Below are 89,417 nucleotides of genomic sequence, written 5' to 3'. Positions count from 1 at the left end.
TCTCCTTAAGAGCCTGCTGTAGCTGAGTAATTTGTTCCGAAGTTAAAAAGTTTTTGGCTGGTGGTGGCATAGTTAATTTCAATCTATTCTGCATTTATATTATGCAGCTTAAATGCCGATTAGCTTAGCAATACCTTAATTGCCCGCAAAGACAATTCTCAAAATTCAAAAGACATGTATATCCCACCGAATTATGGTGGTCCCGACAGTCAGCATGGTAGCGGCACCCGCTGATAGCAATTTTGGATTTTAGATTGTGGTAGAGCAGCGGGATGAAGCAGCTCATGTTTTGGACACCACATTGCTTCGCGTCTCCCCTTGGGAGAAGACCAGAGTGGTTCAGGATTTCCGTCGATAACGTTATTCCTTGGGATTAGAGCGATGACCCAGTGTTAGCGAGTCATAGAGCGTCATACCCCTACTCTTAAAGTCTGCTATGTGCAGCAGCGACCACAGGAGAAGGGATTAAAAACTTTTACTAAAAGCCTGTTCTGGAAACTTCAATCAAGACAATAGCGGAGATTTCCACCAATGATGTGTTTGTATAAGTGTGTGGACTTGCCAATTTGGGTCTGGTTGAGGATAATCTAAACGGTAGTGTCCGCCTCGGCTTTCGGTTCTAAAAGCAGCACTTTTAAGAATTAAATCAGCCACATCTAATAAATTGCGGGTTTCTGCCCAAAGTGCCAATTGCCGTTCAACATCTGGTAGGTCAAAACTAGCTGGTTCTGCGGGACGTAAAGCAAGCAAGAATTGACTTAAAGGCAAGATAGCGAAATCTTGCTGCCAAGATTCGATAGTAGCGATCGCAGTTTCCAACCTTGATTGTTCCCGACAAATACCAGCACTTTCCCACACTAGACGTGGTAACTTTTCCCTAAGTACTTCTAGCTGTGCTTGCTGGATTTGCCACTCACTAGCATCAGGACTAAATTTCCGTAATGGCAGCACTGGTGTTTCTGACGGCAGCCCAATATTTTCCAACTCAATATTAGCCATCTGGGCCCCAAACACAATACATTCCAACAGAGAATTACTGGCAAGGCGATTCGCTCCGTGCACCCCAGTACTAGCGGTTTCACCCACCGCGTATAAACCGGGGATATTTGTGCGATTCATTAGATCCGCAACAATCCCACCCATCCAGTAATGGGCAGCAGGCGCCACAGGAATTGGTTCATGGAAGACATCAATGCCCCAATGCTGACAAACTTTGATGATATTGGGAAAGCGGTGACGAATCTTGTCGGCGGGGATGGGGCGCATATCCAACCACACATGGGCAGTGGCCAAATCAAGGGCGGTACGTTGTAAATGGCTGAAAATTGCTCTACTGACCACATCTCTGGGTGCGAGTTCACCCGCAGGGTGGTAATCAAAGGCAAAACGCCGCCCTTCGTTATCGACAAGGTGTGCCCCCTCGCCGCGTACAGCTTCGCTAATGAGAAAGCGATCGGCACCAAGTTTAGTGAGGGCAGTGGGGTGAAATTGCACAAATTCCAAATCGCGGAGGATAGCCCCAGCACGAGCTGCGATCGCTACTCCATCACCCGTACTTACAGCCGGGTTAGTAGTTTGGGCAAATACCTGACCACCACCGCCAGTTGCCAATACCACAGCACCAGCCCTTACCCATGTAATTGCACCTTGATAAAACAGGCTTATTCCCTGACAGCGACCAGTTTCGGGTTCGAGCCACAAACTCAAAGCCAAAGCTTGCTGAATGACTTGAATATTCTGGCGGCGTAATACTTGGGTAGTGAGGGTAGTGGTCACTTCCCTCCCTGTGGTGTCAGCTGCGTGGAGAACGCGGTTGCGAGAATGGGCAGCTTCTAAAGTTAAAGCCAAGGTTTGACCATGACGGTCAAAAGCTACCCCCAAGTTAACTAGGGATTGAATGCAATTCGGAGCATGTTGGGCGAGAAATTCTACAGCAGTGCGATCGCACAAACCTGCACCTGCCCGGATTGTATCTTCAATGTGTAGCGAGGGAGAATCTTCCGGGGCAACCGCTGCGGCAATGCCACCTTGCGCCCAATCACTGGCGGACAAAGCAACGGTTTCTTTAGTAATCAAACCGACTTGCAAGGACTCTGGTAGACACAATGCTGTGTATAGTCCAGCGGCACCAGCGCCGACTACTAAGACATCAAATTGGCTAGGAATATCTATCTGAGGCAAGGTAATTGGGGAGTTAGAAGTGAGGAGTTAGAAGTGAGGAGTTAGAAGTGAGGAGTTAATAAAGTCATAACTCCTAACTCATAACTCCTAATTCATAACTCATATCATGTCCCACTCCCTAAAATCAGGAGTGGGCTGCTATTTGCTACGTTAATTGCAACGTGCAGTTATCTGTAGATGCCGTTGTTAAAGCGATCGTCTCCCTCGTTGAAGGCAGGCTCTAGTTCTGTCACCGTGAACTTATCCAAGTTGGCTTGCAGGGTTTGTTTCTGGCGATCGCTCAATCCTGGAAGATCCAATACATCCTCTACTTTTTGGTAGGGAGCATTCGTGATGATTTTCTTCGCCAGGGTGGGATAAAGCCCTGGATACTGTTGAAAAGCTCGGACGTTGGTATTATTCAAATCAATTTTTTTACCAAATTCCGTTCCTAGCTTCGCATCTGCCCGATTTTGCCGCTCAATTGCCAGAATTGGGACTTGAGGAAAAGCAAAACTGTTGAAACTAGCAGCTTGGGCTATCTGAGTTGTTCCCAGCCATCCCCAGCAACTAAGTAACAAACTAAACACTGTTAATAAACGCGCCAATCCTTTCACGATTTTCTACCTCTTTCCATCAAACAGAAATAAAAGTTTTAAGCTAACAGCCGTCAGCAGTCATTAGTCATTAGTCAGAGTGCCAAAGACAAAGGACGAAACCTGATAGCTTAATCAACACAGCAGTCATCAGAAACTAATATACAGCGTATTAATATCCACAATATTTACCGTTACTAGGTTTGACTGTACTTTTACCAAAAATTTTCATCATGGTAAGAGTGCTTGCATAACTGCAATAGACTTTTATCAATGATCCCGGTAGCATTCCCAGCTAGACGAAATCTTTTCAGGGTAGCTGATTCTACTTCCCAAGCATACACAAAACCGTGCGATGTCTAATACCGAAAACCCTAGCAAAAAGACTTGATGCTGATAGGCTATTATGTAATATTTCTTAACAAATTAATTATCTACAGCATCATTTTTGATGTGCCGTAGACTGGCCTGGAAAAAGTTTCGGTAAGAGAAGCCTGCACGATCATTACAACCTCCGGTCTCCTGCCTTCTTCAAGCCGCGATCGCAGCTAACAAAAATAGGCTGTCTACCAAAATTGTGCTTAAAACCGCGCCACTAAAGGCATACCAGTGTCTTTGCTTTAGACCTAAAGGTAAAATCCCGACTGTCAACAAGACTAAGGCGAGAACTATGGCCCAACTTTGTCCCCAAGGCGCTTGTACTTGCATGAGAGCATTTTGCAAGATTTGTGGTGCGCCATCTGCATCTACTCTCATAATTTGCCGCCAATAGGGCATCAAGTCTGCTAAATAAAAATATACGTCGGTTAAGACTGTACCTAGTAAAGAACCTAAATAAAACCAGTTACCCACCTTGCCCCAATTCTTCGCCAAACACCAGCAAGCAAACGGTAATCCTATAGACTCCACTGGCAGATGCCATACAGGTTCCCAACGTAACCAGCCCCAGTAAATCGCTCCTGCTAACCAACTCCAGCTAAATCCTAAGAGCAAATCCCCCCATACATAAGTTGCAGGACGTGACATTAAAGTAAAACTTAGCCACACCCAAAACGCTGCCAGCGCTAAACTGAGACTTGGTAGCGATCGCACTATTGGTGCTTCTACAAATACTGGTACTGTTACTAAAAACACCGCCGCCGCAAACACTAACCAACTTTGTCGGGCAGAAATAGATAAGGGAAGAGAGGGAGAAGAGGAAAGTGTAGATTCTAATTGCCTGATACCATTCTGCCCAGTATCAGCTAAATCCAACTCGGTATCAATAGAAGGGGTAGAAGCAGTGTAGGAGGACAGTGTATTATTAATCAAAGTTTTTAATATTTGTTACTAAACTTTATCTTATTTAAGATATCACATTTTAAAATCCCCCCCTAGGGCATTGTAATTATACTGAAATTTCAGGGAGTACTGGCGCAAACTAAACAAAACATTCTGCGCCAGACTAATTCCCTAAATTTGCACTACGTATAGAACTCCCCTGTAGTTCCTTGTAAATGAAAGACTACAAAGAGGTGAGGGATGCAATTTAAAGGTTAAAAAGTCAATAGCATCAGTCCGTTAAATATTAAAGTTTGATGAATTACCAAAATTTCGTTGACTTATTGAGGTGGGTATAAGAACATGGCCAGCGTCTTTGATGATGTTATTAATCAGTAAAGTTGAATTTTCTACAAGATTGGGTGCAGTGGAGAGTATATAAAGCAACATCATCAGCTAAACAATGATGTGTAGAACAAGAAAAAGGTACTAATTACATATGGAGTTTATTCAAGCTTTTATTTTGGGTATTGTCCAAGGTATTACAGAGTTCCTGCCAATTAGCAGCACTGCACATCTTCTGATTGTGACAAAGGTATTTGGTTGGAAAGAACTAGGGTCTAAAGATTTTGTTGATGCAATTCAATTTGGTAGCGTTATAGCAATTCTGGGATATTTTTGGTCGCTTATTTATAGTATTGTCAAAGGTGGGATCGAAGCACTAAAAGAGAAAGACTGGCAACGTGAAGAATGGAAAATTCTTGTAGGTATTTTAGTAGGAACAATGCCTGCTTTAATTGTCGGTTTTCTTTTGAAAGATATTCTTCCAGAGAGTGCATTAATTATTGCCATTATGTCAATTATTATGGCGCTTCTACTAGGTTTAGCAGAAAAAATTGGCACTCGCAAGCGAGATTTCAATTCATTGCAAATTCGGGATGGTATTTTAGTTGGATTAGGACAAACCCTTGCTTTAATTCCGGGCGTTTCTCGTTCTGGATCGACGTTGACGACTGCCTTATTTTTAGGATTAGAACGCGATACAGCAGCGAAATTCTCCTTTTTGTTAGGGTTTCCAACTCTTACCATTGCTACTCTGTATAAGAGTTTGAAAATATTCAAGTTATTTCAAGCCCAACAGTTACCAGATAACATTGTTGGACTGTTGATTGTAGGGATTATTTCAACGTTTATTTTTTCCTACCTATCAATTGCATTCTTGATCAAGTACTTACAAACCAAAAACACTTTGGTTTTTGTTTGGTATAGATTAGCATTCGGCAGTGCGATTTTAGCTGCGATCGCAGCAGGTTGGAAAGGATAATTCCATAATAGTCATTAGTCATTGGTCATTAGTCCAAAGTAAATGACTAATGCCCGATGCCCCATACCCTGTTTAGCCAATCCCCCATGACTACCATTAATCCTGCTCGAATTACCAAGGTTCTTCCAGACTCAATAGCCGCAGAGATTGGCTTTGAGGCTGGTGATGCGATCGTTGCTATCAATGGTACACGTCCCCGCGATTTAATTGACTATCAGTTTTTGTGTGCTGATGAAGTTTTGGAATTAGAAGTTTTAGACGCTGCTGGTAAAACTCATAGCCTGGAAATCGAAAAAGATTACGACCAAGACTTAGGGCTAGAATTTGAAACTGCCCTATTTGATGGCTTAATTCAGTGCAACAACCGCTGTCCATTTTGCTTTATCGACCAACAGCCACCAGGTAAGCGCACCAGTTTGTACTTAAAAGATGATGATTACCGTCTAAGCTTTTTGTACGGTTCTTATCTTACCCTCACCAATTTGCCAGAAAGAGAATGGCAGCGGATTGAGCAAATGCGCTTGTCTCCGTTGTATGTTTCTGTTCATGCGACGGAGGCTGAAGTAAGAATTAGACTGCTGAAAAATCCGCGTGCGGGGCAAATCTTGCAACAACTCAAGTGGTTTCAAGAAAGACGACTACAGATTCATGCTCAAGTAGTAGTTTGTCCTGGTATAAATGATGGCAAACATCTGGAACAAACTCTCAAAGATTTAGCGTCCTTTCATACTGGTGAAGTGCCTGCGGTTGCATCCGTGGCAGTTGTGCCAGTTGGCTTGACACGGTTTCGGCCTTCAGAAGACGAACTCATACCCGTAAGTAGAGAAAAAGCAAAAGAAGTAATTTCACAAGTGCAAATGCTCTCGCGGCAATTTCGCCAACAATTTGCTTCTAGCGTTGTTTGGTTAGCCGATGAGTGGTTTTTGATTGCAGGTGAGGAATTACCCAGCGAATCTGAATATGAAGAATATCCCCAAATTGATAATGGAGTTGGTTCGATTCAATTATTTATCAAGCAATTTGCTACTGTTGCGGCAGAATTACTACCGCCAAAAGTATATCCTCAGAGAAAGTTCACTTGGATAGTAGGCAACGCCGTAGAAAAAGCATTTCAACCTATTTTGAAACGCTTAAATTTTGTTGAAGGTTTAGAAGTCAATATGCGGGCTTTATGTAGTGATTATTGGGGACAAACCATCAGTGTAACAGGATTACTAACTGGTCATGATTTGCTTTTAAATTTAGAAGGGCAAGATTTAGGCGATGGCATTTTGCTACCGAATGTCATGTTAAAAAATGGCGAATTAGTGTTTTTAGATGATATGAGTATTGAGGAATTGTCTGGTAGACTAAATATAAAAATTTTTCCAGTAGCAGGAGTTGAAGATTTAATCAAAACATGCATTTCCAATTTTGCTCAAGTTTAGTTATCAAAGATCAGTTGTTTTTCGGAGGTAATTTATTGTTATGCTGGATGATAAATAAGAAGTAATACTTAATAGCTAATCCACTGAGGAGTCAGTAGTGAAGAATCAGGAAAAAAATCATAAAAAGGCAAATTCACAAATAAAAAAAGCCGGATTCTTCATTTTAAGTTTTAATTTTTTAATTCTAAATAGTTTTCGTATTTTGCCAGTAACGGCGGCGACTGAAGAACCTGTATTGAGCATAGTACATAGCCAAGAAAATGCGAATCAATGGACAGGGATAACTGATCGCTTACAGGCAATAGGAGTGAAATATTGTGTAATTCCTCTAACTGATGTCAAGAGTGGGAGAGATTGGGGCGATCGCCGGGTATTATTTTTGCCAAACGTCGAGACATTAACGCCAACCCAAGCGATCGCTCTAGAAGAATGGATGAGTAAGGGAGGGCGCTTGATTGCCAGCGGCCCTGTAGGTAGTCTGTCATCCCCAGGAGTGCGCCAGTTATTGCGATCGCTTTTGGGAGGTTATTGGGGATTTAGCCTCAGTGATACAGAACAGATTAAACCCACAAAAACCAAGATCCCAGAATGGGCAAATCAAACTGAACTCTTTGGCAAAGTGCGCGGCGGCGTTGTGATTCCTAATGATATGGGCACTCAATCTCCTGCTGTGTGGAATTCAAAAGATAATCCTGCCGCAGTAGTGACAACTGAGCGTTCCACCTTTTTGGGCTGGCGTTGGGGAACAGATACAGCTTCAGCAGTTGGGTTAGATAATGCTTGGTTAAAAGCTGCTATCAATCACTATTTGACAGCACCAGCACCATCGAATCGTATGAAAAAAATAGCAGGAGGTTCGCCAAACTGTTCTACAACAGTGGCGGCTGCACCAAGGCAGCAGGGGGGCAGTTCATCTCCCTCATCTTTCTCATCTCCTCCTCTTAAAACTGCCACTGCTCCCATACCAAGAGCACTTCCTACAGTCAAACCCCCAAGTTCCCAAGAAGCTATTGACCAGTTGGAACAAGCAGTGCGTTTAGATGTTGCACCCAACTCCAATGAGCCGATTGACAACAACCAAGCGATCGCTCTCCAGCAAGAGCTAGAAAATCTGATTGGTCGCGTGGAAAGCGCTCATCTAGCGGTGTCAGCAGATGCGGCTAACGAAGGCGTTGGGATATCTGAGGAAAAGCAGTCCTCTAGGCATTTGGACACCTACACCTCCCAATCTGTCAAGGAGCAGCCAATGCAATTGGCCTCAACTAAATTGGGGGGGCTAGCCATCAGTAAAGACCAAGCCTTGGCACAGGTAAGGGTAATTTCCAGAAACTTACCCCAATTGATTGCACAAAAAAATTACGCTCTGGCTCGTCAGCAGTGGTTATTAGCGAAGACGATTTTGTGGCAGCAGTTTCCTGTTGATCAGAGACTGGCTCAACCAGAAATCCGGTCAGTTTGGTTAGATAGAGGAACGATTGTTCGTGCTGGTAGCAAGGCGGGGCTAGCCCAGATTTTTGATCGCCTAGCCCAAGCTGGGATTAATACTGTCTTCTTTGAAACTGTTAATGCTGGCTATACCATTTATCCGAGCCAAGTAGCAAAAGAGCAAAACCCATTAATTCGTGGGTGGGACGCACTGGAAGATGCAGTGAAATTAGCCCATGAGCGCGACATGGAATTACACGCTTGGGTTTGGACTTTTGCTGCTGGTAACCAACGCCACAATCAGATTATCAACGTTAATCCTGATTATCCAGGGCCAGTACTGGCGGCTCATCCCGATTGGGCAAACTACGATAACCTTGGCAATATGATTCCCGTTGGTCAGAGCAAGCCATTCTTTGACCCGGCCAACCCCGAAGTGCGGCAGTACTTACTCAAGCTATACGAGGAAATCGTTACTCGCTATGACGTGGATGGTCTACAGCTAGACTACATTCGCTACCCCTTTCAAGATCCATCAGCAGGCCGAATCTACGGCTATGGCAAAGCTGCAAGAGCACAGTTTCAGCAACTTACTGGTGTAGATCCGATAAATATTTCTCCCAGTCAACCAGAACTGTGGCAAAAGTGGACGACATTTCGCACCGAGCAAGTTGATAGCTTTGTCGCCCAAGTATCACAGCAGTTGCGACAAAAACGACCGAATTTGATTTTGTCGGTTGCAGTATTTCCTTTACCGGAACTAGAGCGGATTCAGAAAATTCAACAAAACTGGGAAACTTGGGCAAGGCGGGGGGATGTAGATTTAATTGTTCCCATGACTTATGCTCTGGATACTTCCCGCTTCCAACGTCTAGCCCAACCTTGGATCGCCTCTAAACAATTGGGAGCTACATTGTTAGTGCCGGGAATTCGCTTACTTTCTTTGCCAACTGTTGGAACATTCGATCAACTCCAGTTGGTAAGGGACTTGCCAGTTAGTGGTTATGCTCTCTTTGCCGCAGAGAATTTTAACAACGAGCTACAAAAACTCTTTATTAGCACCCAAGGTAGGGTTCAATCCACAACATCCACGAAAAGTGAACCTATTCCTCACCGCCAGCCTTTTCAAACTGCCGCTATCCGTTACACCGCGCTGCAACGGGAATGGAAATTTGTTTTCCAAAATGACCAACTACAAAGACCTGCTCAGAGAATATCAGATTTTAACAACCAGGCAGAAGTTTTACGCAGTGCTTTAAATCAGCTTGCTGCTTCTCCTTCTCCTAGTAAGTTACTAGTGGCAAAAGCCTCTCTAACTCGGTTCCAGTCTCAATTTCGGGTATTGATGAGCCAAGAGCTTAAGTCAAATTCCTATCAAGTCAAAGTTTGGGAAAATCGGCTTGTAACTATAGAAAGGCTATTACGTTACGGCGAACGGCGGGTGCAGTTACGTCCTTAGTGAATATAGAGCAGTAGAGGAGCAGAGAGGCATAGGAGTAAAAGAAAAATAAAAATTCCTCATGCCCTCAACTAGCTGGATATAAGCTAGTTTGTAATTCTTAACACAGTTTGTGCTGTATTTACATGCCAAATATTACTACTTGTTTGGCGTCAAAATATTAGAAAATACTTAAGTAAGGAGTTTTAGATAACTATATTTTTAATAATAGCTATCGGAAAAATCAATGCAAGCCTTACCTCAACTTGTAAGGCTATAAAGCTTAGGGTAAACAATTGACTGTTAGCCGCTGATGGTTGTGCCGGAAACACCACTATTAGATGCGATTGCACTGATGGCAGCACGGTTTAAAAGTGTCTTGTTTTCTTTATGTTTACAGGTCTTAGATCACTTCATCAAGCATTATATGGTAAGGCTTTTAGCTTCATTCACTGGCTTGAAAACAGCCAATATTTATGAAGTTATGCATACCTTGATCATGACATGTCCAACGTCATAATTTTCAAAAGTAGTCTCAGTGCTATTACTGATACGCTAGCACTTGGATTTACTGGCATTTGTAGATAACCAAGATCAAATTTTTCATCTCGTCAACTCTGAAAGTATTTATCAAGCAATGGCACAAAAAACACATAAAACTAGAGGTAACGCTAGTATTAGTTCCTTTGAGATAACACATCAGATTCTCTTTAAGAGACAATTACCCAAGTACAAATGGTTACTAGCACGCGCTATAGTACTGACAGACACGACAAACCGGCTTGCCTCATTGGAGTTTCTGTGAATAGTACTTCCCCTGTACAAGCAGAAGTATCATTGCGTGAGAGTGAAAGACGATTTCGCGCCATCTTCAACGGCACCTTCCAGTTTACCGGGTTGCTGATAACAGAGGGGATCGTGCTAAAAGTTAACCAAACAGCACTCGGTTTTGGGGAACTACAGCCACAAGATGTAGTTGAGCATCCATGTTGGGAAATATGGTGGACGCTACTTGTCAGCCAACAACATCTGCAATATTTACTCTCCCCCAACCCAGCAGTAATTTACATCTGTAAAAGTTACAGAAATTTTGGTAATACATTTATTAGCGAAAATATTGTGGCTATCACGAGCTATCAAGCGCGGGAAATCCTCGAAGGACTTGGCTTCTGGGCTAGTCATCTCCATCCCGTATTGAAATCCTTTTATCGCGTCAGGAATGTTGGCAATATACTAGGGATTAGATTAAGAATGGCAATTTTAAAAAAGTGTACATATATCCAAAGGTAAAATATTTGTCCAAATTAATCTGGGAGTTAATCCAAAATTTGTTGTGATTCTGACGTTAAATAATACAATATAAATCGAGGTAAATTATGCCCAAAATTTTAATAATAGAAGATGAAGAAGCAGTCCGTGAAAACATTTTAGATTTGCTAGAAGCTGAGGATTTTGAAACTATTGCTGCGCCTAATGGCAGAATCGGGGTACATTTAGCTATTTCTGAAGTTCCCGATTTAATTCTCTGTGATATGATGATGCCAGAAATTGATGGCTATGGCGTGATAACAGCATTAAGGCAAGATCCATCGACGGCAACAATTCCTTTCATTTTTCTCACTGCCAAATCTGCCAAATCTGACTTCCGCCAAGGTATGGATATGGGTGCCGATGACTATATAACTAAGCCATTTACTCGGGCTGAGTTATTAAGTGCCATCATGAACAGGTTGGAAAAATACGCTACTTTAAAAAGGTATTTATCCCCTCAAACGGTAATTAACAACTTGTCTCCCAAAAAACAGTTGTTAGAAATTAGCCTACACCGTGCTATCAAACAACATAATTTCCAAGAATTTGAAATTTATTATCAACCAATAGTCGATATTGCTTCTGGAAAAATAGTAGCTGCTGAAAGTTTATTGCGCTGGCAAAGTCCAGAAGTGGGAATGGTTTACCCAACAGAATTTATTCCCTTAGCAGAGTCTACAGGTTTAATTGTTCCTATTGGTAAATGGGTCTTGAAGAGTGTATGCAAACAAATTAAAAGCTGGCGTAATGCCGGAATTAAATCTTTGATTGTTGCTGTCAATCTGTCAGTAATTGAATTTAATCAACCAGATTTTATTCATAAAATAGTCAATTTTATAGCTACCAATGATTTGGAGCCACATTACTTAGAAATAGAACTCACTGAGAGTATGATTATGCAAGATGTCAATAGTGCGATCGCTACTATGAACAAATTGCAATCTTTGGGTGTAAAAATTGCGATTGATGATTTTGGAACGGGCTACTCTTCTTTAATTTATCTGAAAAATTTACCAATTAACACATTAAAAATAGACCGTTATTTCATCCACAATGTTGCTACTGATCCGCAGAAGTCAGCCATTACCAAGGCATTAATTCAAATGGCTCAAAATCTGAATCTAGATGTAGTTGCTGAAGGTGTAGAGACAGAAGCAGAACTAGCTTTTTTGCGCCAACACAACTGTAATTCTATGCAAGGCTTTCTATTCAGTCATCCATTGCCAGCAGCAGAATTTGAAAAATTTTTATTTACTAACAAATGCTTATATGTGTAAATATTGTTAAGGAGGCAGAAGGCAGAAGTCAGGAGGAATCCCCATAAATAAGAAATTTAAGGGATTTAATAAGGACACCGTATTTTTTGCGTTACGCGTCTCAAAATACATTTTTTACCTTTGTTCATAAATAAATTTACTTGCTCTGAAACCCTTTTAGCAGAGGAAAGAATCATTTTCTATAACCTCCTGCCTCCAGCAAGAACTGCCCTCTGCCTTTCTTCGGTCATTAGTCATTAGTCGCAGGTACCTTGCTAGGTTGACTAACCAATAAAAATCAAACTTTAGACTGGCGACAATTATTAATTCTTAAGTCTAGAGTAGAAAAATTGTGTATAGTGTCTACCACCATGAAAGTTCTCGCGCGTTTCTTGCTGCCAGTTTTTTTACTGACCTTGGCAGCAGCCTGTAACCAGACTCGCGCTTCTTCAGATAATCCCACACCACAAACATCTGTACCTTCTGCTCAACTAACACAGAATCCTACACAACCAAAAAATATTGTCCGAACTGAAGCACTTTCACCCACACCTATCCGAATCAATCTGAAGAATTTACCAGAACCCTTCGCAACAGAAAGCGCCTCCAAACGACCTGAGGTTGTGCCCATCCCGCAAAATCCGGTGCTGCGCGTACCACCAGGCTTTACAGTTAACGTCTTTGCCGAAGACTTAGATGCTCCGCGCTGGCTAGCTTTAACCCCCAGCGGTGATGTACTAGTGACTGAAACCGGGCGAAATCGGATTCGTCTGTTGCGTGACAGCAACGGCGACGGCGTAGCCGATGTTCGAGAAACCTTTGCTACTGGGGACAACGGACTCAATAGACCCTTTGGGATGGCTTTTGCAGGTAATTCCTTTTTTCTGGGAAACACAGATGCTGTGGTACGTTTTCCCTATAGCCAAGGTCAAAACCAGATTACAGGTAAAGGGAAAAAAATCGCCGACTTGCCTGCTCAAGGTTATAACAATCATTGGACGCGCAATGTCGTTGTCTCGCCCAATGGTAATAAATTATATGTTTCAGTTGGTTCAGGAACCAATGTGGATGAAGAACCTTTACCACGCGCTTCGATACAGGTGATGAATTTAGATGGCTCCCAGCAGCAAACTTTTGCTTCCGGCTTGCGTAACCCTGTTGGTTTAGACTTTCATCCTGTAACTAAGGAACTTTATACAACTGTCAACGAACGGGATGGAATCGGTGATGAGTTGGTTCCAGACTATCTGACACGCGTTAAACAGGGGGCATTTTACGGTTGGCCTTATGCTTACCTGACACCAAACAACCTAGATCCGCGGCAAAAGACGGATGGCAAAAGTAAACGCCCCGACTTAGTAACCCGTACCCAAACGCCAGATGTGCTGTTCCAGGCGCATTCAGCAGCATTGGGTTTGCAATTTTATGATGGTAAAACGTTTCCAGAAAAATACCGGAATGGTGCTTTTGCTGCTTTTCGTGGTTCTTGGAATCGCGATCGCGGCACTGGTTATAAAATTGTATTTGTTCCCTTCGATGCTAAAGGGCGATCGCAAGACTATTACGAAGACTTTCTCACAGGATTTTTGCTAAATCCCTCTGTACCAACCACCTGGGGACGACCTGTAGGTTTACTCGTGTTACCAGATGGTAGTTTACTACTAACAGAAGAAGCCAATAATCGGATTTATCGGATTCAGTATACGGGGGAGTGAATAATTCATAATTCAGAAATTCAGGGATGGAATCCACTACCAGGGGTCAAGTTAGAGCACTTGTCATCAATAGAGATATTGCTACCATTTCCATCCTCAGGTTTATGGTGTTTACGCTAGATTACTTAAAAATACTGATAATCATCTGGTTGAGAAATTAGTTATGGCTCAGAATGAAAATAATACTCAGTCGAATATCAACGAATTGCCTCCACATTCAGGTACACGATATTGGGGTGAAGTGGAAGTGATCGAGGAGGGAGAAACCTATAGAATTAGCCGTGTTGAAATCAAGCCCAGGCATGGTATTAAACCGCAAATCCATTATCATCGTAATGAACATTGGGTTGTAGTCTCAGGTGTAGCAAAGGTGACATGTGGTGATGCGGAAATATTACTGAATCGAAACGAATCAACTTATGTTCCCGCAGCAACCCTACATAAGGTAGAAAATCCAGGACATATTCCGCTAGTTATTCTGGAAATTCAAAATGGTGAATATTTGGGCGAAGATGATACTGAGCGTCCTTATGACTTAAATTTGGTGAAACCTGTAACTGAGGGTCAGTAAAGGCTAGAGGGGACAAGGGAACAAGGAGAATAACTATTCCCAATGCCCAAATCAAAACCACCCTTCTTGTTCCAGGGTTTCAATCAGCTGTAAACCACGGGGATCACCTACTCCTAACAGTGAGGCTTTAGCATCTTCCCGGACTCCTAAATCTTGGTCTTCAGCAAAGGCTTGAATTAGGGCATCGATCGCTGTGGCATAAACTACATTAGAAGGCAATTCGCGGCACAGTTGACCAATTGCCCAAGCACTGTTGCTCCGCACTGCTGCCACTGGATCTTTGACTAAGGCTTCAATTAATGGCGGTATTGCCCCGATAACTGCTTCATAACCCACCTCTGCCATCTGTGCCAAGGCGCTAGCGGCCCACAAACGCACTGCGGAAATGTCAGTTCTTAGGGCATCTGCTAGGGGCGGTAAAGAACGGCGATCGCGACAGTTTCCTAAAGCCCAAACAACGCCTTTACGCACATAGCCATTCCAATCACTGTTTAGTTGAGCAATTAATGGACTTACTGCCTCTGAACTAGGATTGCGTCCGAGGCCATATGCTGCACTCACCCGGACTAAGGGACAGGTATCACTTAACAGGCGAATCAGATGGGGGACAGCACGCGCATCTTCTATATCACAAAAAGCACGCGCTGCTAACATGCGTTGCTGGGGCTGGGGATTTTCCAGGAGGGCTAGCATCACTTCTGGATCTGGCTTTGCCACAACTGATTCGGCAGTTAGTGGCTCTATTTTATCTAGGGGGCTTTCTAGCTCCTCCTCAATATCGAGTAGGCTTAGATCGTCTTCGTCATACATAATTTCATTTCAATCCCTTTTCGGGATTAACACATAATCCCCCGCGCCAATAAGTTAAAGCTTTATAAGTATTAGTTGCGTAATTATACACTTTCCTTTCCCCTCGTTGAGTTTTATCCAAACGAGAATCGCAATAACTCAGACGCTAAAGTATGTTACTGCTATCTTAATAGTTTATTTTTCTGCACTCAGGAATTTTACCATCCACAGGGATTGGGTTTGATAACCCAACTGATTGTAAAGATTTAATGCGGGTTTATTTGATTGAAAAACTTGTAGTCCAATCTGGTGATCGCCTCTTTGAATAGCCCAATTTTCCACATATTGCATCAAGGCTCTACCAATACCCCGCCGCCGATGTTCGGGCAAAACGTAGAGGATAAAGATATGAGCATGACGGTTACCATGCACTTGATCTATGGCATTGCCCACCCAAAGGCAGGCTATAGGGGGATGGGCATTGGACATTGGGAATGGGGCATGGGGAGGAGGCAGAGGTGTAGGGGGAAGTGTGCAGAAGAGAGAAATTTCCCCCTGCTCCCTGCTCCCTGCTCCCTGCTCCCTCTCCTCTTCTACCCACCACAAGGGCGTATCGCTGGAAAAGTATTGTTTAACTGTTTGTTCTAGGTGAGAAAAATCCTCATTGGGAAAAAGATCCTGGTAAGTTCGCTGCATGAACTTAAGCAGCAGCGCCCGATCCAATGTGGAACCACGGCGAATAATATACCCCGGTAGTAGTTGCTCAGACACTTCTGACGTTTATTAACTTAGCTAGCTGAGTTTTGTGCTGCTGGTGGCAAATTAGCAGGAGTGGGTTGAGAACTTACCCCCACCTCTTCTATTGGTGCGGGTGCTGCCATATCAGAGGGTAAAAAGATGCGGGCGCTGACTGCCACTAAGGCAAAGACAAATACCAAAACTACAAGCAAGGGGGCGATATACTGACGAAAAATAGCCATATTTTAATTGCAGGGAGAGCTAGGAAATTTTATGAGAGCCTAGCTGAAGATTTGTGAAGTATTCTTGATTTATTTTAGCGATTTTCTGCACACGGAAATTGGGAATTGGGAATTGGGAATGGGGCATTGGGTATTGGGCATGGTTTATTCCCCTTGTCCCCCTTATCTCCTTGTCCCCTCATCTCTCCACTCCCGCTGCTTCAGGGCTATTGGCGATCGCGCTCTAAGTCATCGAGCACTCTCTCACAATACCAATTCTCCGGCATCCCAGGATAAGTCTCCTTTGCCTGTTCAATTAACCGTTCAGCAGCAGCAGTGTCACCGGATAACTTAGCGATTAGCCTGTTTTTGAGATAGCTATCAGATACACCATCATCTACTTGGTTTGATATCCCTTGATTTATAGTTGATGGAGTTGATGGGCGGGACTGATCTCTTCGCAACTGCCAAAATAAAACGTAATAAAGTGTCCCAAAAATTAAAATTAGGCTGAGTGTTCCGAAAAAAGTTAGGAGGTTAAATGGTAGAAATCCCAAAACTAACTGTGAGAGAACATAGCCAAGTAATAAACCGGTGAGTAAGAGGATGAATGTACCGACAGCAATAACTACTTGATTCCCCATATATCCTCTTCTTCGTCCTCAAGTCCTGGTCTGGATACTGCCACTGGCTGAGGGTTCCAGGGGGCAAATACTGGTAATAGGAGTAGTCCTGGGACAGCGGCGGCGATGGTAATTAAGAAAAATATAGGCCAGCCCGTACTTTGGGCGATCGCGCCTCCAGGGGCCGCTAGAATATCGCGGCTGACAGCCATCAAGCTGGATAACAAAGCATATTGAGTTGCGGAAAACCGCTGGTTACAAAGACTCATCAAAAAGGCAACAAAGGCTGCTGTCCCCAATCCACCACAAAATTGTTCTATATTGATGGCAAGTACCATAGCTTGGTAGTTTTTACCGATGTATGCTAAGAAAAAGTAAGCTAAATTACTTACTGCTTGTAGAATACCAAAAACCCAAAGTGATCGATTGATGCCAATAGCACTCAAAATTGATCCACCCGCTAAAGCGCCGACAATCGTAGCAATTAATCCCATCCCTACTTGAATTGCCCCAATATCGGTTTTGGTAAAACCCGTTTGCAGCAAAAAAGGCGTGGTCATATTGCTCAACAAAGCATCACCTAGCTTATATAAGGTAATGAATGCAAGCATTAGAATACCTTGGATGATGCTCTGACGCTGAAAAAATTCCTTAAAAGGCAAGATTACAGCATCACTTAGAGAAGCTGGAGGGCTAATTTCCTTGGGTTCCGGCGCGAACAAGGTGGCAAGAATACCAATTACCATCGTCCCTGCCATAAACAAATAAACCGATGACCAAGGTAGATTGTCAGCAAGTATCAAGGCTAAAGCACCTGCGACTAACAAGGCAATTCGATAACCTAAGATAAAAACGGCTGCACCAGCCCCCATTTCTAGTTTTTCTAAAACGTCGGTGCGGTAAGCATCAACGGCAATATCTTGAGTTGCACTGATAAAAGCAATAACTATGGCGTTGATGGCTAGCAACTGTAATGCTTGTTTCGGTTGTTGAAAGCCCATGACTGCGATCGCTATGATCAAAGCAATCTGAGTCAAAATTAACCAACCCCTTCGTCGTCCCAAAATTGGTAGGGTGAACCTGTCCAGCAACGGCGACCACAGAAACTTCAATGAATAAGGTAAACTAGCGAGGCTAAACCAACCAATAGCGGCTAAATCTACCTTCTCTACGGTCATCCAAGCCTTTAAGGTATTACCGATCAACAATAACGGTAAACCCGATGAAAAACCTAAAAATAATAAAGCCGCCATCTTGCGACTACCGAAAACTTCTAGTAGCGATTTAATTTTCCTCATATTTTCAACTTTTTGCCTCTTTTGAGGAAATATCAATAAAATACGGCGAGGAAATGCAAAAGTATATCATGTAATTAGTACCTATAAGGGTTTGGATTATCCGAGTGGCAGCAGTTCCAAAGTAATCCCTATCAAGGATCGAAACTTACCATAGCTGCTGTGTGATTTTCCGCAAACATGACAAACTACCAAGATTTACTTGGGTTAAATACAAATTCAGGATAACCTTATAGCGTCAGCGTTTTCTTAACTTTCTTGAATTGTATAAACTTGATGCCCCCTGATTTCTACTCTGTGTGCGGCGAGGCATTTTTCCCAACCTTCACGCGTACCGATGGCGCTTTTGTCCTTGAGCAATCCTAATTCTTGTTCTTGTTGAGTGAGTTTAGCAAATTCTTCGTAACCAGGGTAGTTGCTGGCAACAAATGTTTCTTTACGGTGCAAAATCGGCGGATTTGCCCTAGTTTCGTAGTCTCGGTGAGTGACGAATAGGGTTTTTAAATCAATACCTATGCTGGCTTTTAACGCCGGGTGGGGATCGGTGTCGAATTCGGGGTAAGACAGATAAGATATTTGCGGCTTATCAGTGTGATATTTGATTAATGTGGCTTCATCGACACGCCCAATGGTACGGCTAGCGCAACCTTCACAGATTCGTAGCACGGGATCAAGTGCTGCAAGTGCCGAAACGTGGACGTAAAGGGCACCGCGCGTGTGCTTACCAATTTTGCTTTTTTCGCAAGCAGTTTGAATCACCCCAGATTTACCTAAGCTGAAAAGCTTTTGGTCGGCTACTTGACAAGCTTCCTCGTAGCTACTAAAAAAGGCTTTGATATCGTGACGCATTTCTGGCGCTAGCTTTTGCCATGCAGGGCGTTTATCAAAGTGCGTGAGGGCGAGATAAACTTGGATATCCAGAGAACGACGGTAAGCGATCGCATCCCATTCTGCTTCATCAGTAGCTTGCAAAACGACACCAAAGGCACGGCGAAAGTTACCAAATTCGCCCAGTAATTCCTGTTCATTTTCCAATTCGCCTTTCACGGGTAGTCTACCGCGCTTGGTAAAAAAAGCCATTAATGGTTGCAGCTGTTCTTGATAGTCTTCAAACCGCTTGGTGGGGATACGGACTCGCGGTGTAGAAGTCGCAGAAAAGAAGCGGATAGCTTTGTAACTTTCTTTTTCAGCTTCATCTCGAAAAACAAAGTATACGCCTAGTGCGATCGGTACTGCATCTACATTTAGGACTTCATCAATATAAGTTTTGAGTTCTTCTTGTTCGTAATATTTCTGAAAAGTATTGCGGCGCGTCACAATGCCATCATTGTAAGCAAGTTGGGTTTTACTGGGAGCGTTAATTAGGATTTGAGCCGCGACAATTAAAACTTTCCCAGTGAGTTCCCAGGCTTGGATCAAGCTTTGACGGCGTTCCTCTGAGTCTTCAATGACGTTGAGGATATAGCCCAAGTTGACCACATCGGCGGGAGTGCGTGGTACATCAGGATAGTAGTAAGGGTCCCAGCCTGCACTGGTGTAGCCTAAGTTTTTTACTCGCTGGACATCACCACCATAGCCGCAACCGTAGTCAAAAAAAGTGGTGTCTGGATTCAGAATTGCCGATTCTATTGCTAATCGCACGGGGCGAGATATGTCAGTGCGAGCGATCGCAGCTCTATGACGCTCGATTTCTAGCGCTTCAGGCATAATATTATTTGTCAGTTAACAGTGAACAGTTAACAGTCAACTAATATCCTTTCAATTTTTAACCGCCAGTTCAATTAAATCTTCAATTTTCTTGATATTTGGATCGCCTGCTAAGTAGCCAATACCGCGATGTAAATGTAAGCGGAATTGAGTAGCTAAGGTTTCTTTATCGGTGGGATAACCGTCATTGTGACAGCGTTGCTTGAGGGCGAGAAGGAGTATATCAGACATTTCGCCACCAAAAACGCGCCAACTCATCTCGACATTACTATCCTGGGGAATTGGGACGGGGGAAGGTGTGGTTGCTTCTGCGAGAGAACGGCAAAACGCCCAACGGCATAGGATATTCCATTGGTCGATTTTGGTGCTGCGCTTAAGTTTGGTAAGTTGGTCTTTGGCTGTTTGGGAGAGTTTAATTCTTTCGATTGGGGATTCCATAGTTTTTATAAATAAATAGTGATATAGAAATAATACTGCTGGGAAAACTAAGAGTATGTCTTAAGTTTTGGCCAAGGAATAATTAATGGAAAGCCCTGAATTGCGACTTCTTTCACGCCCAGCAGACAGTTCAAAAGCCTTAGTTTTTATAGATGGATATTTAAGCGAAGAAAAAGTGAGAAACAATAATTTGCTTTATGCCTTAAATAATGCTGGTTGGCGACATTCTGTATATCATTTATGGTGGGATTCTGGTCTTTTTGAAAGTTCTCTTATGGGTTTTGGTCTTGGTCACTGGCATAAAACAAAATATCGTGCAGAACGAGTTGGGAGAGATTACTTTCCTCATTTGATTCGTAATCAAATTTCTGAAAAAAATGTCTCTCTTATGGCTCATTCATTAGGGGCGCGTGTTGCTTATTATTGCATGGAAGGTTGGACAGAAAAACAACATTTATTAGAAAATGTGATTCTTCTAGCTGGTGCTGTTCGTAGAGATAGTAGCAAAGATTGGGGATATGTAACTTCCCAGATCACAGGAAACTTAATCAATGTATATAGCTCTGATGATAAAACATTAAAATATATATTCAAAATAGCTGAAGGAGGACAGAATGCTTGTGGACGGAAACCAATAAAAGAGTATCACCCTAGAATTGCCAATGAAGATGCAACATATCTGATAGGTAAAAGCCATAGCCCATCTAAGTGCTTCGACTACTTACCAGAGTTAGTTAGAAAAGGGTTATGGCAGATATGAAATTTTTTATAACCCCAATTCATTATTAATAGCGGCAATTTCTAGCTGCATATCTAAATCACTAGCCATTGTAGCTAGTTGTTCCTTCATATATTTTACATCAGTAAAGTTATCTGATATTTGCTTTCTTTCTTGCACTTGTTTTGCGATCCGTTCTAATAACCATTCTAATTCTTCTAATGACAGAACACGTAGGTCATTCTCTATTTTTAATACATGGGGCGAGTTCATAATTGCTTATCTACTTTCCAAAGATCGTGATATGTATTATTGTAAATATTTTTTTTTAGACGATATCTACTACCAAAAATATTGATTTTCTACCACTGTTGTTTGGCGGGTGCAGGAGTCGTATTTGAGCAGGTATTCGCGTGCGATCGCTTCGTTTTCTCGCAGTGTTTCCACTTCTTTCTTACCAATCTCAGTATCCGTAGATAACAAAATCACTTGATGACTTGCGGATGGAAAGTAACGTTCAACTAAGTTGCTGCGGTGAGAGGAGTCTAGTCTACCTAGTGGCGTATCGATTGCTACTGGTAGGCGGTGTCCAGAGACTTTGGCTAAACCCCAGAGGAATGCGATCGCAAGTAGTTGTTTTTCACCTGCTGATAAACGATGTTTAGGAACAGGTTTACCATTTAAATCGTAAAGCAAAAGGCTGAAAGTCTTAGTATCAATAGTGATGCGATGCACTAAGTCTGATTTGTGGAGAAGATAAAGGAAGCAATTTTTAACTTCTTCCTCTAATTTATTGAGTTTTCTCAAGGTTAATTTTTCACGAAAAATCTTAAGTGTGTTTTGAACTTTAGCCGCAGAAGTAATAATATGTTCACTATTTTTATGTTTAATATTTTCTACAGTATAATCACTTAATTCTCTTTTTGACTTGGCGATAATAGTTTCTAATTCAGCTAAACGGCGGCGGATTGTTTCGTAATTTGCTTTAGCTTCAACAACTTGATTTTGTGCCGCTTCTAGTGCTTGACGCAGCTTTGTATAATCTTCTGGTGCTGCTGCTGTTTGCACTTGCCTTTCTAAAGTATGAATTTCTTCTTCTTTATTTCTAAGAATAGCTAATTTCTCTTTTGCAGAAAGTTTAGAATTTTGTAAGTGATATATGAGATTATCTAGTTGACTTAAAGCTTCATCATCAGCTAATAACCAAGGTGCTTCTGCCTGGAGAGTCTTTGCATATAAACTATCTACATCTTGGATTAAAAATGATTGGATTTTTTCAACTTGTATCGGAGAAATTTCTACTTGATTTAGCCAAGCGAGTAAACGCTGATCTCGTTCAAGTAACAAATCTTTAGAAATTTGTACCTGTTGATGGCGAAATTCCTTTTCTCCTTGTGCTTGCGCCTGATTGAGCAAATTGGGAATTAATGCCAGAGGTAAAACATCAGCCGCTAATTCACACATCGACTGACGTACTTGTTCAATTTCCGCAGTTTTTGTATTTTGCTGTAGTTCTAGTTGATTGCGTTCTGCGGCAATCTTTCCACCTTCAGAAATGAATTTATCAAAAGCTTCTTGCTGCTTCTGTTCTAACTCTTCTACCTGATTTTTGAGAATTTCTACTTTCTTTTCTGTGGTTTGATAATCTTCTTGCTGTTGGGTTAACCTAGTTTCAATTTCCTCTAGGTTTGCTAAATCCTTACTATTACCAACTTCTTTAAGTTTACGGTTAACTAAAATATCTAAATCAACTGCTAAACGATCTGCCAACTCTAAACCTAAAAGTCCACGAATTGCATCTACTACAACTGGTGGTGGTGTTTCCTGTTCTGCAAGTTCTTTAACTTGTTCACCATCAAAGAGAAATAAGTTGGAAATACCTAATGGCAGGAGATTTTCAATATATTCATCCCAGATATTAACTAAAGCATCAGGCCATGTATCACTGTCACCTAAAATCCCTAATGTGTCTTTACCATCTTTAGGATTTTTTGTCCAACTACGAACAACACGGTATTTTATTGGTTTATCGTTTTCAATATGTTCAAAAAGCAACTCAATTCGGGTGTCTGCAACTGGATCTATTTTGTTGTTAACACATTGATTGAGAAAATCACTATAACTTAAATTACCACGGGTAGAACATTGGGCACGAGCGCCATAAAGAGCGAGACGAATCGCATCCATAAGGGTGGTTTTTCCGCCGCCATTCATCCCACCTAATAAGATAATTGGGTGTGAGCTTTCCTCATCGATTTTTGGGTTAAGATTGATTACCTGTTTCCCACTGTAGGGGCCAAAGTTTTGTAGAACGAGTTCAAGAAATATCATTGATTTTTAAGATTAACATGAGTTAGACAGCGATCGCAGAAGCAGAAAGTTTGTGATGAAAGGAATCAGATAATATTAATTAGATGGTTTTGTCTGACGCATTGATAAAAAATATTGTCTATGAAATATAGATAATACCATCACTAACTGTTAAGAAATGCGATTGTATCTGTCTCTGTGTTGGTAAGCGTGGCTAGATTTGCACACCTCCAGCTTGAAAAATCTGTTCGGCGGTTAAATTCAATTCTGGGAAAGTAGGCGAGACAATATGGGTATCGCCTTTAAATTGAGTAACTTGATACTCACCATCAATTAATTGATAAATGGATATAGTAGGCAGCTTAGGATTGCCAATAAACTTCCTAGCACCTATAGCCGCGTAATCTATAATCCAATATTCGGGAATACCTATAGCTTCATAATCAGCTAATTTTTTGTAGTAATCATCTCGCCAGTTAGTACTAACAACTTCAATAACCAATGGAATAGATGCAGCTTGAGATACAGTTGATTCTTTTTTCCATAAAGGCTCATTCACTAAACTTGGTCGATTGATTATTAAGATGTCTGGTGAATAAGCTGATTCCCCTTCAGATGGCTTGACTAATACAGTTTTTGGAATGAAGTAAGGAAGTTTTTGTCGCCCAATTTCGATAGATATATTTAGCGCCAAAAAACCAACAACATCCTCATGATCTCCCACTGGTTGTGCTATTTCAACAATCACGCCATCATGTAATTCGTATCTCCCACCCTCAGACCGCCAAGCTGCAAAATCTTCAAAAGTTACTAATTTGTGTATGGCTTGAATCATAGAACCTCGCTTTTTTTAAGATAACCCAACTTTCTCAAGCGTTCTTTAAGTAGTTTGGTTGACTCCCGTCTTCTATTATTCTGAGTTTTCCTTTTTAAATTTCATACTTGCCCAAGTTACCTCTTCATCACTTTCAGTTTTACCTTCATCGACTTCATTGATTGCTGCAACATCGCCCAAAGTCATCTGCTTGACTTTTGCAACATCACCTTGACTAACTGCTTCGCTTAATTCGCGTTTCAAACGAGCATTTTTAATCGCATCTTCTGGAGAACGGGAACTCGTATTAAAACATTTTTCTAGAGTATCGTATATCCCCACACGACGAGTTTTTTTGCGATACTGGCGTTCTGTGTCTAACAATTTCGCCATGAGTTCCAAGTGCATCGCGTCACCTTCACAGATTTCTTCTAATACTATCCATTCATCACGACCTAGTAGGCTATAGTCTGCACCAGGACGGGGATCTTGAAATTCTTCGCCTGTCACTTCTTGATAAATCCGGGGTAAGCTATCATCAAATTCGTGTTTATCTTCTAGCCAAATGCGGCGGATTTCGCTCATTTCTTCTAGAGTAATTAGGGTGATATCGCGCATATTTGCTGGCGCTGTCCGACGGGTTTTTGTTTGCGCTTCTAATAATCGTCTAAGCCAATGTTCCCGCCAATATTTAGTATAGGGGCCGTGAATTGGTTCAATAGAGGTTTCACCATCTACATGACGTTCAAAAAGTTGGACTTCTCCCCAGATGCGACGGAAGTCTCTTTTATCGCGGTCATCTCTATTATCTAATTCATTACGGATATCTAATAAAGGCTGCATCCATTCTTTTTCTTCATCATTTTGAATCATTGCCTCCATTGATTTATCCTTACTAACAATTGTGCAAACCCAACAGCCAAATCGAGAATCACCACAGCTAGCAGTAGAAGTATCAACAACTAAAGGACATTCATTATCTGCTGTAGCACCTCGATACATCGTGAACAAGTCTTTGTTGCTATATTCCCAAGGGTTTTGCCATTGATTTAGGTAAATCCAAACTTCATCAGTACGCCAATCTTCGATAGGGCTATAAATTAAAGAATTAGGCAAGCTTGCACTATGGTAAAGCAGAGATGTAGGTGAACTTGAATCAGAAATAAGACGATCTTTTAGACTACCTGCTTGATGTTTTTCCATTGAGATAGCACGTTTAATGCTTTCAGCCTTACGCGTACCTAAAACAAGAATAACTTCCCCATTTACTCTAACCACATCACGGATAAAGTGGTTAGAAGGATGAATTTTTAGACGGTCTGTACACCAACGAAATTTTCCTCGTGGCGTTGGATAACCTTTACCAATCAAGCTTACCCAGAATGTCTCTTTGATTTCTGGGTGTAATAAATGTGGCTCAATGGGCATTTTCTGTTCTTGAGCAGCAACTTTCATCCTTTCTAAGGATTTGCGTACCCAAACAGAGACTACAGGATTTTCTACCAGTGTGTCAGTTGTAATAACATGAATAGTCTTTTTTCGCTTTTCAACTGGTAGTGCTGCGATCGCATTCCAGATAAGCTGTAAGGTAGCAGTACTATCTTTGCCGCCCGAATAGCCCACAACCCAAGGTATCTCATCTAAACAATACAATTCTTGAATTTCAGTGGTGAGAGCTTGGATATAGTCCACTAACTCTGCTACAGTACGTGTTTGCTGAACTATCTTTTCTGGTTGTTGTGCTGTAGTCATTTCTCCTTCTCTCTGGAAACACTGGCGTAATATCTGGGCGAATAGGGCGAATAGAATTCGCGGCTACACACACAAAACCCACCTCCGTGGGTTAAAGAAAAGTTTTTAAAAACTTTACTACTAATATCCAAATTTTTGGATAATTAAACGACATAATCTTATTCTGTTTTTAAAATTTAACATGAAAGATAGTCTATCTGACCCCACTGCTGACATTGCTAGAGAATATCTGGAACGGGAAAACAAGGAAAAACAGGTACTAGCTTTACTCCTAGAGAAGTTTTTAGGGAGAAAAGATCAGATTCTCGTTCAAAAAACCGAGATGGGTGGTACTGAGGCTTATGTTAGCTCTGTTACACTGGAATGGTTTGCAGGTCGGGTTCACTTCGCCTCTGGCTTACCTCTGTTTCAAAAAAAGTATAATCCTGAAACTGATAATGTCGAGATTGACGCAGATAGTATTGATGAAATTCAACAGCGTCCCCTTGATTGGTCACGTCAAGCGCCACTAGTGCAGTATTTGGCGGCTCGACACAACCATAAGTTTCCCCCAGTGTTGGTAGTAATTAATCAACCGTGGGTAGATAATCCTAAAGCTGCTGAGTGGGATAGTGAAGGACGCGCCATTAAGTCTACTACAGATTTCATCCCCCTAGATAAAGATGCTAAAGTAGGTCTGCTAAATATTTCTGAGGATGATGTAACTATTTATGCGCTAGATGGTCAACACCGATTAATGGGTGTACAGGGGTTGATGGAGTTAATTAAAACTCGCAAACTCCAGCGTTATAAAAAGGATAAAGGTGCTGATGACAGTTTTATTACAGTCAATGATTTGATAGAAAAGTATCAAGTAGACCTTGCTTACTTGCAAAATTTACCCAAGGAAAAAATTGGTATTGAGTTCATCTGTGCGGTAGCGGCTGGGGAAACTCGCACCCAGGCGAGGCGGAGGGTAAGATCGATTTTTGTTCATGTCAACCTGATGGCTGCACCGTTGACTAAAGGGCAACTAACACAGTTGAATGAGGATGATGGTTTTGCGATCGTTGCTAGAAAAATTGCAGTTACACATCCACTATTAGAACAACGACAAGAGCGCAATCCTCGTGTTAATTGGAATAGTGCAACAGTCGCTTCCAATTCTACAGTTTTGACCACTTTGCAAGCTCTACAAGATATGTCTGAGCGATATTTGGCTCAAAAGTTTCCTCACTGGAAACCCTTGGAGAAAGGTTTAATTCCCATGCGTCCAGAGGATGAAGAAATTGAGCAGGGAATTGAGGAATTTAAAAAGCTATTTGATTCTTTGGCTAGTCTTTCTAGTTATAAAATTTTAGAACACGAGGATACACCAGCTTTACGGCGCTTCAGCTTTGAGAAGGATGGAGGTGAAGGAAATATGCTTTTCCGTCCAGTTGCTCAAGTTGCATTAGCGCAAGCTTTGGGAATTTTGGTTTTTAAAAAAGGTTTTTCCCTCGCAGATATTTTTAAGAAACTGCGGAAGTTTGACCAGCAAGGTGGTTTTAGTGGTATGGAATATCCCCAATCTCTCTGGTATGGGGTTTTGTATGACCCAAATAAAAAGCGAGTGCAGGTTGCTGGACGAGATTTGGCGGCGAAGTTATTGGTTTATATCCTGGGTGGAATTCAGGAACAGATGGAACGTGCTGAACTTCGTAAGGCTTTGGCGGATGCTAGGACTGTTGAAAATAAAACAATAGGTTTTGATGGCGAGTTTGTTGAACCGAAAGCTGTAGGACTTCCACCTATCCTGTAATTATGCTTGAAATATATTTTGGCGATGCCATTGCAGCGCTTCCTGTTGTGGAAAGTGTTGCTCTGTATTTGGTAGAAGTATTGTTTCACCATGAAAATTTTTCATAGGTTTAGCATGGGGAGATGCTTCTTCCAAATCATTACTAACTATAATTTTGTATTTTTCATCTACAGCAAACCAACCCCTGTCAAATGCCCAATGATGATTTTTACAAAGAGCAATTCCATTATGAATTTTATTATCATAAAACTGTGAAAATGGCTTGATATGTGCGCCATCCACAATATTTTGATTTACCTTTTTAGTTACTTTTAGTCCACAGAAGGAACATCTGTAGTCATAAACGTGTACGATTGCTTTCCTAAAAAAAGCATTTCTAATAACTGCTCGTTTCAAGCTCCATCTTGGATTAGGCTCTAAATTTCCTGTTTCAATTATTTGTTCTATATTTACCGCGTCATCTTGAAAAGTTTGATTTATTTGTAAAATAGACTCTATATCATTTTCATTATCAGAAAAGAAAGCTGCCACAAGTGCATCAATTAGTTCTTTTCTGTAAAACTCATCTTGCAAAAAGTTAAATAATTCACCATCTAGATATGCGTATTCAACAGCCTCTTTTAGTTTGTTAATTGTTTTTGGCTGTAACCCATTAAATTCAGGCTTAAATTTCAAGTACCAAAAGCCTTCATTTTGCAGATGCAAGAAAGGATAGTGTAAACCACCTTTGTAAGACGGAGAACCGATTACATTCCAATACCTCTCAAATGTTTGAATTAATTCGTCTGAAACTGGAATCTCGTTAGTAGTAATGATACCTCGCGCAATCAAATCAATTACAGATAAAACTAGTATTGGTTTGTATTGAGCGTTACCACGCTTACGGCTATTACTCACATTTAATTCAGCCAGCCGTTGACAATAATATGTTATGTTTTTCATATTTAATAACTTAATTAAGCAAGCGAAAAAATTATTTTAAAAATTTACTGAGGTCAAATTCTTCTTCTAGCTGTTCTTTTGTTCCTCTTTCAGAAATAAGAACTAATAGAAGTCGCTCTGAGTAGTCAACAGAACCCCGTAACTCATTTTGTAAAATTTCCAGTCCTGCGTTAGCATACTCTTCAAATATTTGAGTGCGTTTATCTTCATCTTGTTCTTCTCTAGATGAGAGTATGTTGATATCTTGAGTTTCATTAACTCCTAATAATTTAATGATTAGGTCATATCCCAATGAAGCAAAGTTTTCTTGGGGAATTGGAGATGGTTCTCTTTTGGTAGTTTCTCCCAAAGGAACCCGCTTTTTATTTTTAACGCCTAATGCTGCTGCAAACACCATAACTTCTACATAAGTTTGAAAAGGCCCAGTTGTGTCTTTTGATGCGACTAGAGATTTCACTAACTCAGCCTTATCTTTAGCAACCCTGATTCTATTTGCAGCCATTGTTTTAATATCTACATTGTTGCTATTTTAACCGAAAGTTGGAAGCGATGCTTAGGGCTGGCTACGCATACGCATTTACCTACGTATTATTTTATAATAGTATGTGAGCGATCGCTAAACAAACAACTCATCCACCAACATAGCCCATCCTAATACTGCGGAATCAGCTTCCGCCACCTCAAAAGGTCGATGATTTGGGGTTTTTCGGGGATAATGACGCGATATACTCTGACAACTTCCTGTTTTAATACTCGCCTACTTGTTTGTCGGCAACATCAAAATATACTTTTTGATGAATTCATTAACCTTGCTACTGTTCATATCTGGATTCACAGAATTTGATTAGTAGGATAAGTTCTTAAAAGCTTTTTACCAATGAACACGAAAGCTAAAACTAACAAGCTTCATGGTTACCAATTACAAGAAGCAACCAAACTAGCGACTATCTCAACTAGTTCTTCTGGATCAATCGGTTTCGATACATGAGTATCAAAGCCACCTTCCAAAGCACGGATACGATCCTCACTATCAGCATAGGCTGTTAAAGCAATAGCCGGGACTCGCCCACCATTCTTTGGGTTGAGCGCACGAATTTTGCGGATAAAAGTGTAGCCATCCTCCCCAGGTAACCCGATATCAGAAATTAAAACATCGGGTTGCAATTCGGATAATACTTGGCGTGCCGCATCTGCTGAGATTACTGCTATAACTTTTGCTCCATCCATTTCCAACACCGTAGTGATGAAACAGCGAGTATCATTATCATCCTCAACTACCAGAATATCTAAACCAGCAAGAGTTCCAGAAGGTTCCATAAATGACATTTTATTCTAACTTTCTGTGACTTTTACCAGCTAAAGAAAAAATCAGGGCTTGAGAAACCCTAAAAATGACTTTTTCCATATGCCATGAAAAGTCAGAACTATATAATCAACAATAAAACAAACAGAAGACGACTTCTAATCAATTTTAACAATTTATTTATATCTAAATGCAGATATAATTCATAACCAGCAATCCTCCAAATGGTAGGTATAATTTATAATTGTTTGTTTAGATTATATAACCAACTATATAAAAAATTTTCATCCTATTAATTATAATTAAAATAATGAAGTTGATGTAAAAATTCTTGAGCCTTGAATAGAATTTAATTCTAGTTTTTACTTAATATGATTATTTACTAATACAAAGTTTTTAAGCTGAATTTTTACAGATGATTACAAGTGATTTCTCATAAATATTATATAGATAGAATTAGGACATAGTATTAGCTTTTTACCTTAAATATTTAAATCCTCATGAGCTATTTACTGTAGCGTCACATTGTTTTGAAAAAAGTCATGTAGTGAAAGATTGTAGTTTTAACAAAGCTCTTGGCAGGGTAACTATCAAATTTCAAGGATTACAAACCAAAATAAAGGATTTGCCACTTCAAGATATTCGAGCAGTTGAAGTGAGAAAAACAACAGGTTTTGCCTATGGAGCCGTAATTGAAAATTACCAATTTTATGATCAAAACTGGAGAACGCCTTACCTCTACGAAGGTATAGGTACTTCACTTGCTAGCTAATAGGTAATGTAAACCAGAAAGTTGCCCCTGCATCCAATGTACTGTTTACACCAATTTCGCCGCCGTGAGCATTGATGATTTGCTTACATAAATACAAGCCCAATCCCAAACTTACAGAATTGCGGATACTTGCACCTCGAAAGTAAAGTTCAAAAAGCCGATCGCTTTGTTGTTGACTAATACCCACGCCTTTATCACTAACAGTACAATAAATCATCTCACCCTCATGGTTAGCGTTAATTGTCAAGAGCAAACCAGGGGCGTTATGTTTCAGAGCATTGACAATTAAGTTAGAAAAAACTCGCCATAGTTGCGTGGGGTCTGCATTCACTAATGGCAAATCTGCGGATACCAGATTTGTCAGCTTGGCTTGATTTTGCTCTAGCAGTGGCTCTAAATCTGCGATCGCAGCTTCGACAACTGACAGTAATTGTACGGTTTGACGTTGTAAAACAACACCTTGCACTTCGCTAACATGAGCTTCCATCAACGAATTAATTAAGTTCAGTTGGCGATCGCTACTTTGAATCATCCGCTCTAAAATTGAGCGTGAAATCGAAATATTTTCCTCTGGACGTGCAAGCAAATTTTTCAGCACCATTAAAGTACCCAGTACTGGGTTGCGTAAATCGTGGGAAACTGCATGAAAAAATACTCTTAGTTCTTCTTCAGTTTGCTTGCGCTGGGTAATATCTTCAATCAAACCCTCGTAGTAAAGCAGTTTTCCCTGTTCATCACGCACTGCGTAGGCTTTTTCCGAAATCCAGACAATAGTCCCATCTCGGCGATAAATTTGGGACTCAAACTCAGAAACGCTGCCATACTTTTCCATCAGGCGAACAAATTCTGCCCGACGGTTCGGATCAACGTACAATTGTTCAATAACAGTGGAATTTGCTGTTACCTCCTCGGCTAAGGAGTAACCATAAATACGTGCTAAAGCAGGATTTGCCGTAATGTAACGTCCATCGGGGCTACTTTGAAAAATACCTTCAACAGCGTTTTCAAAAATGCTGCGATATTTAGCTTCTGCAACCTTGATTTTTTGATAAGCAGATTCCAGTTCTTGACGGGCGTAAAATTCAGAACGTTGCAGGCGATCGTACAGATAAACACCAATATCACATATAACACAAAACCAAAAAATGTATAAAATGAACGTTACATTATATATTTCTGGGTATTCGGGGACTAGTGTTTTTAGCCCAAGTACCGTATTTACACCAAAGTAGTAAAACAGCACGCCCATTTGACATAGCAAGTGAAGAATCCAGCAGACTGGCATTAATACGGCTTGGCTTAAAAACAGCAGCGACCAGCCGATGGTGTCGGCTAGTGCAAAACCTCTGATGGTTGCAAACAACTGTGATGCTAGACTAATTGCCCAAGAAGACCCCAAAAATAATAAATCTGGACGATCACGACCTAACTTCGTTTTATGTAGGCCAAAGCAAACAAGTATACTCAGGAGCATTGCAATATTGATTACAAGGCGTTGAGTTCTAAGTACTTCTGGCAGACTTTCCAACTCTTTTAAGGGGAAGAAAAAGCCGTAAATGTCTCTCAAAGTAAAAGACAACAAACAAATCAGCGCCAGCCATAACCATAAACGCAATCTCTGCCACAAAAAGCGGTTGCGCCAAGCTGTGTAAAAAGTAGTGATTTCATCTGTTGTTGGTGCAGAAAAGGTTTGTCTCCACCAGCTTTGCACTGTTGTAAACGGAATAGCCATTAGCATCCGAGCAACTTTGCCCATACCTTGAGGGTGTTTCCCTTACTCAACATTGCTATAAATAACACCCTCTCATTTTTTGGTGATTTATGGGCGATTTGTAGCGGATGAAGTTGCTAGAGGTAGTGTAAACCAGAAAGTTAACCCGCGCTTACGGTTACTAATAACACCGATTTCGCCGCCATGTGCCTTAATAACTTTCCGACAAAGATACATTTTTAAGCCAATGCTTGTGGAACAACAGTCTTGGGGATCGCGGACATGCAGATCAAAAAGGCGATCGCACTCTAGTTTGCTCATTACCACACCGTCATCTTGAATCTGAGTGCGAATCATTCCCCCCTCAACGGTGGCACTCAGAATAAAATTTAATCCTGGTGGATTATTTTGCAAGCTATGTGTTATTAAATGTGCCAAAACTTTCTGCAATCGAGTTGCATCTGCCATTACTAACGGTAAATTGGTGGGAACCAAGTTCTTCAGAGTCGCTTGATTTTGTGTCAACATAGGTTGCAACTGGACGAATGTTCCTCCCAGTAGGGTGCTAAGTTTCACAGGTTCATATTTGATATCAATACCCTGTTTTTCACAGGAATTAATTTCTAGCAATGAGTTAATCATCGTCAACTGACGATCATTGCCTTGAATCATCCGCTCGATTATTGAGCGAGATACAGGAATTGGAGATTGGGCATAAGAGGCAGAGGGGCGGGGGGAAGGGTGCAGAGGAGAGGAATTTTCCCCCTGCCCCCTGCCCCCTGCTCCCTGCTCCCCACACCCCACTCCCTGATTTAACAAATTCTTTAACACCATCAAGTTACCCATCACCGAAGTTCGTAAATCGTGGGCAACTGTGTGCAAAACTACATCTTTGACGCGATGCAATTCTTCAACTTCTTGCATTTTCTGCTGCAATTGTGCTGTCCGTTCTTCTACTTGGTGTTCTAAATTAGTGTTGAGTTCTGCTAATTCTTGGTAAATCTGGCTTTGATGAATGGCGATCGCTACTTGTTCTGACATTTGCTGTAACAAATCAATTTCTATTGGTTGCCAATGACGCGAACCTGAGCATTGATTGGCAATTAACGCCCCAAATAATTCGTCATCTAGCATAATTGGTACAGCCAAACTAGCTTTCGTTTGGAATTTTTGACAGTGCGCCTTAACTTTGGGAGATACTGCCACTTGCGTTATGTCTTCAACGACACGCACAAGATTATCTTTAAGTAAGTTTCGCAATTCTTGTAGATAAGCTTCATCATTAGTAGACCATCCTGAGACTGATGGATACTTGGGATCTACTGATTCAGCAAGAGTTCTGACTCCTAAATTGGCATTATTTAAACCAATAAAAACTCGATCTGCTTGCAGAAATTGCCTGACTTCCGTCACGGTGGTTTGGAGAATTTGCTCTAAGTTAAGCGAAGACCGAATTCGCACTAAGGTTTCTGCTAACAAGCGATCGCGTTCTGCTGATAGACGTAATTGCGCTTCCACCTGCTTGCGTTCTGTAATGTCGTGATGGACGGCTAGGATCGAAGGGACACCATCCAAATCAATGACTTCGGCTGAAAGCAGTGTTGTAATTATCTTGCCAGACTTTTGCCGGAATTCAAATTCCAGGTTGCGAACAACTCCTGTGGCTTGTAAATTCTGCAACAAATTCAGGCGATCGCGATCGTGTACCCAAAGATTTAACTCAAAAGAAGTTTTACCAATCGCCTCATCTCGCTCATAACCTGAGAGTTCTACAAAGCTATCGTTAACTTCGATGAAACGTCCTTCCTGGAGTGTGCTAATGGTAATTGAATCGGGGCTGCAACTAAAAGCTTTAGCAAATTTTTGGGCAAGATTTTGTAAGGCAGCTTCCGCTTGTTTGCGTTCTGTGATGTCTCGGACAATTGCTAGTATTTCATCTTGACCACTCACTACCAACCGCGTCTCATAATCTCTGGCTCCCAAAGGCGTTGGTAGTTGGTATTCGCAAGTTTGCAAAGTTCCAGAATCTAAAGTTTTAGCGATCGCTTCCAGGCTAATTGCGGCAACATCACTAGGCAATAACTCCTGCACATGTCTCCCAACTATTTCTTCTCTCGAAAGAGTGATATTTGCTCCCTCACTTTTCAAATCTAGATACTCGCCATCGCGGCTAATGCGAAACATCAAATCGGGGATAGCATCCAAAATTGCTTGATACCGCGCCTCACTCTCTTGCAATTTTTCTTGGGTTTGTTTTCGGTCTGTAATATCGATGACCAAGCCATTCCAAAGAAAATCGCCGTTAGGTTGTAGTTCTGGTTGCGAAGTACCTTGAATCCATTTAAGTTTGCCACTAGGTGTAATGATGCGACCTTCCCAATGCCAAGGTGTAAAATTTGTACTACAAACAGCTATAGATTCAGCAAAGGCTTTCACATCCAGCGGATGAATCAGTTTGTATAGCACCTGGAAATCTGCCTGTACAGTTTCTGGTTCTATTTCATACAAATATTCACAACCAGAACTGACATAAGGGATAAACACAGAACCATCCTGCTGTTGCAGAACTTGGAAAATTATTCCTGGTAAATTGACAGCAAGTTTTGAGAGCAGGTTAAAAGCCTCTTGCTGGCAATTTGGTGTATACAGCGATTTTACAACGGTTTCATCCACTCTTTGACCCTTTGATACACAAGCTATTGATTTACAATTAAAAGCTAGAATAAGCAATTTAACAGTTTTTATTTTGTGGGCATAATCGCTAACAGAATCAAAACTGCACCTTCTTTCAGAGTAGTTCCTGATGAGGCGATCGCATTCACCCAATCGGGTGAACGATTTGCCAGAGGGAGAATCATGTGACAAAAAAGTTAGTTGTAAATAGTGATCAACGACACTTTGTCACATTTGATCGCAATAATCAGATAGAAAGTAGTTTATCAATACATTTAATCTAGTTTTATCTAAAGAATAAATAGAGTTACCAACATATAGGAATTAATGATGGGTATTTCCGAGTGGATACTTTGTAATACGTCCAAGGAGACATAAATGCAATTACAACAGATATCAGTTTTGGAAGAAGCTCTTTGGGAAGCAGTTCTCAATCGAGATCCCACTTTTGAAGGTAAGTTTTTCTACGGTGTTCACTCTACAGGCGTTTACTGCCGACCTATTTGCCCTAGTCGCAGACCGAATCGCAATCAAGTTTGTTTCTTCCAGTCGGCACAAGAAGCTGAAAACGCAGGTTTTCGACCTTGTAAACGCTGTCAGCCACAATCTGAAAAATTTCTAAATCCCGCTAAGGCAAAAGTTTTAGCAGCATGTCGATATATTGAATCACAAGTTGATCACATCCCAACCCTTTCGGAATTATGCTCTCAGGTGGGAATGAGTTCCAGTTATCTACAAAAGGTATTCAAGAAAATAATTGGCGTATCCCCTTTTCAATATGCAGATGCACTGCGTAGCCAACGATTGAAGCAGCGTCTTCAGTCAGGAGAGGAAATTGCTCATGCAGTTTACGACACAGGATATGGTTCAAGTAGTCAACTATATGAGAAAGCACCTAAACAACTGGGAATGACACCAAAGACTTACCAACAAGCTGGAAAGACAATCAGCATTGTCTATGCGATCGCTCTATGTCCACTAGGATATTTGCTTGTGGCAACAACAGAGAAGGGTATCTGTGCCGTTAAACTAGGTGATGAAGCAGACAAGCTTGAACATACCTTGAACCAGGAATTTCACCAAGCGCACATCATGCGTGATGACCACACACACAAAGAATGGATACAAGCAATCCTCGACTTTATTGCCGGAGGCGAGGCACATGTTGATTTACCGCTTGATGTCCGTGGGACAGCATTTCAAAAACAAGTGTGGCAAGCATTGCAAAAAATTCCCTATGGCGAAACCCGCACTTACACAGATATCGCTCGTGATATTGCCAAACCCCAGGCAGTCCGTGCGGTGGGTAATGCTTGTGGAGCTAATCCGATAGCGCTGATTGTACCGTGTCATCGGGTGCTGCGGAGTGATGGCAGTCTTGGTGGTTATCACTGGGGGATTGAGCGTAAACAAAAACTGCTTATACAAGAATCGAAATTTCTCAAAGATGACTCAAACACCTGAACTAGAATCGTTGACTCAAGAAAGTCTGACCCGTGGTTTAATGGTGCTTGCCAATCTTGATAGCGATTTGGCTCGGATTTTAGAAACACTGGGGCCTCCACCGTTGTGGCAAAGAGAACCAGGTTTTGCAACGCTGTTGTGCATAATTCTGGAACAACAAGTTTCCGTAGCGGCTGCAAAGGCCGTATTTACCCGACTATGTGGGGTTGTTGTAACTTTGACAGCAGAAAATTTTCTGATATTAGATGATGTTCAATTGAGAGGAATTGGATTCAGTCGGCAAAAGATTCTATACTGTCGTGGGTTGGCGAATGCGATCGCAACTGGTCAGCTTGACCTTAGCCAGCTGGAAAGAATGGACGAAACTACTATCAGAACTGAGTTAAAGCGCCTCAAAGGTATAGGAGACTGGACAGTTGATATTTATTTGCTCATGGCGCTGCAACGTCCTGATGTCTTTCCTAAAGGCGATTTAGCGATCGCGATCGCTTTACAAAAACTCAAAAACTTGGCGACGCGTCCAACACCAGTTCAACTAGAAGCAATGACACAGCACTGGCGACCGTGGCGAGCAGTTGCTGCAAGACTTCTATGGCACTACTACTTGAGTAATGCCAAATCTTCATAAACTTGCACATAATCATTACTCCTTCGTACTTGGCAGTTTGTTTAATAAATATAATTAAATGGTAGAAAATCAATTAAGCCTAACACCAGAAAAACCTAATAAAGCTTCAAAAATACTACCGATAATAACAGTTATAACCGCATTATTAGCTTTATCGGCGACAGCAATACTTATTAAAATTGCTGTTAGGGAAATGAGCGCCGCCGCTACATTTTTTAATCGCTTATGGATAGCAACTATTATCTTTGGATTATGGAGTGGAATTAACCAAGCACGGACTCAGATTACGGATGATGAACCTGTATTACGACAGCAGTCTTATCCAATCAAAGATATAGCGTTTTTAATAGCAGTGGGTCTAGTTCATGTATTAGGCCGATTATCTTGGACTTGGTCGCTAACCCAGACTGGTGCTGCTAATGCTAATGCGTTAGGTAGTCTCAATCCGCTATTCACTACATTAGGAGGTTGGCTGTTTTTTAATCAAATTTTTGGGCGCAAATTTATCATTGGTTTAATATTAGCAATGATTGGCGCGATCGCAGTTGGATTTGAAGATTTATTACGCTCTAATAATAATTTTACAGGTGATGCCGTTGCCCTCATCTCATCGATATTTTATGCAGCAAACTTTTTACTTATCGAGCAAATCCGCAATAAGTTTTCAATTATTACCATCCTTATGTGGCGCTGTGTCATCGCAACTTCATTAATGCTCCCAGTAGTGCTCATCTTTGAAAAACAAGTTTTCCCAGTTTCTTTGTCAGGTTGGTTAGTAGTATTTGCACTAGGTGCTATTTGTGAAGCCTTGGGTCATGGGCTAATTGTATACAGCCTGAAAACTTTTTCTTCAGGATTCCTCTCTTTACTCTTGCTACTCAATCCAGTGATTGTTGCTATTCTTGCTTGGATACTTTTTTCGGAAAATTTGAGTGTTTTTAACTTCCTAGGGTTGGGTCTAATTTTAGGTGGTATCTATCTAGCTATTTCTACTAAAGAATCTATTAAATCTACAGTTAATATCCCCATGCAGTCTCCAGTGGAAAGTGAATCTTAACAAGTTCGTAGTCAAGACTTTAGTCCTGATTTTCTAAGCACTAAAGTACTTACTAGCAACCCTTAAAACTTCATAGACAATTGATTTCTGATAGCGGGCTGGTTCCTGCTTGGCGCGATCGCGGGCATAATTAAGAGCAGCTTGCACTCACAGGACTTACGCAAAAACCCTCTACAACTCTTATTACTTGGCGCACTTGGCGTACTTGGCGGTTCGTTTTTTCATGATTTTGCGTAAGTCCTAACTCATTTGGAAGCCACCACCGCGATCGCTGCAAGACTTTTATGACACTACTACCTGCAATGCTTTTCGGATAAACCCAACAATCTCTCTTTTGGTCTGGGGAAAGGTTACTGGGCTTGGGGTAAAGGTAAATTCAAACCCTTTCCCTTTAACCTTTTCCCCCTTAACCGAAAAGTATTGCTACTACTTGAGTAATGCCAATGGGAAGTCGGTTACAGTTTACCCGTAAAGACCCTCTCAGCCGGGCCTGTCATGTAAACCCGTTGGTCGATTTCTGACCATTCAATTTGCAAAGGGCCACCTGGTAATTCTATAGTTGCAGTGCGATCGCATTTCCCTGTTAACACTCCAGCCACCAAGGAAGCACAAGCACCAGTCCCACAAGCCAATGTAATCCCAGCACCCCGTTCCCACACCCGCATTTTCAAATAGTCACGGCGTACCACTTGAATAAATTCGGTATTTATGCGTTGGGGAAAAACTGGGTGATGCTCAAATTTCGGGCCTATGCTTTCTAGCTCAATTGCAGCTACATCTTCCACAAAGGTAATGCAGTGAGGATTTCCCATATTTACACAGGTGACATCCCAAGTTTGTCCCGCCACCTCTAACGGCTGAGAAATTACTTTTTCTTGGGCGGGTGCAAGAGTGGTAGGAATTTCGCTAGCGAGTAACCTGGGTAAACCCATGTCTACTTTAACTTGACCATCAGATAAGAGTTGGGGAGTCATGACACCGCCCAAAGTATGAATGCGATATGAGTCTTGATTCCGGGATTCGCCTTCTAAGTCTGCTAAAAAGCCAGCTAAACAGCGAATGCCGTTACCACACATTTCTGGTTCTGAACCATCGGAATTAAAAATCCGCATGGTGTAGTCAGTGCCGTTTTCTCCCGGTAGGGCAAAAATTACACCATCAGCACCGATGCCAAAGTGGCGATCACACAACTTGATGGCTTGCTCTGGTGTCACTACAGGCAAAGATGACGAGCGATTGTCAATCAAAATAAAGTCGTTGCCTAGACCATGATACTTAGTAAATTCGATTGCCATTTCTTCAAGGATGAATTATCAAGGATTAGTTACTCTTTATTTTGCCTTGTAGGTTCATCTTTACTAAAAATGCTTACCGAATTTGACACCACTTTACCCAGTATTAGACAAGTCCAAAACCTGATTAAACAAACAACGCCAGTGGAATTAAAGCTGCTGACTGGTGATGTGTTGACAGGAAAGGTTTTATGGCAAGATCCACAGTGTATCTGTATTGCTGATGAAAACAGTCAGCAAAGCACTGTTTGGAAACAAGCGATCGCATACATCAAGCCGAAAACAAGTTAGAAGTAGTATCATTTCCGCTTAAATAACCGTCATTGTGACCGAATGCAAGTGCGTCTCGTAGAGAAGGGTAGCAATCTCCCAAAAACCTTGTGATAGCTACCCTGCGGGAACGCCAAAGGCAAACATTTAGTTGAAAAATTAGCCATGAAAGACATAAATTATAATATTCTAGCGGCGATCGCTCTTGGCTATACTGCAAAACTACTCAAACTCCGTATATCTGAGTGAAAATCGATAAATTCTTGTAGTTCTTAGTTAGTGTTGGTGCAGCATTCGGCAGGAAAAGTTACTGATGGGGGAGATAAAGGGTAGCTTTAACTGCTTGGGCTGCAATGATTGTGGAAATCATAACTAAACCTTAAAAAGTATCAAAACTTCTTCTGTAATATAATAATCTATGTGTTTTTTATTAAGTATAATTTATGCCTGATCGGAGAAAATTTTTAACACGAGTAGGATACACAACCCTTTCTGCCTTATTGACTATGGGGTTTTTACAAAAGGATAAACAAAAAGAAGATCAGAGTACGAATGCTATTGCGGCAAATTATACAAATGTAAATTCTCCTCTTCGGCAATTAGCTGCCGCCAAAGGAAAACGTTATGGCGCAGCAATTTCTAGTGAATTTTTGCAAACAGAGAAGGATTACGCTAGCCTAATGGCTCGTGAATGTTCGATTGTGACACCAAATGGTGAATTAAAATGGAACGCCACTGAACCACAGCCAGGAAAATTTACTTTTGAATCAGCAGATGCGATCGCTGATTTCTGCCAAAAGCATAATATAGACTTGCACGGGCATACTCTTTTCTGGCACATGGGAAAACCAGACTGGGTTCCTTACCCCCCCACTCTTAAAATGCTCGAACGGCATGTTAAAGGAGTTATGGGTCATTATCGTAATAGCAAGGTTTTAAAGTCTTGGGATATAGCTAATGAAATTATCGCTGATAATGAGAATGAAACTGATAACGCTACCTACGGTTTGCGTAAAGGGGTAAAGCCAGAATTAATTCGAGACTTATTTTTAATTGCTGCTTCAGTTGATAGCAGCAAGAAATTTTACCTCAATGATTTTGGCATCGAAGGCGCTACATGGAAATCAAACCGTTTCTTAAAAATGGTCGAATATCTGAAGAATAGTGGCGTTAAAATTGATGGAGCAGGTATCCAATCACATCTATGGTTTTCTACAGCCTATGGTTTTGACGAGAAAGGATTTAATTCCGTCTTAAAACGGCTTAACGATCTTGAAGTTAAACCAATAATCACAGAATTAGATATTATCATTGATACCCCACTACCCGATAGCATCAAAAAGCTAGACCAGATGGTAGCCGATAGTTACAAACGATATCTTGACATTTGCTTTGCAGCTAAAGTTGATACTATAATTACATGGGGACTTACCGATCGTCATACTTGGATACGTCATCCTGACTGGATGCCAAGAAAAACCTTTAGGGACAATCCAAATCTCTGGAAATTTCTGCGTCCGCTTCCCTTCGATGAGAACCTGCAACCTAAACCTGCCCGCAATGCTATTGCCCAGGCTTTTAAGCAAGTAACTTATACTCCACCCAGGCGTAAATAGCGCTTTTAAATATTATTCCAAGCGAAGTATGTGGCGAGATTCTTCGCTATTCATAAGTACAAAACTTGAATCAGGCGTGCTCACTAATTAATGGTTAAGCTTTAAAACAGTATTTTATAAATTCGTGACAAATTGAGCTACCTACTGGTAAGGCTTGGAGAGACTCAATCATTACTCAATCACGCTACAAACTTGTGAAATCTTGTGCTGATAAATAGCAGCATTCTATTTTTTTTTTGTTGACTTGGCATACTCCAAATTTCTCGTAAAAATAATGTGCCTACAAACCAAGGCTCAAGTAAGTAACGTCTCCAAAGCCTTTTCGGTTCACAAAACAACCGATACAACCATTCTAAGCCCACCTTTCCCATCCAGCGAGGCGGAGTAGGTATTGCTCCTGCTACATAGTCCATGCAGGCTCCACTAGTCAAAATACTGTTGGTGTGAATATGTTCAAGATTTTCTGAAATCCAATACTCTTGGCGTGGCATACCCATCCCAACCATTAATACATGGGGTTTGTAAGCATTAATTGCAGCTAGAGTAGCAAGATTTTCTTGACTATCTTTATCCATATCAATATAGCCATGAGCGCAAGCAATCTGTAAACCAGGAAATCTCTGGCGCAAAATATTTGCTCCTTGTTCAGCAACTCCTGGCTTTGAACCTAAATAGAATACACGCCAGTCTTTATTAGCAGCTTCCGCCATCAGAGGCCATACCCAGTCAGCATAGGTTACTCTTTGTTCTCGTTTCATTGGAAAACCTAACAGCTTTCCAATAAACAATAAAGGCATACCATCAATATGGATATATTTTGCCTTGGCATAAAAATCTTGCATTTTTAGATCATTATGAAAGAGATAAAGACTATGCAAGTTATGATTAGCAATAATCCATTTATCATTCTTCTCAATAGATTCTTCTATCAATAAATTTAACTCTGGGATAGAGAGGGCATCCAATTTAATACCAAGAAATTTATAAGAAAATCGATTTTTCATGACTTAATCTTTATTTTACAACTAGGAGACTTAATGTCACAGAAACGGTGAGCATTTAAAAATGAATTAGCAATATTTAAATACTTATTTAAATATTTAAATTAACTAAGCAGGACTTACTTTCAGCAGGATTTCCGCGATATTCTCTGCTCTTGCATTCCAAGAATATTTTTCTGTAATTAAGGTATATGCTTTATCTACAAGTGATTGATATTTATCAATGTTTGAAGCTGCCTCCAGCACTGTGTTAGCAACTTCTTCCGTAGAGTATCCTGTTATTAACAGATGTTCTAAGTGGCGAAATTCTTCTAAGCCTCGCAAGCCTTCTGGTGTCGATACAACTAACTTTCTACTAGCGAAATAATCTAACGCTTTATTCCTAGCACCGCCTGCTACTGCTTGTTTAGAGAATGGCAGCAAAGTAATATCTGCATATTTAAGATGGGTAATAAAATCCTCCCTTTTAGGTAAAAAACCTAAAAAACAAATGTTAGAGGGTATTGGTTCTGAAATATCACTACTATCTCTACCAATAACAACAAAATGTACTTTCTGCCGATGACCTTCAAGATATTTAGCAACCTCAATAGTCATTGCTACAGACATATCATTACTTGGAAATTGAAACGTTTTAGGAGCAATAAGAACCACTACTTTAGCTGGTCTGAATGCTTGATATGGGTCTTTATCCGAAAACGATTCGGTATTTAGTAAGTCTTCAGTAACTCCATTCCCGATACAATAAATCTGCTGTGGAGTTTTACCATACCACTGCGAAATTAGTTTAGGAATTGAGTCACCTGCTGCAATAATAGGACTACCAGAGAATATCAAAATCCCCTGAGCAATATATGTCTTAATACATTGTACAAACTCTTTGAAAGGATTGGCAACTGAAAACAAACGCATCCAGTATTCATATGCCGAAAATGTATGGAAATCTAATACAAGAGATGAATTACTGTATTTTCTAAGCTTCAGTGAAATGAAAGCAGCCAATCCAGGTAATGTTTCTTGAGCATACACGATATCTGGGCAAAAATCGTCAATGCACTTTTCTATAGTTTGAATATATGACTTCAGGCTTCTTGACCCAATTGAAACAGAAGGTGCATAATTAACAGACGAACAATCTAATCCAATCTGAAAAAAATCAAAATCTTTAGTAAGATATTTTCCTAGATAAAAAGGTCTAGTAAAGGCACCAAATGGTTGACTGGAATCGAGTGTTGAAACAATTAGTAAACGTTTGCCCATAACAATGATTGCTGATTATTTAAAAGTTAATAAATTTATTTTTGAAGTTACATTTGTTAATTTTTTGAAATGAATTATCCAAATATTATTGGCTAATGACCCTATTGGAAGGATCAAAATTATGAATTAGTTTGGTTAATATCCTCAGAAAATGTAGGAGAAATTGCTAAGTCCTTGTAACCAATAATTGCTCTAATATAGGGTAAAAACCAGTACAACATCCAGAATGGACCAGAGTGCCTGCTACAAAATATAGTCCATGATTTCAATGGAAATCCTTTAATTTGCAGCACCTTTTTCAAGCGTTCTAATATACTTAAATTGGTATCTACCCAACTATTGCGGATAGAATTTTTCGTACAAGTACCAACATATCCAGGAGCTACCCATATTTGACAACCCAATTTACGCGCTCTGAGGGCATAATCTAAATCTCCTAAACTGTGAACAAAAGCTGTATCAATATTGCCAACTTTTGCGACAACACTTTTAGGGATTAGCACACAGTTACCATACATAGCATCGCATTTTTGGATAACGGAACTCGGTTCTAAAAATTCAAACTTGTTAGAATACCATTTTTTGGATTTTACCGCTCCTCCATAGGTTGCTCTTCCTGTTGTTGGGTCTTTAGTTGAACCAACTACAATTGAGTTTGGAGAATCTTGTTCAGCCAAATTTTGATGAATCTGTAATAGTTTGCTGACAGCATTGGCTTCCAGAAACGTGTCATCATTTAACCACAGGTAATAATCATATTGATTTCTTATCGCCTCACCAAAGGCGAGATGCATTCCTCCCACCCAGAATAAATTGCCATTACCCTGAAGAATGTTTACTGCTGGATATTCTGCTTTGATAGCCTGTGCAGTGCCATCAGAGCTACCATCATCAGTTAAATAAACATCACAATGATTTGTTTGCTCATATAAAGCATGTAAACAGGCAAGAGTTGTATTCCGCCTGTTATAACATGTCATAATTACAGCTAGATTTGCTTGCTTCATTTCATCTCCCTCATATAATATCTACTATCTACAAAAACAATCATAAAAATAATGCACTTTTATGCAATTTTTGCAAATTTACCTTCATAATGCAAACATCAAATTTTTATCTCCCGTATATTTTTAGGTAAGTTTAAAATTTAACCATCTTTTCTATCCAGCCACTGATATTAACATCTAAATTAAAGTTTTTTAATTTTTGTTCCATTCTTCTGATTGTCAACATATATCGATGCCAAACTGACACACGAGGCATATTAAGTCTGACAACCTCTTGACATAACCATCGATATTTATCTGAATTGATATTGATTTTTTTCAATCTTTTGATTTGTGCATTCCAATCGTTATAAAAGAATAAGTTGAAATAATGAATGGATACAATATCATCCCAATGTTGAATTTGTAGTTTTGTTGATAAACGGTTATGCAAAGGTAATGGATAACTATAGTTAGGAGTAAGATGTTCGACATTTTCTCCCAAGGCACATAAAGTTACAGACAAAACAGACTGCTCAACAAAATAAATACCCTGGGGAGGAGTAATATCCAGGCGTATTACTTTTTCAAAGTTCTCTTTCCAAGCTGTAAATATACCCGCACTCCTCCTCACAGCAACTAAACCAGAATTCCAGTAGGCTCTGATTCTTTTATTACCAATTGGTGTGTCAACAAATATCTCATGCTTTACTCCCAATACTTCATATAGTTTTTGCCAATACCATTCTTGAGGGTCTTGCAGACCTGTAGAACCAATTCCTTGACCATACTCAGGACGTAACCGTATGTTACAATTTACTGGTAATAAAAATTCTTTTGGTTCAGAAAAAAAGCATTTATCACTGTCTAAAAAAACCAATATTTCTGCATCTATATTTTGTTCTGCATATGCACAAACTAGAGGTTTATTGGCTAAATAATATTCATGAAATTCTCGATTTATTGCAATTTGTTGATGAGTAACCTGCAACGCTTCAAAGGCTTGTTGGGTTTGCTTTAATATTGGTTCACCTACTCTAGGATGAAAACTATATATAGGTGTATTTTTCAATTCCCCGCAAAACTTACGAATACTTTCCGCAAGCATCAAAGATTGACCTTCTAAACGTCCAGGTTCTGTACAAATTATAAAAGCTATAGGTATTGACATATTATGAAGTATTTATTTACTAAGTTAATTACTGAATTAAGATTTCTTTACTATCATCAATATTTCCTCAAACAAAGATGAATAACGACGTGCTTGGAGTTCCAGAGTGAATTCTTGTTCTGCTTTCTCACGAGCATAGAATGACAGCTTTTGCAGCCTCTGTTCATTTTCAAGTACCCAGGTAATTCCTTTGGCAAAATCCTCAATTTCATAAGGTTTAGCCAAATAGCCGTTCTGCTGATGATCAACAATATCTTTTAAGCCAGTAGAATTAAACGCCACAACTGGAGTACCACAAGCGAGTGATTCAGAAGCTGTCTGTCCAAAAGATTCTTGAAGAGAGGGTACAAGCATCACATCAGCAGCTGAGTAAATAGTTGCTAAAGATATGTCATCGTGTAAGTGTCCCAAATAGTGAGTTTTGAAACCCAAGTCAGGTGGATTTTCAGGTTTAGATGCACCGAAAACAACGACCTCAAGCTTATCTTTCCAGCCAGATCTGCTTAATTCTTGTAGTGCTGGTTGCAGGTAACGAAAACCTTTTCTAGAGTCATTGGTTGCATCTATTGCTCCAAATAAAATAAGTTGTTTATCTAGAGGTAAATTCAGTAATTCTCGCGCTAAACCTTGATGAACAGGCTTATATTTTTGAGTATCCAGCCCATTAGGAATTACTTCAATTCGCAAATTCTTAAATAGAGAACTAGACTTGGCGCATTCGGCTAACCAAGTACCTGGCGAAACAATTGTCAGATTTGAGTTTTTTAATGCTTTAGCTTTACGTTGCCATACCCAATGGGATAAATCCCAATCCTTTTTGCTATTCAGTTGAGGACAGGCTCCACAGGAGCTTTGGTAACGATCGCAATCTCCAGCGTAGCTGCATCCTCCAGTAAATGCCCACATATCATGAATAGTCCAGACCAAAGGGCGCTTTAGTTTAGCAATAGTTTCTATTTGCATGAAAGCTGCGCTAATCCAATGCAAATTTATTATGTCTGGATTAATCTGAGCAACTTGAGAAATAAGTCTATCTGGCAACCATTGAATAAAAAATGGAGTGTTTTGCTTTTGAGAATAAAGCTTTAAAGGTAAAGTTTCAAATGTCAACTTTGCCTTAGCTATGCCTTGAAATAATCTGATTTTAGGCGCAATTACTGTTTTGTCATCAGTATATTTTTCTTGCACCAGCATTTGTGATTGTAAGTCAATATTTTGTAACCCTTTGTGCAAGCGATATGCAGCACGAGCCGCACCACCAGCCACATCCTGGGTGCTAAGGAGCAAGACGTTCATATTACCACTATCTTTCAAAAAATCTACTTGATAATACTGCTTCCCTATCGCAGAGTATCAGTCTTATTTGTTTGGTTTAATGCCCTCGCAATATAAAGAGCCTGGTAGATATACTGTTCCATCAGGATTAATATCTAAGACTTCATTACTAAAGTTTGGAATCTCACTTGTATTGGCATCCAAAAACTTAATATCTGAAAAACCAACTCTTTCAAAGAGGGTTTTCATACTATAGCTATCATACATCCACTTGTGTTTTTCACCAAGGGAGGTTTCATCTATCATAGATTTGCGGACATACCGTGGTATCAACCTCTTTACCATATCAATATAGAGGTATTTGAATTTATTTTTGAGTTTATTTTGATTTATACTAAATACCTTTTGCAACAAAGAAGTAGTATTATGAGTTGCTATCTCTTCTTTGATATTTACACCTGTTCTTGCTTCTACATAGTTTATTGATGATTCATCATTGTTTTCAAGCACTTGTCGCCAATAAGTTTTCATCAAGCCACCGTGTTCTGTTCTAACCAATTGGTCGATTAACTCAATAATAATCCATTCATATTGTTTCCTAGCTTCCTCATTTTGAATACTCTCGATAATTCTTAAATATTCACGGCATGTTCGCTCTAAGTCAGGAACAACAATCCGTAAAATACCTTGAGGTTTTAGAACTCTATAGCATTCTTTTACCAGCATTTCTCCCGTGTCTTTAGAGAAATGCTCTAGGACATGACTGCTATAAATTACATCGAAATAATCTTTAGGGTATGGAAGTGGTTGCAGTAAGTTATGGGCAATTACTTCAGGATGCTCAGAATTAAAATCTATATTTATCCATCCAGGAGAAAATCTGTGCCCACACCCAAAATTTAACTTTTTCATGCTTTCTCACCTTTGAATTATGCAAAAATGTAAACTATTTATATATTGGTGCCCGCTGATAACTAAGAGTCAGAGATAGAGAGGTTGTGACATACATCAACCAATTCCAACCTGGAATTAATAATCTTGCTTCTGAGAAATTCACTATGACGATGATAATTAGCATCTGCATTGGCCAATAATCTTCGGGTTTTTCAGCCATTGAAACAATTCGAGTCAATGCCATTACGAAGAATCGGATAAATCCTGCTGCAAAAGTCAAGAAACCTAAAAATCCTAATTCTAACAATAGTTCTAAAAACCCATTGTGAGCATTACTTGCCCAATCATAAGTAGCTCTCAGATTAGATGCAGCATTACTAGTCCAAAATCCAGAATATCCATAACCTAGCCAAGGTCTTTCCAAAACCTTAGTTATCACTAATTCCCAAAGATCAGAGCGACCATTGAAGGTAAGGTCTTTTCCAGAAGTTCCAACTACAGTTTCAGCATTATTGATTAGTAAGATTGAAACAATAATGAGTAACATTAAAGCTGTAGTAATCATTATAACTTGTAATTTGTAATTAGTTTTTTTAAAGGATTGATAGAAAGGTAAAAGTAATATCATTGTCAATAGGATAGCTAAAGATGTTGTGGAACGTGTGAGGATAATTAAACACATAGATAACCCACATAGTGCCCACATCAACCAGCGATATCGATTGCTACTAAGGGCAAGATGTAAAAAAACTCCTGCACTCCAATTCATCATGTAACCTAATTCATTTTTATGACCATAAATTCCACTCCACATATCTACTAATTCAGGTGATGTGTGAATATAACCTGGTATGAATGCAGAGAATATCATAGATAATAATGCAGCTACACCGAGTGCCCAAGCTATTAGCCTCATTTGTTCCCTAAGGGGATAACGCATTGCCAAATAGATTGCAATAAAATATATACGTATTAGACCTTTTATATCTTTTAGAGTAGAACTTAGGTCTTCTGACCACAACATAGAAAATATAATTATTGCTAGTAAAAAAAACTGTAATGGACTTTTGGTAATTACATAAATAAAACCTTTCCAGTATGAAATTAGGAAATAAAATAAGATTAAATATGAAACTATATTGAACAAAGTATCTACCTTATCACCTCCAAGGGTAGACATGGAAACTTCTTGTGCAGGGTGTATTGTTAATGCCCCTACAGCAATGAGTAATAACAAAATAGTTAATATTTTTTCTGTTAGTTTTACTTTCATCGCTGACATTTTGTTTATTAATCTATCACTATTTTTTTAACCTTGAGTAATCAAATCTTTTCTTTACCTCCTCTTTAAAAATATCTAATGCAGTTGCTTTATATACTGTTTTTTGCGTAAAATTATCTGCATCTATATTCCTTACAATAAACGGTGGATGTTTTAAAGGAAATTCCATCTCTTGCATCGACATATTGATAAACGAAAATTCTTGGCTGGAATTGAAATGAGTCGCGTCTGCACCAACACCAACATTAGAAATTAAATTGACATTGGGAATAATGCTTAAGCTACCCTGTATCCAGCAAGCAAATGTCCATTGGTAATCCCAAGTTATACCTGTAGGATTGTTATAAACAGACTGAAATATTCGTTGCCAATAACTTACTGCTTTTGGGTCTATAAGAATGTCATGTAAAAGGTTTTCTGCTTGCACCTCTTTCCAGAGTTTGATGGTCAAATCATAATGTTGCCAAGCACGTCTCCAACTTGCCCAACCCCAGCAGTGATTGTAGCGAGAAAAATAGTAACTATAATTTGTGCGTTTCCGTCCAAATTGAAGATTTTGAGCAGAGATTGTAGCAATTCTGGTATCGTTTCTATATTTTTCTAACAGTTCTTCGCTAAATCTGAAAAATGTTGGGTGAGGGATACAATCATCTTCTAAAATAATTGTCTCTTCAACATTATTAAATACCCAATCTAAACCACTAGATACTCGTTTGGCACAACCTAAGTTGATATCAGAATAATTCTTGATGACTTCGCAATCCCAATCAACTTTTTCAATAATTGCCCGAGTTTCTTCACACTTTTCTGCCTCACCTTCGCGGTCAGTGCGGGGGCCATCTGCAATTACAAAAAGTTTTGTTGGCTTGGCTTGGCGAATAACTTCAAAAACTTTCTCTGTTGTTTGTGGACGTTTAAAAATAATAAAAGTTACTGGTGTTTGCATCATATAAAGGTTAAATAATAACTATCAGTATTTGTAAAAAGGAATAAGCGATCGCACCTGAATCTTAAATATTTTTTGTGTTCTTGAATCAAATGCGTTGCACAGAAAAGCAGCAGCAGCTTGAGATATGATTGTTGCGATCGCAGCCCCAAGTCCTGCATACTTAGGAATAAGGAATAAATTAAGAATAATATTTAGGATTGCCCCAAACAAAGTCTTACCTAAAGAAACGTGGTTCAAACCTTCAGCAATAAACCAAGGTGATGTTGCAAGACCCATAAATACAAACAAAGAAGTCCAAATATGAACTGCTAATATTGATCCTGCTTCTGCATATCCACTTCCAAACATCACCATAATTATCTTGTCAGATAGAAATGACATTGGAAGCGCAATTGCCAAAGATATACATGTCATTAGATTGAGTAATTGTCCGATTCGCTGATAGTAAAGACTTTCAGATTTTTCCTTAGCTGCGTAAATTGCAGGAGCAACAGAAGAAACAATAGCCCCCGGAATAAAATACCAAATTTCAGAAACTCTGACAGCAGCAGTATAAACTCCAACCTCGCTATTTCCGATCATTTGGCCTAACATCACCTGATCTATTTTCATAAAAATCAGGATAGCGAACCCCGAAAAAATTAGAGGTAAACTCTCTTTCAGAAGAGTTTTGGCAGCAGAAAAACTCCAACGCCATAACCACAACGACGACCCTTTGACTTGGTAAACAATCAGCAATCCAATTGCACTCATCGCAAATTCTGCTAATGTTACCCAAGCAAAAGCTAACAATGGTGCTTTTGTTAAAATTAGTGCGATTTTGATGGCACTATTTAGCAGAAACGCTGTGTTCTTAGCAATCACAGTGTATTTTGACTGCACCTGTGATTGAAACCACAGTTCAATAGTATCAGCCGCCCTAAAAATTCCTGCCATTGCTAAAATTGCAACTAGCCATATCTTCAGTGTTTCCTGCTCACCTAAGAAAAACATAGTGCTAACTGCCAATAAGACAGAAGCAATTCCACCCAGCAACTTTAGCCAAAAAGTGGTTCCTAAAATTTCCTCTTTGTTTGATGATTGACGAACAAGATGGCGAACTACTACGTCGTCCAGTCCTAGAGTGAAAATTGGGCTAAATAAGCTAACAAAAGCTAAAGCATAGTTAAAGACACCATACTGCTGTACTCCTAAGTAGCGTGCTATCCATACTCCTACGACTAAGCTTGCACCCATACGTAGAATACGGTCAGCAAACAACCAACTTGTATTGGCAATAATTGCACGCAGTCCAGAACGAGATTTAAATTTTGATAAGTTTTTAATTTTTAGTTTACTTAACATTATTTTTATGAATTAATCATGTAACGTTCTCTATCCCTATCAATATCGCCTACAATACTTTTAATTTCCCAGTCATCAAAGTTTTTAAAAAATAGCTAAATAAGAAAATAATGCCCTTAGTTTTCCAAAAAAAGTTATGCTCAAACAAAAATATTATTTTCAAATATGAGATAAAATCTTGATATTTTGGACATGGTATTGTTTTTAACTCATTTAGAGATGTGAAAGCCAATAATAACGGTAAACTCAAATTATTTTTTTGCAGAATGTAATTAAATAAGGAATTGCGTTTCCAGAATCTCTTGTATTCATAGTTGTTATCTATGTCTAAAAATTTCTTGTTATGATACTGATTACTTTTATGTATTCTATACATCACTAAAGGTTTAGATATATAAAACTTTTTAGCTCCTACCAAAGAAGCTCCCCATACCAGACAGTCATCAGCCCTTACACGCCAATCTTCTACATTTGGAATAGGCAAAAATTTTCTAATTATTTCTCTACGGATTGATAATGTTGAAGTTATGGAGCCAATCCATTCACCACTATATAAAGTTCTGATTACTGAATAACCCAAATCTAAATCGACAGCATCAGCTTGAAATATTTCTTCTACTGCCCCAAATTTTTTATACGCACAAAAAACAAAATCACATTCACTACGTCTCTTATAAAAATTTAATGCTGTTTCTAAATATTGAGGTTCATAAATATCATCGGCATCTAAAAAAAATATTATGTCTCCAGTTGCAGCTAAAAACCCTTCGTTGAATGATGATAGTTGTCCTTGATTTTTTTCTTTCAAGACAGATTTAACATTAGTTACTTGAGTAAATTTGGTGATGACTTCTACCGAATTATCTGTGGATGCGTCATCAACAATAATAATCTCATCAAATTTAACTGTTTGATTTAAAGCGCTATCAACCGCCTCTGAGAGAAATTCAGCGTAATTGTAATTATTAATTAAACAAGATGTTTTGATTTTATTTTTATCCATACAAAATGCCTAAATAGATAACAAAATAAGACGAGAATATTTTTGGAAACCGATAATTACCAATAGGCCGGATATTTTGAGGGACTTGTAGGGACATCATCAGGTCTACACCTAACCCAGGATTCATTATAAAGAGACTGAAAAAATGGAATTTTATCCCAACGGTTGCCTTTAATTCCAAAAAGAATTTGAGTTGCTCCTCCAAGGTGGAGAGCTTGTTTACCAAGAGATTTAATGTAAGCAGCTAATGGAAGTCCATAAGCACCACATCCGATAATAGCTATGTCAAAATCTTGATCTTTAATCTTGTTACACATCCAATCATAAGCATCGAACCAAGTATTGAACTGGGTTTGAGTTCCAGCTAGAGACTGTACGGCTTTGAAGGTAATTAATTCAAATTCAGGCAGAATATTTTGGTTTTCAAAAAGTAACTTTCTATGGTTTTTATATTGCGATGAAATTGTTTCTGCAAAAGGATGAATGACTAAAACCTTTTTTCCCTCAAGATTCTTGCTCCAAGGGTCATTGTGATAATAAGGTTCAAGCGTATTTAATTCTACAAAAGAAGCTTTTGGGCAAGAATTTCTGATAATTTCTGGCTCTCCAGTTTGAAACCATACTCCTAAAACATCTATAGATTTTGACGATTCTAGAAAAAGTTGACTAAATCGATCTAGATGTTTTTTATCTGCTGGGAAAAATCCAGAATCATTAGATATTGACTCAAATATAGATCCCTTGTAACCTCCTTTTAGGTATTCATGCACACAATAAGCTTCTGTGCTACCAAAGCGAGAAATCATAAAAGGTTTACTATCTTTAATAAGATTGGTAACTAATTCATTACTCTGTTGAGGAGATAAAATTTGCTGATATATATCATAGTTTTTTACATGATTTTTGAGAATTATTGCCTTTGTGTAAATAGAGCCTTTCCATTTAGCTAATGGAGTATTTGATTTTACGAATTGCTTGAGATTTTTGCTTAACGTCATTAATTTAGTCCTACAGTCAAAAAATTGGGTTTAGATGGTTGTATTCAGATTCGCTTTCGGAATTTATCGAATAACTTAACGCTCTTTGGAAAATTTGGTTAGGCTGCTAGATACTAAATCTTGTTCAATTTGTCGTTTTTTATTGTCATAAAAATAATTATTAGGTTCATTTTTAGTATTCACACCATTGATAACTATCCCTAACACCTTCTGACCTGACTGAGTTAAAAACTCTTTAGCTGCATTCGCACTGTTAAGGTCAACTACTCCAGGACGAACGACTAATAATATACCGTCAGTGAGGGTGCTTAAAACAGCAGCATCTGCTATTCCTGATAATGGGGGAGTATCAAAAATTACAAGATCGTAATCTCTCCCAAAGTTACTAATTAATGTTGCCATGCGCTGAGAATCTAGCATTGCAACTGGATTGGGAGGTAAAACTCCAGAAGTAAGAACCTCAAGATTAGGCATCACTTCTTCTACTGCCGTATCTAAAGATGCTTGTCCAATAATTACATTGCTTAGTCCCATTGCATTTGGTAGCCCCCAGATATGATGCTGTATGGGATGACGCATATCTGCATCCACCAATAATACCCGACGCCCTGCCTGAGCCATAGTCACAGCTAAATTTGCAGATACGTCAGACTTTCCTTCTTTGGCAACGGAACTTGTGATTACAATGCTTTTTAGCGGTTTATCAGAACAGAGGAACTTCAAGTTAACTTGTAGTATTTGGTATGCATTACCAACAGGGAAGTAAGGAATATCTCTGCCAATAATTTTGGGAATAGCTCTATCGAGTCCTGGTATAGAAGAAGGATCTTTACCATTTCTACCTTGTGTAGGAATTACTCCTAAAACACTATATCTCAAGACTTCTTTGGCTTCTTTGACGGTCTTCACCGAGCGGTCTATTAAGTCTAAACCAAAGGCGACAATGATACCTAAGAAAAGACCAATTCCTCCTCCACCAACAATAAACAAAATTTTGCGAGGCCCTTCTGCTTTATCAGGAATTAAGGCATAGGAAATCACACGAGCATTAGGAATCTTTTGATTTTGTGCAACATCAATTTCTTGGCGTTTCTTTAAGAGTGTTTCGTAAGTCGTTTGAGCTGCTTGCAGCTTCCGTTCTAGCTCTCTTTGGCTCTGTTCTAGCCTTGGCAAATTATTTGCTCGTTTGATGTAGGAATCTTGCTGTTGCTTGAGTGTGGCAATTTGTCTTTCTAAACCGACGCGTTCTGCCTGAGCACGAGTAATATCTGCAATTAGGCTTTGCCGCAGTTGTCCAACCTGTAAACTTCCCTCTGTTATCTGTGCTTTACCAGCGACTTGTCCTGTCCGCTCTTTTAGCAAGCTCCTAAGAGCTACGACTTTTTCTTGTAAGTTGGTAATTGTAGGGTGCTCAGGTGAAAAACGGGTACGCTCTAGTGTTAGTTGGCTTTCTGTTTCTTGGAGTTGGGTAAGCACTTTCTGAACCCCAGGTGCTTGACTCAATTCAGATTCGATTACACCTTGTTGTGAATCTACCTTAGCTTCACTGCGTAACTGTTCTAAACGACCTTTGACATCATCTAGTTGAGCTAAAGCTTGAGAAATTTGGTTTCCTAACTTGGAGATTGTATCGACTGCTGCGGTTGCTTCTTGTTCCAGGACAACAACTTTATTCGTTTCTTTAAATAGCCGTAGGTTTGATTCGGCTCTTCTGACAATTTCTTCAGCTTTAGGTACTTCTGTTACCAGAACCTGTTTGGCTGTCCGCGCTTCATTCTGATTAGCCTTGATATTTAAGTCGATATAACTGTCGATAACTTCATTGACGATTTTGGCAGCTAGTTCTGGATCACTGCCTTTATAAGAAAGTTGTACAACATCAGTGCCTTTGATTCCTTCTATTTTTAGTTGTTTTGCCAAGTCGGGAATCGACAGCGGTTTGCCTTCGGTATCTTTGAGATTGAGTGAATTAATTGTTTTCTCAATGACTGGATTTGACCCAACAACTCTCACCTGAGTTTCCAGGGGATTGTCATTCATATTCAAAGCTTCTAAGCGTCCTATGTCTTCCGGTAAGCCTGTAAGTGAGGAAGATCGATTTGTTTTAATCATCAAACTTCCTTCTGCCCTGTATGAGGGTTTTAGGGAAAATGCATACAAGCACCCAAGAGTAACAGCTATGCCAAAAATTCCGACTAGAGGTAGCCAACGCCGTTGAAGAACTTCTAAGTATCTCTGAATATTTACTTCTTCAAAAGTGGGTAAAGATTCCATTGTCATAATATATACAAAGTTTTATAAAAAAGACTATTTACTTACAGCAGATTTTGTTCAGTATTTCACCGACAGTAGGACTCTGGTCTACTTTGCCTTGGTAATATTTGCGTTGATTGTCAACTAATACAATATCTTTTTGCTAAGGTTGTTCAAGGGTGAAGTCAACTAATAGTTTTATTAGTCGCAATTTTGACTTAGATTGCTTGATATTAGTCTGACAGCAAAAAACATGATAACTCACAAGTTTCTTTCTGATTTAGTAGTTTTCCATCTTTGTCGATCAACTTAGTTTTGCGTTATTACTGATGCAAGTATTGATTAATAATCTAACAACCAACATCATATTATGTAAGAACACTGAATTGGATAACTTTACAAAAAATTCATACAAGATGCTAGTATATTCATTGTCAGTTTGCTGATTTTGAAAAGACAAGAGGAATTTATTCCTTAAGGGTAAGGAATAGAACAATTTTGCCAGCCTATAAGCAATGGAACCACTTCAGAGTTAGGCTTTGTACAGTGAAAAGAGAGCTTTAAAAGACTGGATGGATATTTACGAAAACTACTTAAAAGCTTTCAGCAACAATTCATTCTTTCTCTAAATAATGGTCAATCTTGGAAACGATACGGGACTGAGAATACTAAGATTATGTGATTTTAGTATGGAACTTGTAAGGACTCGCTATCAGTGTAATTTGCTAAGACTGGTAAAAGACTATTTTGATGTGGCTTGAGGTGTGGAAATTACAACACAGTACCCGTCCTTGGGTTTATATCCCGTATTTTAGGTTTACCCATAAAATTGCAATCGCCTTGTTTGTATTCTGGCAATAAACACAAAAAACTCCTTCCACAACTTATCTAACAAAGTGTTGTCTTATCTGTGTAAGCGTATAGTAGCACGCATGAGAGATAAACGGCTAGTAAGTAAGTTGGGACAATAAAACCAAACTATGTGAAGAAAGATAAACTAGGCTACAACTCTCTTCCCTCATGCCTCTTTGCAGTTTAAGCGCTGGAAACCGACCCTCAAACTTCTGTCTGCCTCTTGCCCTATGCCAACGACAAATTTTGACATTGGCCTACCTATTAATACGGCTAACAGAATATGAGTTAGCACATTTGTCGCAGGAAGCAGATAATAGGCAGAGTCTACATTGTTTAACTGCCTCCTCCCAGACAAAAGTCTACATCTGGCTAGACTTTACTATATTTTTAATGAAGTTTAGCTATAGTTCTCACTACCTGTGTTAATCTTAAGTACCCAAGCCGCGCCGCTATTTTTGGTTGCTGTATCTAGCCAATTGTAATTATTAAACTGACATTAAATATTGAGAGATTGAATTATGAAATCCTCTTCTATCACCTTAGTCTTTGTGATTAGTGCACTTGCTCTTCCCCAGAGTGCTTATGCTAACGAAGAAAATGTTCCTATCGATCGCAATCAGGCTGAAGTTCTATTGACAGAGCCAGCCACGATTAACGCTACATGGAGTAATTTTATCGGAGAGACTAATAATCCTAAACAAACTGCTGAATCAATTTCGCTCGTGCAGGATCGAGGTTGCCAAAAGATTAACCCGCTTGAGTTCATCAATAACCCAGAGGCTTTTTTTAAGCAATGTCAAAAGCCAACAAATACCCAAAGTTCTCAAAGTACTGAACCAATTGAGTATCTCAAGGTTCCTAAACTTGACTCTGGTATTAGTGTGACAGTTACTCAATTTTGATATAGGCAATTTTATAACAATAGATTAACTAATTCTTGGTAGTTTAATCTATCTAGATAATTTACGCTAAAACATCGAGCAAATATTTATGCTGACTGCTTTAGCTCAAAGTAGAAAAGTTTGGCCGGAATGTTTGCCGAACCTAGCAGTCGCCTGTGTAATCATAGATGCCCAAAAGATAATAGCTCAAGGGTAGACGCAGGCACCAGGAAAACTCCATCTTGAGGCTGACGCACTTAACCAGATTCAAGGCAAAGCTTTCGACTTTTTGAAAATGTACGTAACTCTTAAACCTTGTTCTTTTCATGGACACACACCTGCATCTGCTTTAGCGATCGCTCAAAATCATCGTATAGATGAATATATGTATCTATGGTTGATCCAGACCCCCGCAATAATAGTCAGGGATTAGACATTCTCACAAAAGCAGGAAAGACAGCTCATTTTGGGATATGCGCCAATAAGATAGATGCTTTTTTGAACCAATATCTAAATAAAGGGATGGCTGAAGAGTTAGGTTAAAGTTTCAATATAGTATTGTTTTCCCAAAAATCTTTTCGCTTCAGTCGGATATTAGTGGTGATCGTGGGCCTTGCTGTCTTGATAAGTATTATTCTTGGTGTTAATGTGAGCACTGTTACTACTTTTAGTCCAAAAAATCTTTCCAGGAGTAATTACATTGATAATACCGCATTCGATACAGATGTCTGCGTGCATTACGACACAAGTGCAATTTTCACAGATACTTGCGTCTTTGTCGTCCTAAATCCCTAATTACTAATTATAAGTATTTAACCAGACTTTCAATAAACAAGGTAGCTATGCTGTCTTGCAGGAGATAGAAGAAAAGAAGATTTGAATTGTTTGCTTTTTATAAGGCGCGGTGTACACCAGTTAACTGCTCCTAAAAAAGCTGTTATTGAGCAGAGGAGGCTGGGTAAAGTTCTTTCTTCCATGCTTACTTAAAACCTTACATACCCTGCTTGATCTGATTGGATCATGTAGCAAAAATTAGAGGTGAAGAATAGATATTATATGTTTAATAAGTTGTCATTTAATAAAAATGAAATTTAAAAATAACCAGAGCATCATCATTGTAGATCAACAAATATCAATAATATTTTTATGTTTTCAAAATTTAAATTATAAAGTATATAATATTTTGCTTTTAATAAATTTTTACTGTAATAAAATCGTTTTTGGAGAAATTTACATTTTTTAGAAACTGCATTGGATAAATAAAGTAATAATTATGTTTCCAGATATGCAATGATCAATAATAAAGCAGTGTAATTGGTTTGAAAGATATGGTGATGATACTTTAGGTAATTGATTTGTCACTACTGATGATGTTATTATTAAAGGGTAGGTTGATTTTGGGTTTATTATCTCCAAGAATTAACTTGTAATGTATCATAGACTAGAATTCATCAGTATTGCCAATTGATTGATTAGCAGTGTAAATGGCTATGAGTCTGAATATCTAGACTTGATACCAATAAATTGATGAGGTTACAGAGGAGCAAATAACCATGAGCAACTTAACATCTCCACATACCGAAGTTCAAAAAACGAAGAAAAAAAGTTTAGTCGCAGATAAAAAACCTCGAGCTACAGATGATATTGTGCGTAGTTATCTGCAAGAGATCGGGCGTGTAGATTTGTTGACTCGTGAACAAGAGGTTATTTTTGCCCAACAAGTGCAGCAGATGATGAATTTACTAGCTGCTAAGGAAGAATTGGCTGTGAAATTAAAGCACGAACCCACGCTGCAAGAATGGGCAGATCAAGTGGAGTCAAGTGTTGAGGTGCTAGAACAACAGCTAAGTCAAGGACACCAAGCCAAGCAGAAAATGATTCAGGCTAATCTCCGGTTAGTGGTAGCTGTGGCGAAGAAATACCAGCACCGCAACCTAGAATTTATGGATTTAATTCAAGAAGGTACTTTGGGTTTAGAGCGAGGGGTGGATAAATTTGATCCTGCTCTTGGTTATAAGTTTTCTACCTACGCTTACTGGTGGATTCGTCAAGGAATTACACGAGCGATCGCTCAACAAGGACGTACAATTCGTTTACCTATCCACGTCTTTGAGAAACTGAACAAAATTAAGCGGGTGCAGCGTGAATTATCTCAACAGTTGGGTCGTGTTCCCACTACTGGTGAAATTGCCAGCGCGTTATCTTTGACACCTAGCCAAGTTCGAGAGTGTTTGTACTTGGCGCGTCAACCCTTCTCCTTAGAGGCGCGAGTTGGTGAACAACAAGATACAGAATTGCAGGACATACTGGAAGATGATGGCCCTTCTCCCGAAGACTATGCCGTTGAAGAATCTCTCCATCAAGACTTACAAGACTTGTTGGCAAAGCTTTCTCCCCAGCAGCGAGAAATATTAACCCTGCGCTTTGGTCTGACTGATGGCTATGAACTTTCTTTAGCACAGATTGGCGATCGCATGGGTATTAGTCGAGAACGAGTGCGTCAAATCGAGCAAAAAGCTCTCAGTCTCCTGCGACGGCAAAAGGAACAAGTACGTAGTTATTTAGCTAGCTGAGATTAGTTTTTATAATAATGTAGGGCATTTAAACTCAGGCATTCACCTTAATGGCTGTATTTTATTCAGTCATTTTGGAGGAAAATAAACCTAAGTAATCTCTCAAAGATTTGATATGAGCACATCAAAGACAGTGCAACAATTGCAGGCAGAATGGGTGAGTTCTGAAAACTTTCGGCGTTATGGACAGGTAATTTTTGCAAGTCTTGATGGCAAAGCTTATGATGGCGAAGATGCCCAGTTAAACCTGCAAAACGGGATTCCACGATTTTATGTTATGCGGTTGCAGAAGAGAGGGCGAAAGTTTCACAAAATTACTCGCCATATGCAATGCACTCAATGTCTGGGTTCTTTGGAAGGGAAGGATTGGTTGATTGCAGTTTGTCCTCCTGATAATGATGTGAATGAACCAGCATTAGACGAGATTTCTGCTTTCCGCATTCCGGGGAATTGTTTTATCAAGCTACATGAGGGCACTTGGCACGCTGGGCCCTATTTTGATCATGAAGCTGTGGATTTTTATAATTTGGAACTAGCTGATACAAATGTGGTGGATCATTTCACTCATGATTTTTTTAAGAGCCATCAATTAGAGTTTGAGATGGTATAGGTGAGATTGGGATATTTTTTTATTTGGAAGTCCCTTATGGGCATATGGGCATAAACCAGCTATATATAGATAGCGATGCTTATCCTAGACTTGCGATCGCTATATTCATTTCATTTATATAGTGCTTCTGGTTTGAGTTCAATACAGACTTAACAAAAATAGCCCCTTCCTGCAAAGGAAGGGGAGTAAAGCCTCTGAAAAAGAGGGTTAACCCAACGCGGATTTTAACTCACTTTCTGCTTGTTCCAAGGCTTCTGGTAATTTACTCGCATCGCGTCCGCCGGCTTGGGCTAAGTTTGGTCTTCCACCGCCACCGCCACCGCAGATTTTAGCGATCGCACCTACAAATTTACCAGCTTGCAAACCTTTTTTGTTCACTTCAGAACTAAAAGCTGCAACTATGCTGACTTTTCCTTCTTCAGGAACAGAACCCAGCACCACTGCACCATTACCGATTTTTTGCAACAAGCGTTCGGCTGCGGTTTTCAATGATTCTGGATCAACATCTTCTAATTGGGAAACGATAATTTTAAAATCGCCTACAGTTTCTGCTGTTTGTAGCAAGCTATCAGATTTTGCGATCGCTAACTGTACCTTCAAGCTTTCCAATTCCTTCTGGCTAGTTCTAAGTTCGCTTTGCAGACTTGTGATTCTGTCTGGTAATTCTTCGGGTTTAACTTTAAAGCGATCGCTCAAATCCTTAACTACTTTATCCCGAAGATTGAGATAATCCAGTATTGCTGGCCCCGAAACAGCTTCAATGCGCCGCACCCCAGAAGCTACTCCAGCTTCCGAGATAATCTTAAACACGCCAATTTCAGCCGTATTACTCACATGAGTCCCACCGCATAGTTCCATTGATACGCTAGGGAAGTCAATCACGCGCACTTCTTCGCCGTATTTTTCGCCGAACATGGCAACGGCACCCCTAGCTTTTGCCTCTGCTAAAGGTAATACTTCAACTTTCGCAGCATGTGCTTGCGCAATCCAAGTGTTCACTTGTTCCTCAATTTGTTGGACTTCCTCTACTGTCAACGCACGGGGACAGTTGAAGTCAAACCGCAATCTGTCAAAGGAAACCAGGGAACCAGCTTGAGATATGCTATCATCAACGATTTTCTTTAATGCTGCTTGCAATAGGTGGGTTGCGGTATGGTTAGCTTGGGCGCGACGGCGACAAGCCGGATCAATTTGAGCGGTGACGCGATCGCCTACGCGCAGTGTACCGCGTTCGATGCGTCCGAAGTGAACAAAGAAATCAGATTCTTTCTTCACATCTTCCACCCGAACTACGATACCATCACCAGAGATATAACCTCGATCGCCGATTTGTCCACCGGATTCAGCATAAAATGGCGTTTTGTCAAGGATAATTTGTACCTGTGTTCCCGCTTCTACTTCCTCTTGGGAAACACCTTCTACTAAAATCGCTTCGACTTTCGCTGTCGCCGCAGGTTGGGTGTAGCCTAAAAACTCGGTGACTTGGATGTGTTCTGCTAATTTGTCTAGGGAACCTTGTACAGTTAAATCGATGGTTTCATGTGCTGCTTTGGCACGTTCCACCTGCTTTTGCATTTCGGCATTGAATCCTGCTTCATCGACTGTTAGATTATTTTCTTCGGCAACTTCTTGAGTAAGTTCGAGGGGGAATCCGTAGGTGTCATAGAGGGTAAATGCGCTTTCACCGCTAATAGAGGTTTCTCCTCGCTGTTTCACCTCTTGAATGATTTCTTCTAGGAGTTTTTCGCCTCTATCCAGAGTTCTAAGGAAATTGGATTCTTCTCGTTGCAACTCAGCTTTAATTGCTGCTTCCCGTTGACGCACATTAGGGTAAGCTGATTCCGAAAGGGCGATCGCAGTTTCAGCAACTTGGGTAGTAAATTCACCAGAAATTCCAATTAATCGCCCATGACGCACTACACGCCGAATTAACCGCCGCAGCACATAGCCCCGTCCCACGTTGGAGGCGCGAATTTCATCGGCGATCATGTGGACAACAGAACGAACGTGATCGCCAATGACTTTTAAAGAAACTTTGGTTTTTTCATCACTTTTGTGGTAGTCAATGCCAGCAATTTGGGCTGCTGTTTGGATAATTGGAAAAATCAGGTCAGTTTCGTAGTTATTGGGTACTTTTTGGAGGATTTGCGCCATTCTCTCCAAACCCATGCCGGTGTCGATATTCTTGTTTTGCAGTGGCGTTAAATTGCCTGAAGTATCCCGGTTATATTGCATGAACACGAGGTTGTAAAACTCGATAAACCGGGAATCGTCTTCTAAATCTATATTTTCGTCACCGCGTTCTGGGTGGAAGTCGTAATAAATTTCTGAACAAGGCCCACAAGGCCCAGTCGGCCCAGATACCCAAAAGTTATCATCTTCGCCTAAGCGTTTAATTCTCGCTATCGGTACACCGATTTGATCGCGCCAAATCCCAAAGGCTTCATCATCATCTTCAAAAACGCTGACGACAAGATTTTGGGGGGAGAAGCCAAAGACTTGTGTAGAGATTTCCCAACCCCAAGCGATCGCTTGTTCTTTAAAATAATCACCAAAGCTGAAATTGCCCAGCATCTCAAAAAACGTGTGATGCCGTTTGGTGCGTCCGACATTCTCAATGTCGTTGGTGCGAATACACTTTTGCGAAGTCGTAGCCCGCTTAAATTCTGGTGTGCGCTGCCCCAAGAATATCGGCTTAAATGGTAGCATCCCCGCGATCGTCAGCAGCACGGTTGGATCTTCTGGCACGAGGGAGGCACTTGGGAGAATTTGGTGACCTCGTTGGGCAAAGAAGTTGAGGAATATGTTGCGAATTTCGTTACCGCTTAGGTACTGGGGATTTGAAGACATGGGTGTTTTTAACTTTAGACTTTAAGGCTTGGGCGTAGCGGCACTAGGTAAGTGTATTTTCATAAATAGCTTTATATATTCTTGCATTTTGTTTCATATTACTGCCAGCGAATTGTGCCAGTCGATGATATATATGCAGCTACTAGAATGCTGTTACACCACTACACTACCTTACTTTGGCAGGATGTGCGTAGGCGTAGCCCGTCGTAGACATCGCCTTTTGGTCGTTAAGATTAATCCTTAAGAAATAGTTTAAAAATCCCATACTGAGGTAACAAATGGCACTACAACTGAAAGTATCAAATATTGCTTGTGAGGGATGTGCAGAAACAATTACTGAATTTATCCACATTATGAAACCTGAGGCTAAGGTGGATGTTGATGTTAATGCTAAAACTGTCACGGTAGAATCCGCAGCTTCTGAGGAGTCAATCAAACAGGTAATTGTTGCTGCTGGTTATGCTATTGAAGGTTATTGAGCGGATTCTAGCTTTTCACAGAAGTTTAGATTTTAATATCTCAGGCTAGGCTAACAAAATTTTTTATATTTATTCTGCCTATAGAAAGGGCGGAATCGAAGCAATATCCCTATATTAGGGGCAGGTTTTAACATCGAGTTTTTTATTTAGCTTTTTTTTCTGGATTGTTATGATGTTGCGACCAATTAAAAAAAGATGTGGATTAAGTAAACAAGCAAACACAGATCAAGCATAGACAGAAATATTTTGTTTATCCTGTTAACAGATTGTGAAACTTTGGTTTACACCTGATTTAAAGTGTAATTTTTTTTACCCAATAATTTTGATCTGTAATTATAGGATATGTTACCAGAAAGCTACTACTTATAGTAGCAAGGAGTTTTGCTGTCTATTTGATTCGCATTTTTTTTTGCAATTCAACTCCTACCTTAATAGTTAGTAAAAGCCTAGTTCCTAAAGAAAAAGGCTGAGGTAATCTATGGGAAAAAACTTTTTTAATTCAATGATAAGATTTCAGATTTCATCATTGAATTAAAATTTTTAATGATTTCTTCATTTTTCTACTTGGGAAGAAATTTTACTGCCTAATTTGGCTGTTATTACAAACTATTTATTTTGGTAATTTCATGAGAAAAATAATACCTAAGAGACTACATCAATAGTTTTTATACATTCAAATAATATTCAGTATTATTACTGTTTAAAAAAAAGGCTCTAAAGAAGACATTAGTTGTCATAAGTGGAGATTTCAAAAACTGGAGTAGTAAATATAAAGCCTTAACAGGAGATTAAAGTTGGAAAATTATTGTAGATTCGGTGTTCAAAAAAATATATAACAAGAAATATAAAGTTGCCTAAAACATCATATTTAGTATTAGGCGGCAATAGTAGCAAGTAACTCAAGTTAATCTCTTTAAAATTTAAACAGGATAAAAAATAAAGCAATGAATATTTCTATTCTGGTCTTTGGAAAAAATAACTTTATCGCCACACTTCCAGATCAGATTCGTTATGCGACTGCTTTTAGTGTAGAAATTATAAACAATCTTAATCAGGCAGTATCACAAATTCAAATGACACCCCCCGATATCATATTTGTGCAGGCTAGCCTGCATGGCAGCATGGAACTTTGCAGTTGGTTGAAAGACCAGACAAAACTATCCTGGATATACTGTATTCTATTCGAGGATCGTTCCCAGCAGCTTACTGATAGAAATAAGTATGGTTGGCACAGGGAATTGGAGATGAGTGCTGCGGCATTAAAGCAAGGAGCCGATGCTTATATTTGGCATCTTATTGAAGAAAAAACAGACCATAGCTTGGCAGAGTTGACCGCCAATCATGGACTAATACTTGCTCAATTAAGTGTTGGCTTGCGGAAAGCGCAAAAATACCGAGATTTGATTCGGACAAATGATATGTTATCAGCGATCGCCTTAGCCGATTCGCTTACAGAATTAAATAATCGTCGTGCTTTAGAATGGGACTTACCCAGACAAATTAAAAGAGCTAGGACTCAAAAAATCCCCCTGAGTTTGATTATTCTGGATGTAGACCATTTCAAGAAAGTTAATGATACTCACGGGCATTTAGTAGGCGATCGCATCTTGCAAGTGCTATGTCAGCGTCTGCGACACAATCTGCGCTGTCAAGACACAGCATTTCGCTATGGTGGCGAAGAATTTGTGATTCTTCTGGCTAACACCACCGATGAAGAAGCACTATTAGTGGCCCGTCGTCTGAATCGTGTAGTCAGCGATGAACCATTTGCACTCAGCAATAAATTGACAATTAATATCACTATTAGTCTGGGCACAGCCTCTCTGCAAGATGAGGATGATGATCGAGGAGAGAGTCTGTTGCATCGTGCCGATCAATGTCTGTTACAGGCTAAAACTGCTGGGCGTAATCGGGTTATCAACTCGAACTTATCTCATGTCTCACACTTGAAAGCTGTTTCTTCTTAAAAGTGAGCATGAAATATTGGGCATTGAGGATTATTATTCTTTCCCTACTCCTAACTCAGCCTGACAATCTTCTACCGAAGTGCGTTCTCGCATGGCATTCACTAAAGCCTCATAGCTAGACCAATTTTCTTGCAGTAGGGTTTTTGCCTGGAGGGCATGAAACCGTAGTTTCTGCTGATAAGCTGATTCAGAAAAGCCCAAAATTGTTAATACTCCTATCAGCTTGGTTTTATCATCACCTCCACCCTCGGCGTTATTAAAAACTAGGGTTTCAGCAGCAATACCTGCCATCCAAACAGTGCAGTAGCGGTCTAGCATTTGGGCACTGATTTTACCCACCTCTAGTTGAGATGCTAATTCGCCATCATCAAAGCTAACGCCACCTTGTCCAGGTTGCCCCTGTTTCCAAGCTTCCCAAGCGCTGAGTGTGTAGCCAGTAACGGGAATACCTAACAGGTAAGCAACCAAAAAATGCCCTGCTTCATGGTGGAGGATACGATCGCGGTGTTCACTTGAAAAACCAGCAATCCAATCTAAAAAGATAGTACCACCCTTGCCTTGCAAGCTAAAACTGTCAAAAGTGGCTATTCCCAAAATAGTGAAGGTAGCAAGCGCCGGCACTGTCGGCGACAAATTCAAGAATGGCCCCAGCAGTACCGATAGGGTCATGAGAAAAATAGATATTGCAACTAAATTTAGAGTAGTTTGGCTCATTGAAGGTTTTCTGATGATCTACTTAATCTTTCTTCATTATGAGGCGATATCTACGAAGGCAATAATCAGTGACATTGCCGATCAGTTTGAAGATGACAAAGGTAATTCTGTAGACTTGGCAATTTCTTTACCGTCACGGCTTTTAATTACTCGTGCAGGGATGCCTACAGCTACCGAAAATGGGGGAATATCTTTAGTCACAACAGCGCCAGCACCAATAACGCTGCCTCTACCAATGGTGACACCATCTAATACTTTTACCCCATGACCTAGCCAACAGTCATCCTCAATCACGATCCCCTTACAAGTAATACCTTGGTATTTGATTGGCTCCGTTGGATCTGTAAAGTTGTGATTATTGGCATATACTCCAGTATGGGCTGCAATCAAACAGTGCTTGCCAATTTTGATGTCTCCAGGGCCAGAAATACAAACGCTAGGGCCAATAAAAGTATCTTGACCAATGTCGATACAAGTGTTATTTAGTGCCCCAATCACAGTGTTACGTTCAATGACAGCTCCATTTTTTAGATGAATTCTATTGTTTTCGTGGCCTCTTCCATCTATACGAACACCCTTGAAAATATAAACTCCATTGCCAATTTCGATAGAATCAGTACTGAGAAATTCAACGCCATCTTGAATATAAACTGAACTACCTATCTGGGCAAAAATAGTGCGGTATAGCAAATCACGTAACTTTACACCGCCAAAAATAGTTGGAATATCGCCTATAAAAGTAGTTAATAAAAGTTGTTGAAACCGCTTCATTTTTGAAAAATGTTTCAAGTTATTCATAGCTCTATTCTTCTCAAATAAATTGTGGACTTGGAGATTTGTAGATTTGTGTAATACCTAAGTAACAACAAACATCATGTGTTTAATTTTTGCTATTTACCATCTAAATCTGCATTCTTTAGATTACAGATTAATAAAATAATAAGATGGTTAATATCAAGTTTTTCAAATATTTGAAAAACCCAAGGTAACCTCTCAGGTTAGAGGCTATTAAATACAAGGGTTATTTAATTGTTATAAGGCTATACAAGAAATGCTGTGTCTATTTACAAGCAAATTCTTTAATTAGTATTTACTATATGTACTTATTTAGAAATTAGAGAAAATACTTTTTTATATTTGTCACTGATTAATACTGAAGCTTAATGCTTTACCACAACATCAAACACCTAACTATCGATGTGTATTAGTTAGCAATTTGACAAGCTACTATAATTCAGATATTCAGTTATCAAACATCAAAGTAGTTATTTCAATTCAATTACATCTGTTTATGCTGTTCCAAAGTCGGCATAAAATTTCCTCGCTGCCATCAAAATGTAATTGTTGAATTCCTCATAAAATTTCCAAGCAAGTACAAGCACGTTAAATTAGGGGGGAGTGTCTCCTACTTCAGCCATCACATTAAAGTTAATCATCGGAGCAAACAAATAAACACTTCCCCGATTACTATAACGGCTTACTTGCAGCCAGTTTTTAGAGTCTGCTGCTGTTGTCATCATTACGTACAAAGAGAATTTACATATTCACTAAAGCGCCTTTATAGTGACACAAATAGTGTGCTTCCACTATCCTAAAAGAGACTTACGAATTTATTGTAAAGAACAAGTAAAGTTTAGCATAAAAATATAAAGTTTTGAAAATAAACATAATTTTAATATACGTATTTTTATAACTTAAGGCATGAATGATACTAGCCAAAATTTGTTATTAATTAAATAGATAACAAATATAAAACAGAGTAAATACAGAGCCAAACAATTACCTGAAACCCTACCGATCGCAGATATCCACTAACCTGAATTTTCACGGTATCTGGAAAACCTCTCTCTTTCCGCCTTCCAGTTGCCTGAGCACCATTTACTCAAATACCACTGTTCTATTCCCATACACTAATACACGATTTTGCAAGTGCGATCGCACTGCTCTTGCTAATACCACTCTCTCCAAATCTTTGCCTTTTCTCACCAAATCATCAACTTCATCACGGTGGCTAACTCGCACCACATCCTGTTCAATAATTGGGCCTGCATCTAAATCAGCAGTGGCATAATGAGCAGTTGCACCAATAATTTTTACCCCACGCTCAAAAGCTCGGTGATAAGGGTTTGCTCCAATAAAAGCTGGTAAAAATGAATGATGAATATTAATAATTTGCGGAAATTGACTAATAAAATCTGCACTAACAATCTGCATATATTTCGCCAATACAACTAAATCGATTCTGTGCTGGCGTAGTAATTCTAGTTGTTGGGCTTCTTGTTCTGATTTATTATCTTTAGTAATAGGAATGTATTGGAAGTTGATATTAAACTGCTCTGCCACTACCTTTAAATTAGTATGGTTACTAATAATTAAAGGAATTTCAGCAATAAATTCTTTAGCACGTTGTCGCCAAATTAAGTCAAATAGACAATGGTCTTGCCGACTTACCCAAATAGCAATGCGTGGTACAGTATCAGAAAAACGTATTTCCCACTTAGCGTCTAAAGGTTGAGCGATCGCATTAAATGCAGGGGCAATAAACTCTCGCGGTAAATTGAACCCATCTAACTGCCATTCAATGCGGGTAAGGAATAACCCAGCAGCAAAATCTGTATGCTGATCTGCATGGATAATATTACCACCATTAGAATAGATGAAATTGGCGAATTTCGCCACCAGTCCCCGTTGATCGGGGCAGGAAATCAGCAATGTTGCTGTCGGATTTGTCATAATATCGCCAGATTTTGAATTAATTATTTGCTGTTTGTCGGAGTCGGCTTAGGAATGATGAGCGGAGGTAGTTTCTGACTATTATCTACAGGTTGTTTCCACTCTGATAATTCCCGATTTACAGCATTTGCAAAATCTGTAGATACCAACAATACATTTATATTCCCATCGGGTTTTGTAGCAGGGTCAGTTTGAGCATACAAGAAACGACCGTTAAAGTTAGATTTACCCAAAATCAACTGATGGCTTTGTCGGTTTTTCAGGTTGATCTTGATGGTTGCTTGGGGTTGATCTAAGGCAAATTCTCCAAGCTCTTTGGCTGGAGTTGAGAGAGTGCGTTCGCTATTACCCTTGACTAACAAATCCATCAAATAAGAAACAATGGCATCATTTGCTGGTCCCGATATCGGAGATTTGATTAACCACTTGGGGTTACTAGATTCAGGGTTACGTTCCAGATTCAGATTAATTTTTTTTGTCGTGACTGTTAAAGACTGCACATCATCTTCGGCAAAAGAAAAAATTTGCTGCTTTTGCTCCTTGATTTCTTCTCGCACAGTTGTACCTCGAATTTCATAGAAGTAAACAAAAGCGCCTAAACCCAGCGTTAGCAGTATTAAAATTAAAGTCGTTCGCGGCAATTTCATTTTTTAGTCATTTGTCATTGGCACTGAGAGAGAATTCCTAACTCCTAACTCTACCGTCGTTTCCACCAAATAATAACTGCGATCGCAAACCCAATTAAGGGTAAAATCACCAGAGATGACAATATTAAAAGATTGCCTTGTGTGGTTGTCAAGGTTATCCGACGGTTTTTCGGTTCTTTGGGGCGAATGGAGAGAGGTTGCTGATCCTGTTGACTCAGCCAAGTAACTGAGTTGAGGAATACATCTCCATTTAGTTGTTGTTGAAACAAACCATCGGTTGCGAAATCGGAATTTCCTAAAACTACTAACCGGGACTCGGTGGCTGTTTGAGATGAGGTAGTGGGAGTCGGGGAGGGAGAGGGAGCAGGGGGAGTGGGGGAAGTTTTGCTTTGGGTGGTTGGTGATGGTAGGGGTGATGGTGTGGGTGAAGCTTGGGGAGTGGAAGCAGATTTAGCTGCTTGTTTTCTTGTTAAAGCAACGCCCAAGGTTAGAGGCCCTTTGAGGTCTTTATCTGCATTAAACTCCAAACTTTCGCTTTGGAGGTCGCTTTCTGCCCAGCTGTTGGGATAGGGTTTGGTTCGTAGCAGTGGAGTAGCTTGAACACTAGGCACAGAGGTAATTTCCAGTGGTCGGGCAATTGGATAAAAAGAATTGCCGTTACCGAAATCTTTGGTAATCGGATGTTGTCCGTATTCTGTGACTAAAGGCGCAGCAGGGCCAAGTCCCACAACACTTCCACCAGAGACATCGACTGCTAAACGATTATCTAAACGGACACCCCACTCTTGTAGCAAGCTGTCAACTTTGGGATCAGTATTGGGATCAATCATCAGCAGTAAGTTACCACCGCGATTAAGATACTCTTGCAAAGCCTTGACTTCGCCTTCAAACAGCCCTCGCTTGGGGCCAGCCACTATCACTACAGCGGCATCTTCAGGAACTTTGGAAGTTTCTCCTAAATTCAGCGGTGATGTTGTGAAATTTTTATCGCCTAATCCCTGAACTGCTTGTGATATTGCACCTTTCCCAGCCGAAAGTTGGCGTTCGCCATGACCTTGGAGTAAGTAAACTTTGGCTGTGGTTGAATTTGTTAGTTGTTGCAGGCGACTAGTTAATCTGATTTCTGACAAGCGCTCATTTTCATTTACTGTTTGCACTAATTGCCGTTTATCGCCAGATTCTAAATAAACTTCCCCGTAATCTTTGACACCAAACTTTTCTGCAAGTCCTGGTCTAGCTTGGGGGTCGATGTACTCATATTTAAATTTTGAGCTTTGACGCTGATAATTTTCTAGCAGTTCTCGGTCTTGGGGATTCTGGTTAATATCAAACACCCACACTTTAACTGGCTGTGGTAAAACCCTCACTAGTTCCCGTGACTGGGGTGCAAGGGTAAACAATTGACTTTCTGTTAAATCTGCCCGCAAGTGGTAGCGAGTTCCCAAAAAGTTAATCAATCCCAAAATTGCTAACACTGCCAGAGTTGACACTAGGGCATTAGTACCAGCTTGGGTAGAACGACGCTTCCACCAGTTTGTTTGGTAGCTTTGCCATATTATCCCCAACCCACTGATGACAATTCCTGTAATCAGAAATGCTAATGAAATTAATCCCCACTGTTCAGAGACTAACCCAACTGTTAAGCCAACAGCAATTAAAAACGGACCCAACCAAAACAGATATTTCCACAGTTTATTTTTTGCAACTATCTTCATATTATTAGACTGAAGTGGGGAGTTAGGAGTTAGGAGTTATGAGTTTTAACTCCCCACTCCTAACTTTTAACTCATAACTTATATAACTACTGTCTTTGAAAGCGCAGTGCATCAATTGACTGAGCTGTGAGAAAGATACCCAAAAAAATGTAACTGGCAAATAAAATCAAAGCGCTGGTATCAAAAATGCCTTGGATGAGAGTGTTGTAATGTTTCAGCAACGACAGATAACCTAAGGCTTCGCCTATGGGGCCAGGGACAATTTTTCCGATTAAATCAATCAATAACAATAATAAAATTACTGCAAATGTGATAACAGCAGACAAAATTGTGCTGTCTGTTAAGGAGGAAATAAACATTCCTAAAGATAAAATTGCTGCTGCTAGCAAGATTAATCCAAAATGACCCAGCAAGGGTATTGAGAGCGCCATTGGTGGATTTGATCCACTGATTGCGATCGCTTCCAGCACTAGCATGGGTACGACCATCGAGGTAAAAAATGTTAACACGCCTAATAACTTACCTACAGCTACCGCCCAATTGGTGATTGGTGAGGTGGCTAATAATTCTAAAGTGCCCCGCTTACGTTCTTCGGCATAGAGTCCCATCGAGAGAATTGGCAGGATAAACAACAATAGCCACCCCATGCGATCCAAAAATGCCCTGATAAATTCGTAGGGGACATCTATAGGCGGTATTGGCATTCCCAGTTGTTGCCCTTGTAAATCTATTGCCGCGACCCCTGGCAATATGCCATCTGGCCCTAGCAAAATCATCACTAAAAATAACCCCGCCATGAACCAAAATATGCCTGCGATCGCATAAGCCAAAGGTGATACAAAATAACTCTGTAACTCTCGGCGATAAATGGCAATAATATTACTCAGTACTACACCCATTTACGCTGCCTCTCCTTCGTTGTCTGCTGCTAAGTCTACCTCAGGATCGAAATTTTTCTCTTCTGTGGTCAGTTGCAAAAACACATCTTCTAAGGTGGCGTTAACTCGCTTCAGTTCATGTAAACCAAATCCTGCCCGCACTAATGTTGTGACAATATCCTTTCCTGGTTCTTTTCCCGGTTGCGATATCACCCGCAGGTAAGCGCGATTTGCCTGGGGTTGATGGCCTCCGGCTGTCGGAATTGATTCTACCAAACTCACACCCGCTAAATTTTGCAATACCTGTTTCGCTAGGGCAGCTTCTCCTTCTATTTCCAACTCATATCCTGAGCCACCTGTCAACTGAGTCATCAAGTTTTCTGGTGTATTAGTTGCCACGACTTTACCGCGATTGATGATGGCGACGCGGTTACAAGTCATGCTTACTTCTGGCAGAATGTGCGTGGAAAGAATAATTGTGTGAGTCCCAGCCAGACTTTTAATTAAATTCCGCACCTCAATTATTTGTCGGGGATCGAGTCCAACGGTGGGTTCATCTAAAATGATCGCTGGTGGATCGTGGACGATCGCTTGAGCAATTCCTACCCTTTGGCGGTATCCTTTCGAGAGTTTGCGAATAATTACCCGCCGCTTATCTTCTAAATTGCAGCGTTCGATAGCGGCTGTTACCTTGTTGGGGCGATCGCCTGCTGGTACTCCCTTAATTCGGGCGACAAAATGCAAAAATCCCTCCACCGTCATGTCTGGATATAACGGCGGTGTTTCCGGTAAATAACCAATGCGTTGGCGTACAGCTAGGGAATTTTCATGGACATCATAACCAGCAATTCGGGCATTTCCATTGGTTGCCGGTAAATAACCAGCCAGAATTCGCATGGTTGTAGTTTTACCAGCGCCATTGGGGCCCAACAACCCTAAAATCTCCCCAGGTTCGACGTTAAAAGTGACATCAGTAATCGCTGGGGTGGAACCGTATATTTTACTCAGATGTTCAACTTCGATCATCGGTATAGTGGCGATCGCAATTTTATAGAATACCCAACAATCTTAGATCACGAGATTGGGTATGGGGGATTGGCACTAAGATGAACCGAAAATGGGTAAAGTTCCTGAAAAGCTTAACCACCGAGCAAGCTTTTCTCTTTGTAAGGCTTTGTTAAAGTGAAACTGTCGCACTTACCGACATCCCGCCCAGAACTGAAGTTCAGGGCTGATAGCTCAAGTCCACTCAAGTGGACTGAATTAATTATTTAGTCTACTTGAGTGGACAGTAGCTCTGAGACTCGGAATTCATTCCGAGGCGGAATAGAAACGCAGTGCGAGATTTATTTAAGCGAAACAATCGCATTGTTAGTCGAAACAATCGCATTGTTAGTCGAAACAATCACATTGTTAGTCGAAACAATTGCATTATCAGTCGAAACAATCGCATTGTTAGTCGAAACAATTGCATTGTCAGTCGAAACAATCACATTATTAGTCAAAACAACCGCATTGTTAGTCAAAACAACCGCATTGTTAGTCAAAACAATCGCATTGTTAGTCGAAACAATGCCATTGCAACTCTAAAAGACTTATGTGTAATTGACTTTTCACGTTATGTAGGAAAGCCCACGAAAAACCTAACCCTCTAACCTCCTTCCCGACGCGGGAAGCGGGAAAATTCAAAGTCTCTCTCCTCTTAGGAGAGAGGTTTTCCACATACTGTGAAAAATCAGATTAATAATAGCTGCCTGATTTACGATGTTCTAAAGCAGTGACACCTTCATTTTCCAACACTTCACCGTGATCGATGACGGCATAAATTAACCATCGATCGCCACATTCAAGTTGATTTTGCACCGTACATTCTAAATAGGCTAATGCCTCATTCAAAATCAAACAACCATTAAGAGCAGTTTTTGTGTCAAGATTCGCAAAGGGATTATCGCCTAAAGTGCTGTGACGAGAAAAATAGCGTCGCACATTTCTTCCTTCTTTGAGGATATTCAGTACAAATTTATCACCAGGATGATGCATTAACTCTGCATTTTGCTCGTTAGCGATCGCAATCATAATTCCTGGTGGGTTAAAAGTTGCCTGCGATACCCAAGAAGTTAAAACCCCTTTGTGAGTTTCTTCATCACGAGTTGTCACAACACACAGAGAACCAATGATCCGCCCCACAGCTTGTTCGGTACGATCTACATGGGTTTCTGTCACAATCTGGCGGGAAGTACGGAGTTTTTTGGTTTTCTTCAAGTTTTGGGCAAACAAAGCACCTGCTTCTTGACACTGCTGAAGAATCTCAGGAGTAGGACTGAAACGCACCCGAAGTGTTTCAAACCCTAGTTGATAATTTGCATCTTTGAGCTTGCTTTCGATTAAATCTATTGCCTCGCCACTCCAACCGTAGGAACCAAAAACCCCTGCTAACTTAGTTTTAGCCGCCACCGAGAGAACTATTCCTAAAGCAGTTTGAATTTGAGTAGGTGCATGTCCGCCTAAAGTGGGTGAGCCGATAATTAAGCCATCGCAAGTTTCTACAATGCGGTTAATCTCTGCTGAGTCTGCTAGTTCACAGTTGATTGATTCTACATTAACTCCATTTTGGATCAAACCTTGAGCGATCGCATTCGCCAGAATTGCTGTATTTCCATAAGCAGAAGCATAAAGCAAAGCGACACTCAACTCTTGAGATTTTTGCCCTTGACACCATTGACGGTAATCATAGGTAAAACGACTCAGGCTGTAACGGACAACTGGCCCGTGTGCTGGGGCATAACATCTGGCTCCCAAAACCGACAACTTATCTAAGGCTACTTCAACTTGTTTGGCTTGGGGTGCATGAAGACATTCAAAATAGTAACGACGTTCCGCATCTAACCCCTTCCAATCTTCATCAAACAAAGTATCTTCGCAAATATGAGCGCCGAAAAGTTTATCTGTGTAGAGAATTTTTGTGGCGGAATCATAAGTACAAAGTCCATCTGCCCACCGGGGAGTTGGTACGGTGACAAATGATAGATGATGTCCTTGTCCTAAATCTAGAGTATCCCCCCGCACCGCTTGGATGCGTGACTCCAATTCGGGAAAGGCGGTTTTGAGAGCATTGGCGGCGGGGCGAGAACAAATTATAGTGGCTTGAGGAACCTGAGAGAGCAATACTTGCAGAGTTGCGCTGCGGTTTGGGTTGACATGACCGAGAACAATGTAATCTAGCGTGGTGAAATCTAAATGTTGTGCAAGTTGCTGAAGGTAAATTTCGGTAAAAGATTCGCCAGGAGGGTCAATTAAAGCTTTTTTATCAGCTTGAATCAGATAAGAATTCGCTGTAGTTCCCCGTTGGCGGGAATACTCCACCTCAAATTTTAATGTGTCCCAAGTCCGCGATCGCAGAATCAGAGTATTTTTACCAATTTCAACAACTTGTACATCTCTGCTATGGTTGGACGTTAATGTGGCAGTAGACATAATAACCTCTGTTAATAATGGGGAATTGGGAATTGGGAATTAGGCATTAGACATAGCAGAAGATTCTCCTCCCTAAAGACACGATTAATCGCGTCTCTACCTACTCCCTATTTTTAATGACCATTGTTTTGTATTAATTCAGACTTGGCTCGGCTTCTATAGCGTTTAGAGACTTCTTGTTCGGGATCGATACCTTCAAAGGTAGGGGGTAGCCAAACTCGGAGGAACAATAGTACTCCCAGGACTAGTAAAAAGGCACAAGTTGCTAAAACTTGACTCCAACTTGTTTCTAGAACACCTTTAACAATGACTTCTCGCAAGGCGGAAACGATGGAAACTTCAACAGCTACCCCAATAGATACTCGATGTTCCTGTAGGTAAATAATCAGCAGTCGGAATAGCTCAACTAAGATAAGTAAAAAGAGAATATCGGCAGTAACCGCATGAAAATCTAGAGGTGGAAGCAACGAGAGAAACATATCTCTCACCTGAAGCACCATGAAGCTAAATAAACCGATACACAAAGAAATTACAATCACATCTTGGATAAATTCCAAGGTTCGCACGACGCGCCCACGATTGATTTCGTACATCGTAATCGGGGTGTTTTCAACAGATTTATACATAGTTTTTTGGGAGACGCGATGAATCGCGTCTGTACAAGAGTGGGTAGAGACGCGATTCATCGCGTCTGTGAGGAGACAACGAGAATGACCAATGACCAATTAGTAATGATTGCCAATTTTGCGGTGATGAGCGGCAGTAAGTGCATGTAGATTGGCAACTCTTCCAGTTTGGACTGTGCTATAAATTACCCAATGATCCCCACAATCCATACGGCTAGTAATTTCACATTCCATGTAAGCCAAAGCTTCAGCTAAAACGGGCGATTCATTTTTCGCTGGATATGTTTTCACTCCAGCAAATCGGTCTGCACCAGGAGCAAAACGCTTGAGGAAATGTTTCATTAGTCCTTGATATTTGCCTTCTTCTAAAACATTTAAAACAAAGCGATCGCCAACGTGCATCAAGGATTCAATTGCCCGGTCTTTGGAGACTGCGATCGCTACTCCTAAAGGCTCAAGACTCGCTTGTGTCACCCAAGAAGCAAACATGGCACTCTGAACTTCTCCTTTTTTAGCGGTGATAATATACAATCCTGTGCTAATCCGCCCTAAAGCTTTTTCTAGCTCCGTATTGATAGATTTGATTTGTTTAATGGTGCGATCGCGGGTCAACCATTGACCCATATCTGTCCCCGCTTCATCACAAAGTTGTTCCGTTGCTTGTGTAGGAATTTCTTTAACTAAGATAGGAGGAAAAGCTTCAGTTAATCCCAGTTCTTGAAACTTATTACGTAAAGGATAAACAGGTTCATCTTCTCCCCCTCCTGACTCTAATAAACCAATTGCTTGCTTCTTGTGAACAGCAGCTAAAATTGTACTTAAAGCAGCTTGAATCATCACCGAAGATTGCGGTGGCATTGCAATTACTAAACCAGAAGCTTGTGCAACTAGTTCTCGAACTTCTTGAGGCTCGGCACTATTGAGGTCTACTAATTCTACTGCCACCCCTGTTTTCACGCATCCATGTGCTATGGAACGGACTAAATACTCGCTATGCCCGTAATCTTCAACATAAAATAGAGCCACTAATGTCTCTGTTTTTGCTTGTTCTAAACTCCAGTTTTGATAGCGTACAAGCCATTCGGAGATATAGTGTTGTAATAAAGGGCCATGTCCCGTGGCAACTATTTTTATATCTAACTTTTCAATCCGCTTTAAAGCTGCCAAGACAGATCGGGCATTGGGACCCATGAGACAATCATAGTAATAGTGAAAATCTTCCTCTATTAAAGTAATATTTTCATCATAGGTGTGGTCATCGCAGTAGTGCATCCCAAACACATCGCAAGTGTAAAGAGTGCAAGTTTTGTGATCATAAGTCAATATTGTGTCAGGCCAGTGTAAATTAGGTGCAGAGATAAATTCTAATTCGTGTCCGTTGCCTAAATCTAATCGCTCTCCACTTTTCACCTGTATTGATTTAAAAGGCTGGTGAACCATATTTTCTAAAAATTGAATAGCCACCTTTGCACCCACAACAGTAATTGAGGGAGCTAATTGCAAAATATTTTTTACTAATCCACTGTGGTCTGGTTCCGTGTGGCTGATAATTAAGTAATCTATTTTAGCCGGATCAATTAATCCCGCCACTACCTCAAGATATAATTCCTCAAACTTACGGTGAGATGTGTCAACTAAGGCAACTTTTTCTCCTTGAATTAAGAAAGAATTATAGGTTGTACCATTCCGTAAACCAAACTCGATATCAAAACGTTCTCTATCCCAGTCGAGACAACGGATAGCTGTCGTTTGAGGAGCAATTTCAACAGTTTCAATCGTCAATCGTCCAGGATTGGAAATAACTTGAGTAAGTGCAACCATTTCTTTTCTCCAAAAAGAATATTATCTGGAGCGAGCGTTATGTTTCTTATATTTACCTGAAACATTCAATTAGTAAAATGCCAATTTCTAAAGCTAATCATCAGAAAGATTTATTCCTCATTTTGATTGGCTTACCATTGAATTCCTCAATGTTTATCATTACTTTTATGTTCAATAATGAACGTGAGAGAATGTAAATTCTAAGTTAGAATGTTGACACATGTCGTTAACCTTTATTGCTCCTCCTCTACAACAAATCAACAGCGAAATCGCCCGCCACGCTGGTGTTGATTTATATGTGTTACGCCTCGATCTTATGCACCCGTGGGTTAACGGCAATAAATGGTTTAAGCTGAAATACAATCTTTTGGAAGCCAAGGAGAAAAATTTCACGACGCTGCTAACCTTTGGCGGCGCTTATTCCAATCACATCTATGCAACTGCGGCGGCTGGTAATCTTTTCGGATTCCGTACCATTGGTGTAATTCGTGGCGAGGAGAGGCTACCATTGAATCCAACGCTGAGTTTTGCTGTACAACAGGGTATGCAGGTTGTGTATCTGAACCGCGAGATGTATCGACAGCGCAACACACCAGCCTTAGAGGAATATCTGCGACAACGTTTCGGCGAGGTGTTTATTATTCCCGAAGGCGGGAGTAATTTAAATGGTGTGCGCGGCTGTACAGAGATAATTGATCGTGCGATGCCTACGGCTGGCTGCGCCTACGCATTTGATCATATATGCGTAGCCTGCGGTACAGCCACCACTCTTGCAGGTATTGTGCTTTCGTTGCATGAAAGACAAAGAGCGATCGCTTTTCCTGTATTGAAAAATGGGGCATTTCTCGCCCAAGAAATCGAAAATCTATTGACAAATTACCTCGCCTCTGATTTACCCTCACCATATAGTTCTCCCGCTTCCTGGGAATTGGTATGTGATTACCACTTCGGCGGCTATGCAAAGGTGAATGATGAGTTACTACTATTCAGCCAGCAGTTCACACAGGAACATGGCGTACCCCTCGATTACGTATATACCGCCAAAATGTTTTACGGAGTGATGGATTTACTAAAGCAGGGATTTTTTAGTAAAGGCGTTCCCCAAAGGGGTTGCCGCAGGCATCGCTTGTTGCTGGTACACACAGGCGGCTTACAGGGCAACCTTGGCATGGAGAAAAGTTTGCAGAGATTTTCTAAAATCTGAGTTGCCACTTAACTAAATATCAGTTAGCTTTGTATGGAATTTTACTAAAATCGGTGAAATTCAGACACCAATCTTGATATTTACTAAAACTTAGATAAGGTTAATTCAATGTTTACATCTACTGAACGCATTAAGGCGGAGGATCAGAGTATTGCTCTCTATTTGGAAAATCTTCTATCAAATAAATATCAAATTCCAACCTTTCAAAGAGATGTTGTCTGGGAGAAAGATAATGTTAAAAAACTTTGGGATAGTATCTATAAGTTTTACCCTTTAGGAAGTATTTTAATTTGGAAAACTAATACCAAGCTAGAAAGTCATAGAGAAATAGGTGGTATAAAGTTTGCTGATAATTTTCACTCGAATGAATACCAATACATTTTAGATGGACAACAAAGAACAACTTCTCTATTAACATCAATACATGGGGGCAAGGGTAAAATTGCTAATAACGAAAACTTTGATCCAACACTATATATAGACTTGACTATTAAACTTACTGATCCAACGGATGACACAAACTATGCAAAAAGGTTTTTGTTTTGGGACGAAATCGATGATAGAGATGGTAAGCTTACAGCAAATACTGGGAGAAAAAACCGTTATCAAGATAAACTAATTATCAGTTTAATAGATATTATTAAAAATCCTGGGGAAATAGAAAGAAATCTTCATAAAAATGGATACGGTGACTTTGAAAATCCCTATATGCAACAGTTGAGAAGGATTAGAGAAGTCTTATATAGTTATAAAATTTCTTTCATTGAGTTACGAGGTATTGAAGTTGCAGAAGTGTGTCAAATATTTGAGCGGATTAATCAAGCTGGTAAACCCTTGGATATTTTTGATATTGTAGTTGCTAAGACTTTTCGTTCTGAAAATAAGACAAGTAATATCTCTGGTTTCTATCTTCGGGAATTATTTGATAAATTTAAAAAAACTATGTCTAGTAGTCAATATGCCAATATTGATAATTGGACATTGCTACAGATGCTAGCTGTAGTAGTAAAACTTGAATTTCCTGAAGCTGGAATACAAAATATTACTGATATGTATCTTAATAAGCTAAAAACAGAACATATTGAAGCTGTATGGTCTAATTTTAAAACAGCCGTTGCTAAAACTTTTGATTTCTTTGATAATATTTTGCATATTAAAGGTGGAAGATTAATCCCTTACCGATATTTATACCTGACTATTACAGCATACTTTTATCGGAATGATAAACCAGATTATAGTTTTTTAAATAAATATTTTTGGTATTATAGTTTTCATAATGTAGATTTACTAACAAACACTACTCACCTCTGGGAACATATATACTTTGTTAATCAACAAAAGGCTAATAGTACTTACTCATTCAATAAATTTAATATTGATAAAAATTCGATAAGAAAATCTTTCTACAGTTATAGAGGTCGCTTATCCAGAGCAATACTATCACTTTATGCAAACCATAAGCCGCAAGATTGGGCAAAACCTCATAGAGATATTTTGTCTGATGTTTATTATTTGCTAACAGATAAGCCTAACTTACATCATATATTTCCAGTTAACTTTATTAAACAAAGTGGCATTGCTAATCAAATAGAATGTGACAGCATGATGAATATTGCTTATCTGTCTCAAATCACTAATTTGAAAATTAGCGATAAAAATCCATTAGATTATCTCAAAGAATATGACGAACCTGGTTTAGAGGCGGTGCTACGTTCTCATCTTATACCGACAATTATTCTTGAATGGTCAAGAGCCGATGCACTTCCTGAAAACGCCCTAACAATTTTTATTGAGGAAAGAGTAAATCTTTTATTAGAGGCTTTGAGGCTGAAGTTAGACGGGATTGAATTTAATGTTTTTGATATGGGCGATCGCACAGATAATATTTATTCCTAAATAAACACTTTTCCAAAAAAGAGGCATTGCTGGGTGAATATATGAATTTGCTCTACACACTTGCTCCTGTGCGTGAGATATTCATACTTTTATTCAGCAATCCCTAAGAGTTCTTTCATTTGGTCGCTACGCCGATAATATGAGGACTAACAATCGGCAATTGTGCATCAAATCGCTCATAATGGACACTAGTAAAACCAGCATTTCCTAAGGCTATCCACGTTTCTCTGTCTGGATGACAACCATCACCTATCACTTTCCAAATCGGGCTAACTCTGCTTTGTAGCTGTCGCAATACAGTTCCTTGAGGTGCGGCGACATGTTCAATAAATAAGAAGCGTCCACCTGGTTTGAGTACTCTTAAAATTGCCTGTAAAGTATAATCTATATTTGGCACTGAACACAAAACTAAGGTACTAACAACAGTATCTATGCTGTTATCTTCAGCATCTAACCATTCAGCATTACCAATTCTAAGGTCGATATTTAAGCCCAGTTTTTCAGCTTGTTTTTGAAGATAGGAATGCATGTGTGGGTTTGGCTCAATTCCTATCCAGTGGATATCTTTAGGGTAGTAGGGTAGGTTAGGGCCTGTTCCTGGGCCGATTTCTAAGACCTTCCCTTGGAGATTAGCAAAAAGAGAACGTTTGCGCTCATGTACAATTTTATCATACGTGCTGCTACTTTGAGCCATCATCCAGGCGAAAAAACGTTTCCCAAAGTTGGCAAAAATTTGATTTTGTGAATCTCCAATAATTTGGTTTACGGTCATCATCCACTTCCTAAATTTTGAGGCTATAAATTGGTGTGTCAAGCAACCATTTATAGCCTTAAGGTACGATAATTTGCGTTTCTTGTACCTCACCCATTTGACTCACCTGATTGGGTGATTTTGATTAACATACACACGTAGCAACTTACCGCAAGCTACCACAGTAAGAGCAAAAGGACAAACACAGAAATAGAATTTATCAGTATAGTCTTTTCAAGGTTGAATTTTTTCAGATTTGTTCAAGTTTTGTCTTTCTGCCAACCAGGTAAATAATACAATACCGCACAGGTCAGCGCCTAAGTCAACTAAATCAAAGCTACGATAGGGTGTAAATAGTTGAATTATCTCATCAACTATACAAAAAAATATCACAATCAATGGTGCTAGAGGCAGATAAATATTCAATATTTGAATCTTACGTTTGTTTAATGCCAGATGGCCTAAGTAAGCAGCAATTCCTAACAATAAGAAATGCAAAATTGTATCGGAATACGGGATTTGTGATATTTCAGTGGGGATAATTCTTAGGTAGGCTGACATAGAGATGGACATCAAAATTACAAAGTAAACCCAAAATGCAAAAACCCAGCGCTGATTAGATTTCATTGTGATACATTTAAAAGTATTTATGAGCAATACAAAGATAACAAAGAGCGTTCCGCAATTGGGAACGCTCTATTTTGGTAAATTCTGTCAAGACAATATGAATTTAAATTGAAAATTGCTAGTTCTAAAAATCAAGCATGGAGATTTGCTTGTTCTTGCAACCAAGGATCTACAGGTTGTCCATCTTTGCGGCGTAATTCAATTTCCACTACCATCACTTCTTTTGAACCAGGAGGCGCGGGTTTTTTATGGAAAATAATCTCATAATCTTCTGGATTGTGTTTGCGTTCTTTCAACCATTCCTGTACCTTGGTTGTGGCAAAAAATGATTGCCCTTGCTCAAACATTCGGGTAATCTGCAATTGCAGTGTATAAGGATTTATGCGACTCATTTTCTACCGCCTTTGTTAAGTTAATTTGACGATCAGTAATCTACCTACCATAGATAATCTAATGTTAGTGCGAAGTACCTACACTTGGCACTTCGCGTACAGGTGTAAATTCCACTTTCAGCGCCCTAGCATCTGTAGGAACAAAGTCCGAACCTAGTTCGGTGGATGGTCTAATAAAGCGTCGATGCTCTTGCAATTTGTATTCTACAAGTTGATAAATCTTATTTGTGCTGCTTGGTTTTTGCCGTCTTTGGCAGTAGCTACAACTTAGTAATGTTATAATGGTACTTCACAAAAAATTGTTAAAAACTTGACCGCACTCCACCCGGAACTTTTACGTACAGTAGCGGATGAGGGAACGGATGAGTTAAGGATTGTTCACCATTTCCCACTATCTCTACAACATTTAACTACTTAATTCTGTTATAGATTGGAGAGAAGCACGCCGCTTCAAATACTGACCAACAGACTGAGATGGTTGTTATGAAGAGCAAAAATCAAGTTGTTTTCGCTTTAATTGTAAAAAGCACTATTGTATTTTTACCCTTAATGCTATGCACTGGTATTGCCAGTGGACAATCTGCACCATTAACTTCCCCAGTACTAACTCCTGCTCCAGTCTTATTGAATCAGGAACGGGAAGAACTAGCGCGACTACGAGCCGAAAAGCAAGTTCAATCTGATTTAAAGAGAGCTTTTAGCCGTACAACTATTCTAATCAATATCTGGCTAGTTATATTAAGTCTATTTCCAGTGGCAGTCATTGCTTTACTTTGGCTATTACGACGGGTAATAATCCGTGAAATTGTTGAGAGAGCAATGCAACAACTACAGGGAATAGAAAAATTACAAAATCAGCTAACCACTGTTAAGCAAGAGGCTGAAAATACTCTTCAAGAGGCTAAAAGAATAAATTCTGAATTAGAGCAGGAAACGGCTGCTTTACAACAAAAAATTTACAACGGTCAAGAAAATTTATCTAATCTTACATCTGAACTAGATTTAGCTAAAGCACAGGTTTTAAGTAGATTAGAAAATGAACTGAAAAAATCTCAAGAAAATATACAAACTTTAGAGTCAAAATTTGCTTCTGGGTTATCTAAGTTAGAGTTTGATGCTCAACAACAAAGAGATATAGCACTGGAAAATCTAGGACAATTAGCATCTGTCATGGCAGACGAACTGTCTAATTTAAAGTTAGGTGTGCAACAACAGCAAGAACTAGCCGTTGCTGATTTAGAAGTTTCAAGGTCTGAGTTCACATCTCAACTTTCTGTATGGCAGTCTGATGCTCAAAATGAAAAATATATAGCTATTCAAAGCTTAACAAAATTGCATTCAGAATTTGCCGAACAATTATCGAAATTACAGGTAGATGCTCAAAACCAAAAGGATATAATATTTGAAAATTTAGGAATACTAGATAAAGAATTGAAATTTCAATTATCTGAATTACAGGTAGATGCTCAAGAACAAAAATATAAAGTTGTTGAGAGTTTAGCAGCATTGCAGTCAGAATTTGCTGCTCAACTATCTGAATTACAAGTAGATGCTCAAAAATGCAAAGAGCTAATAATTGGAAATTTAGAGAAATCTGGTTCTGAGTTTAGTTCACAATTTTCAGAATTACAATGGAATGCTCAACAACAAAAGATTCTCATTTTGGAGAAGTTAGAAAAATTAGAAGCTGAGTTTGTCTCTCAACTCTCTGAGTTGCAATTGGATGCCCAACAAAGAAAGGATCTCATCCTTCAAGAACTGGTGGAGATGGCATCTGCATCCATGCCAGAGGCAGTGAATTCTGAAGTTGAGGTTGAAATGACACCTGCATCCATGCCAGAGGTTGTGAATTCTGAAGTTGAGGAAGAAATACAGGAACAGCTACAACAACCAGAATTCACTGCTGATGAGTATCTACAACAGGGAGATGGGCTGTTTTCCCAAAGGCGTTATGAGGATGCGATCGCAGCTTACAACCAAGCGGTTAGAATTAAATCTGATGAACCTGTGGCTTGGTTAAAACGAGGTCTAACTCTAGGAAGGTTGAAACGCTACAAAGATGCGATCGCATCCTATGATAGAGCTATTCAGATTCAGCCAAATTATCATCAAGCTTGGTGCGATCGCGGCGTTGCTTTTGGTAACTTACAACAGCATCAGCAAGCTTTTGCCTCATTTGATGAAGCTACACAAATCAAGCCTGATGATGCCGTTGCTTGGTTGAATCGCGGTCTTTCTCTAGTAACATTAGAACAATATGAAGAGGCAATAGCGTCTTTTGATAAAGCGCTGGAATTCCAACCCGATTCTCCCAAAATTTGGGATAAACGCGGTTATACCTTGGTAATATTGGGACGCGATGATGAAGCGATCGCTAGTTTTAACAAAGCCTTAGAAATTAAGCCAGATTATGCCAGTGCCTATTACAATAAAGCAGCCTGTTACGCACTGCAAAGACAAGTTGAACTATCTCTGCTAACTCTACAACAAGCAATTGAACTTAATCCCAGGTATAAAGAAGACGCAGCAAGTGACCTAGATTTTGATGATATTGCCGATGATGAGCGCTTTAAGCAGTTAGTTGCAGAGTAAAAACCTAAAAACATTAATTACTCCCCACTCCCCCCAATTGGCGGATTCTGTTCGCCAGACATCGCTTTGAGTTTAGATGTGAAAGACTCAGAGCGATCGCTTTTTTCTGGAGTAAATTGCCCGATTGGGGCATGAATAGCAGCAGGCGGGAGCAGTTTTGGCTGTCGTTGATGAGGAATTGGTGATGGAGAAGCTGGTGGACTTTCTTGTGAAGTTTGCCTTTGGCCAACAGCAGACGATAACTGAAGCGTTGCCGAAGAAGCAAATTTTCCAGAAAGGGGAGACCTCAGGACAGTTTTATTCTCCCTAGCTTCCTCTTTGCTTTCTTCTTCACTTAAAGATGTTTTATGTTCGTAACTTTTCAGTTGTAGAGTTGCAGTATTGGTTTTTTGATAGCCGTTGCGAATCTTAGCAGGTGGTAATTGAGGACTGGTGACTTTCTCTAGAGTAGGGTTTTTCTTGATTAGCGGTAGGGTTGGAGCAGGCGCTGAGGTTAAACTTTGGGGAAATTTGCTACAAATCATCCGTTCAAATTCCATGTTGAAATGATATGTAGCCTGATCCCGGCGCTGCCAAAATACTAAAATTTGCTGCACGGAAACAGCTTTATAACGACCTTGATATAGTGCCTCAATCACTGCCAGGTGTAGCCAATTGAGTGGGTATTGCGTTTGCCAACGCTCAACTAGCTCATTGGCACTATACCCACTGAGATCAAAACTATAGTTAATTAATAAGGCGATCGCTAAGTTGGCAGAAGTATCTGAAAGTGTTGTTAACATGGGGCTATTAGCTTTAGGCAATAGGTCTAAGATTGTCACCCATCGCATATTAGCCTAACGTGCTTTTAACTACATGGTTTTTTTTCCAAGAGTTACCAAGCCAATAGGCAGTGTTTCCTATTCTACTTGTCAACTTCTGGAATGCAACCCTACATAGACTGATTTAATCGCAGATGTTCGCCCAATGGCGACTAATGCCTGATAAACCATTGCTGCAACTTCGGCGCGTGTTGCCGGACGTGAAGGTGAAAGCAGTTTAGGATCTGGGTAATTGACGATGATTTGTTGTTGTGTAGCAGTGGCAACAGCTTTTCGGGCATAGTCGGGAATGATATGACGATCGCTGTATACTTCTAAAATATCGCTATCAACAGCTGGTAGTCCCAGTCCGTTTACTAGGGAGACAATCACCTGTAGTCGTTGGACATTTTGATCGGGGCGAAAAGTGCGATCGCTAAATCCGCCAACAAAGCCACCGCTAGCCGCGATTTGGATAGCGCTATAAGCCCAAAAATCCTTGGGTACATCTGTAAAATCAGGTGCTGAGATTTTGGGAAATGGGTTAAAGGCGATCGCCACCAGAACTGCATACTGGGCGCGAGTCATGGGTTGATCTGGCTGGTAGCTACCATCGGCAAAAGCATGAGTTAAATCCATGCTCACTAATGCCTGAATAAATGGTTTTGCCCAATGTCCATCTAGCTGAAGAGACGCGGGGCTGGGAGGGGAGGGCAAGGGGAGTTTTTGAGATGGGGATTCTGTCGGGGTATCTGAGGAAGTAGTGCTAACGGCTACTCCATTGGCTGGGATCAATTCAACCAAGCCCTTAACTAGAGTAGGATTTAATTGATTACTTACGGAAATCAGCTTTTGTGCAGTAGCATTGTGTAAATCAAATTCACTATTATCACGAAAAATATTATCACCGGGATCTTCGGTATTACCTAAGTCAGGGATGGCATTACCATTGACTAATAGACCACCTTGGGTATTTTTAACAATGAGATTTTGGCGCAGCACAGGTTGGGCGTTGCGAGAAAGTGCGATCGCGGTACGATTTTCTGATAATTTGTTATTTGCGATCGCGGGAGCGGCAAAGTCACTAATTACTATACCTAAAGGGTTTCTTTCAAATACATTCCCCAGTACTTCTCCCTGGCTATGACCTGCTATCACTAACCCACTAGCAGAATTTTGCACAAATATATTATCTAAAATTGCGGGTTTGGCAGTACCGGTGGTAAACACGGCTTCCCGCCCACAGTCCTTCAAAGTATTGTTAGCTAAAGTAGGTGCAGCGGCTTCAATCCAGATACCAGTACCTTTGGTTGAGGGATTGGTGACAGTTACACCTAAAAGACTGGCATTATCTAGTAAGAGAAGCGTAATATTTTGTATACCAAAGCTGGGACTTTGATACTCACCACTGCCGGAAATTACAATCCCTGAACCTTTGTTCGCTTCGTTACCCACCACTGTCGCCCCTTCAGGGATAACCAGTGGGAACACCTCACCACTAGCAGCGCTGTAAATCCCCGACTCCAGATGAATTATTGTGGGGATTTTGGTTACTTTCAAGGCACGGGTGAGACTTTTAAACGGACTCAACCGTGAACCAGTATTGGTATCATTCCCTGTCATAGGGTTGATATAGAGTGTGACAACGAGGGTAGAGTTCACCATTGATAGTTGAGAGTCGGTTGTTTTAATTATGACAATCATAAATAACACTACTTGTAGCAAACTTTTTCAAAGTAGTATCCTTGTGTGTAAAAAATACATCCACGTTACTTTTTCTTGAAAGCGGATAATCTGTACACACAAGTTATAGACTCTCATGCAACATTCCGAGTTCTCATCTTGGCGTTCCGAGTTCTGAAGCTCAAGTTTCGATTTCCAATCTCACATTTTGATGAGTTAAAAACTTTACAGTTATCAAGTAATTTCAAGTAAGAGAAGTTTTAAAACTTAATAAATTATCTAAATCCAAGTTCTCAAAGGCTTTGTGAGAAACCGTGCGTTAGATTTGGAATGCGATCAGCCTCCAAATTCATTACACCCTGTCAAAAGTGCGATCGCTATTGAGGGTAGCAAATATTTTTGTTCAAAAAACTGCTGTTTTACTCCGAAGGGCTTTCATGTTTTCAGCCTGCTGTTGCATGTGCTCACTAATGCGATCGCAAGCTAACTCACAAAGTTCAAAAATCATTGGATCGGCAATCTCGTAATAAGCATTAGTGCCTTTGGGCTAACGAGATAAAAATGGTATTATGCCAAGCGACAATTGAGCGTAGGCGTAGCCCGTCGTAGACATCGCTTCCGAGTAATTGTTTAGGATCTACCAGGGTTAGGAAAATCCTTTAAACCCAAAAACAATGATTATTCTATAGAACCCATTTGACATCTAAGAAGGTGCAGCAAGCCTCTTAACCATCAACCGAATAAAACAAAGATTAACCTTGGCAGTCGCATTCGCTAAAGTTCTCTCAAAGTTCTTGACGAGGATTTTGCATCTTTCCATCCAAGCATTTGACCGCT

Annotated in this window: 76 protein-coding genes and 1 pseudogene; 26 read left to right on the top strand and 51 right to left on the bottom strand. The window is 39.9% G+C overall.

Annotated elements, in window-relative coordinates; translation table 11 throughout:
- Positions 1-504 precede the first annotated feature (504 nt).
- The 3 genes from nadB to H6G92_RS24025 form a co-directional block, all read right to left on the bottom strand.
- Positions 505-2,181, bottom strand: a complete 1,677-nt coding sequence (gene nadB / locus H6G92_RS24035; RefSeq protein ID WP_190896473.1) for an L-aspartate oxidase — start codon at positions 2,179-2,181, stop codon at positions 505-507.
- Positions 2,182-2,348: 167 nt separating this feature from the next.
- Positions 2,349-2,777 (bottom strand): photosystem II complex extrinsic protein PsbU, encoded by a 429-nt coding sequence (psbU, locus tag H6G92_RS24030; RefSeq protein WP_109011385.1) that lies wholly within the window; start codon positions 2,775-2,777, stop codon positions 2,349-2,351.
- Between the two features lie 510 nt (positions 2,778-3,287).
- Positions 3,288-4,067, bottom strand: coding sequence for a DUF3120 domain-containing protein (locus H6G92_RS24025; RefSeq protein ID WP_190896471.1), 780 nt, complete (start codon positions 4,065-4,067; stop codon positions 3,288-3,290).
- 448 nt (positions 4,068-4,515) lie between these two features.
- Here H6G92_RS24025 and H6G92_RS24020 point away from each other — a divergent pair, with 448 nt between their 5' ends.
- From H6G92_RS24020 to H6G92_RS23990, 7 genes are all read left to right on the top strand, one after another.
- Positions 4,516-5,340 (top strand): undecaprenyl-diphosphate phosphatase, encoded by an 825-nt coding sequence (locus H6G92_RS24020; RefSeq protein WP_190896468.1) that lies wholly within the window; start codon positions 4,516-4,518, stop codon positions 5,338-5,340.
- An 86-nt stretch (positions 5,341-5,426) separates the two neighbouring features.
- Positions 5,427-6,767: a TIGR03279 family radical SAM protein gene (locus H6G92_RS24015; RefSeq protein ID WP_190896489.1), complete on the top strand. Its 1,341-nt coding sequence runs from the start codon at positions 5,427-5,429 to the stop codon at positions 6,765-6,767.
- Between the two features lie 97 nt (positions 6,768-6,864).
- Positions 6,865-9,651, top strand: coding sequence for a family 10 glycosylhydrolase (locus H6G92_RS24010; RefSeq protein WP_190896466.1), 2,787 nt, complete (start codon positions 6,865-6,867; stop codon positions 9,649-9,651).
- A 714-nt stretch (positions 9,652-10,365) separates the two neighbouring features.
- Complete coding sequence (locus H6G92_RS24005; protein WP_190896464.1) at positions 10,366-10,920, top strand: hypothetical protein; 555 nt, start codon at positions 10,366-10,368, stop codon at positions 10,918-10,920.
- An 86-nt stretch (positions 10,921-11,006) separates the two neighbouring features.
- A complete protein-coding gene (locus H6G92_RS24000; protein ID WP_190896462.1) occupies positions 11,007-12,218 on the top strand; it encodes an EAL domain-containing response regulator in 1,212 nt (403 codons plus the stop codon).
- A 350-nt stretch (positions 12,219-12,568) separates the two neighbouring features.
- Complete coding sequence (locus H6G92_RS23995) at positions 12,569-13,912, top strand: PQQ-dependent sugar dehydrogenase (protein WP_190896460.1); 1,344 nt, start codon at positions 12,569-12,571, stop codon at positions 13,910-13,912.
- 163 nt (positions 13,913-14,075) lie between these two features.
- Entirely contained in the window at positions 14,076-14,483 is a 408-nt protein-coding gene (locus H6G92_RS23990; RefSeq protein WP_190896458.1) for a phosphomannose isomerase type II C-terminal cupin domain, read from the top strand.
- A 51-nt stretch (positions 14,484-14,534) separates the two neighbouring features.
- Here H6G92_RS23990 and H6G92_RS23985 read toward each other — a convergent pair whose 3' ends face one another.
- From H6G92_RS23985 to dndE, 7 genes are all read right to left on the bottom strand, one after another.
- On the bottom strand, positions 14,535-15,293 hold the full coding sequence (locus tag H6G92_RS23985) for a HEAT repeat domain-containing protein (protein ID WP_190896456.1): 759 nt from the start codon (positions 15,291-15,293) through the stop codon (positions 14,535-14,537).
- Positions 15,294-15,467: 174 nt separating this feature from the next.
- On the bottom strand, positions 15,468-16,043 hold the full coding sequence (locus H6G92_RS23980; protein WP_313889991.1) for a GNAT family N-acetyltransferase: 576 nt from the start codon (positions 16,041-16,043) through the stop codon (positions 15,468-15,470).
- A gap of 17 nt (positions 16,044-16,060) precedes the next feature.
- The gene (locus H6G92_RS23975) at positions 16,061-16,252 is read right to left on the bottom strand and encodes a hypothetical protein (protein ID WP_190896454.1); all 192 of its coding nucleotides are present in this window, start codon (positions 16,250-16,252) and stop codon (positions 16,061-16,063) included.
- Between the two features lie 206 nt (positions 16,253-16,458).
- The gene (locus H6G92_RS23970) at positions 16,459-16,875 is read right to left on the bottom strand and encodes an ABC transporter permease (RefSeq protein WP_190896452.1); all 417 of its coding nucleotides are present in this window, start codon (positions 16,873-16,875) and stop codon (positions 16,459-16,461) included.
- Positions 16,860-18,152: an AmpG family muropeptide MFS transporter gene (locus H6G92_RS23965; RefSeq protein ID WP_190896450.1), complete on the bottom strand. Its 1,293-nt coding sequence runs from the start codon at positions 18,150-18,152 to the stop codon at positions 16,860-16,862. Before H6G92_RS23965 ends, H6G92_RS23970 begins: the two co-directional genes overlap by 16 nt.
- Positions 18,153-18,398: 246 nt before the next feature.
- Positions 18,399-19,856 (bottom strand): DNA phosphorothioation-associated putative methyltransferase, encoded by a 1,458-nt coding sequence (locus tag H6G92_RS23960; RefSeq protein WP_190896448.1) that lies wholly within the window; start codon positions 19,854-19,856, stop codon positions 18,399-18,401.
- Between the two features lie 51 nt (positions 19,857-19,907).
- The gene (gene dndE / locus H6G92_RS23955) at positions 19,908-20,294 is read right to left on the bottom strand and encodes a DNA sulfur modification protein DndE (RefSeq protein WP_012410821.1); all 387 of its coding nucleotides are present in this window, start codon (positions 20,292-20,294) and stop codon (positions 19,908-19,910) included.
- A gap of 85 nt (positions 20,295-20,379) precedes the next feature.
- On the opposite strand from dndE, the gene H6G92_RS23950 reads away from it, so the two are divergent.
- On the top strand, positions 20,380-21,054 hold the full coding sequence (locus tag H6G92_RS23950; protein WP_190896447.1) for a DUF726 domain-containing protein: 675 nt from the start codon (positions 20,380-20,382) through the stop codon (positions 21,052-21,054).
- Between the two features lie 6 nt (positions 21,055-21,060).
- Here H6G92_RS23950 and H6G92_RS23945 read toward each other — a convergent pair whose 3' ends face one another.
- From H6G92_RS23945 to dndC, 4 genes are all read right to left on the bottom strand, one after another.
- Positions 21,061-21,285: a hypothetical protein gene (locus tag H6G92_RS23945; RefSeq protein ID WP_190896445.1), complete on the bottom strand. Its 225-nt coding sequence runs from the start codon at positions 21,283-21,285 to the stop codon at positions 21,061-21,063.
- A 69-nt stretch (positions 21,286-21,354) separates the two neighbouring features.
- Entirely contained in the window at positions 21,355-23,343 is a 1,989-nt protein-coding gene (gene dndD / locus H6G92_RS23940; RefSeq protein WP_190896443.1) for a DNA sulfur modification protein DndD, read from the bottom strand.
- A 193-nt stretch (positions 23,344-23,536) separates the two neighbouring features.
- On the bottom strand, positions 23,537-24,157 hold the full coding sequence (locus tag H6G92_RS23935) for a Uma2 family endonuclease (protein ID WP_190896441.1): 621 nt from the start codon (positions 24,155-24,157) through the stop codon (positions 23,537-23,539).
- A gap of 75 nt (positions 24,158-24,232) precedes the next feature.
- Entirely contained in the window at positions 24,233-25,888 is a 1,656-nt protein-coding gene (gene dndC / locus H6G92_RS23930; protein ID WP_190896438.1) for a DNA phosphorothioation system sulfurtransferase DndC, read from the bottom strand.
- 181 nt (positions 25,889-26,069) lie between these two features.
- On the opposite strand from dndC, the gene H6G92_RS23925 reads away from it, so the two are divergent.
- Positions 26,070-27,668: a DGQHR domain-containing protein gene (locus H6G92_RS23925; RefSeq protein ID WP_190896436.1), complete on the top strand. Its 1,599-nt coding sequence runs from the start codon at positions 26,070-26,072 to the stop codon at positions 27,666-27,668.
- Here the strand turns inward: H6G92_RS23925 and H6G92_RS23920 are convergent, their stop codons facing one another.
- The 3 genes from H6G92_RS23920 to H6G92_RS23910 all read right to left on the bottom strand — a co-directional run bounded on the left by H6G92_RS23920 (position 27,669) and on the right by H6G92_RS23910 (position 29,927).
- Complete coding sequence (locus H6G92_RS23920; RefSeq protein WP_190896434.1) at positions 27,669-28,610, bottom strand: HNH endonuclease; 942 nt, start codon at positions 28,608-28,610, stop codon at positions 27,669-27,671.
- Between the two features lie 31 nt (positions 28,611-28,641).
- The gene (locus H6G92_RS23915; RefSeq protein ID WP_190728426.1) at positions 28,642-29,112 is read right to left on the bottom strand and encodes a DNA phosphorothioation-associated protein 4; all 471 of its coding nucleotides are present in this window, start codon (positions 29,110-29,112) and stop codon (positions 28,642-28,644) included.
- Between the two features lie 410 nt (positions 29,113-29,522).
- Positions 29,523-29,927: a response regulator gene (locus H6G92_RS23910; RefSeq protein WP_190896485.1), complete on the bottom strand. Its 405-nt coding sequence runs from the start codon at positions 29,925-29,927 to the stop codon at positions 29,523-29,525.
- 533 nt (positions 29,928-30,460) lie between these two features.
- Between H6G92_RS23910 and H6G92_RS23905 the strand changes: the two genes are divergently transcribed.
- Positions 30,461-30,685 (top strand): hypothetical protein, encoded by a 225-nt coding sequence (locus H6G92_RS23905; RefSeq protein WP_190896432.1) that lies wholly within the window; start codon positions 30,461-30,463, stop codon positions 30,683-30,685.
- Here the strand turns inward: H6G92_RS23905 and H6G92_RS23900 are convergent.
- Positions 30,678-32,441, bottom strand: coding sequence for a PAS domain-containing sensor histidine kinase (locus tag H6G92_RS23900; RefSeq protein WP_190896430.1), 1,764 nt, complete (start codon positions 32,439-32,441; stop codon positions 30,678-30,680). The genes H6G92_RS23905 and H6G92_RS23900 overlap by 8 nt on opposite strands.
- A 63-nt stretch (positions 32,442-32,504) precedes the next feature.
- Positions 32,505-35,069 (bottom strand): sensor histidine kinase, encoded by a 2,565-nt coding sequence (locus H6G92_RS23895; protein WP_190896428.1) that lies wholly within the window; start codon positions 35,067-35,069, stop codon positions 32,505-32,507.
- Between the two features lie 378 nt (positions 35,070-35,447).
- On the opposite strand from H6G92_RS23895, the gene ada reads away from it, so the two are divergent.
- Genes ada through H6G92_RS23880 form a run of 3 tightly spaced genes read left to right on the top strand, consistent with a single transcriptional unit; the run spans position 35,448 to position 38,218 of the window.
- Positions 35,448-36,533 carry a bifunctional DNA-binding transcriptional regulator/O6-methylguanine-DNA methyltransferase Ada gene (gene ada, locus H6G92_RS23890; RefSeq protein WP_190896426.1) on the top strand — a complete coding sequence of 362 codons (1,086 nt, stop codon included), beginning with the start codon at positions 35,448-35,450 and terminating at the stop codon, positions 36,531-36,533.
- Complete coding sequence (locus tag H6G92_RS23885) at positions 36,517-37,161, top strand: DNA-3-methyladenine glycosylase family protein (protein WP_190896425.1); 645 nt, start codon at positions 36,517-36,519, stop codon at positions 37,159-37,161. Before ada ends, H6G92_RS23885 begins: the two co-directional genes overlap by 17 nt.
- Before the next feature lie 58 nt (positions 37,162-37,219).
- Positions 37,220-38,218: a DMT family transporter gene (locus H6G92_RS23880; protein ID WP_190896423.1), complete on the top strand. Its 999-nt coding sequence runs from the start codon at positions 37,220-37,222 to the stop codon at positions 38,216-38,218.
- Positions 38,219-38,673: 455 nt separating this feature from the next.
- Here H6G92_RS23880 and dapF read toward each other — a convergent pair whose 3' ends face one another.
- Entirely contained in the window at positions 38,674-39,513 is an 840-nt protein-coding gene (gene dapF / locus H6G92_RS23875) for a diaminopimelate epimerase (protein ID WP_190896421.1), read from the bottom strand.
- 69 nt (positions 39,514-39,582) lie between these two features.
- Here dapF and H6G92_RS23870 point away from each other — a divergent pair, with 69 nt between their 5' ends.
- Both H6G92_RS23870 and H6G92_RS23865 read left to right on the top strand, forming a co-directional pair.
- Positions 39,583-39,801 carry an Hfq-related RNA-binding protein gene (locus H6G92_RS23870; protein WP_181927528.1) on the top strand — a complete coding sequence of 73 codons (219 nt, stop codon included), beginning with the start codon at positions 39,583-39,585 and terminating at the stop codon, positions 39,799-39,801.
- 422 nt (positions 39,802-40,223) lie between these two features.
- Entirely contained in the window at positions 40,224-41,396 is a 1,173-nt protein-coding gene (locus tag H6G92_RS23865) for an endo-1,4-beta-xylanase (RefSeq protein ID WP_190896419.1), read from the top strand.
- Positions 41,397-41,575: 179 nt separating this feature from the next.
- Here H6G92_RS23865 and H6G92_RS23860 read toward each other — a convergent pair whose 3' ends face one another.
- The 12 genes from H6G92_RS23860 to H6G92_RS23805 form a co-directional block, all read right to left on the bottom strand.
- Positions 41,576-42,400, bottom strand: a complete 825-nt coding sequence (locus H6G92_RS23860) for a WecB/TagA/CpsF family glycosyltransferase (protein ID WP_190896417.1) — start codon at positions 42,398-42,400, stop codon at positions 41,576-41,578.
- A gap of 105 nt (positions 42,401-42,505) precedes the next feature.
- Positions 42,506-43,657 (bottom strand): glycosyltransferase family 4 protein, encoded by a 1,152-nt coding sequence (locus H6G92_RS23855; protein ID WP_190896415.1) that lies wholly within the window; start codon positions 43,655-43,657, stop codon positions 42,506-42,508.
- 119 nt (positions 43,658-43,776) lie between these two features.
- The gene (locus H6G92_RS23850) at positions 43,777-44,664 is read right to left on the bottom strand and encodes a glycosyltransferase family 2 protein (protein ID WP_190896413.1); all 888 of its coding nucleotides are present in this window, start codon (positions 44,662-44,664) and stop codon (positions 43,777-43,779) included.
- Between the two features lie 133 nt (positions 44,665-44,797).
- A complete protein-coding gene (locus H6G92_RS23845; protein ID WP_190896411.1) occupies positions 44,798-45,814 on the bottom strand; it encodes a hypothetical protein in 1,017 nt (338 codons plus the stop codon).
- 36 nt (positions 45,815-45,850) lie between these two features.
- Positions 45,851-47,110 carry a glycosyltransferase family 4 protein gene (locus tag H6G92_RS23840; protein ID WP_190896409.1) on the bottom strand — a complete coding sequence of 420 codons (1,260 nt, stop codon included), beginning with the start codon at positions 47,108-47,110 and terminating at the stop codon, positions 45,851-45,853.
- Positions 47,111-47,173: 63 nt separating this feature from the next.
- Positions 47,174-48,001: a class I SAM-dependent methyltransferase gene (locus H6G92_RS23835; RefSeq protein ID WP_190896408.1), complete on the bottom strand. Its 828-nt coding sequence runs from the start codon at positions 47,999-48,001 to the stop codon at positions 47,174-47,176.
- A 34-nt stretch (positions 48,002-48,035) separates the two neighbouring features.
- Positions 48,036-49,265: an O-antigen ligase family protein gene (locus H6G92_RS23830; RefSeq protein WP_242059293.1), complete on the bottom strand. Its 1,230-nt coding sequence runs from the start codon at positions 49,263-49,265 to the stop codon at positions 48,036-48,038.
- A 19-nt stretch (positions 49,266-49,284) separates the two neighbouring features.
- Positions 49,285-50,211 carry a glycosyltransferase family 2 protein gene (locus tag H6G92_RS23825; protein WP_190896481.1) on the bottom strand — a complete coding sequence of 309 codons (927 nt, stop codon included), beginning with the start codon at positions 50,209-50,211 and terminating at the stop codon, positions 49,285-49,287.
- Between the two features lie 24 nt (positions 50,212-50,235).
- Positions 50,236-51,558, bottom strand: a complete 1,323-nt coding sequence (locus H6G92_RS23820) for a flippase (protein ID WP_190896406.1) — start codon at positions 51,556-51,558, stop codon at positions 50,236-50,238.
- Between the two features lie 49 nt (positions 51,559-51,607).
- Entirely contained in the window at positions 51,608-52,561 is a 954-nt protein-coding gene (locus tag H6G92_RS23815) for a glycosyltransferase family 2 protein (protein ID WP_190896404.1), read from the bottom strand.
- 56 nt (positions 52,562-52,617) lie between these two features.
- Complete coding sequence (locus tag H6G92_RS23810) at positions 52,618-53,559, bottom strand: hypothetical protein (RefSeq protein ID WP_190896402.1); 942 nt, start codon at positions 53,557-53,559, stop codon at positions 52,618-52,620.
- Between the two features lie 75 nt (positions 53,560-53,634).
- Positions 53,635-55,839, bottom strand: coding sequence for a GumC family protein (locus tag H6G92_RS23805; RefSeq protein ID WP_190896400.1), 2,205 nt, complete (start codon positions 55,837-55,839; stop codon positions 53,635-53,637).
- 1,346 nt (positions 55,840-57,185) lie between these two features.
- On the opposite strand from H6G92_RS23805, the gene H6G92_RS23800 reads away from it, so the two are divergent.
- The 5 genes from H6G92_RS23800 to H6G92_RS23780 all read left to right on the top strand — a co-directional run bounded on the left by H6G92_RS23800 (position 57,186) and on the right by H6G92_RS23780 (position 60,731).
- Positions 57,186-57,569, top strand: coding sequence for a hypothetical protein (locus H6G92_RS23800; RefSeq protein ID WP_190896398.1), 384 nt, complete (start codon positions 57,186-57,188; stop codon positions 57,567-57,569).
- 274 nt (positions 57,570-57,843) lie between these two features.
- On the top strand, positions 57,844-57,981 hold the full coding sequence (locus H6G92_RS39670) for a hypothetical protein (RefSeq protein ID WP_242059292.1): 138 nt from the start codon (positions 57,844-57,846) through the stop codon (positions 57,979-57,981).
- A 164-nt stretch (positions 57,982-58,145) separates the two neighbouring features.
- On the top strand, positions 58,146-58,343 hold the full coding sequence (locus H6G92_RS41220; protein WP_190896396.1) for a DUF3172 domain-containing protein: 198 nt from the start codon (positions 58,146-58,148) through the stop codon (positions 58,341-58,343).
- 758 nt (positions 58,344-59,101) lie between these two features.
- Complete coding sequence (locus H6G92_RS23785) at positions 59,102-60,121, top strand: RpoD/SigA family RNA polymerase sigma factor (RefSeq protein ID WP_199344946.1); 1,020 nt, start codon at positions 59,102-59,104, stop codon at positions 60,119-60,121.
- A gap of 115 nt (positions 60,122-60,236) precedes the next feature.
- The gene (locus H6G92_RS23780; RefSeq protein WP_190896394.1) at positions 60,237-60,731 is read left to right on the top strand and encodes an ureidoglycolate lyase; all 495 of its coding nucleotides are present in this window, start codon (positions 60,237-60,239) and stop codon (positions 60,729-60,731) included.
- A gap of 207 nt (positions 60,732-60,938) precedes the next feature.
- On the opposite strand, the gene alaS is transcribed toward H6G92_RS23780, so the two are convergent.
- Positions 60,939-63,581 (bottom strand): alanine--tRNA ligase, encoded by a 2,643-nt coding sequence (gene alaS / locus H6G92_RS23775; protein ID WP_190896392.1) that lies wholly within the window; start codon positions 63,579-63,581, stop codon positions 60,939-60,941.
- A gap of 278 nt (positions 63,582-63,859) precedes the next feature.
- Here alaS and H6G92_RS23770 point away from each other — a divergent pair, with 278 nt between their 5' ends.
- Together H6G92_RS23770 and H6G92_RS23765 are read left to right on the top strand one after the other, a co-directional pair.
- Positions 63,860-64,060 carry a heavy-metal-associated domain-containing protein gene (locus tag H6G92_RS23770; protein ID WP_190896390.1) on the top strand — a complete coding sequence of 67 codons (201 nt, stop codon included), beginning with the start codon at positions 63,860-63,862 and terminating at the stop codon, positions 64,058-64,060.
- A gap of 944 nt (positions 64,061-65,004) precedes the next feature.
- Positions 65,005-66,027: a GGDEF domain-containing protein gene (locus H6G92_RS23765; protein WP_190896388.1), complete on the top strand. Its 1,023-nt coding sequence runs from the start codon at positions 65,005-65,007 to the stop codon at positions 66,025-66,027.
- 33 nt (positions 66,028-66,060) lie between these two features.
- On the opposite strand, the gene H6G92_RS23760 is transcribed toward H6G92_RS23765, so the two are convergent.
- From H6G92_RS23760 to H6G92_RS23730, 8 genes are all read right to left on the bottom strand, one after another.
- Positions 66,061-66,741 carry an ATP-dependent Zn protease gene (locus tag H6G92_RS23760; protein WP_190896386.1) on the bottom strand — a complete coding sequence of 227 codons (681 nt, stop codon included), beginning with the start codon at positions 66,739-66,741 and terminating at the stop codon, positions 66,061-66,063.
- Between the two features lie 81 nt (positions 66,742-66,822).
- Positions 66,823-67,539 (bottom strand): acyltransferase, encoded by a 717-nt coding sequence (locus H6G92_RS23755; protein ID WP_190896384.1) that lies wholly within the window; start codon positions 67,537-67,539, stop codon positions 66,823-66,825.
- Positions 67,540-68,129: 590 nt separating this feature from the next.
- Positions 68,130-68,261, bottom strand: a complete 132-nt coding sequence (locus H6G92_RS40450) for a hypothetical protein (RefSeq protein WP_269141781.1) — start codon at positions 68,259-68,261, stop codon at positions 68,130-68,132.
- Between the two features lie 358 nt (positions 68,262-68,619).
- Complete coding sequence (gene purU / locus H6G92_RS23750) at positions 68,620-69,474, bottom strand: formyltetrahydrofolate deformylase (RefSeq protein ID WP_190896382.1); 855 nt, start codon at positions 69,472-69,474, stop codon at positions 68,620-68,622.
- Between the two features lie 23 nt (positions 69,475-69,497).
- Entirely contained in the window at positions 69,498-70,121 is a 624-nt protein-coding gene (locus H6G92_RS23745; protein WP_190896380.1) for a DUF4340 domain-containing protein, read from the bottom strand.
- 50 nt (positions 70,122-70,171) lie between these two features.
- Positions 70,172-71,836, bottom strand: coding sequence for a GldG family protein (locus tag H6G92_RS23740; RefSeq protein ID WP_190896378.1), 1,665 nt, complete (start codon positions 71,834-71,836; stop codon positions 70,172-70,174).
- Positions 71,837-71,922: 86 nt separating this feature from the next.
- The gene (locus H6G92_RS23735) at positions 71,923-72,735 is read right to left on the bottom strand and encodes an ABC transporter permease (RefSeq protein WP_190896376.1); all 813 of its coding nucleotides are present in this window, start codon (positions 72,733-72,735) and stop codon (positions 71,923-71,925) included.
- Positions 72,736-73,740, bottom strand: coding sequence for an ABC transporter ATP-binding protein (locus H6G92_RS23730; protein ID WP_190896374.1), 1,005 nt, complete (start codon positions 73,738-73,740; stop codon positions 72,736-72,738).
- Between the two features lie 311 nt (positions 73,741-74,051).
- Here H6G92_RS23730 and H6G92_RS23725 point away from each other — a divergent pair, with 311 nt between their 5' ends.
- A complete protein-coding gene (locus tag H6G92_RS23725) occupies positions 74,052-74,369 on the top strand; it encodes a hypothetical protein (protein ID WP_390625520.1) in 318 nt (105 codons plus the stop codon).
- An 85-nt stretch (positions 74,370-74,454) separates the two neighbouring features.
- On the opposite strand, the gene H6G92_RS23720 is transcribed toward H6G92_RS23725, so the two are convergent.
- The 3 genes from H6G92_RS23720 to H6G92_RS23710 all read right to left on the bottom strand — a co-directional run bounded on the left by H6G92_RS23720 (position 74,455) and on the right by H6G92_RS23710 (position 78,635).
- Positions 74,455-76,188, bottom strand: coding sequence for a diflavin flavoprotein (locus H6G92_RS23720; RefSeq protein WP_190896370.1), 1,734 nt, complete (start codon positions 76,186-76,188; stop codon positions 74,455-74,457).
- A gap of 113 nt (positions 76,189-76,301) precedes the next feature.
- Positions 76,302-76,814, bottom strand: coding sequence for a phosphate-starvation-inducible PsiE family protein (locus H6G92_RS23715; RefSeq protein ID WP_190730480.1), 513 nt, complete (start codon positions 76,812-76,814; stop codon positions 76,302-76,304).
- Positions 76,815-76,913: 99 nt separating this feature from the next.
- Positions 76,914-78,635 (bottom strand): diflavin flavoprotein, encoded by a 1,722-nt coding sequence (locus tag H6G92_RS23710; RefSeq protein ID WP_190896368.1) that lies wholly within the window; start codon positions 78,633-78,635, stop codon positions 76,914-76,916.
- A 220-nt stretch (positions 78,636-78,855) separates the two neighbouring features.
- Between H6G92_RS23710 and H6G92_RS23705 the strand changes: the two genes are divergently transcribed.
- On the top strand, positions 78,856-79,839 hold the full coding sequence (locus tag H6G92_RS23705) for a 1-aminocyclopropane-1-carboxylate deaminase/D-cysteine desulfhydrase (RefSeq protein WP_190896366.1): 984 nt from the start codon (positions 78,856-78,858) through the stop codon (positions 79,837-79,839).
- Between the two features lie 108 nt (positions 79,840-79,947).
- Entirely contained in the window at positions 79,948-81,735 is a 1,788-nt protein-coding gene (locus H6G92_RS23700) for a GmrSD restriction endonuclease domain-containing protein (protein WP_190896364.1), read from the top strand.
- A 115-nt stretch (positions 81,736-81,850) separates the two neighbouring features.
- Here H6G92_RS23700 and H6G92_RS23695 read toward each other — a convergent pair whose 3' ends face one another.
- The 4 genes from H6G92_RS23695 to H6G92_RS40445 form a co-directional block, all read right to left on the bottom strand.
- Positions 81,851-82,510 carry a class I SAM-dependent methyltransferase gene (locus H6G92_RS23695; protein WP_190896362.1) on the bottom strand — a complete coding sequence of 220 codons (660 nt, stop codon included), beginning with the start codon at positions 82,508-82,510 and terminating at the stop codon, positions 81,851-81,853.
- Between the two features lie 210 nt (positions 82,511-82,720).
- Entirely contained in the window at positions 82,721-83,113 is a 393-nt protein-coding gene (locus H6G92_RS23690) for a VanZ family protein (RefSeq protein WP_190896360.1), read from the bottom strand.
- Positions 83,114-83,244: 131 nt separating this feature from the next.
- On the bottom strand, positions 83,245-83,505 hold the full coding sequence (locus H6G92_RS23685; protein ID WP_190896358.1) for a hypothetical protein: 261 nt from the start codon (positions 83,503-83,505) through the stop codon (positions 83,245-83,247).
- Positions 83,506-83,569: 64 nt separating this feature from the next.
- Entirely contained in the window at positions 83,570-83,701 is a 132-nt protein-coding gene (locus tag H6G92_RS40445; RefSeq protein WP_277926779.1) for a hypothetical protein, read from the bottom strand.
- 287 nt (positions 83,702-83,988) lie between these two features.
- Here H6G92_RS40445 and H6G92_RS23680 point away from each other — a divergent pair, with 287 nt between their 5' ends.
- A complete protein-coding gene (locus H6G92_RS23680) occupies positions 83,989-86,097 on the top strand; it encodes a tetratricopeptide repeat protein (protein WP_190896356.1) in 2,109 nt (702 codons plus the stop codon).
- A gap of 17 nt (positions 86,098-86,114) precedes the next feature.
- Here H6G92_RS23680 and H6G92_RS23675 read toward each other — a convergent pair whose 3' ends face one another.
- The 3 genes and pseudogenes from H6G92_RS23675 to H6G92_RS39665 all read right to left on the bottom strand — a co-directional run.
- Positions 86,115-86,927, bottom strand: coding sequence for a hypothetical protein (locus tag H6G92_RS23675; protein WP_242059291.1), 813 nt, complete (start codon positions 86,925-86,927; stop codon positions 86,115-86,117).
- Positions 86,928-87,008: 81 nt separating this feature from the next.
- On the bottom strand, positions 87,009-88,562 hold the full coding sequence (locus H6G92_RS23670) for a DUF1565 domain-containing protein (RefSeq protein ID WP_190896475.1): 1,554 nt from the start codon (positions 88,560-88,562) through the stop codon (positions 87,009-87,011).
- A gap of 421 nt (positions 88,563-88,983) precedes the next feature.
- A pseudogene (locus H6G92_RS39665) lies at positions 88,984-89,127 on the bottom strand (transcriptional regulator); the annotation flags it as partial.
- Positions 89,128-89,417 lie beyond the last annotated feature (290 nt).

The organism is Nostoc foliaceum FACHB-393, assembly GCF_014698505.1.
In the GTDB taxonomy this organism is placed as follows: Bacteria; Cyanobacteriota; Cyanobacteriia; order Cyanobacteriales; family Nostocaceae; genus Nostoc; species Nostoc foliaceum_A.
The sequence above is the reverse complement of the archived record's forward strand: the minus strand, read 5'-3'. Positions and strand labels throughout refer to the sequence as shown.

What these genes read in the sequence shown, in the direction of transcription:
- H6G92_RS24020 (WP_190896468.1), top strand. Translation starts at nt 4,516, where the DNA reads ATGGAGTTTATTCAAGCTTTTATTTTGGGTATTGTCCAAGGTATTACA.
- H6G92_RS24015 (WP_190896489.1), top strand. Translation starts at nt 5,427, where the DNA reads ATGACTACCATTAATCCTGCTCGAATTACCAAGGTTCTTCCAGACTCA.
- H6G92_RS24005 (WP_190896464.1), top strand. Translation starts at nt 10,366, where the DNA reads ATGGTTACTAGCACGCGCTATAGTACTGACAGACACGACAAACCGGCT.
- H6G92_RS24000 (WP_190896462.1), top strand. Translation starts at nt 11,007, where the DNA reads ATGCCCAAAATTTTAATAATAGAAGATGAAGAAGCAGTCCGTGAAAAC.
- H6G92_RS23995 (WP_190896460.1), top strand. Translation starts at nt 12,569, where the DNA reads ATGAAAGTTCTCGCGCGTTTCTTGCTGCCAGTTTTTTTACTGACCTTG.
- H6G92_RS23990 (WP_190896458.1), top strand. Translation starts at nt 14,076, where the DNA reads ATGGCTCAGAATGAAAATAATACTCAGTCGAATATCAACGAATTGCCT.
- H6G92_RS23985 (WP_190896456.1), bottom strand. Translation starts at nt 15,293, where the DNA reads ATGTATGACGAAGACGATCTAAGCCTACTCGATATTGAGGAGGAGCTA.
- H6G92_RS23975 (WP_190896454.1), bottom strand. Translation starts at nt 16,252, where the DNA reads ATGGCTATTTTTCGTCAGTATATCGCCCCCTTGCTTGTAGTTTTGGTA.
- H6G92_RS23970 (WP_190896452.1), bottom strand. Translation starts at nt 16,875, where the DNA reads ATGGGGAATCAAGTAGTTATTGCTGTCGGTACATTCATCCTCTTACTC.
- H6G92_RS23965 (WP_190896450.1), bottom strand. Translation starts at nt 18,152, where the DNA reads ATGAGGAAAATTAAATCGCTACTAGAAGTTTTCGGTAGTCGCAAGATG.
- H6G92_RS23960 (WP_190896448.1), bottom strand. Translation starts at nt 19,856, where the DNA reads ATGCCTGAAGCGCTAGAAATCGAGCGTCATAGAGCTGCGATCGCTCGC.
- dndE (WP_012410821.1), bottom strand. Translation starts at nt 20,294, where the DNA reads ATGGAATCCCCAATCGAAAGAATTAAACTCTCCCAAACAGCCAAAGAC.
- H6G92_RS23950 (WP_190896447.1), top strand. Translation starts at nt 20,380, where the DNA reads ATGGAAAGCCCTGAATTGCGACTTCTTTCACGCCCAGCAGACAGTTCA.
- H6G92_RS23945 (WP_190896445.1), bottom strand. Translation starts at nt 21,285, where the DNA reads ATGAACTCGCCCCATGTATTAAAAATAGAGAATGACCTACGTGTTCTG.
- dndD (WP_190896443.1), bottom strand. Translation starts at nt 23,343, where the DNA reads ATGATATTTCTTGAACTCGTTCTACAAAACTTTGGCCCCTACAGTGGG.
- H6G92_RS23935 (WP_190896441.1), bottom strand. Translation starts at nt 24,157, where the DNA reads ATGATTCAAGCCATACACAAATTAGTAACTTTTGAAGATTTTGCAGCT.
- dndC (WP_190896438.1), bottom strand. Translation starts at nt 25,888, where the DNA reads ATGACTACAGCACAACAACCAGAAAAGATAGTTCAGCAAACACGTACT.
- H6G92_RS23925 (WP_190896436.1), top strand. Translation starts at nt 26,070, where the DNA reads ATGAAAGATAGTCTATCTGACCCCACTGCTGACATTGCTAGAGAATAT.
- H6G92_RS23920 (WP_190896434.1), bottom strand. Translation starts at nt 28,610, where the DNA reads ATGAAAAACATAACATATTATTGTCAACGGCTGGCTGAATTAAATGTG.
- H6G92_RS23915 (WP_190728426.1), bottom strand. Translation starts at nt 29,112, where the DNA reads ATGGCTGCAAATAGAATCAGGGTTGCTAAAGATAAGGCTGAGTTAGTG.
- H6G92_RS23910 (WP_190896485.1), bottom strand. Translation starts at nt 29,927, where the DNA reads ATGGAACCTTCTGGAACTCTTGCTGGTTTAGATATTCTGGTAGTTGAG.
- H6G92_RS23900 (WP_190896430.1), bottom strand. Translation starts at nt 32,441, where the DNA reads ATGGGCAAAGTTGCTCGGATGCTAATGGCTATTCCGTTTACAACAGTG.
- ada (WP_190896426.1), top strand. Translation starts at nt 35,448, where the DNA reads ATGCAATTACAACAGATATCAGTTTTGGAAGAAGCTCTTTGGGAAGCA.
- H6G92_RS23885 (WP_190896425.1), top strand. Translation starts at nt 36,517, where the DNA reads ATGACTCAAACACCTGAACTAGAATCGTTGACTCAAGAAAGTCTGACC.
- H6G92_RS23880 (WP_190896423.1), top strand. Translation starts at nt 37,220, where the DNA reads ATGGTAGAAAATCAATTAAGCCTAACACCAGAAAAACCTAATAAAGCT.
- dapF (WP_190896421.1), bottom strand. Translation starts at nt 39,513, where the DNA reads ATGGCAATCGAATTTACTAAGTATCATGGTCTAGGCAACGACTTTATT.
- H6G92_RS23870 (WP_181927528.1), top strand. Translation starts at nt 39,583, where the DNA reads ATGCTTACCGAATTTGACACCACTTTACCCAGTATTAGACAAGTCCAA.
- H6G92_RS23865 (WP_190896419.1), top strand. Translation starts at nt 40,224, where the DNA reads ATGCCTGATCGGAGAAAATTTTTAACACGAGTAGGATACACAACCCTT.
- H6G92_RS23860 (WP_190896417.1), bottom strand. Translation starts at nt 42,400, where the DNA reads ATGAAAAATCGATTTTCTTATAAATTTCTTGGTATTAAATTGGATGCC.
- H6G92_RS23855 (WP_190896415.1), bottom strand. Translation starts at nt 43,657, where the DNA reads ATGGGCAAACGTTTACTAATTGTTTCAACACTCGATTCCAGTCAACCA.
- H6G92_RS23850 (WP_190896413.1), bottom strand. Translation starts at nt 44,664, where the DNA reads ATGAAGCAAGCAAATCTAGCTGTAATTATGACATGTTATAACAGGCGG.
- H6G92_RS23845 (WP_190896411.1), bottom strand. Translation starts at nt 45,814, where the DNA reads ATGTCAATACCTATAGCTTTTATAATTTGTACAGAACCTGGACGTTTA.
- H6G92_RS23840 (WP_190896409.1), bottom strand. Translation starts at nt 47,110, where the DNA reads ATGAACGTCTTGCTCCTTAGCACCCAGGATGTGGCTGGTGGTGCGGCT.
- H6G92_RS23835 (WP_190896408.1), bottom strand. Translation starts at nt 48,001, where the DNA reads ATGAAAAAGTTAAATTTTGGGTGTGGGCACAGATTTTCTCCTGGATGG.
- H6G92_RS23830 (WP_242059293.1), bottom strand. Translation starts at nt 49,265, where the DNA reads ATGTCAGCGATGAAAGTAAAACTAACAGAAAAAATATTAACTATTTTG.
- H6G92_RS23825 (WP_190896481.1), bottom strand. Translation starts at nt 50,211, where the DNA reads ATGCAAACACCAGTAACTTTTATTATTTTTAAACGTCCACAAACAACA.
- H6G92_RS23820 (WP_190896406.1), bottom strand. Translation starts at nt 51,558, where the DNA reads ATGTTAAGTAAACTAAAAATTAAAAACTTATCAAAATTTAAATCTCGT.
- H6G92_RS23815 (WP_190896404.1), bottom strand. Translation starts at nt 52,561, where the DNA reads ATGGATAAAAATAAAATCAAAACATCTTGTTTAATTAATAATTACAAT.
- H6G92_RS23810 (WP_190896402.1), bottom strand. Translation starts at nt 53,559, where the DNA reads ATGACGTTAAGCAAAAATCTCAAGCAATTCGTAAAATCAAATACTCCA.
- H6G92_RS23805 (WP_190896400.1), bottom strand. Translation starts at nt 55,839, where the DNA reads ATGACAATGGAATCTTTACCCACTTTTGAAGAAGTAAATATTCAGAGA.
- H6G92_RS23800 (WP_190896398.1), top strand. Translation starts at nt 57,186, where the DNA reads ATGAAATCCTCTTCTATCACCTTAGTCTTTGTGATTAGTGCACTTGCT.
- H6G92_RS39670 (WP_242059292.1), top strand. Translation starts at nt 57,844, where the DNA reads ATGTACGTAACTCTTAAACCTTGTTCTTTTCATGGACACACACCTGCA.
- H6G92_RS23785 (WP_199344946.1), top strand. Translation starts at nt 59,102, where the DNA reads ATGAGCAACTTAACATCTCCACATACCGAAGTTCAAAAAACGAAGAAA.
- H6G92_RS23780 (WP_190896394.1), top strand. Translation starts at nt 60,237, where the DNA reads ATGAGCACATCAAAGACAGTGCAACAATTGCAGGCAGAATGGGTGAGT.
- alaS (WP_190896392.1), bottom strand. Translation starts at nt 63,581, where the DNA reads ATGTCTTCAAATCCCCAGTACCTAAGCGGTAACGAAATTCGCAACATA.
- H6G92_RS23770 (WP_190896390.1), top strand. Translation starts at nt 63,860, where the DNA reads ATGGCACTACAACTGAAAGTATCAAATATTGCTTGTGAGGGATGTGCA.
- H6G92_RS23765 (WP_190896388.1), top strand. Translation starts at nt 65,005, where the DNA reads ATGAATATTTCTATTCTGGTCTTTGGAAAAAATAACTTTATCGCCACA.
- H6G92_RS23760 (WP_190896386.1), bottom strand. Translation starts at nt 66,741, where the DNA reads ATGAGCCAAACTACTCTAAATTTAGTTGCAATATCTATTTTTCTCATG.
- H6G92_RS23755 (WP_190896384.1), bottom strand. Translation starts at nt 67,539, where the DNA reads ATGAATAACTTGAAACATTTTTCAAAAATGAAGCGGTTTCAACAACTT.
- H6G92_RS40450 (WP_269141781.1), bottom strand. Translation starts at nt 68,261, where the DNA reads ATGATGACAACAGCAGCAGACTCTAAAAACTGGCTGCAAGTAAGCCGT.
- purU (WP_190896382.1), bottom strand. Translation starts at nt 69,474, where the DNA reads ATGACAAATCCGACAGCAACATTGCTGATTTCCTGCCCCGATCAACGG.
- H6G92_RS23745 (WP_190896380.1), bottom strand. Translation starts at nt 70,121, where the DNA reads ATGAAATTGCCGCGAACGACTTTAATTTTAATACTGCTAACGCTGGGT.
- H6G92_RS23740 (WP_190896378.1), bottom strand. Translation starts at nt 71,836, where the DNA reads ATGAAGATAGTTGCAAAAAATAAACTGTGGAAATATCTGTTTTGGTTG.
- H6G92_RS23735 (WP_190896376.1), bottom strand. Translation starts at nt 72,735, where the DNA reads ATGGGTGTAGTACTGAGTAATATTATTGCCATTTATCGCCGAGAGTTA.
- H6G92_RS23730 (WP_190896374.1), bottom strand. Translation starts at nt 73,740, where the DNA reads ATGATCGAAGTTGAACATCTGAGTAAAATATACGGTTCCACCCCAGCG.
- H6G92_RS23720 (WP_190896370.1), bottom strand. Translation starts at nt 76,188, where the DNA reads ATGTCTACTGCCACATTAACGTCCAACCATAGCAGAGATGTACAAGTT.
- H6G92_RS23715 (WP_190730480.1), bottom strand. Translation starts at nt 76,814, where the DNA reads ATGTATAAATCTGTTGAAAACACCCCGATTACGATGTACGAAATCAAT.
- H6G92_RS23710 (WP_190896368.1), bottom strand. Translation starts at nt 78,635, where the DNA reads ATGGTTGCACTTACTCAAGTTATTTCCAATCCTGGACGATTGACGATT.
- H6G92_RS23705 (WP_190896366.1), top strand. Translation starts at nt 78,856, where the DNA reads ATGTCGTTAACCTTTATTGCTCCTCCTCTACAACAAATCAACAGCGAA.
- H6G92_RS23700 (WP_190896364.1), top strand. Translation starts at nt 79,948, where the DNA reads ATGTTTACATCTACTGAACGCATTAAGGCGGAGGATCAGAGTATTGCT.
- H6G92_RS23695 (WP_190896362.1), bottom strand. Translation starts at nt 82,510, where the DNA reads ATGATGACCGTAAACCAAATTATTGGAGATTCACAAAATCAAATTTTT.
- H6G92_RS23690 (WP_190896360.1), bottom strand. Translation starts at nt 83,113, where the DNA reads ATGAAATCTAATCAGCGCTGGGTTTTTGCATTTTGGGTTTACTTTGTA.
- H6G92_RS23685 (WP_190896358.1), bottom strand. Translation starts at nt 83,505, where the DNA reads ATGAGTCGCATAAATCCTTATACACTGCAATTGCAGATTACCCGAATG.
- H6G92_RS23680 (WP_190896356.1), top strand. Translation starts at nt 83,989, where the DNA reads ATGAAGAGCAAAAATCAAGTTGTTTTCGCTTTAATTGTAAAAAGCACT.
- H6G92_RS23675 (WP_242059291.1), bottom strand. Translation starts at nt 86,927, where the DNA reads ATGCGATGGGTGACAATCTTAGACCTATTGCCTAAAGCTAATAGCCCC.
- H6G92_RS23670 (WP_190896475.1), bottom strand. Translation starts at nt 88,562, where the DNA reads ATGGTGAACTCTACCCTCGTTGTCACACTCTATATCAACCCTATGACA.